The sequence below is a fragment of the Streptomyces sp. ST2-7A genome (assembly GCF_021390475.1).
GTDB lineage: Bacteria > Actinomycetota > Actinomycetes > Streptomycetales > Streptomycetaceae > Streptomyces.
This window is the reverse complement of the sequence record NZ_JAJUWS010000008.1, coordinates 1-115,343: the sequence shown is the minus strand read 5'-3', so window position 1 is coordinate 115,343 and position 115,343 is coordinate 1. Positions and strand designations below refer to the sequence as shown.

The following is a 115,343-nucleotide window of genomic DNA, read 5'->3' as shown; positions in this document are numbered from 1 at the left end:
CGGGTGGGGGGAAGTCGTGATGGTCATCGCGCGAACGCCCTTCCGGTCAGCGGGGGTCGGTGCGGGGGCGCGGGACGCCCCGGAGGCGGGGTCCGCCGGAGTGGTTCCCGGCGAGGGGCACCGGGCACCGCCCGGGCCCCGGGCCCACGGTAGGGGTGCCGTCCCCGCCCCATCCTTGTCCGACGCGGCGCACTCCGCACGACGGGCGCGCCGATTCGGCAGGGACGCGACCGATGGGGACTCGCGTCGAAGGGCACGGGCGGGCGGGGCCGCGTCGGGCGGAGGGGGGATCGCCCGGCCCGGGATCGACCGGCCGGGGTCAGGCGCGCGGCGTCCGCCCGGGGAACGGGGCGCCGGCCGCGCTCCCCCCGGGGCCGGGCTCCGCGTCGCTCTCCGAGTCGGCGACCTTCAGGGCGAGCCACAACTCCATCCGCACGTCCGGGTCGTCCAAACCGCGCCCCAGGATCTCCTCGACCCGCCGCATCCGGTAGCGCAGGGTGTGGCGGTGCACCCCGAGATCGGCGGCGGCCGCGTCCCACTGGCCGTGCCGGGCGAGCCAGGCCCGCAGCGAGGCGACCAGATCGCCGCGTCCGCGCGCGTCGTGCTCCCGCAGCGGCCGCAGCCGGGACTCCGCGAAGCCGCGTGCCGCCTCGTCGGAGAGCAACTCCGGCAGCGACCCGTCGATCACCTCGTCGTGTTCCGCGCAGGCCCGGCCGCGCCTGCGGGCCACCAGCAGGGCGCGCAGCGCCCGGCGCCGGGCGACCGGGATCTCCCGGGCGGTCACCGGACCGGAGAGGCCCACGGTCAACGGACCCGCCGGGTCCTCCGGGGCCCTCGCGCCGGCCCGACAGGCGGCGAGCGCGGCACCGCCGTCCGCGCACAGCAGCAGGGTGCCCTCCTCCTCGACCGCGCTCGGCACCGCCTCACCGGCCCGCGCCGCCGCGACCTCCACGGCGGCCACCAGTCGGTCCGCCTCCGGGGAGGCGGACACCGGGGCGGCGTCACCGACGGCCCCGACCGCACCCGGTGCGCCCCGGGCTCCGACACCGGGGCCGTCGGGGCCCCGGACCGCGACCACCCGCAGGGGGCCGTCCAACAGGGCTCCGAAGACACCGGAGGCCACCGCCGCCGCGTGCCCGTGCTCCCCGGCGAGCAACAGACGCAGTACCGCTCCGCCCAGGCGGCGTTCCCCCTCCCGGACGGTGCGCGAGCGTTCGGTGAGCAGGGTCAGCACGGCGACCGCCGACTGCACGACGTAGCGGCCCACGGGGTCCGGGGGACCGTCGGTGCCGATCGTCAGCACCGCTCCGGGCAGGGAGGCGTTGCCCAACGAGTGCAGTTCCACCCGGTCGGACGGCGGGCCGTCGACGGATCTCCCGGGGATGCCGGGACCGGCTGCTCCGGCCCGTTCGGCCGTCCCACTCCGATCGTCCGGGTCATCCGGGTCATCCGGGTCACCCGGGTCACCCGGCCGACCGACGGCGGACCTCCCGGTCGCCGTGGAGTCGGTCCCCGCCTTCGTCCCCGGTACCCCCGCCTCCTCGCCCGGGACTCCGTGGTCGCGGTCGTCGCGCGCGGCCCCGCCCCTCGTCCGGAGGGTGGCCGCCGGGCCGGGGCCGGCGTCCAGCACGGCGCTGGAGGGGGCGGCGCGGCCGGCCAGCCGTCGGACCTCGTCCCCGAGGCCCGCGGCCCGTCGCTCCGCCCACGGCGGCGCGACGGCCACCAGGGAACCGGAGAGGTCGTGCAGCGCCGCCCAGCCGTCGAGTTGGCCGGCCAGTCGCGCCAGGACCCCCCGGGCGCCGTCCGGGCCGGACGCGGCGCGGGTGAGTTCCCGCTGGGCGGCGAAACCGGCGGTGGCGGCGCGGTACCGCTCGGCGGCCAGGCCGGCGGAGACCACCTTGGAGATGGCGATGAAGGGAGTCGGCCGGGGCACCTCCAGCAGCGGCAGCCCCTCGTCCCGACAGGCTTCCACCAGGGTCGGCGGGGTGGCCGGATGGTGGATCCCCGGCCCGAAGCCGAGACCGACCACACCGGCGGCGCGCAGTCGGCGCACGTACTCCCGGGTGTCGTCCGGATTGTCCACCGGAATCTTCAGGCCGGTGGTCAGCAACAGTTCGCCGCCCTCCAGGTAGGGCACCGGGTCGGCGAGTTCGCTGACGTGCGCCCACCGCACCGGGGCATCCGGGAGGTCACCGGCGGTCAGCGGGCGGAGACCGAGGGCGGGGTGCCTCGCCAGGGAGGCGAGCGTCGGCAACATTCTGGTCCTCGGACGGCGGGGCTCACCGGATGGGACGGCGGGCGGTCCCGGCCGTTCACCCGCAACGGTACCGCCCCGATGGCGCCGGGGCCCGGCGCCATCGGGGCGGGGCAGGCCGCTCCGGGGCCGTGGTCAGTCGCCCAGTCGGACCAGGATCGGCGGGCCGCTCTCCCCCTCCGTACTGGTGACCGAGAGCACCGCGTGGCGCGGCGGCAGCCGGTGTGCCAGTTCGGAGGCGGGCCACCGTTCCCGTTCCACCCGCCGCACGGTGACCGTCTCGGTGGTGGTCTCCCGCCCGGTGAACAACCGGCGGACGCCGCGCACCGTCCGCTTGACCACGCCACCGGTGCGGTCCGGGGCACGGGTGACGTCCCGGTCCTCGGTCCACTCCTTGCCCCAGGCCCGGGCGAAGTGCTCAGCGTCCCAGGTGGTGATGCCGGAGAACGCCATCCGGCATCCGACGGTGCCGAGCAGGGCGGGCCGCAGCGGCTCGGGGACCTCGTCCAGGGAGTTCAGGGCCAGGACCGCCCCGGCGCCGGCCGGCCGCAGCCGGGCCAGGGCCCGCACCGTGCCCGGGGTCAGCGCGGAGGCCGCGTCGTCCAGTACCAGACAGGCGAAGAGGGTTCGGTCGGGGCGCCGGGCGACGGCGGAGGCGAAGCGGGTCAGCAGCAGTCGGACGATGATCCGCCCGGCCTCGGCGTGGCCGCCGGCGGGCAGGTCCACCCGCACCCGCGACGGGCGGTCCGGGACTCCGACCGCGAACGGCCGCGCGCGCCGTGCCGGGTCCGCCGGGCCCGCCACACCGGCGCGTTCCAGCAATCCGAGGCGATCGGCCAGGCGACGGCCGATGTCGTCGGGCCGCTCGGCCTGCCGGGCCCGCAGGACCAGATCCCGCTGGTGGGCACGGCCGCCGGAGCGGCCGAGGTCGTCGTGCAGGGTGTTGAGCAGGGCGGTGGCGCCGTCCAGCAGGGCACGCAGTTCCGGCACGCCGGGGAAGTGTCCGTAGGCGGCGCGGTAGGGGCCGATGAGCTGGGCGATCGCGACGGCCGCCTCCTCGGGGTCGTCCCGCCCCCCGCCCACCAGGGCCTCGGCGAGCAGGGCGGCGGCCTCGTCGGTGTCCTCGCAACCGCCCCAGGGGTCGAGCAGGTACGGGGAGTCGGGATCACCCACCCGGATGAGCACGTCGAACGCCTCATCGGCACCGAGTCCGGCGCCCGCCGCCCCGACCGCGACGACGGTCGCCCGGCCGGCGAGGGCCCGCAGGCACAGCGCCTCGATCACCGGCCGGATCACCCGACCGGTCTTGCCCGAACCCGGCGGGCCGATCGCCACCAGGGAGGTGCCCAACACCTCCGGGTCGAGCGCGACGGCCTCGCCGCGGTGACTGTAGGGGTTGCGCTCATCGGGGACGGCACGGCCGATGAGCACCTGCCCGGTGAGCGGGTCGTGGCGGGCGGTGCGGACCGGCAGATCACGGGCCCCGGAGGGGTGGAGCAGGGCGCCGGCCCCTTCGGCCTCGACGGCGAGGCCGAAGGCGTCGCGGGCCTCGGGGACGGAGCGGGCCCGGCGCCACAGTTCCGCGAGGCGGACGTGGTCCACGTCGTTCATGGCGCCGGACAGGGCGTCGGCGCGCAGACGGTCGGCGGCGCGGGACAGTCCGGCCTCGCGGAGCTCGTCCCATCGTGTGGGGTCGGGGAGCGGCGCGCCCTCGCCGTCGCGTCCCCCGCTCCCGTACGCGGCGTCCCGACCGCCCCACAGCAGGCGGGCCGCACCCCGCCACCCGCCGAGCAGGGCTGCGACGGCCACCAGCAGCGCCGTCCACAGCGCGTAGTGGATGGTGTAGGCGACGACGTAGGCGGTGGTGTCGCCCTCCTCCCACCAGGAGTCGGGAACCACCGCCCACAGGGGCTCCAACCAGAAGAGCCAGACCCCGCCGAAGCTCAGGCCCCAGGCCAGGGCGCCGGCCAGGAGGGCGGCGACGGCCCGGCGGGTTCGGGCGACGGGCAACGGGGGCGTGTCCGCGGGTACCAGGGCCAGGCGGAGCACCCCGGGGCGCACCCGGCGCCAGACCCGCGACCAGTCGCCGATCCTCCCGAACACCCATATCAGGAGCAGTGCGAAGAGGACGTAGTAGGCGTAGGTGGCGGTGACGTGCAGCCGGGTGCCGCGCCAGGCGTCCGTGGTGACCCACTCCAGGGGCCACAACCAGATCCTGATGTAGCCGTTCCAGCACAGCGACCAGAGCAGCAGCGCGCCGAGCAGGGCGAGCAGCGCGCCGCCGAAAAGCTCCCGATCCCCCATGGCCCCGGGGTCCTCGTCCGGCTTGGCCACCCGACCCTCGCGCCACACTCCCGGTGGGGACGGCGGCCGGGGGGAGAGCAACCAGGCTGCGAGGCCGGTGGGCGGCGGGACGTCATCGCCGGCCCGGGGCCCGGGCACGACGGGTACGGGACCGGGGCGATGGGCGGGGTGCCCGCCGGGGTCGGGGTGGTGGTCGTGGCGCGTGCCGTCCTTGCTCATCCCTGTGCCCCCTGCCCGGGCCCGTCCGCCCGTGCCGCGTCGTCCGCCCGACGTGTGCGCCCGACGCGTACGCCGATCCGCATCGTTGATCACCCAAATGTACGTGCCCGGGCTGCCTCCCGGGATGCTTCCGGGCCCAACACACGGCACGGTCCGGGGCGATGACCCGTCGGACGTCCCCGGGCCGGCCTCCCGGGGACGTGGACCGACGGCATCCCGGACGGCTACACCGCGCGCACCGGGACGCCACGGAGCGGGCACGGGAGGGCGACATTCGCACCCGATGTGACGGGTGTGGGGAATGTGACAGGGAGCGCGTGAAGGTACCCCCGGGACGACCCGACCAAAAACCGCACCACTTCCCCAACCGCGCCTATCGGTTGATAGGGAACGAAGGATCGCGTCGAAACCGTTCCGTCACCCGTGCGACTGCGCTACGTTCCACCGTCATCGGCAACGTCGCCTGCACCTGGTGGATCGATGACACGCGCCATTTCCCTGCAAGACGTCTCCAAGGTCTATCCGCGGTCCATCCCGGCGGTGGACCGGTTCTCGCTGGACATCGCGCCCGGCGAGTTCGTGGTCCTGCTCGGCCCCTCCGGTTGCGGAAAGTCCACCGTTCTGCGGCTGATCGCGGGACTGGAGGCACCCACCTCGGGGGATGTCCTGCTGGACGGCGAGTCGGCGGCCGACCTCTCCCCCGGTGACCGGCGTCTGGCGATGGTCTTCCAGCACTACGCGCTGTACCCGAACATGACGGGGCGGGGGAACATGGAGTTCCCGCTGCGCATGGAGCACGGCGGGGGCGACCACGGCCGACGCATCGAGTCCACCGCCCACATGTTGGGCATCCGGGAACTCCTGGACCGCCTTCCCGCCCGGATGTCCGGCGGCGAACGGCAACGGGTCGCCATGGGGCGGGCGATCGTGCGCCGTCCCAGCACCTTCCTGATGGACGAACCGCTCTCCAACCTCGACGCCAAGCTCCGCAACCGCCTGCGCGCCGAGATCTCCGCCCTCACCCACCACCTGGGCGTGACCACCGTCTACGTGACCCACGACCAGGCCGAGGCGATGTCCCTGGGCGACCGGGTGGTGGTGATGCGCGACGGGGTGATCCAGCAGGCCGGACCGGCCCGCGAGGTCTACCACCTGCCGAGCAACGTCTTCGTCGCGGCCTTCGTCGGCACGCCGCGGATCAATCTGCTGCGCGCCCGGGTGCTGGCCCCCCTGGGCGGGCGGATGAGCCTGGACTTCGGGGCGCAGAAGATGCTGTTGCCCGAGCCGCTGAGTCCGGACCACCAGTTGTTGCGCATCCAGATGGGGCGTGACCTGACCGTGGGGCTGCGCTCGGAGGCCGTCCGCATCGCCTCGCCACGGGCGGTGCGTCCCTCCGAGGCGGTACTGCGGGGCGTGGTGCGGCACGTGGAGTTCCAGGGGCACGAATCCCTGGTGCACGTCGACATCGGCGGGGAGCCGGCCGACGTGGGGATCCTGGAGGCGCCGCGCCGCCCCGGGGGCGGCCGGCGCCGCGACGGCTCCGCCTCCGGGGCGTTGGGCCGGCTGCGCCGGCGCTCGCGCGGCTCCGCTCCGGCCCGTCACGGGGCGCCCCCGGGCGGCCCCGGGTCGGGGGGCGCGCTCGAGACCCTGGAGCGTCCGGCGCTCGGCGCGGGCGAGGCGGGCCCACCCGAGCGGATGGCCGCCAACCTGGTGGTGCGCACCGCCGGCGAGGTGCGGCCCCGACTCGGCGAACGGGTGCCCCTGCTCATCGACCTCGACCGGTTGTACGTCTTCGACGCCGCCGGCGAACGCATCTGTCCCGCGCCGACGCACATCCCCGGGCTGGACCGCTGAACCGGCCCCGCGTCCGGAACGCGGTGGGGGGCCGGCCGGGCGGTCCTGTCCCGGATGGCCAAGACGGACGGGTGAGTGCGCCGTGGCGGTGCATGCCCCCCGCGACCGGCCGGACCTAGCCTGCGGGACAGGAAGCCGAATCCCGGAGCGCCACCGCCCGCCGTGCCCCGCCCCCGGCCCCTCCCGTTCCCACCGGGGAGGCGGCGTCCGGGTCGCGGGCCCGGCCGGGTCGTGCCGCTCCTCGTGCCCGAGGAGTGCGCCCCATGACCACCACCACCGCCGGCCCCGTCGGGGGCCCCACCGTTCCCCAGGAGCGGCGCGTCGTCACCGAGATTCCCGGCCCGCTCTCGAGGGAGATGTGGGAACGCAAGCGGGCCGCCGTCGCTGACGGCGTCGGCGCGGTGCTGCCGGTGTTCGTCTCCCGCGCCGGCGGCGGGATCGTGGAGGACGTGGACGGGAACGCCCTGATCGACCTGGGCTCCGGCATCGCCGTGACCTCGGTGGGCAACAGCGCCGAGGCCGTGGTGCGGCGGGCCGGCGAGCAGTTGGGCCGTTTCACCCACACCTGCGCCATGGTCACCCCCTACGAGGGGTACGTCGAGGTGTGCGAGGAACTGGCCCGGCTGACCCCGGGCGACCACGCCAAGAAATCCGCGCTCTTCAACTCCGGCGCGGAGGCGGTGGAGAACGCCGTGAAGATCGCCCGATACCACACCGGCCGACAGGCCGTGGTGGTCTTCGAGCACGGGTACCACGGGCGCACCAACCTGACGATGGCGCTGACCGCGAAGAACATGCCCTACAAGCACGGCTTCGGCCCGTTCGCGCCCGAGATCCACCGGATGCCGGTGGCCTACCCCTACCGGTGGCCGACCGGCCCGGAGCACTGCGCCGAGGAGGCCGCGGCGCTGGCGATCGAGCGGATCGTCAAGGAGGTGGGGGCGGAGAACACCGCCGCCATCCTGATCGAGCCGCTGCTGGGCGAGGGCGGGTTCATCGAGCCGGCTCCGGGATTCCTGCCCCGGCTCGCGGAATTCGCCCGCGAGCACGGCATCGTCTTCATCGCGGACGAGATCCAGAGCGGCTTCTGCCGGACCGGTGACTGGTTCGCCTGCGATCACGAGGGCGTCGTGCCGGACCTGATCACCACCGCCAAGGGCATCGCCGGTGGTCTGCCACTGGCGGCGGTCACCGGCCGGGCGGAGATCATGGATTCGGTGCACTCCGGTGGGCTGGGCGGGACCTACGGCGGCAATCCGGTGGCGTGCGCCGCCGCCCTCGGTGCCATCGAGACGATGCGCGGCATGGACCTCAACGCCCGGGCCCGGCGGATCGAGGAGGTCATGGAGCCGCGGCTGCGGAAGATGGCCGAGCGGTTCGAGGTGATCGGCGAGGTGCGCGGGCGCGGCGCGATGCTGGCGGTGGAGCTGGTGCGGCCGGGCGGCACGGAGCCGAACCCGGAGGTGACCGCCGCCGTGGTCCGACACTGCCACGCCGAGGGTGTGCTGGTGCTCAGCTGTGGCACGTACGGGAACGTCCTGCGCTTCCTCCCGCCGCTGGTGATCGGCGAGGACCTGCTGGTGGACGCGCTGGACGTGCTGGAGGGGGCGTTCGCCGCCCTGTGAGCCGGTGCCGCCGGCCGGGCGGGAGGGGCCCCGGCCGGGACGGTACGCGGCGGGGCCGCGAGGAGGTCCGTGAAGCGGTGGCCGGGCCGCCGGAGGACGGGGCGGGGACGAAGAAGGTGTGAGGGGGAGCGCGCGCCTCCCTCCCCGCTCCCCGCCCCGTCCACGGGGAATCGGCTCGGGAACCGCCGGGACCGGCCCCCGTCCCCCGTCCTTCGAGCGGCTCCGACCCCGCTGCTGCCCGGGGACGGGGCCCGTGGATCCCGGCACCCGGGGCCGTTCCGGAACTCTCCCCCTGCTCCGGGGCCGTCCTCGCCGTTCCCGGAGCCACCCCGCGCCCCCTCCCCTCGTGTCCGCCCGGCCCCGCGTCCCCTTTCCCTTCCGTATTCGACCCCGCGACCGGCGGCGGGCTCACCGGGAGCCGACCGGCACCATCCGGATCGCCGCCTCGTGCATCGCGAGTTCCAGCAGTCGGGGGTCCACCAATCGACCCGAGCCGTCCGGGGCCGAGAGCCACCGCACCCCCGGACCGGTGTTCCGCGCCGGGTGCGGCACCGGAACCCGCTCCCCCTCGCCGGCGCAGCGCACGCCGGTGCCCAGCCAGCAGCCGGCCGTGCCGACCGGCACCAGGAAACCGACCCTCCCGGTATCCCCCTCCCCGAGGTCTCCCAACACCGGCCCGGGCGCGGGCACGAGCCCGCGCAGCACCTCCAGCGTCGGCGGCCCGAGGCGGGCGGGCAGGACCAGGACGTCCCACCGGCGCCCGCAGGGCAGCGGGGCCGCCCGGTGGGGGGCGCGCTCCACCGCTCGCAACCACGCCTCCGGCTCCGTCGCCGCGCTCGCCAGCCACTCCAGCACGCTCCGCTCCGGCACGCTCCCGTTCATGGCATCTCCTCCCGTGCCGGCACCGCCCGTCGGTGCCGTTCCCACCAGGAGGGAGCGAGCGGGAACGTATTCATGACGCGGGTCGCGCGGAAAATTTCGAACGGTTTTCCCCGGGGCGGGCCGGTGGGGGCGTCGGCGTGGCGGCCGGGTGTCGAAACGGGGCGAAGGGACAGGTGGAGGGGACGATCCGGGGAAGCCCGGGTGCCCGACCCCCGGGAGCCTTTCTAGGATGAGTCGCCGAACCGGCGCCCCGCCGGGCGGCCGGTGAACCCCGAGGAACCCAAGGGAGAGCCCCGTGCCCCAGGTGCCCCCAGCACCCACCCCCGACCCCGCCCCGGTGGCGGGGACCCCGTCGGCGGACCGCGCGGCCTTCGTCGCGGCGTTGCCCAAAGCCGAACTGCACGTCCACCACGTGGGCTCCGCGGCCCCGCACACCGTCGCCGCCCTGGCCGCCCGACACCCCGACTCCCCGGTGCCGAAGGATCCGGGGGCGCTGGCGGAGTACTTCACCTTCCGGGACTTCGCACACTTCGTCGAGGTCTACATCTCGGTGGTGGATCTGATCCGCGACCCCGAGGACGTGCGGCTGCTCACCTACGAGGTGGGCCGCGATCTGGCCGACCGGAACGTGCGCTACGCGGAGTTGACGGTCACTCCGGTGACCTCCACCCGGCGCGGGATCGCGCCGGAGGCATTCATGGAGGCGATCGAGGACGCCCGGGTGGCCGTCGAACGGGACCGGGGCATCGTGCTGCGCTGGTGTTTCGACATCCCCGGCGAATTGGGGCTCCCGGCCGCCGAGGAGACCACCCGGATGGCCTGTGAACTGCGGCCGGAGGGGCTGGTCTCCTTCGGACTCGGAGGGCCGGAACTCGGGGTGGGACGGGCGCGGTTCAAGCCGTTCTTCGACCGGGCGATCGCCGAGGGTCTGCACAGCGTGCCGCACGCCGGGGAGTCGAGCGACGCGACCTCCGTCCGGGAGGCGGTGGACGCGCTGCGGGCGGAGCGGATCGGTCACGGCATCCGGGCCGTGGAGGACCCGGCGCTGATGGAGGAGTTGGCGGAGCGGGGCATTCCGTTGGAGATCTGCCCGACCTCCAACGTCGCGACCCGCTCGGTGTCCTCCCTCGCCGAGCACCCGCTTCCGGCGATCGTGGCGGCCGGGGTGCCGTTCTCGATCAACAGCGATGATCCACCGATGTTCGGCACCGATATCGATCGGGAGTACCTGATCGCCGGTGAGCTGCTCGGGCTGGACGAGTCCGGGTTGGCCGAATTGGCCCGCTCCGCCGTCCGTCAGTCGTTCATCGACCCGGCGGGCGGGGCCCGCCTGCTGGCCGGGATCGACGCGCACCTGGCGGGGTGGGGCCGATGAGCGGCGCGACGCGGTATCCGGCCGGGAGGCCCGCCGACGCGCCGGGTCGCACCCTCGTGGTGGCGCACCGGGGCGACCCCTACCGGGTCCGGGAGAACACCCTGGCGTCCTTCCGCTCGGCGATCGCCGAGGGGGCCGACGCGATCGAGTTGGACGTCCGACTGAGCCGGGACGGGGTGCCGGTGGTGGTGCACGACCCGGGTCTGAAGCGACTGTGGGGTGTGGACCGGGCGGTGGCCGATCTGACGGTGGCGGAGATCCGTGAGGCCTCCGGGGGCGGGGTGCCGACCCTCGTCGAGGCGTTGGGGGCGAGTTTCCCGACCCGGGTGCTGATCGATCTGCCGGAGCCGGACGGGGCCATCGCCCGGGCCGCCGTCGCGACGGTGGCCGGGAACGGTTCCGCCGACCGGGTGTACTGGTGCGGCGACCCCGCCGCGCTGTTGGCGGTCCGGGCCGCCGATCCGGGGGCGGAGATCGCCCTGACCTGGAAGCGCAGCGCCCCGGTGCGGGCGGGCCTGGTGGCGGAGGTGCGGCCCCGGTGGCTCAACTACCGCTTCGGGCTCCTGGACCGGGCCACGGTGGAGCGGGCCCGGGAGGCGGGTTATCTCCTGGGGGCGTGGACGGTGGACAGCGGGCGGACCATGCGCGGGCTGCTGGACCTGGGCGTGGACGCGATCACCAGCAACCGTCCCGGCACCCTGCGGCGGGCGGTGGAGCGGGCCGCGCGACAGGACTTCCGGGGATGACCGGGGTTCCCGCTTCCGGGGCGGGGCCGATCGGCCCCGCCCCGGAAGCGGGAGGCGCGGCGATCAGCAGAAGCGGCCGCCGCGCACGATGACACAGCCGTCGGTCGCCGAGGCGATCGCGGGAGCGGCGGCGACACCGGCGAACATGCCCAGTGCCATGAGGACGGTGGCGGCACGGGCGATCACACGGGTGCGGTTGCGCATGGGACTCATCCTCCGGGTTGCGGAAAGGGGTGGTCGTACCGAACGGGGCCGCCGCGATGGTGGATGCGGACAGCCACCCAACGGGCACCGAACGTATCAGGCGATATCCCGGTGTACACCGCACCTTTCGGCCAACCCCTCCCCCGGCGCCCCGGGATCCCCGCGCGCCCCTCCGCGCACACGTCGGCGCCCGAATGCCCGCCGCACCACCGACCGGCCCCGACACTCCCGTGATGGGGCGCCGGGGCCGGTCGGAACGGCCGGCGGGGCGGGTGTCGGGCACCCGCCCCGGCCTCACAGCGCGGTCATGACGTGCTTGATCCGGGTGTAGTCCTCCAGGCCGTAGGCCGACAGGTCCTTGCCGTAGCCCGACTTCCCGAAGCCACCGTGGGGCATCTCGCCCACCAGCGGGATGTGGGTGTTGATCCACACGCAGCCGAACTCCAGCGCCCGGGACATCCGCATCGCGCGGGCGTGGTCCCGGGTCCACACGGAGGAGGCGAGCGCGTAGTCCACCCCATTGGCCCACTCCACGGCCGTCGCCTCGTCGGGGAAGCGCTGCACCGTGATGACGGGGCCGAAGACCTCCTGCTGAACGATCTCGTCCTCCTGCCGCAGACCGCTGACCACGGTCGGCGCGTACCACCAGCCGCGCTCCCCCGCACGGCGTCCGCCGGTCTCCACCCGGGCGTGGGCCGGCAGTCGGTCGATGAACCCGGCGACCTTCTCCAGATGGGAGGCGCTGTTCAACGGGCCGTAGGAGATGTCGGGATCGGCGGGGTCGCCGGTGCGGACATCCGCCGCCGCCTTGGTCAGCGCCTCCAGGAAGGCGTCGTGGATCGACTCGTGGACCAGGACCCGGGTGGCCGCCGTGCAGTCCTGACCGGCGTTGAAGAAACCCGCGTCGCGGATGCCCTCCACGGCGGCGTCGAGGTCGGCGTCCTCGAAGACCACGCAGGGGGCCTTGCCCCCGAGCTCCAGGTGGACGCGCTTGAGGTCGCGCGCGGCGGAGGCCGCCACCTCGGCACCCGCCCGGATCGATCCGGTGATCGAGACCATGGCCGGAATCGGATGCCCGACCATCAGACGGCCGGTCTCGCGGTCGCCGCACACCATGTTGAACACACCGCGCGGCAGGATCTCCCCGAGGATCTCCGCGATCAGCACGGCCGAGGCGGGCGTGGTGTCGGAGGGCTTGAGGACGACGGTGTTACCGGCGGCGATCGCCGGGGCGAACTTCCACACCGCCATCATCATCGGATAGTTCCAGGGCGCGACCTGGGCGCAGACGCCCACCGGCTCCCGGCGCACGAAGGAGGTCATGCCCTCCATGTACTCGCCGGCCGACTTGCCCTCCAGCATGCGGGCGGCACCGGCGAAGAAGCGGATCTGCTCGAGCATCATCGGCAGTTCCTCCTGCCGGGTGAGTTCCAGCGGCTTGCCGGTGTTCTCGCACTCGACCGCCAGCAGTTCGTCGGCCCGGCGCTCGAAGGCGTCGGCGATCCGCAGCAGGGCGAGTTGCCGTGCGGCGGGGGTGGTGTCCCGCCAACCGGGGAACGCGTTGGCGGCGGCCGTCATCGCCGCGTCCACGTCCCCGGCCCCGGAGAGCGGGGCGACCGCGAAGGCGGTGCCGGTGGCCGGGTCCACGACCTCGGTGGTCCGCCCGTCCGCGGCGTCACGGAACTCCCCGTCGATGTGGTTGCGCAGCCGGCGCAGTTCGGTGGTCACAACACCCTCCAGCGTCGTTCGGTCCCCGGCCGCCATCGGCCGGGAATCCCCGGGGCGGGCCCGTTCGGACCCACGGTAGATCGCCGACCGGATCGGGTGACAATCCGATCGACGGGAAAAAATTCGGCTCCACGCCGGAAACAGCTTCTCACCTACGGCGGTACGGCGTCACGGAAGGAGGAATTGCACTCCGGACCATTTCTGCCATTTCGCTCGTTCCTCCCGATTCACCCTTTCACACGCCACCGACCTCACTCCCCCGTTCGGCTCGCCCGCGCCGCCGCACCGCCCGCACCGCCGGCGTTGGCCCGACCGGGCGGTTTCCGACCGACGCGCCGCGTCCCGTCGACCCGGGCCCCGACCGGGGTCGTGGCACTTGGTAACGTCCCTGTCACCCTGCGGTCCCGGGGCTCGGTGACCACCTCCTGCACGGGGCCGCCGTCCTCCGCCTCCGTGCGGGCGGCCCCGGCGGTCGTCGACCTCCCCGGCCGCCCGATCCGACCGCGCCCACCGGCCCCACCCGCCCGCGGGGCCCCGACCCGGAACACCACCCCTCGTCGCCCGCGCCGGGACACGGAGGGGCGTTCCGACCGACCGTCCCGTCCATGAACGGAGGAGCCCCGGTGGCGGCTGTCCCACCCCGGACCACGGAACCCCCCGACCGCTCCGACGATCCCCCCGGACCCCACGGGAGCGGGACCGACCCCGTCCCGCACCCGGACGGCGCCCGGCCGCCCGGGCCGGGGGGAACGGACGGCGCGCTCCGGGTGCGCGGGCTGTGCTGTGACCGGGAGGGCACCGAGGCCCTGCGGGACATCACCCTCGACATCGACGAGGGTGAGATCCTGGCCGTGATCGGCCCCCGGGGCTCCGGACGCAGCAGCCTGCTGGGCTGCCTGGCGGGACGGTTGCCGATCCGCGAGGGCGAGGTGTGGTTCGGTGACCTGCCCGTGCACGCCCTGCCCGAAGCGGCCCGGACCCGGATGCGGCGCGAGCACGTGGGATGGATCGGCGACACCCCGCGGCTGTTGCCCGAACTGACCGCCCGGGAGAACGCCGCCCTGCCCCTGTTGCTGACCGGAACCGGCTCCCGGGCCGCGCACCGGGCCGCCCGGGAGTGGCTGGAGCGGCTGGACGCCGCCGGGTTCTCCCGTCGTCGTCCGGCCGCCCTCACCCGGGCCCAGCGGCAACGGGTGGCCATCGCCCGGGCCCTGGTGACCGGACCGACGGTGCTGTTGGCCGACGAACCCGGCGCGCCCCTGCGCGGACTGGACCGGCTGTGCGCGCTACGGGCCCTGGTGGCCGCCGCGCGTTCCCACCACATCACCACCGTGATCACCGGCACCGGCACCGAACTGGTCGGTCTGGTGGACCGCGTCATCACCCTGGAGGACGGTCGACTCGTGGACCCCGCCCCGACCCCCGGCGCCCCCACCGCGCCCGAGACATGCTCGCTGTCCGGCTAGCGCGCCGCGGACCGCTGCCGCTCCTGGCCCGCCGCGCCCCGTTGTTCCTCGCCGCCGGCGGCACCTGCCTGCTGCTGCTCGGCGTCCTGGCCGACGCCCTGGATCACCGGGGCACGGCGGGGAACTCCGCACTCTCCGTGATCGGCTGCCTGCTGCCGCTCGCCGCCACCGGTCATCTGGCCGCGACACTCGCCCGCGCCCACCCGTCGCCGTCGATCCGTTCGGAGTTGGGGGCGTTGGGGGCCGGACGGGGCCGGACCGCGGCCATGATCGGTGCCTCGTCGGGCGTGTTCGCCCTGCTGGGATGCCTGCCGGCCGTGGCGCTCTTCCTGTACGGTCGCGCGATCGTGGACGGGACGGGGAACGCCCCCGCCCCCCTGCCGCCGCTGGGGACCCCGACCCTCGTGGCGTTGGTGCCCCTGGTGGTGGCGGGTTCCGCCGCCCTGGCGGCCCGCCTCCCCGTCGAACACCGTCGCTCCGCGACCCCAACCGTGCCCGCCCCCGTCGCAGCGGTGACGGGGCCGGGGAACCACTTCCCGGGAGCGGCGTCCGGAGCGGCCGGAGCCGTCGCGTCCAGGGGAACGGACCGGGGGCGGACCTCGGCGGCGGGCGGCCCACCGGTCCCCGCGGTACCGGCCGGCGGTCCGTCGTTCTCCGCCGGAGCGGCCCTGATCGGTGCCGGGGTGGCCCTCACCGCGCTCACCGCTCCGGGCGGTCCCGGACACCCCGGCGCCGGGCCGTGGGAACTGTCCGGGGTCCCCGCGGGCATCGGTCCGGGGGTCGTGTTCGGCTGGGCGCTCGTGCTGATCGGAACCGTGGTGGCCGGCCCCGGACTGCTCGCCCTGTGCGGTCGCCTGCTGTCGCTCCGCCGGCCGGGGGTGCGCCGGATGTTGGCCGGGCGCGCGCTCCTGGTCGACGCCCCCCACCGTGGCCGGGCGTTCGGTGTCCTGGTCGCCGCTTCCGCCACCGTGCCGACCGGCCTCGGACTGCTGTCCCCGCCCGGGGCGCTCACCGCGCTCGGACTGGGCGTGACGGTCTTCGCCGCGCTGGCCGCCGTTCCGGTGGCCGGGGGGGCCGACCGGTGGGAGCGCGCGGAGGACCGGGAGACCCTCTCGGTGCTCGGCGCCCCCCGCGCCATGGCCCGGGAAGTGGTCCTGTTGCGCCTGCTCGTGGGGGTGCCGGTGGCACTGCTCGCGGCGACGCTCGTCGCATGGCTGCTGGTGTTGCCGTTCGGTTGAGGAATTCCCGGGCGATCGGTCGGTCCCCCGATCCCGGGGTCCTCGGCGGGACATCGGACCGTTCCGGTTCCCGGTCCATCGGCCCGGTGGCCGGACGTGCCGCTCGTTCGGGCCCCGGTCACCGCCCCGAGGAGCGCGGTCACGCGGCAGCGGGTCCGCTTCCCCGGCCGGTTCCGGAGCGACCGGGAGGACGTCCCTTCCGCTCCCCCACCGGCGGTCCGGTTCCCGGACCGCTTCGCCCCCGCCTCGACGCTCCCCTCGCGCGCGGCCCGCTGTCCGGGACGGACGCGCCGACCCCCTCGGGTGAAGCCGGTGGGCACCCGCCGCACCGGCTTCACCCCGCCCTTGGAAAGCCCGGCTCCGCTTCAGCGGCGCGGCAGCAGGCGCGTGAAATCGGCCGCCGTGACCCCACCGGCCGTCACCCGAACCACGGCGGTGCGGGGCCCGATGGTGCCCGCCGGCGGCTCGAGGGTCACCAGATACCGTCCCACCGGCAGGTGGACCAGGCCGAAGCGGCCCGACCCGTCGGTGCGCGCGTCGAGCTCCCCGTCCGCCCCGCCGGTCCTCCCGAGCGGACGCGCCGTCACCCGGGCCCCGTCCACCGGGGTGCCGTCGCGGAGGGCCACCGTACCGGCGAGGTGGCCGTCGGTCGGTCGTTCCCTCCACTCCATCCTCGGTACCCCGGCCCGGCCGGCCAGTGGCGCCTCCGGGCCGGTGGTCAGAGCCCTCGCCAGCGCCTCCCGTTCCGCCGCCCGGTCCGCCGGGGTGCCGCCCACGTGTACGGAACTCGGGTTGGCGTAGGAGTATCCGCTCCACCCGGCGACGGTGTTGCCGGACGCGGTGGGCGCCAGGGCGATCCGGGCCTGCTCCACGCTCTCGGCGACCGGGTTCAGGTAGAGGGCGGGACCGTTGACGGTCTGCCGCCCGGCCTGATGGTCGGCCAGGAACTCCGACCACTCGGCGAACATCGCGGCCTGATCCGGCATCCACTGCCGTTTGTAGTTCATCGCGACCACGGTGTCCACGATGCCCTCCTCCAGCCAACCGGCCCAGTCCTGGAGGACCTCGGTATAGGGGCGGGAGGTCTCCCAGCCGCCCGTGACGCCGGGACCGTGCCCGTACGTGATGGCGTTGACCGAGAGCCGGACCGTCGGATCCTCCTCCCACAGCTCCAGGTACAACCTCCGCACCAGGCCGGTCACCTGGTCACGCCGCCAGTCGGTCCACTCCTCGTCGGCGGGGTGGGGTGTGTCGGCACGGCCGGTGGCGGCCCGGAAGCGCGCCAGGGACACGTCGTTGTAGCCCCAGTCGCCACGCCCCACCGTGCCGCCGTCGGGGTGGCGGATGTAGTCGAGGTTGATCCCGTCCAGGTCGTACTCGCGGACCAGGCCGCGCGCCGCCTCGACGATGTGGTCGACGGCCGCCGGGTGACCGGGGTCGATGTAGGAGTTCGCCCCGATCAGTTCGGTGCCGTCCACCCGGCGGTTGAGCCAGCGGTCGTCCCCCTCGGCGGTGGGGCCGTGCCGGTTGAAGGCGTGCTCCGGGGAGCGCGGCGGGGTGGCGCTGTTCCACAGGGTGTTGACGTTGATCCAGGCGTGCACCTCCAGACCGGCCTCCCGGGCCTGCCGGATCACCTCGTCCAGCGGGTCGTAGGGGGCCGGGTCGATGGCGGCGTCGGTGCGGGGGTACAGGGAGCGGTTGCAGAAGCAGTCCCAGCGGCGGGAGATCTGCACCACGAGGGCGTTGGCGTTCACCGCCAGGGCGTCCTCGACCAGCCGACCCACCAGGGCGGGGTTCTGGACGCCCTCGTTGAAGGCGTCCACCCAGTAGCTGCGCCACTGGTCGGGGACCGCGGGGGAATCGGGGGCGGCGGTGTCGACACCGGGAACGGCGGCCGGGGGTTCCCCGGCCGTGCCGGTGGCGCCGGCGGAGGGGGCTGCGAGCAGTGGGACGGTCAACAGGCCGAGGACGGACAGCGGAACGAGCACGATCCGGCGCATGGGGTCCCTTCGAGAGGTCCGGACGACGACGGCCGCGACGCGCGCCGGGCCGGCGGCCGGAACCCGGGGCGCCGTGACAATTTAGTTCGCCCCGGGGACGCAGTCCAGACGAAAACTTTCACGGATTGGCGTGTCGGTCCCCCGTCAGTTCCCGAAACCCGTCGCGCGGGGCCCGGGATGAGTCCGCGTCACCCCTCGGTGCCACCGGGGAGGTCCCGAGCCGGGGCGTCGGGGTCCCGCCGGTCCCCCGCCCCCTCGGGTGGCATCGCCACCGTCTCCGCGGGGTCGATCCGCACCCGGACGACCGCGCCCTCCTCCGGGGCCCCGCGCAGCGGACAGGCCGCCTCGATGGTCGGCCCGCGCTCCGGCCGCAGCACCACTACCACGTGATCGCCGCGGAAGGTGCGACCGATGACCGCACACCGCGGGGTCGCCGTTCCACCTTCCGGCACGGTGCTCCCGGGGGCCCCGCCCGGAGCCGTACCGTCGGGGGTCGTGCCCTCGGGGATCGTCTCCTCGGAGTGGGGGACGTTCGGGAGGATCCGCACCCCGCCGGGGCGCACCAGCAGTTGCGCGCGCCCCCGCCAGCTCTCCGGCAGTCCGGTCGCCCCGGCCCCCGGAACCGGGTCGAACGACACCTCCCCCCACGGTGAGCGCGCCCGTCGCTCCCCCACCGCCTCCACCGGGACCAGGTTGCGGAACCCCAGGAAGCGGGCCACGAAGGCGGAGGCCGGCCGCTGCCACACCTCCACCGGCGTCCCGACCTGCGCCACCCGACCCCGGTCCATCACCACCACCCGGTCCGCCATCGCGAACGCCTCACCCTGGTCGTGGGTCACCGCCAGCACGGTGGTTCCCAGGGACCGGAAGAGCGTCCGCAGCTCCATGACCAACCGCTCCCGCAGGTCCCGGTCCAACTGCCCCAGCGGCTCGTCCAGCATCAGTACCCGGGGGCCGGGGGCCAGTGCCCTGGCCAACGCCACCCGCTGTTGTTCCCCACCCGACAACGAGGCCGGTGGACGCCTACCGGCATCCGGCAGACCCACCGTGCGCAGCAATTCCTCCGCACGGGCCCGCGCCGTCGCCCGGTCCACACCGTGCATCCGCAGCCCGAAGACGACATTGCCCAACACGTCGCGCTGCGGGAACAACTGGTGGTCCTGGAACATCAGCCCCACCCCCCGACGGTGCGCCGGCACCCGGGCCTGGTCCCGTCCGTCCAACAGCACCCGGCCCCCGTCGGGCCGCTGCAACCCGGCAACCACCCGCAGCAGGGTGGACTTGCCGCTGCCGCTGGGACCCAGCACGCACACCGTGCGGCCGGCCGGTACCTCCAGGTCCACCCCGTCCACCGCCGGCGGACCCGGTGCCCCGGGGAAACGGACGGTGATCCCCTCCAGGCGCAGCAATGGTTCACCGGCGGTTCCGGTCGTTCCCATGTTCGTTCTCCCGTCGTGTCCCCCACCGGGCCCTTCGGCCGGTACGGGGCGGAACCGTCAGAAGGCGCCCGATCGCAACGGCCGGATCCGCTCCAGCGCCAGCAACACCGTCGCGCAGACCACCATCAGGATCGTGCTCAGGGCCATCGCCTGCCCGTAGGTCAGCTCCCCGGCCCGGCCCAGCAACCGGGCCACCGCCACCGGCAGCGTCGGGGCGTCCGGACGGGCGATGAAGACCGTGGCGCCGAACTCCCCCATCGACACCGCGAAGGCGAACCCGGCCGCGAGCAACAGCGCCCGCCGCACCAGTGGCAGGTCCACCTCCCGCCACACCCGCCGGGGGGAGGCCCCCAGCACGGTCGCCGCCTGTCGCAGCCGATCGTCCACCGCGCGCAGCACCGGCAGCATCACCCGGACGACGAAGGGCACCCCCACCAGGGCCTGGGCGATCGGCACCAACATCCACGAGGACCGCAGGTCCAACGGCGGGGCGTCCAACGCGATGAGGAAACCGAAGCCCACGGTCACCGCCGAGGTGCCCAATGGCAGCATCAGCAGGGCGTCGAACCCTCGCACCAGGCGTCCGGCCCGGCGGGTGAGCGCGGCCGCCGCGAGGCCACCGACCACCAGTGCGATCAGCGTGGCCACCGTCGCGTAGCGCAGCGAGTTGCCCACCGCCTCCATCGGCGCCACCGGGAAAGTTCCCCCGCCATCGACGAACAGGGCCCGGTAGTGATCCAGTCCCCAGCCACCGCCGGGTACCGACAGCGAACGCTCCACCAGCACCGCCGGTGGCAGCAGCAGGAGCACCCCGATGACCAACAGCACCCAGCCCAACAGCAACCGCTGCCCCGGACCACTCGGCGGTCGGGCCGGGTCGACCGCGCCGGTCAGCCGCAGCCCCGTCTCCCGCCGGCGCACCGTACGGGCGTGCACCAGCAGCATCACCGACACCGCCGTGAACTGCACGATGCTCAGCACCGCCGCCGTGGGAAGGTCCAGCAGTTGGGCGGTCTGTCGGTAGATCTCCACCTCCAGGGTGGCCAACCGGGGGCCGCCCAGGATCAGCACGGCGCCGAAGGAGGTGAAGGTGAACAGGAACACCATCAGCGCCGCGGCGGCCACCGACGGGGCGAGCGCGGGCAGCGTGATCCGCCACCAGGCGGCGAGCCGGCCCGCCCCCAGCACCCGCGCCGCCTCCTCCTGGCCCGGGTCCAGCTGCTCCCACATCCCGCCGACGGTGCGCACCACCACCGCGTAGTTGAAGAAGACGTGCGCGAGGAGGATCGCCCAGACGGTGCCGTCCAGCCGCACACCGAACAGGTCGTCCAGCAGACCGCCTCGCCCCAAGAGGGCGAGGAAGGCCGATCCGGCGACCACGGTGGGCAACACGAAGGGCACCGTGACCACCGCGCGCAGCAGTCGGCGGCCGGGGAAGTCCAGCCGGGCCAGCGCCCAGGCCCCGGGCAGGGCCAGGAACAGGGTCAGCAGGGTGGAGGCGGCGGCCTGCCACACCGTGAACCACACCACCTGGCCGATGCCCGGGTCGGAGAGCACCTCCGCGATCCGATCCGGCCGCCAGGCGTCGTCCTCGCGCAGGCCGCGCGCCACGATCGCGGTCACCGGATAGGCGAAGAAGACCGTCAGGAAGGCGACGGGAAGGGCGATCAGCCCGCAGCGCGCGGCCCGCCCCCGGGCGGCCGGACTCACCTCAGGACCAGTGCCGTCCAGTCGTCCACCAGGGAGCCGCGGTTCTCGGCGATGACCTCCGGGTCGAGGGTGTACGGGTCCTCGACGACCACTCCGTACTCGGTGAACACCTCCGGCAGTTCCACGTCCGCGCGGGCCGGGTTGACGAACATCGTCAGCGGCAGGTCCTCCTGGAAGGGCACGGAGAGCATGAAGTCGATCAGCGCCCGGCCCCCATCGGGGTTCTCCGCCCCGGCGAGCAGACCGGCGAACTCGACCTGCCGGAAGCAGGTGCCGGTGGACACCCCGGTGGGGGCCTCCTCCGGATCCGGGTCGGAACCGAAGACCACCTCGGCCGGCGGGCTGGTGGCGTAGGAGACCACCAGGGGTCGGTCACCGCCGCCGGAACCGGAGAAGTGGTCGTAGTACGCCTGCTCCCAGCCGTTGACGACCTCGACACCGTTGTCGACCAGGCTCTGCCAGTAGTCCTGCCAACCGTCTTCCCCGAAGGCCGCGACGGTGCCCAGCAGGAAGCCCAGACCGGGCGAGGAGGTCGCGGGGTTCTGCACCACCAGCAGGTCGGCCAGGGCCGGGTCGGCGAGGTCCTCCAGGGTCACGGGCGGCTCGAGGTCCTCCTCCGCGAACCAGGCGCGGTCCCAGTTGACACAGATGTCGCCGGTGTCGATCGGGGTGACCGAGAGGCCGCCGTCGGGCGGCAGCAGGTCCTCCGGGACCGCGTCGAGACCGGCCGCCTCGTACTCCTCGAAGACGTCCTCGTCCACGGCCCGGGACAGCAGGGTGTTGTCCACCCCGAACAGGACGTCGGCCTGCGGGTTGCCGGCGGTCAGCACCGCCTGGTTGACCATCACGCCGGCGTCGCCGCCGCGCACGATGACGACCTCGTGGCCGGTCTCCTCGGTGAAACGCTCCAGTACGTCCTCCGAGATGTCGAAGGAGTCGTGGGTGAGCAGGGTGACCGGGGCGGGGGTGGTGTCACCGGTCTCCCCGTTCCCCTCGGTGGACGCGCCGTCACCGTCGTTGTCGCCCGACCCGCATCCGGCGAGCAGGACTACGCCGAGGCAGGCGGCGAGGGTGGTGGTGGCCGTGCGGTTCATGGGGTGGGACCTCGGCGTTCGTGTCGGGCCCGGACCGGGAGGGCACGCACGGCAGCGCGGGAGAGAAACCGAACTTCCTACCCTGCGGCGCGGTGCCGCGCGGGCGAGGTTCAAAGGGTCTGCGGCCGGTGTGCCGCACTCTCAGCGCTGCGAGCGCTCCCCTGTCGGGCGATGGACGGACGCCCCCATCGGGCGCCTGTTCGACGGCCACCCTAACCCGGGAGCCGCCGGGACCGACGGTGGACCTGCGGTGGGCCGGGAACCGACCGGGCGCACCGCTCCGGCCCGCCCGGTCGGCCCTCACCGCGCTCAGCGCTCGGAGGCCGCCAACTGCCCGCAGGCACCGTCGATTTCCTGCCCGCGGGTGTCCCGCACGGTCACCGGCACCCCGTGTCCGTCGAGAATTCTCACGAACGCCCGCTCGTCCTCCGGACGCGAGGCCGTCCACTTCGAACCCGGCGTGGGGTTGAGCGGGATCAGGTTCACGTGCGCGCGCATACCGCGCAACAGCCGACCCAGCAGGTCGGCCCGCCACGCCTGGTCGTTGATGTCACGGATGAGCGCGTACTCGATCGAGACCCGACGGCCCGAACGCTCCGTGTAGGCGCGGGCCGCGTCCAGCACCTCACGCACCTTCCAGCGGGTGTTCACCGGCACCAGGGTGTCGCGCAACTCGTCGTCCGGGGCGTGCAGCGAGACCGCCAACCGGCACTTGAGGTCCTCCTCGATGAGGCGGTGGATGGCGGGGACCAGCCCCACCGTGGAAACGGTGATGCCGCGCTGGGAGAGCCCCAGTCCGTCGGGCACCGGATCGGTCAGCCGTCGGATCGCGGCCAGGACCCGCTTGTAGTTCGCCAACGGTTCGCCCATGCCCATGAAGACGATGTTGGACAGTCGCGCCGGGCCCCCCGGAACCTCCCCGTCGCGCAGTGCCCGCATTCCCGCCACGATCTGGTGCACGATCTCGGCGGTGGACAGGTTCCGGTCCAGACCCGCCTGCCCGGTCGCACAGAAGGGACAGTTCATGCCGCAACCGGCCTGCGAGGAGATGCACATGGTCACCCGGTCCGGGTAGCGCATCAGCACCGACTCCACCAGCGTCCCGTCGTGCAACCGCCACAGCGTCTTGCGGGTGGCACCGTCGTCGCAGGAGGCATGCCGCACCACCGTCATCAACGGCGGGAACAGCTCGTCGGCCAGCCGGCTCCGGGCAGCCGACGGAATGTCCGGCCACTGTTCGGGATCGTCGGTCCACCGGCCGAAGTAGTGCTGCGAGAGCTGCTTGGCGCGAAACGGCTTCTCCCCCAGTTCGGCCACCGCCTCGCGGCGCGCTGCGGGATCGAGGTCGGCGAGGTGGCGCGGCGGACGGGCGGCCCCGCGCGGCGCGACAAAGGTGAGTTCTCCGGGTGCAGGCATAACCGCTCCAGTGTCGCAGATCATCCGCGAACCCCCTGGCCGCGCGGGTGGGACCCCTGTCGTCCCCGGGTGTCATCCGTCACCGTTGGCCGACCTCGCACGGCCCAGGGACGGCCCAGGGAAGTTCAATAAACCGTTGTCCCACATCAGAAAAGGCACACAATCGGGCTAACCCGACAATGCGCGAGTCGAGAACTGGGAAAACCCTCAAGACAACTCCGAAACAGGGCATCCTAGCCCTCATGGATGCAGCGATCTGGCTGGGGGCCGCCTCTGGAGTGATTGGGGCAGCCACAGGGGGCGGCCTATCAATTTGGGCTTCCATAGCCGCACAAAAAGTTCAAGCACGATCCAATCGAGATCTAATCATCGCCCAGAAAATTGACACGGCCGCCGACTCGGCAATTCGAATCCTTTTTGGAATCAAGCAGCATTGTCGTGGCATGCCCCTGCGAATCGGAAATGAAAACCCGAACAGAGGAACAACATGGTTCAAGTCGCTTGAATCTCAACTAGAGAAGCTGAAAGTTACACTACTACACTTGCGCAATGAGGAACTGAGGAAGCGCCTAGAAAAGATTGTGGACCACTTGGGGTTTCGCGATCTGACAGAACCCGAACTAGGGGGGCACCCCTTCCTAATTCAAGAACTGTGCGACCACGCACTAGAATGCTTGGGGGCATTTGTCAGAGATGAAAGGATTCCCGAAGAAGGTGGAGCGATGATGAGGGCACAAGCTGTCGAGGACGCCTACATAGAGATAATGGAGGCAGAAGCGGAAATTTGGGAACAAGGGAACCAGGGGTGAGTTCAATTATGCTCCGACGTGACCACAGAGGGGCAGAAATTCACCCATGAGAGTAGCACTGACTTTCATGGCTGCCGCTGGCGGCCTTCTACCTATCTCCGCCGTCATATGGGGATGGCTAGCGATCCGGAAGGAATACCGGAGCCTGGTCGAAGACCTAACCAAAATTGACGCAATCATTGAGGCGCCTGACGGGGAACACGAAAAGAAAGACGCAGCAATGAACGCCGTGCGTCAGCCAAAATTCAACTTTGGCCGCCTAATGTATACCTACGAATGGGTACAACGTCTAATACTGGGCCAAGTGATGAGTGACCTTCGCGGTCCCGCCTGGCTAGCAGGGGTTGGGGTGGCTTTGGGAGCGACAGCAAGCATTTGGTCGTTGTGGCTTTGACCGGTGGGGGATGCCCTTTAGTTGGAACTGGCCCGAGCCCAGAGGTTATGAACCGTCGACAGGAATAGCTATCGCGACGGTGCCCGGCCGTTCGGGGCGGCCTGGACCAGGGGAGCGGCAGCAGTTGCGCGCTACGTCAACCGCTGGGCTCCTGCCGTCCCTGGTGGCGCTGTGGTCCCTGCGCTCGGATGGCGCCGGGCTCGGCCCCGTGAATGGCTTCGCGACCGGCGACATGATCGGCCGCAAGACCCCCTCCCTCGTAGCCAGCCCTTCATCGAGGTGTTGGACGGTGCCCGCACTCGGGTGGGCGTGTGTCACGTAGACCGACCATGGTTGCCGCTCCCCTTGCGCCTGGTGCGCGGTCGGCGACCGCCGGGCCGGAGCGGGGCGAAGACAGGAGCGGCGGCCCGGGCGGGGAGCCGGGCCGCGCGCGGCGAGCGGAAGCGAGCCGCCTTGATGACGTAGAGAAACTTGTAACACGCCTACGACAGAGGGCTGTGCTGCTCTCCTGGAACGTCGGTCGCTCAGGGGATTGGCCTACTGACAGGGGCGTGGGTCTACGATGCCCGCTTCATCGGGGCCGCGTAGCAGAGTGCTTCGATCTGCTGGCCGTCCCCGTAGGAGTGGCTTGCCGAACCGATGAGCTGCCACCCCAGGCGCTCATAGAGTCGGATGGCTGCGGCGTCTTTGGCCATGACGTCGAGCACCGCATGGTGATTCTGAGCGTGGGCGCTCTCCGTGGCTGCTCTGACCAGCTTCTCGCCGACTGACTTCCCGCGTGCCTCGCGCAACACGAAGAGACGACCGAGCACCAGGATTCCGGCATCATCCTCGGGCCACCTCTGCCGGAACAATGCGATAGCGTCCTCTCCGTCCGGCCGGGAGAGAAGCACGTGCCCGACCACCTGGCCGTCAAGCTCCGCGATCCACGCTTCGGTGAGCTGGTCCGGGGAAAGCCACGCCTCGGGGTCCTCGACGCCTTCGACCGGATACCCGTCCGTTTGGTGGACGGATACCAGCGCCTTGCCGGCCTCCGGGAGATCGGATTTCAGGCGCGGACGGATGACCACTGTTCCGGTCCGGGGGGCCTCGGTGTCGGTCACGCATCCTCCTCTGTCTGGTCCACGGGGAAGTCGTAGACCAGTCCCGTGCGGTCTGCTCGGTGGACGTAGCGGGTCACCTCGAATGGCTCCCCGTTCTGGTCGAAGCTGGTGTGCAGCACTTCCACGACCGGCACACCCGCAGGTAGCTGGAGCGTCTCCGTCTCCTCCGGCGTCGGCATCCGTGCCGTGACCTCGTCCCGTCCCGTGGTCATCACGTGGCCGAGGTCTTCGAGGCGACCGTAGATGCCGTTCTTCCCCGTCTTGGGCTGCATCAGCGGGGTGTCGTGTACCTCGTCCCACCGCAGGAAAGTGGAAACGATCTGCACGGGTTCGTCATCCGCGAAGTAGTGGTTCTCCCGGTGGAGAACGCTTCCGGGGCCTGCGACCCCGAGTCTTTCGGCAACGTCCTCGGGCGGGTCCTCCCGGGTGATGCCCACGACGTCAACTCGCGGTTCCTTGCCCTGCTGGGTGACCTCCAGGCGGAACGGGGTCAAGCCGGTGGCACGGTGCCTGAACGAGTAGCGGTCGTTCCCGAAGCGGAAGAGTCGCTGTCGCTCGCGGACGAAGGCTCCCTTGCCGTGCTCAATCGTGATGAGCCCTTGTTCCTCAAGAAGCTGAAGTGCTCGGGCGGCGGTGTTCCGGGCGGCCTTGTACTCCTGGGCCAAGGCGCGCTCCGAGGGGAGTCGGGCGCCCGGTCCGAGTGAGCCGTCCGCGATGGCCTGGCGCAGCTCGTCGGCGATCTGTTGGCTCGGTGGGCGCCTCCCCGGGGTCGTGGAAGCAGTCATGAGGTCACTCTAGCGCAACTGGCTCAAGCCAGCCCCTTGACAGTCGCCACCCTTGCCGCTGTACTGGCTTAAGCCAGAACTGGCTCAAGCCAGTGAGTTGGAGGCGGTGCCGTCTGCTTGGCGGTAGGGGCACCGCCTCCGTCCCTCTCTCAAGGGAGTTCCATCATGCGTCAGATTCCTGTGGACACCAGCTCCGCCATGGTCTTGGTGGCCCAGCCCGCTCAGCCGAAGGTGACCAACCGGCAGACCGGGGAGATCGCCATCGACCGGGAGACCGGCGTCAAGCTGCTGACGGTGGACGTGCTGTTCGTCATGGACGGGCAGGCGGAGGTGTTGAACGTGACGATCCCGGAGACCGGGGTCTCCGGTGAGCTGACCACCGGTATGCCGGTGGCGTTGACCGGCCTGGTCGCCCGGCCCTGGGAGAACGACTTCAACGGCCAGCGACGGCACGGCATCGCCTTCCGGGCGGTCGCGCTGACCAAGGTGGGCTGAGCGATGGCCCGACTCCTTCTCCTCCTGGCGGTTGTGCTCGCCGGGGTGTGGTGGCTGCGGGTCCTGCGGCCGGGTTGGTACTGGCTGGTGATCAGTGGCCCGTGGGCGATGGTCAAGGTCTCCTCCCGCTACGCCTCGGTGATGGACGCCTGCGGCCTGACGGTGGATCCCTCCCGGTTGCGGCTGACCTGGGCGCGGCTGGCCAAGCGGCCGATCCCCCCGCCGAGGGTGCCCCGTCTGGTGGGCCTGCGGCTGACTCGCACCGGGTTGGTGCTGCGCATCCGGTTGCGGCCCGGGCAGGACGCCTTCGACTTCTCCTCCTCGGCCGACCGGATGCGGCACGCCTTCGGGATGCAACAGGTCACCTCGCGCGAGGTGCGGGCCGGTCTGGTGGAAGTGCGGATGACCGGCTACGACGTGCTGCGCCGGGTGCGGATGCCCCGCCTGGATCCCGGTCCGGGGTTGCGGTTGCCGCTGGCTCTGTGCGAGGACGGCTCGCCGTGGTGGCGGGACTATCGGCAGGTTCCCCACGCCCTGAACCTGGGGGCCACCCAGTCGGGCAAGAGCGTCTACCAACGGCGTCTGATCACCTTGCTGGCGTCCCGGTCGGATGTGGCGCTGGTGGGCATCGACTGCAAACAGGGCGTCGAACTCTCTCCGTTGGCGCGTCGCTTCTCCGCCCTGGTGGACAACGCCGATGACGCCCTGGCCCTGCTGGAAGCGCTCATCGACCGGATGGAGGAGACCTACCGGGTCATCCGCCGTGAGCAGCGCATCAGCGTCGACACCCCCGATGCGGAGATCACCGCCGATATCTGGGGCCTTCCGGCCTCGGTTCGGCCCACGGCCGTGGTCGTGGTGGTCGATGAGGTCGCGGAACTCTCCCTGTTCTCCACCAAGGAGGAGGAGAAACGCCGCGATGCCATCGTCACCGCCCTGGTGCGCCTGGCCCAGCTCGGCCGGGCCGCCGGGATCTACCTGGAGATCTGCGGTCAGCGCTTCGGCGCGGACCTGGGCAAGGGCATCACGATGCTCCGTGCCCAACTCGGCGGCCGGGTGATCCACCGGCTCAACGACGAGGGCTCGGCGAAGATGGCGCTGGGCGACATGGCACCCGACGCGGTGCTGTCCACGGTGCAGATCTCCGCCGACCGCCCGGGTACGGCGGTGGCCCTGAACGCCCGGGGCGGTTGGTCCCTGGTGCGCACCCCGCACACCTCGCTGCGCGAAGCGGTCAACACCTGCGACGCCCACGCCCACCTCACCCCCCGCCTGCCGGAACTGGAGCGCTTCCGCCCCACCACCGGCGGGGTGTCCCTGATCAAGTCCGGCCCCCGGCCGCTGTCCTCGGCGGCCTGACCGCCCCTTCCCTCCTCTCGACGGTCCGGCGCCACCGACCCCGGGCGCCACGTCCCTACCCGGCCCATGCCTCGAAAGGGAACTGCCGTGTCCGACTCTCCTGTCCGCCGCCGCAAGCGCACCCCGAAGAAGTGCACCCACTGCAAGGGCGACGGCTTCGTGACGGTCCCGATGAAACCCACCCCCCGCTCCTCGACCACGGTCCCGCAACAGGCGATGTGCATGAGCTGCCTGGGCTCGGGCCTGGCCGACTCCTGAAAGGAGATCTCCGCGATGCATCCCACCGCCGATCTGCGGGCGTTGCGCCGCACCAACCGGGTGCTGACGGCCGGTACCTGGGTGCTGACCGCCGGGGTCGTCACCTACAGCCTGATGACCGCCGCCGCGTTCGTCGCCGACTACTCGCGTTGGCCGGTGGGCGGCATCGTCCTGGCACTGATGGTGGACGCCGCGTTCATCATGAGTCTCCAGGCCGATTCCGTCCTGGCCCGGCACGGCATCACCGAACTGGGCCGCTGGCCGGTGGCCTTCCGCTGGCTGACCGGCACCGCGTGCGTGTTCCTCAACACCTGGCACTACGTGCAGGAACGCGACCCGATCGGGGTGGCGGTCCACCTGATCGCCCCCGCTCTGCTGTTGCTGCTCTCCGAGGTCGCTCCGGTCTACCGCCGCGCGATGGCCGAGCTGCTGACCGAACCCGACACCCCCACCCCCGTCCCGGCCGCTCCGGTGCCCGGGCCCGGGGAGGGTGAGCGGGCCCGGGTCACCCTCGACCGCGCCCCCGCCGACCCGCCCCACGCTTCGGCGGTTTCACCCCGGCCGATCGAACCGGCCCCCGCCCCGGACCCGACACCGGAGCGGGAACCGGCTCCGGCTCCCGGGGTGCCCCCGGCTCTGCTGGCCCACGCCCGGAAGATCGCCGACGCCCACCACGCGGCCACCGGCGCCCGGATCGACGCCGAAACCCTGCGCTCGCGCCTGGGCGTGCCCGCCTCCCTGGCCTCCTCGATCGCCGCCGAACTGTCCTGAAAGGAAGTGCCCCACCATGCCCCGACTGCCCCGCCGCCTGCGCCGCGTCGGCCCTGTGGAGATCGGATCGGCCCGCGACCGCCGCTCCGGCCGCGCCGGATACCTGGCCGCCTGCACCCGCAACGACTGCGGATGGTCCGCCCACTACGCCACCCCCGAAGCGGCCGAACTGGCCTCCCGCTCCCACCGCTGCACCCCGCGCTGACCTTCCGGAAGGAGAACCCTCGTGCTCAAGCCGCACCCGGCGACCAACCCGCTGCCCACCGGGCAGGTCTTCGCCGCCCACCCCGCGCCCGCCCCTGTCCACGGCACCGTGCAGCCGACCGATCCCGCGCCGTGCTCCTGCGCCCCGCACACCGCCCCGGCCCCGCCGGTCGGGCGTCCCCGGCTCCAGGTCACCACCGGCGGAATCCTCGCGCTGACCATCGGCGGCACCGTGCTGACGGTGGCCATCGGCACCGTGCTGACCTCGCTGCTGATGGCGCTGGCCCTGGTCGCCGGGGCCCTGGCCGTCACCGCCGTGTCCGTGGCCGTCGTCGCGCTGGCCCTGCGCCGCTCGCTGAACGACTCCCCGACCAACCGCCGCTGATCCTCTCGAAAGGGACCCCTGCCATGGGCCTGTTCAGCCGCAAGACCAACGACTCCTCCCCGAGCAACCCGGCCATGGCCGAACTCGGCCGCGAGTACGCCATCGCCCAGCGCCACGGCGACCGCAAGAAGGTCCGGGAGATCAACCGCAAGCTCGGCGCCAACGGCATGAGCGACACCGACCGGAACTCCTTCGACCAGGGACGCCGCTCCTACGCCGACCTCCCGCCGGTCCCCGGCTTCCGACGCAACCGCCGCCGCTGACCCCTCAACCCTCCCGGTGCCGGGGCGGTACCGATACCGCCGACCATCCGCCGCCCCGGCCCCCTGTCACCTGGAAGGAACCCCGGCATGGACGCCTACGCCTTCGCCGCGCTGACCCTGACCGGCTGGCTGGTGCACGGCGGGCTGTTGACCCACCGCCTGCGCACCGCCCGCCGCGACCCGCTGACCGGCCTGCACACCCGCCACGGCTGGAGTGCCCGCGCCGAACGTCTCGTCCGTCGCCCCGACGCCCTGGTGGTGCTGGTGGACCTGGACGACTTCAAGCACCTCAACGACACCTTCGGCCACGCGGCCGGGGACGCCGCGCTGGTGGCCACCGCCGAACGCCTCAACGCCTGGTGCTCCTCGCGCGGGGTGGCCGGGCGCCTGGGCGGAGACGAGTTCGTGGCCGTGGTGACCACCGCCGATGGCGGGGCCGGGATCGAGGACCTGGCCGTGCTGCTGGACCGGCCGGTGCCCCACGGCTCCCGCCCGCTGCCGGTGGCCGCCTCCATCGGGGCCTGCCCGGTCGCCGAACTGCCGGTGCCCACCCTGACCGACGCGCTGGCCGCCGCCGACGCCGCGATGTACGGCGCCAAGGGCCACCGCCGCCGCTGAACCCCTCCGATGCACAGATCCCCGGGGCGGCACCGATACCGCCAAGCATCCGCCGCCCCGGGGCTTCCTCCCACCTGGTGAAAGGAACCTCCATCATGCCCCGTCCGCTGCCCGCCCGCGCCCGGATCTGCCCCCACTGCGACGGTTTCCCGACCGTGGCCATCACCACCGGCATCCGCCGCCCCGACGGCACCCGCCACACCCTGAACGTCACCTGCCGCGCCTGCCACGGCACCGGTCACCTGCCCACCGGGGTTCGGGAGTCCGCCGATGCCTGAGACCACCGTTCCGGCCCGGGTGGTGCTGGCCGATGCCCTGCGGGTGGCCTCCTCCCGCGACTTCGAGCGCTGGGCCGAACAGGTACGCCGCACCGGCGGCTGCGCCCGCCCCATCCACTTGGCCGGGTCCTCGACCATCCGCGACGCCTTCACCGGCGAAATCCTGCACACCTACACCACCACCAGCGAACCGGGTGGTCGCCTGCGGGTGGCCTGCGGCAACCGCCGCGCCTCACGCTGCCCCGCCTGCGCCTGGACCTACGCCGGGGACACCTTCCACCTGATGCGCGCCGGACTGACCGGCGACGAGCGCCGCTCGGTCCCCGCCTCGGTGGCCACCCATCCCAAGGTGTTCGCCACCCTGACCGCCCCCTCCTTCGGCCCCGTGCACAACCGCCCCGACACCGGGCGCTGCCGCTGCGGCCGAACCCACCACGCCGACGCCCCCGAACTGGGCACCCCCCTCGACCCCGAGAGGTACGACTACGCGGCGGCGGTGCTGTTCAACAACCACGCCGGGGACCTGTGGCGCCGCTTCACCATCTACCTGCGCCGCGAACTCGCCCGCCGCCTGGCCGTACCCGTCTCCCGCCTGCGCGAGAGGCTGCGCGTCTCCTACGGCAAGGTCGCCGAGTACCAGCGGCGCGGCGCGGTCCACTTCCACGCCATCATCCGCCTCGACGGACCCAACGGCCCCGACGACCCGCCCCCGCCCGCCGCCTCCCTCGACGCCCTGGGCGACGCGATCACCGCCGCCGCGCGCCGGGTGGAGATCACCGTTCCCGCCACCGGCCCCCACCCCGCCCGGGTGCTGCGCTGGGGCCGCCAGCTCGACATCCGCCCCATCACCCGACCCGGCCCCGACACCGGCGGTCCGCTGACCGATGCGGCGGTGGCCTCCTACGTCGCGAAGTACGCCACCAAGGGCGCCGAGACCACCGGCACCCCCGACCACCGCATCGGGGAGATCGGCGAACTCGACCGCCTGGCCCTGCCCGACCACACCCGCCGCCTGATCCACGCCTGCCGCGACCTCGACCCCGCCTACCCCGACCGCCGCCTGTGGGCCTGGGCGCACATGCTCGGCTTCCGGGGCCACTTCTCCACCAAATCCCGGCACTACTCCACCACCCTCGGCACCCTCCGCCGGGCACGCGCCGAGTACCGGGCCGCCGAACAACGCGCCCACCTCGACCTGCCCGAGGACGCCTCGACCCTGGTCCTGGCGCACTGGACCTACGCCGGATCGGGCCACTCCCCCGGCGAATCCTGGCTCGCCGCCTCCATCGCCCGCGACCTGCGCATCGGCCGGGAAGTCGCCCGCGAACAACTCCTCGAACTCCGGGCCCGGGAGGGAACCGCATGAGCCGCGACCTACCCGCCCGCTACCTCACCCCCATCGACCTCGCCGACCTCCTGGGCGTGCCCGTGGAGACCGTCTACCAATGGCGCCGCAAGCGCACCGGCCCCCGCGGCTTCCGCGTCGGCCGACACCTGCGCTTCGACCCCGAGGACGTACGCCGCTGGGTCGCCTCCCGCATCGAGGAGACCGTCTGATGGCCGGACACGTTCAGGACCGATGGTTCCGGGTGGAGAAGGGGCCGGACGGTAAGACGGTGAGGGTCAAGACGCCTCGACACGGCTTCGGGATGCGTTACCGGGCGCGCTACATCGGCCCGGACGGTACCGAGAAGTCCAAGAGCTTCCCCGACCGGCAGAAGCGGGAGGCGGACGCATGGTTGGCGCGTACCCGGGCCGACATGGAGCGCGGGCAGTACATCGACCCCGCCGCCACCCGCACGACCTTCCAGCAGTACGCGACAGCCTGGCTCGCCTCTCATACGAGTGATCCGAACACCCGGATCGCCATGGAGATCCGGCTACGACTGCATGTCTTCCCCCGTATCGGCTCCCGGCCGCTGTCGTCCTTCCGGCCCTCGCACATCCGCGAGCTGGTGCACGCCCTGGAGGCCAGTGAGGTCGAGGGTGGATACGCGCGGGCCATCTACAGCAATGTTCGGGCCTGCCTGAGTGCGGCGGTCGATGACGGCTACCTGCCCCGCAATCCCTGCTCGGCGAAATCGGTGAAGCCCCCGGCCGTGGAGAACAGTCGGGTGGTCCCCTGGCTGCCGGACAAGGTGGCTGCGGTCCGGGCAGCCCTCCCCGAGCGGTATCGCGCGATGGTGGATCTCGGCGCCGGGTGCGGGCTCCGCCAGGGGGAAATCCTCGGCCTGGGCCTGGACGTCATCGACTTCGAGTCGAACACCGTGCGGGTGGTGCGACAGCTCAAGCTCATCAACGGGCGGGCCATGTTGGCTCCACCGAAGGGCGACAAGGAGCGTGACGTTCCCCTGCCCTCGTCGGTGGCCTCGGCGCTGGAAGAGCACATGAGGCGGCACAGGCCGGTGCCGATCACTCTCCCGTGGCGCAGGTGGGGCGGAGAGGCCATCAGGGTGCCTCTGCTGTTCACCAACACCCGGGGCGGAATCGTGTGGCGCGGCAACTTCAACGCGCACGTCTGGAAACCGGCATTGGCCACGGCGGGAGTCATCCCGGAAGCGGCTTCGGACGGCTCGTACGCCTCGGCCCGGGAACACGGGATGCACGCCCTGCGGCACTTCTACGCCTCGGTGCTCCTGGATGCCGGGGAGAGCATCAAGGCCGTCAGTGAATACCTGGGTCATGCGGACCCGGCGATGACGCTTCGGGTCTACGCGCACCTGATGCCCGGCAGCCGGGAAAGGACGCGCCAGGCGATCGACGCGGTGTGGTCGCCACGGCCCCGGACGCCCTGACGGCCCACAGACGGCCCACGGCCCGGAACAAAGCCCCCTGCCAGACGGAAACGTCCTGGTGGGGGGCTTCTCGTTGCCCTCTCCGGGTGAGTTCTCCGGGTGCAGGCATAACCGCTCCAGTGTCGCAGATCATCCGCGAGTGCCCCGGTCCCCGCGATACGCCCTCCGGCGTCACCGGGTGTCGTTCGTCACCGGCTTCCCCGGGGACGTCCTCGACCTGACCCCGGTGATACTCCGCCGGGGTCCGTTCCCGCTCCCGCCCCGGCCCGGGGAGGACCGGCGCGGCTCAGGACCCGACGAAGACGAGCAGCAGGATCCAGACCACCGGGGCGGTCGGCAGGAGCGAGTCCAGACGGTCCATGATGCCGCCGTGCCCCGGCAGCAGGGTGCCCATGTCCTTGATTCCCAGGTCCCGCTTGATCATGGATTCGCCCAGATCACCGAGGGTGGCACTGGCCGCCACGGCCAGACCCAGCAGGATGCCCTGCCACCAGACCCCGCCGTCGATCAGGAACTCCATGCACAACGCGCCGGTCACCACGGACGCCGCCACCGCGCCGAGCAGGCCCTCCCGGGTCTTGCCCGGGCTGATGCGGGGCGCCAGACGCCGGCGGCCGAACTTCCAGCCCACCGCGTAGGCACCGGTGTCGCTGACCACCGTGAGGAGCAGGAAGACCAGAACCCGCCACGCGCCGTCCTCCGCGGCGAGCATCATGGTGACAAAAGTCGCCAAAAAGGGAACGTAGAAGACGGCGAAGACGCCGGCGGTCACGTCCCGCAGGTAGTTCTCCGGCGGGCCCAACAGCCGCCAGGCCGGCACGGCCAGGGCCGTGGCGGCGGCGGCCAACCAGGCGGCGGGGGGTCCCCCCGCGTAACCGGCCGCCACCATCGCGGCACCGCCGAGGGCCAACGGGGGCAGGGGCACCGAAATGCCCTTCGCCTCCGAGAACCGCGAGGCCAACTCCCACACGCCGACCACGACCGCCGCGGCCACGACCGCCACGAAGGCGGGCCGGTACAGGAAGAGAGCCGCGATGATGACGACCCCCAACCCCACTCCGACCCCGATGGCGGCGGGAAGGTCGCGCCCGGCGCGCCTGCGGCGGTGCGTCCCGTTGCCGGGGGGACTCACCGGGGGGCCGTGCCGGTCATCGGAACGCTCCTCGCGCTGTTCGGTTCGGTGGTTCCCGACGGGGTCCACCGGCCGGTCGGGACGGGGGATGTGCGGCATGTGACGAGTCCGCGACACGTCCCCCCGCTCTCCGCCGACCTCCGCCGGGGAGTGGACGAGATGATCGGGGGTCGATCGCGGTGACTCGTTCATCGGTGCTTTCCGTTCGCGTGCGCGCCCCGGGAGAACCCGGGGGCGCGCTGGTACGGGCGCGGGCGCGCCTCACACCTCGAGGAGTTCGGCTTCCTTGTGCTTGAGCAGTTCGTCGACCTGCGTCACGTACTTGGCGGTGGTGTCGTCGAGTTCCTTCTCGCCTCGTCGGCCCTCGTCCTCGCCGACCTCACCCTCCTTGACGGCCCGGTCGATGATCTCCTTGGCCTTCCGCCGGACGCCGCGGATGGAGATCTTCGCGTCCTCGGCCTTGGTGCGGGCGACCTTGATGAACTCGCGGCGCCGTTCCCCGGTCAGCTCGGGGAAGACGACCCGGATGATGTTGCCGTCGTTGGACGGGTTGACTCCCAGGTCGGAGTCACGGATCGCCTGTTCGATGTTGCGCAGGGCACTCTTGTCGAAAGGCGTCACCACTGCCATGCGCGGCTCGGGCACGGAGAACGACGCGAGCTGGTTGATCGGGGTCGTCGCACCGTAGTAGTCGGCGACGATCTTGTTGAACATGGCCGGGTGCGCACGACCGGTACGGATCGCGGCGAAGTCGTCCTTGGCCACGACCACGGCCTTCTCCATCTTCTCCTCGGCCTCGAGGAGAGCTTCTTCGATCACCACGTACTCCTGATTCGGTGTGTGAAGCGGGCCGTTCAGGCCCGCCGGCCCTGACTGTTCACGAGTGTGCCGATCTTCTCACCCCGGACCGCCCGGGCGATGTTGCCCTCCACGAGGAGTTCGAAGACGAGGATCGGCAGGCTGTTGTCACGGCAGAGCGTGATGGCGGTGGAGTCGGCGACCCGGAGATCGCGGGTGATGACCTCGCTGTAGTCGAGGGCGTCGAAGCGGACCGCCTCGGGGTTCTTCGCCGGGTCGGAGTCGTAGACGCCGTCCACACCGTTCTTGCCCATCAGGAGCGCCTCCGCGTGGATCTCCAGGGCGCGCTGGGCCGCGGTGGTGTCGGTGGAGAAGTAGGGCATGCCCATGCCGGCGCCGAAGATCACGACCCGGCCCTTCTCCATGTGGCGAATGGCCCGGAGCGGGATGTAGGGCTCGGCGACCTGCCCCATCGTGATCGCGGTCTGCACCCGGGAGTCGATGTCCTCCTTCTCCAGGAAGTCCTGGAGGGCGAGGCAGTTCATGACGGTGCCGAGCATGCCCATGTAATCGGAACGGGCCCGGTCCATGCCGCGCTGTTGGAGCTGTGCGCCGCGGAAGAAGTTGCCACCGCCGAGCACGACGGCGATCTGCGCCCCCTCCCGTACAACGGCGGCGATCTCCCGGGCGATCTTGTGGACGACGTCCGGGTCGACACCGAGTCCTCCACCTCCGGCGAAAGCCTCTCCGGAAAGCTTCAGCAGGAAGCGGGAGGGGCGGCCGGGTCGATGGTCCGTCCTCGATGTGGGGGCGTCTTCGTTCATGGGCTCTCCTGGTGCACATGCGAAAGAGGCCATTGCCGGTGGACCCCTGCGGTTCCCTGGCTCGGCAATGGCCTCCTGCTCACGACTGCGTGATCCGGTCCGCGTCCGGACGGCCGGCACGGGCCACGGCATCCGGATGATTCCGGATACGACGCCGGTGTCGGACGCCGCGCCGCGGGTCCCTCGGGGGTCCCGTCCGGAGGATGCTCCGGGCCGGACCGCGGCACGCCCGACAATAGCGGTCCGGGCGCCCGGGCGCGGCCGACCGTCGAACGCTCGCGCGTCGGGTCAGGCGCCGACGCGGAAGCGGGCGAAGCCCTTCAGAGTGACGCCGGCCTCCTCGAGCACCTTGCGCACGGTCTTCTTGTTGTCCTTGGCGAAGGGCTGGTCCAGGAGGGTGTTCTCCTTGAAGAAGCCGTTCACCCGACCCTCGACGATCTTCGGCAGGGCGGCCTCGGGCTTGCCCTCCTCGCGCGCGGTGGCCTCGGCGACGCGACGCTCGTTCTCCACGGTCTCGGCCGGAACGTCCTCACGGGTGAGGAACTTCGGGGCGAAGGCGGCGATGTGCTGCGCCACGTCCTTGGCGACACCGGCCTCGGGCTTGTCCAGCTCGACCAGCACCCCGACCTGCGGGGGCAGGTCGGGATTGGTGCGGTGCAGGTAGGAGCCCACGTAACCACCCGTGAAGCGGGCGAAGCGGTCCAGCACGATCTTCTCACCGAGGGTGGCGTTGGCCTCGTCCACGTAGGCGCGAACGGTCTTGCCGTCCTCGATCTCGGAGGAGAGCAGGGCCTCGATGTCGGCGGGCGCCGCGGAGGCGACGTGCTCGGCGATGGTGCCGGCGACGGCCTGGAACTTCTCGCCCTTGGCGACGAAGTCGGTCTCGCACTTGAGCTCGACCAGTACACCGGAGGTGTTGTCGTCGGCCAGGAGAGCTACCACGGCGCCGTTCTCGGCGGTGCGGCTCTCGCGCTTGGCGACGCCCTTCTGCCCCTTGACCCGGAGGATCTCGACGGCCTTCTCGACGTCACCCTCGGCCTCGGTCAGGGCCTTCTTGCAATCCATCATGCCGGCGCCGGTCAGCTCACGGAGCTTCTTGACGTCGGCGGCGGTGAAGTTCGCCATGGTGGTGTGATTCTCTTCCCGGGATGTCGGTGGGTGGGATCGCGCCCGGGAACGGCGGGCGGGGGCACGTGCCCCCGCCCGCCGTTCCCGGGCGGGTGGCGATCGGTCCGATCAGGCCTGGTCGGCCGGGGACTCGGCGGCCGGGGACTCGGCGGCCGGGGCGGCCTCGGTCTCCGGAGCGGCCTCGGTCTCCGGGGCGACCTCGGCGGCGGGCTCCGTCTCGACAGCGGGCTCGACGGCGGTGGCCGGGGCCTGCGGGTCGGCGGCGTCCGCGGCGGCGACGGCCTCGGCGGTCGGCGCGACCTCGGCGGCCTTGGCCTCCGCGCCCTCCAGCAGCTCCCGCTCCCACTCGGGCAGCGGCTCACCGGCGGGCTTGTCGCTCTCCTTGGCGCCGGCGGCACCGGAACGGGCCATCAGACCCTCGGCGACACCGTCGGCGATCACCCGGGTCAGCAGGGTGACCGAACGGATGGCGTCGTCGTTGCCGGGAATCTTGTAGTCGACCTCGTCGGGGTCGCAGTTGGTGTCGAGGATCGCGACGACCGGGATGTTGAGCTTGCGGGCCTCGCCGACGGCGATCTGCTCCTTCTTGGTGTCCACGATCCAGACGGCGCTGGGCACCTTCTGCATGTCGCGGATACCGCCGAGGGTCTTCTCCAGCTTGGCCTTCTCGCGGGAGAGGACAAGCAGCTCCTTCTTGGTGAGGCCGGAGGCGGCCACGTCCTCGAAGTCGATCTGCTCCAGCTCCTTGAGGCGCTGGAGCCGCTTGTGCACGGTCGAGAAGTTGGTGAGCATGCCGCCCAGCCAGCGCTGGTTGACGTAGGGCATGCCGACCCGGCCGGCCTGCTCGGCGATGGCCTGCTGCGCCTGCTTCTTGGTACCGACGAACATCACGGTGCCGCCGTGGGCGACGGTCTCCCTGACGAACTCGTAGGCGCGGTCGATGTAGGACAGCGACTGCAGCAGGTCGATGATGTAGATGCCGTTGCGCTCGGTGAAGATGAAGCGCTTCATCTTCGGGTTCCAGCGACGGGTCTGGTGCCCGAAGTGGACGCCGCTCTCCAGCAGCTCCCGCATCGTGACGACGGCCATGGCCGTTCTCCTTCAAGGAAATACTCGGTTGTCGGCACGGACCGGCGGCCCGCGCCCCTGATGCCCACCCGCGTCCACCGGGGGCCGTATCGGGGATCGATCACCGATCGTCCGGAGCCCACGGACCGAGAGACGCGGCCGGTCGGGCGCGGGGACGGAACCCCGGAGCGCCACCGGCGGGACATGCGAGGTCGATTCGAGTATCCGAATCGCCACGAGAAGTGTAAGGGACCGGGAAACCACCGGGCGACCCCGCGTCCTTCCGCCGGGGAGGGTGGAAGGGGACCGTCCGTGCGATTCCCTCTTCCCACCGGGCCCCGTCCCGGTGGGAAGAGGGGAGAGTTCCCCGGCGCCGGAGGTCGCGGGCCCTCTTTCCCTCCCTTCCCGACCGCTTCCCGCTCTCCTTCCGACTTCGCCGTTCACGGGTGGGTCTCCGGAGCCCCTGCGCTTTCCGGCCCTCCAATCCCCGGCCCCGGAGCCGAACCGGTTGCCCGGGCAACCGGCTCGGCCATCGAACGGTGACGTCTCTCCTCCTCGGGAACCACCACCTCCCCCACCGACTTCCGTCGCCCGCCGATCGACCGGGTCCGCCTCTCCCGGAGCCCACTTGTCGGACACCTCACGGGGCCGATCGGCACGGCTGTGACCGGTGTTTCACCCCCTGGGGTGACGAAGTTCTCCACAACCACGGGTCCGTCCACAGAAATGACCGCGCCACCGGCGAACGTCCCTGTCTCCCGGCACCGTGGCACCGTCCCGTCACTCCCGGTCGACGTACGGAGTCGGTGGTCGAACCGTCACGCCGACCGGGGGCGAAGGGCGATCGGAAGTCGCCCCGCTCCGGATCGACGGAAACCAGACCGACACGGGGCGGCACACGAGAACGACTGGGAGGCGATCGGAATGGATCGACGCAGGGCGATCGGTCGGTACGGCGAGAACGTGGCGACACGACGGCTGATGCTGACGGGGGTCCGGGTGCTGGAGCGGAACTGGCGATGTCGATGGGGCGAGATCGACATCGTCGCCCTCGAGCCCGCCGAGGGTTTTCGCGCCCCGGGCACCCTGGTGATCTGCGAGGTGAAAACCCGCCGGGCCGGCGGCTTCCAGGTTCCTCTGGCGGGGCTGGGCCGCCGACAGACCGCCCGCCTGCGTGACCTGGCGGAGCGGTGGATGGCCGAGCGGTGGCTGCCCGAACACGGCACGCCGCCGGCGGGCGGTGTCCGGTTGGACCTCATCGGGGTGCTGATCCCCCGTCGCGGTGCCCCGGTGCTGGAGCATGTGCGGGGGGTGGCGTGATGGCGTTCGCCCGTACCCGATCGGTCTCGTTGCAGGGTGTGGAAGGGGTGGTGGTGGAGGTCCAGGCGGACCTGGAGGCCGGGGTTCCGGCGTTCTCGCTGGTCGGTCTGGCCGACAAATCCCTGAGCGAGAGTCGCGAGCGGGTGCGCTCGGCGGTGGTGAACTCCGGGGTTCCCTGGCCGCAACGCAAGCTCACCGTGGGCCTCAGCCCCGCGACGGTGCCCAAGTCCGGGAGCGGATTCGACCTCGCGATCGCCGCCGGGGTGCTCGCGGCGGCCGAGCGGATGGATCCGGCCTCGGTGGACGACATGGTCATGTTCGGTGAGTTGGGGCTGGACGGCCGGGTGCGCCCGGTGCGCGGGGTGTTGCCCGCCGTCCTGGCCGCGGCGGCCGCGGGGTACCGCCGGGTGGTGGTCGCCGAGTCCACGGCGGCGGAGGCGGCACTGGTGCCCGAGATGGCGGTGCTCGGGGTCCGCAGCCTGCGCCAGTTGATCGCGGTGCTGAACGGCGAGCCGGTTCCCGAGGAGGAGCCGGATCAACTTCCCGGTAAGCCCGGGCCCGACCCCGGGGCACCGCCCGCCGAGCGACAGCCGGACCTGGCGGACGTGGCGGGGCAGCGGGTGGCCCGGCACGCGCTGGAGGTGGCCGCCGCCGGATGTCACCATCTCTTCCTGCGCGGTGCGCCCGGAGCCGGCAAGACGATGCTCGCCGAGCGTCTGCCGGGTCTGCTGCCGCCCTTGACCCGCCGTGAGTCCCTGGAGGTCACGGCGGTGCACTCCATCGACGGGTCGCTGCCGGCGGGACGCCCCCTGGTGGAGCGCCCGCCGTACTGCGCTCCGCACCACTCGGCCTCCATGGCCGCCCTGGTGGGAGGTGGCACGGGTCTGCCCCGTCCCGGAGCGGTGTCCATGGCCCACCGCGGCGTGCTGTTCATCGACGAGGCGGCGGAGATGAGCGGCCGGGTGCTGGACGCCCTGCGACAGCCTCTCGAGTCCGGACGCGTCGTGATCGCCCGTTCGGCGGGGATGATGACCCTGCCCGCGCGGTTCCTGCTGGTGATGGCCGCCAACCCGTGCCCGTGCGGGCGACACGGCGGTGCCGCCGGTGGATGCGAGTGTCCGCCGGCGGTGGTGCGTCGTTACCGGGCCCGGTTGTCGGGCCCACTGATGGACCGGATGGATCTGCGGGTGCCGGTGGAGCCCGTCGGTCGGGCGGAACTGTTGGCCGCACCGGGATCCGGGGAGTCCACGGAAGTGGTCGCCCATCGGGTGCTCGGGGCCCGGCAACGGGCCGAACGCCGCTGGCGGGAGACACCGTGGCGGGTCAACGGCGAAGTGCCGGGCCATGAGCTGCGGGGGCGGTGGTCACCCGGTCCCGCGGCGTTGGAGCGTGCGGAGCGGGACCTGGAGCGCGGATTGCTCACCGCCCGGGGTTTGGACCGGGTGCTGCGGGTGGCGTGGACCGTGGCCGACCTCGCGGGACGGGATCGTCCCTCGGCGGAGGACGTGGACACCGCTTTGGCGCTGCGCACCGGTGTGCCCCGGGGTGCCGGTTTCGTCGGCGGCCCGGCGTGAACGGGGTGGACCGCGCCGCCGCGCGGAGGAAACGGGAACCCGACGGGGAACGGCCCTCCCCCTCGGGAAAGCAACTCGACGGCGACTGTCGGGATCCGCTTCCCGAACCCGGCGAGGGGCGGCCGTCGGAGACGGAACGGTTGGCCAGAGCCCGTCTGTGCCGGGTGATCGAGCCCGGCGACACGGTCCTCGGCCGACGACTCTCCGAAGTGGGCGCGATGGGTGTGTGCGCCGATCTGCGGGAGGACCGGCCGCCACCGGGCGTGGGCGCGGAACGCTGGGCCGGTCTGCGGTTGAGGTACCGCGACGCGTTGCCGGAACGCGATCTGTGGGCGGCGGAAAGGATGGGGGCCCGGTTCGTCTGTCCCGGCGACACGGAGTGGCCCGCCCAACTGAACGACCTGGGCGACGGTCGCCCGGTGGGACTGTGGGTGCGCGGAGGCCCCTCGCTGCGGCTGCTGGCGGTCCGATCGGTGGCCGTGGTCGGGGCCCGGGCGTGCACCGACTACGGGGCCCACGTGGCGGCGGATCTGGGAGCGGGGCTGGCCGAACACGGTTGGACGGTCGTTTCCGGGGGTGCGCTCGGTATCGACGGTGCCGCGCACCGGGGGGCGTTGGCGGTCGGTGGGGCGACGGTCGCGGTGTTGGCCTGCGGGGTCGACGTGCCCTACCCGGCCTCGCACGCCGATTTGTTGCGCCGGATCACGGAGCAGGGGCTGGTGGTGGCCGAGTTGCCGCCGGGTCTGCGGCCCACCCGGGGACGGTTCCTCACACGCAACCGCGTGCTGGCGGCGCTCACCAGGGGGACGGTGGTCATCGAGGCCGCCGTGCGCAGCGGCGCGTTGTCCACGGCGCGCCGGGCGGCGGACGTGGGGCGCGCGGTGATGGGTGTGCCCGGGTCGGTCTATTCCACGCACTCCCGGGGCGTGCACCGGTTGCTCCGCGAGGAGGCCGTGCTGGTGGGCGGTGTCGAGGAGATCCTCGAGTTGGTCGGGCCGATCGGGGGAACCGCGGGTGGGACCGAAGGGGTTCCGTCCGACGACGTGGTCCACGGAACGACCGCGGGTCCCGTGGTTCCCCGTCGAGTGTTGACACCCGGGGCGGAACGGGTGCTGGAGGCGCTGCCGGGCCCGCCGGGGGTGGAGCCCCACCGGGTGGCGGTGGGGGCGTGCGCCGGGGAACGCGAGACCCTGGCGCGCCTCCTGGAACTCGGAGCCCTGGGCTTCGCCGAACAAGTGCGCGGACGGTGGTTCCGCTCCACCTTCCGAAACGGCACCGGGAGTGGGGACGGGAAACCCGAGAGACCGGGCGGGGAGCCACCGGACGGTAGGTAAGTCACACCACGGTGCGTCCCTCGGAACGTATCTGCGCATCCCCGATCCCCCTCCATATGCGCACCGCCACCCGGATGTCACGCTACGCTCACAACGGTTCCGCTCCGGGCGCCCCACCGACCCCGACCGCCCGGTGCGCGCGCCGGAACTCCGATCCGTCGCGCGGGCGTCGGGAGCCCCCTCCCGGCGCCCGTGCCGCTTCCCCCACCGTCCCGCGCCCCGGCGGGATCCCACCCTCCACAGCAGAACGGTCGACACCCCGCATGCCCCAGCACACCCCAGGGCCCCGGCCACCGGCCGCCGACGCGCCGGTCAGGACTCGGGGCACCGGCTCCGGAACCGTCGTCACCCCGCTCGACGAGCTGTGGCGGCATTACAAGGACACCGGCGACGGTCGACTGCGCGAGCAGTTGATCCTGCACTACTCACCGCTGGTCAAATACGTCGCCGGTCGGGTGGGGGTGGGCCTCCCGCCCAACATGGAGCAGGCCGACTTCGTCTCCTCCGGGGTCTTCGGCCTGATCGACGCCATCGAGAAGTTCGACCCGGGGCGCTCGATCAAATTCGAGACCTACGCCATCACCCGCATCCGGGGGGCGATGATCGACGAGTTGCGGGCCCTGGACTGGATCCCGCGCTCGGTGCGACAAAAGGCCCGGGCCTTCGAACGTGCCTCCTCGGCCCTGGAGTTCTCGCTGCGTCGTTCCCCCACCGAGGCCGAGGTCGCGCGGGAGATGAACATGGGGCTGGACGAGCTCCACGAGTTCTTCGGTCGGCTGTCCCTGGCCAACACGGTCGCGTTGGAGGAGCTGCTGCACCCGGTCGGAGACGGGGGTGACCAACTGAGTCTGATGGACATCCTCGAGGACACCAGCGCCGACGATCCGGTGGAGGTGGCCGAGGACCGCGAGTTGCGAAGGCTTCTGGCGCGAGCGGTCAACGCCCTCCCCGACCGGGAGAAGACGGTGATCACGCTCTACTACTACGAAGGGCTGACCCTGGCCGAGATCGGTCAGGTGTTGGGAGTCACCGAGAGTCGGATCAGTCAGATCCACACCAAATCGGTGCTGCTGCTGCGTTCGAAATTGGCAGATGTGAACAACTGAGACGGCTCCGGGGTAGGGGAGAACCGGCCGACCGGGGCCGGGGACACCGGTCCGTGAGCGCTCTACAGTGGAGGGGTGCCCAGGATTCGAGCGGCCTCCGTGGCCGAACACCGCCACATGCAGCGCGCCGCCCTGCTGGACGCGGCCCGGTCCCTGCTGGCCGAGGGCGGCCAGGGCGCGCTGACCTTTCCCGCCCTGGCCGAGCGAACGGGCCTGGCCCGCTCCTCGGTGTACGAGTACTTCCGTTCCCGGGCCGCCGTCGTCGAGGAGTTGTGCGCGGCCGACTTTCCGGTGTGGGCCGGGGAGGTCGAGGCGGCGATGCGCGCGGCGGACTCCCCCGAGGAGCGGATCGCCGCCTACATCCGCTCCCAGTTGGCGCTGGCCGGGGATCGACGACATCGGGCCGTGGTCGCCATCTCCTCCGGGGAACTGAGCTCGGGCGCACGCGAACGGATCCGCGCGGCACACGGTTCGTTGATCGAGCTGGTGGTGGGTGTGCTGGAGGAGCTCGGTCACCCCGACCCCCGGCTGGGGGCCTCCCTTGTCCAGGGCGTGGTGGACGCCGCCGTCCGGCGCGCGGAACTGAACGCGGAACCGGGTGTCGAGGTGACCGAACACGCGGTGCGGATGGTGCTGCGCGGCGTCTCCCGAGAGAGCTGAGGAGGAGGATCCCCCGGAGGAGACACCACACATGGTGACGCGTGTGGTGCCCGATGCGGGGACTCCGCACCCCGCGACTTTTCGCCCACCGCCGGGCCGACGGGAGAAGCGCCCGACGTCGGGGAATTCGCGTGCTCGACGGCATCGCTCCCGCCCGCCGACGGGTGACGGCCGACCGCCCCTCCCACCGTCCCCGTCGTCCCGGCGGGGACTGTGCCGGGGAGGTGGGGCACCTCCGTCACGGGAAGCAGTCGGGCCGGCCCACGCCGCAGCAGGGACAGCGGATCCAGATAACGTTCGGGAGCGGCGGGGTCCGCTCCCCTGAGCCGGGCCGCCCGCAATCCCCAGTGCAGGCACGGCCGACCGCAGTGGTGGGGTCCGGCTGCCAGCCGGGCGATCGGATCGCCCGGCAGCACGCGCCGACCGGGCTCGACCAACGGGACCACCGGTTCGAAGGTGGTTCGTCGGGCCTCCCCGGCTTCCGGGGGAGTCGGGGTCCCCCCGGAAGCGGTCCGAGCGCTCCCGGATTCGTCGAGCTCGATCACCAGCACTCCCCGCCCGGCGACCGGCCCGGCGAAGACCACCCGGCCCGATACCGGGGCGAGGATCACGGCCCCCACCTCGGCCGGCAGGTCCACCCCCCGATGGCCCGCCTGCCAGGGCCGCGGTGGAGGTTCGAAGGGGCGCTCCACCAGCGGCAGTGTGATCAGCGGCCATCGCGCGGGCGGCGGGAGAGGACCGGAGGGCCCGGGATGGGGTGCTCCGACCGGCTCCCCGCTTGCCGGGGCGGGATCGACCGGCCGCGCGGCTGCCCCGCCGGGCGCCGTGCCGTCCTCCGTGTCCCGCCGGGGGAGGCGGACCACCGTCGAGCCGACTCCATCACCGGTGAAGGCGGTACGGAACGTCCCCGCGCCTTCCCGCCCGTCATCCGTGGTGGGGGTGGCCCTCGCCGCCGCAACCACCGGAACGGCCACCGAGACGAACACGGCCACCAGGGCGAGCATCGTGCGGGGGGATCGGAAGGGGGAGCGCGGCCGTCCGGCGGCGTCCGGGCGGGGGAACGACCGGAGCAGGGAGATTCGGGACGGATCGCCCCCGGCGCGGAAGGCACGTGAACGCATGTGGTCGGTGATCATGCGTTCAGGGTGATGTCGATCGCCCACCCGCCGCGACGCTCAACGATTTTCTGTGGAGAACCCCGTCCGGAGCGTTCATTCCCTCACTCGGACGTGTGAAAAAGGGGGACCGGTAACCCCGCCGACCGCTCCTTCGTCCACAACCGAGGGCCCCGTGGGTACCCGGCACCGGGCCCCGGCCCGGGGCCCGGTGCCGGGTCAGGAGCCCCCTCCCCGGAAGCCGGAGTTCTCCGGCAGGTCCAGTTCGCTGCGGTTCAGTTCCTCGACGTTGACGTCCTTGAAGGTGAGAACCCGCACCTGCTTGACGAAGCGGGCGGGGCGGTACATGTCCCATACCCACGCGTCGGCCATGGTGATCTCGAAGAACACCTCGCCCTGGACCGAGTGGACCTGCATCTCGTAGTCATTGGTCAGGTAGAAGCGCCGCTCGGTCTCGATCACGTAGGTGAAGAGCCCGACCACGTCCCGGTACTCCCGATAGAGCTTCAGCTCCATTTCGGTCTCGTACTTCTCGAGATCCTCGGCGCTCATCACGTGGTCCCTTCAGCCGCTCGTTCCCTCATTGTGCGCCGGCACCGCGGCCCGGCGCCCCGGTTCGATCGGGTACGCCCCCGAGGGCTCACTTTCGCCGCGGTCCGTCACCTTCCCCGATCCGCGCCGCGCCCCGCAGGAGCGGACCGGTCAGTACCGACAAGAGGATCAGGGCGGCACCGGAACCGATCGCCCACAACAACGGCCGGAAGGGGCCTGGCTGCGAGAGGCCACCCGGCAGGTCCGCAAAGCCGGATGCCCGGGGCAGGAGTCCGAACCGATCCGGTGGCCACACCGTCGCCTCCACCCGGGCGGTCACCGCGTCCCTCGGCACGGTGGCGGGTTCCCCCTCCGTCAGTCGGGTGCGGGAGTCCAGGGAGTCCGCCCGGCGGTCCCCCATCAGGAAGAGCTCGTCCTCCGGAACCTCGTGCTCGAAGGGGGTCGTGGACGCCGGCTCACCGACGTCCAGATAGCGTTCCACGATCGGGCGGCCGTTGACCAGTAGCCGCCCTCCCTCATCGCAGCAGGCCACCGTGTCACCGCCGATCGCCACCACCCGTTTGACCATCGGCAGCTCGCCCCAGCTCTCCTGCCGGAAGACCACCACGTCACCGCGACGCACCTCCGCTCCGGCGACCCGATGGGCGAGTACCCGATCGTCGGATCGCACGGTGGGTGCCATCGAGTCGGTGGGAATGGCGTAGGGCTGGTACAGAACGGCCACGAGGACGAACCCTCCGAGGAAGAGCAGACAACCGAGGACGGCCGTCGCCCGGGACAACCGTTGTCCGAGGCGTCCCCCGCCACGCCGCGCTGCGCTCATCCCGTATCCCTCCCGGAGTCCGACGGCCCCGCCGCGAGTGTTCGCGACGGGGAGTACGGTCGGAAGGCGACCCTACCCGGGGACGCCCCGATCCCGTAGCCGGCCACCGACTTCCGGGACGGTGGTGGCACGATCCCGGGACGGGCCGGAGACGGCGTGGCCGTACCGAGGGGCCGGGGCGTCTTCACGGGTCGGAGGGGCACAGGTCGGCTCTCCCTCCTCCGACGGTGTTCCGCGTCCCCGCCGGGAATCCGGGCGGCCGTGTCCCGATCGCCGCCGGCCGCCCTCAGCCGCCGTCGGGGGTGCGTCGCCGACGGTGCCACATCACCAACGGTACGGCGCCCGCCGCGCCCAACGCGCCGGACAGCGCCGTCACGGGGACCCCGGCTGCCTCGGCTGAGGAGTTCAACTCCTCGTAACCGTCGGGAACCGGCAGGAAGGACCAGCGGCCGAGGGGCCAGGCCACCACGATCGCGCGACCCACCACCTCGTCCTCGGAGACGGTGCCGCCCGTGGGACCCTCCATGTGGTATCTGGAGTCCAGGGAACCCTGACGGTGATCGCCCATCACCCAGAGCCTGCCCTCGGGGATCTCCAGGGGCCCGAAGGGCTTGTCGTCGCACGCCGTGTTACCGGAGTAGATGAAGTCCGTCTCGTCCACCGGTTCGCCGTTGACGGTCACCGGACCGCCCTGCTCGCAGGCGACGGTGTCCCCACCGACGGCGATCACCCGCTTGATCAGGTTCTTGTCGTCGGGCGAGGGGAAGGGCAGTACGTAGCTGATCCCCTTCTGCACCGTGGCCCACGGCCCGGAGGCATCCGGGGTCTCCCCCAACCAGCCGCCCGGGTCGCGGAAGACGACGACCTCGCCGCGCTCCGGAGTGGAGCCGAACCACGGGGTCAGCTTGTCCACCAGCACCCGATCCCCCCGCTGGAGGGTGTTCTGCATCGAGTCGGAGGGGATGGAGAACGCCTCGAGCAGGAAGGTCTTGATGATCAGGGCCAGCACCAGGGCGATGCCGATGAGGATCGGCAATTCCTTCCAGAAGGAACGCTGCTTGGGCGGATCCCCCCGGCGGTCCCCCTCCCCCGGCTCGGTTCCCTCGCCGTCCCCGGCGTGGCCCCCGGGGCCCTCCGCCGGGTCCCGGGGGTCGCCGGACGCCACGCCGTCGGACCGATGCGTCCGGTCCCGCCGGGACGGGGGTACCCCGGGGCCGGCGTCACCGGCGGGTTCGTCCGACCACGCGGGGCGATCCTCCGGTTCCTCGTTCGCGCCGGACCGGGCACCGACTGCCACGTCCCCCACATCCACTCCTCAGGCCGCTGGGGTCCACCCCGGGCGGGGTGGACCGTTGTCCTCCTCCTCCCCTAACGAGCGGGGGTTCCGCAGGCATCGGGGGGCGGGGCATTTGGTCAATTCTTTCCCGGGACACACGTCGGGTCCCGGGCACCGCACCCGTCCCATCCGACTTCCCCGGCCCGGTGCCCCGTATCCCACACCGGGGCGGGCCACCGGGCCCGGTGGCCCGCCGGGGCGATCAGGGGTCGGGAACGGCGACGAACGCCTCCACCCCGTTGAGGGTCGTCCAGTGGTCGAACGGCCAGGCGATCACGACGGCGCGCCCCACCACCCGGTCCAGCGGGACGGTTCCCTGGCCGGGGTCGTTGAGGTAGAAGCGGGAGTCCTGGGAACGGGAGCGGTGGTCCCCCAGCACGAAGACCCGCCCCTCGGGCACCGTGACCTCGAAGGGCAGGGTGGAGGGAGCGTTGCCGGGATGCAGGTAGGGCTCCCGCAGCGGGGTGTCGTTGATGGTGATCAGACCATCGGCGTCACAGCACACCACGGTGTCCCCGCCGATCGCGATCACCCTCTTGATCAGGTGTTCCCCGTCACCCTCGGGCAGTAGACCGACCCAGCTCAGCACGGCCCGGGCCTCCCGGATCACCGGGGGGTACTCGGTGGCCTCGAGGAAGGGGTCACCGGCCATCCACCCGCCCGGATCCTTGAAGACCACGACCTCGCCGCGGGAGGGCTGCCAGCCCACCCAGGGGCTGAGTTTGTCCACCAGCACCCGGTCGTCGATGCGGATGGTCTGTTCCATGGAGCCCGAGGGGATGACGAAGGGTTGGACCAGGAAGGTCTTGATCCCCAGCGCTATGGCCAACGCGATGACCAGCAGAATGGGTATCTCACGGGTGGTTCGCAACCGACGCCGTCGCTTGATCCGCTTGGCCGTCCGCCGTCGGGCCGCCCGCCCCTCGACGGGCCCGCGGGAGGGGGGTTCCCCGTCTCCGGAGGCACGCCCCACCGCTCTGCGTCCGCTTCCTCCCCTGTTCGGCGTCCCGCCCGCGGGACGTCCGCGCCTACCCACCGGCCGGCCTCAACGAGGCATGGCGGGCGGGCGGCCAGACCACGAACTCCGCGCGTCCGATGACCCGGTCCTCGGGTACGGTGCCCCCACCGGGACGACCGAGGAGATCGCGGGAGTCCACGGAGCCGGAGCGGTGATCGCCCATCACCCACAGTCGCCCCTCCGGCACACGGATGTCGAACTCCACCTCCGAGGCGGTGGCACCGGGATGGAGCCACGGCTCCTCCGAAGCGGCGCCGTTGATCTCGAGGCGCCCGCGCTCGTCGCAACAGCGCACACGGTCGCCTCCGACCCCGATCACCCGTTTGACGTAGTCGTGCGCGGGTGCCCTGCCGATACCGACGGAGGAGGCGAGGGTACCCACGGTGCGCGCCAACGGTCCGGTGGGGTCGCCCTCTCCCGAGAAGGTGCCGGTGCCGTCGAAGACAACGACGTCACCGCGGCGGATCTCCCCACCGAACCGGTAGGCGAGTTTGTTGACCAACACCCTGTCACCAACCTCCAGGGTGGTCTCCATGGAACGACTGGGGATCACGAAGGGCTGCGCGACGTAGCTGCCGATCAGCAGGAACACCACCAGCGGCACTCCGATCACCAGCGCTCGACGACGCCCGCCCGTTCCGAACGGTCGCCGCGGGCCATCGGCGTCCTCCGAATCGTCGGCCCCCGCGGGGGACATCTCCCCGGCGGGGTCAACGTTCCGTTCCCCACCGGCGTTCCCGGCGGTTCCCGAGACGCCGCGACCACCGGAGCGGCCGGGGGCGTGACCGGGGAACACAACGGAGCGCGACCGCGGGCCGAACCCCCGGGAGGGGGTGGCGCCGTGGTCGCGCTCCGTGCGGTGTGCGTCGGTGTCGGCCACTCCGTGATGGTACCCGGGTGGCGACCGAAACGACTCAGCGCTCGCGCTTCTCCTTGATCTTGGCGGCCTTGCCGCGCAGCTCACGGAGGTAGTACAGCTTGGCCCGGCGAACCGCGCCGCGGGTCACGACCTCGATCTTCTCGACGACCGGGGTGTGGACGGGGAAGGTGCGCTCGACACCGACGCCGAAGCTGACCTTGCGGGCGGTGAAGGTCTCCCGGACACCGGAGCCCTGGCGACGGATGACGACGCCCTTGAACTGCTGGACACGGGAGCGGTTGCCCTCGATGACGCGCACGTGGACGTTGACGGTGTCCCCCGGGCGGAAGGCCGGGATGTCGTCGCGGAGCGATGTGGCGTCGACACTGTCGAGGAGGTTCATGACCTGCTGCTCTCCTCGCCGATGCCACAGGTCATCGGCGGAATGGTATGGGGTGAACGGATGAACTGATCGGGTCCCGTGCGGGAATCGCGTGGTCCCGACGGGGTGTGCCGCCGCGGCGGGCGCCGGCCCCCTGTGGCAGGGGCACGCGCCGTTCGACGGCAACGGCTCATTCTTCCATGCCGCCGGGGCGGGGCCCAAATCGACCGTCCGCGTCCGGCTCCCAACCGAGTTCCGCGAGAAGCCGAAGGTCCGGGCGGTCCCAGCTCCCGGGAGGTGCGGCGCGCAGCAGGTCGGGGCGGTGCTCGGCGGTGCGCCGCAGGGCGTGGTCCCGGCGCCAGCGCGCGATGTTGCCGTGGTGGCCGCCGAGCAGGATCTCCGGAACCTCCCGCCCCCGCCACACCGGCGGCTTCGTGTAGACGGGGCCCTCCAGGAGGTGCGCCATGGAACCCGCCGCGAAGGAGTCGTCACGGTGGGACTCGACGTTGCCGAGAACCCCCGGCAGCAGCCGGACCACGGCCTCCACCATCACCAGTACGGGCGCCTCACCACCGGCGAGCACGTAGTCACCGATGGACAGCTCGCGCACTTCCGCGCGCTCCGCGTACTCCTCCACCACGCGCCGGTCGATGCCCTCGTAGCGTGCGGGGGCGAAAACCAGGTGCGGGCGTTCGGCGAGTTCGGCGGCGATCTCCTGTGTGAAGGGGCGCCCGCTGGGGGTGGGCACCACCAGTACCGGTCCGGTGTCCGACCGCGCCGCGGTTTCCGCGCCGTCTCCGTCGGTCGGCGGGCCGTCGGCCAGGATCTCGTCGAGCGCCTCACCCCAGGGCTCGGGCTTCATGACCATGCCGGGGCCGCCGCCATAGGGGGTGTCGTCCACGGTGTGGTGGCGGTCCCGGGTCCAGGCACGCAGGTCGTGGATCCGGATGTCGAGCAGGCCCCGGTCGGCGGCCTTGCCGACCAGCGAGAGTCGCAGCGGCGCGAGGTACTCGGGGAAGATCGTGATGACGTCCAGGCGCATCAGACCTCCCTCCCCCGTTCCCCGCCATCTCCCTCTTCGGGGTCACGGCCGTCGCCGGGCTCTCCGTCGGCCGCGTCGAGCAGGCCCGGTGGAGGGGTGACCAGCAGTCGGCCGGAAGCCGGGTCCACCTCGGGGACGATGGCGTGGACGAAGGGGATCAGTACCTCGCCACCGTCCGAACGTTCCACGACCAGCAGATCCTGCCCCGGCAGGTGGGAGATCTCGGCGACCCTCCCGATGACCGTTCCGGCCTCCGTGACCACCTCGAGGTCCACGAGTTGGTGGTCGTAGAACTCCTCGGGGTCCTCGGGTACCTCCTCCGGGTCCACCTCGGCGATCAGGAGGGTATTGCGCAGGGCCTCGGCGCCGGAGCGGTCCCGCACGCCCTCGAAGCGCAACAGCAGCCGACCGCTGTGAACCCGACCGGTCTCGATGGTGAGCGGTCCGACCTCCGGGGGGTCGGTGGCGAGGACGGCACCGGGGCCGAGCCGGATCTCCGGTTCGTCGGTGCGGACCTCGACCGTGACCTCACCGCGGATGCCGTGGGCCCGACCGATGCGGGCGACGACGAGCTGCACGGGATGGACTGCCTTCCGAATGAGCTGAAGGGACGGGACCGGTGAGGGCGGTGCCCTCCGGTGACAGCAGACCGGGCCGGGCGCGGCGGTGGCCGCACCCGACCCGGGTGGGTGCTGCGGGCGACGGGGTCGCCGGAATGGGGTGGCGGGAGGACTCAGCGCACCTCGTCGACGTCCACGAGGTCGACGCGGATACCGCGCCCCCCGAGAGCGCCGACGACGGTGCGCAGGGAGCGGGCGGTCCGGCCGTTGCGACCGATCACCTTGCCGAGGTCATCGGGGTGAACCCGGACCTCCAGCACCCGTCCCCGCCGCAGAGTGCGTGAGGCGACCTGAACCTCGTCGGGGTGTTCGACGATGCCCTTCACCAGGTGCTCGAGGGCTTCCTCGAGCATGCTCAGGCCCCGGCCGACTCGTCCGCGCCGGACTCGGCGTCGGCGGCCTTGTCGCTCTTCTTCGCCTTCTGGGTGATGGCCTCACCCTTGGCGTCCCCACCGGTGCCGTCGGTAACGGCCTCGAAGTGCACGCGCTCCGGCTTCGGCTCGGCGACCTTCATCGGCTCGGGGGCGGGCAGGCCCTTGAACTTCTGCCAGTCACCGGTGACCTTGAGGATCGCCGTCACGGGCTCGGTCGGCTGCGCGCCGACACCCAGCCAGTACTGCACACGCTCGGAGTCGACCTCGATGCGGGAGGGATTCTGCACCGGGTGGTACAGACCGACCTCCTCGATCGCGCGGCCGTCACGACGGGTACGGGAGTCGGCGACAATGATGCGGTAGTGCGGCGACCGGATCTTGCCCAGACGCTTCAGCTTGATCTTGACTGCCACGGCTGTGGTGTCTCCTGGAGTTGACGTGGGTGGACCGTGACGGTTTACCGCGTGGGGTTGCGGCGTCCGGGGCCCTGCGGACGCGTCAGCCGGAGGAGAGAGGGGTCCTGTACGGCCGGCGAGTTCAGCGGCCCATTGTGCCACACCGACCGCCCTCCCCCGAACGGACGCCGGGCCGTACGGCGGCAGGGCACGGGCGGGGCCGCTCCGACACCGACGCCCCGGCGGGGCGCCGGTGGGTGTTCAGGCGGCGGCGGTGACCGGGTCGACCGCTTCGTCGATACGGAACGGCTTGTTGCAGGCCCCGCAGACGATGGGGGCCTGGGCGAGCACCGAGGGAACGACCCGGACATTGCGGCCACAGTCGCAGACGGCCTTGACCCTCACTCCCCCGCCGGAGGATCCGTGACGCGCGGCCGGGCCCCGGAAGCTGCGCTTGGTGTCGGCCGCGGTGGCGGCGAGGTGCGCCGAGAGAGCCCATTGCAGGCGTTCCGCGGTCTGCCGATGGCGTCGACGGGCGCCGGCGTTCATCACCACCAGGGAGAAGCCGCTGCTGGGGTGGGGTTCCTCCGGGTGCTCCAGCCCCAGTTCCTCGGCGATCGCCAGGAATCGACGGTTGTGGTAGCGCCCCGCGCGGGAGGTGTCGCGGACACCGCGGGCGGCCGCGATGCCGTGTACCGCCTCGTGCAACAGACGCTCGAAGGAGAGTTGGGCGCCGCAGGCGGAGGAGGACTCGCCGATCAGGGATTCGGGAGCCGCCAGATCGGGGAGCTCGGGATGGTAGCGCTGAATGTCGGACCAGGCGAGCGCCAGCTCGGCGGCGAGGACAGGTGGTGTCGTGCTCACGTCGGGATTAACGACTCGGCCCCCCGGGGCGTTCCGATTGTGGAGAAAGTCTCCGAATTTGAACTTACCGGTCAGTACGTGACGAGGTGTCACCATCCGGGACGGAAAGCCACCGGTGGCGGGGATCCCGGACCGGGGTGACCCGATGCCGGCATGCCATCCCCTCGCTCCCGGTCCCCGGCCCCTCCCCCGCGCCGTCCCCGCTTCGCGGTGGAGTCGGAGCGGAGGGGGAAACGGCGCCCCGGGCGACCCCGGCGATATGGCCCGAAGGACCCGGGCAGCGGGGGGAGTCGACGGTGAGACGACAGGGGGAATCGGAGGCGGTCACGGAACTCCGGAGGGGCCCCCATGGCTCCCCGCGGTGCCCGGAGCCACCACCGGAATCCGGCGCCCGATTCCCGACATCCGTTCCGGGAGCCCATCGGATGGCTCCCGCCTTCGTTCGATGCTTCCCCGATGCCGTCACCAGCGGGCCCCCGGCCTCGACACGTGTCGTGCTGTCGTACTGCGGCGCCCGGACGCGACCGGCGGGAGGGCGGACTCCCGATCGGTACGCGCGCGCCATCACGGCCAGCGTACCCGGAGCGTCATCGGCCCCGGGGACCGACCCGTCCGCCCCCACCGGGCACCGCACCGTGACCCCTCGGCGGCCGGCGCCATCTCACCCTCCGCCCCCGGGGGCGGTCCGGGGGATCCGTGCCCAGTCGCCGGTGGGGCGGCCTCGATCGCCTCGGCCGCCGCGCTCACGTCGGTGGACGGCCCCGGCGACGTGCTCGCGGGGGTCTCGCGTTCCAGCACGACATCGATCGCGAGGACATCGACCGGAAAGTCTGCGTACACCTCACGATGGATGCGGGCCGCGTGGTCCCGGGCCTCCTCGGGGGTGGCGTGCGCGGTGTGCTCCTCCTGCCACAGGAATTCACTCGTCCGGAGGAATACCCTCGGACGCGTCTCCCAGCGCACGACATCGGCCCACCGGGGTTGATCAACAGCGGCGGGTCCCGGGGGCCCCGGATCCACTCGGCGAAATACTCGTTGACGATCGATCCGGAGGTGGGGCACCCCACCACCGGTTTCCCGCGCGCTTTCCCCCGCCGTGGGTGACCGCCGCCGGTTCGGGGCCAAGCCCTCGACGTGCCCGGCCTCACGGGTCGGGTACGACCGGGGGATGAAGAGCGGGAAATAGGCGTTCTCGGCACCCGCCGCCTTGATTCGGACATCCATTTCGGAGTGCGTGCGCTCCCACAACCCGTACCCGTACGGTCGAACGACCATGGTCCCGCGCGCCGGGCCGTGGTCGTCCGGTTCCGCTTCGGCGATCAGGTCCTGGTACCAGCGGGAAAGCGCTCCGCGCGAGGAGTGAGCCCGGATGCCTTGGTCATGGCCGGAATGCCACGACTCCGTGGGGCAGAAGCGTGAATCCGGACCCTTCGGCCCCTGGACGGGGGGAGCAACCGGGAGTTATCTGGCATACAGGAGCAGGGAGGCCGACAGCAGCGGACCGCACCCGACCCGTCGATTGGGGCACGGCCATGACACCAACGCTGATCCACCACGACATCAACCGCCTCTCCCGCACCCGGGACTGGGCCGAGATCCAGGAGCGCATGCTCCTGCCGCTCTACGAAGCGGTGTACGAACGCACCGGAGTGGGTCCGGGCACGCGCCTGCTGGAACTGAACTGCGGTTCGGGACTGGCACTGCTGCGGGCCGCCGCCCGTGGCGCGAGTGTCACGGGTACCGAACCCGACCCCGAACGCCTGCGGCTGGCCGGGGAACGCCTGCTACCCGATCCGGTCTGGGGCTGGGGCACCCGGCGCTGGCCCGCCCGACTGCTGTCCTCTCTCCCGGCGAGTGCCCGCGAGGCCGGACAATCGATCCGGGCCCCGTTCACCCTGATCACCTCGTTCGGCTCCCCACCGGCGATGGATCAGCTGCGCCGCGCCGTCGCGCTGGCCGAGCCGGGGGCCGGTGTCGTCCTCTCGGGGCGGGGTCGCCCCGAGGAGTGCGCCGTCAGCGCCGCGCTCCGGGTCGGCGACCGCCTCGGCCGCACCGTGCGGGACCCGGCGGACGGGGGAGTCGGTGGAGAGGCGGCGGAGACCCCGGACGCGCCGGGCGCGGCCGGGCTGCGGGAGATCGCGCTCGCCGCCGGGATCCGCCCGGTGGAGGAGGGTGAGGTCGGCTGCCCCTTCGGCTACCCGGGCATGACCTCCGCGCTGCGCGGCCTGCTGGCCACGGGCAGCTTCGACGAGGCGGTGCGCGGCGTGGGGGTGGACCTGGTCGCCAAGGAACTGGCGGAGGCGCTGAACCCGTATCTGGGGTCTGACGGATCCGTGTGGCTGTCGAACATCCTGCGGTACGTCGTGTGCCGGGTGCCCGGCGAGGCGGATGCCGGAGCCGTCCGGGTCTGAGTCCGAGTTCGGCGTCGCTCCCGGACGCCCTCCCCCGTTCCGTTCCCGGGACGGGAGGGCGTCGGCACACCGACCCGGCCGCGTCCCCTCGACCCGCCACGGAAGCGGGCCCGTGGCGGGGGAGGCAACGGCTGTCGGGGCGAAAAGGGTATCCGGTCGAAGACGGCCCCTCAGCGTCCCGGCGGGAGCATGTCGCGGAACTCCTTGGGCAACTCGAACGAGCCCGGGTCCCCGTCCGCGCCGGGGATGCCGAAGGCGTTGCCCTCGCCCTCGCGACGCGCCGCCTCCGCGCGCTCCTCCTCCTGCCGCTTCATCGGGTTGCCGCTGCGTCGCTTGCCCTTGGCCTTCTTCTGCGGCTTGCCGCGCTTCTTCGAGGCTCCACCCGCGCCCGGCATCCCGGGCATGCCCGGCATGCCCGGCATCCCGCCGCCCTGCGCCATGCGGGACATCATCTTGCGGGCCTCGAAGAACCGCTCCACGAGGTTCTTGACCGCGCTGACGTCCACACCGGAGCCACGGGCGATACGGGCCCGACGCGAGCCGTTGATGATCTTCGGATCGGCGCGCTCACCCGGTGTCATCGACTTGATGATGGCGGCGGTGCGGTCCACCTCGCGCTCGTCGAGGTTGTTGATCTGGTCCCGCATCTGCCCCATCCCGGGCATCATGCCCAGGAGCTTGGAGAGCGAGCCCATCTTCCTGACCTGCTCCATCTGGCTCAGGAAGTCATCGAGGGTGAACTCCTTGGGGCCCTTGGCGAGCTTCTCCGCCATCCGCTCGGCCTCTTGCCGGCTGAAGGTCTGCTCCGCCTTCTCGATGAGGCTGAGCACATCCCCCATGCCGAGGATGCGGGAGGCCATTCGGTCGGGGTGGAAGGCGTCGAAGTCGTCGAGCTGCTCGCCGTTGGAGGCGAACATGATCTGCCGGCCGGTGACCCGGGCGATCGAGAGGGCCGCGCCACCGCGTGCGTCGCCGTCGAGCTTGGAGAGCACGACACCGTCGAAGCCCACCCCGTCGCGGAACGCCTCGGCGGTGGTGACCGCGTCCTGGCCGATCATCGCGTCGACGACGAAGAGGATCTCGTCGGGGGAAACGGCGTCGCGGATGTCCGCGGCCTGCCGCATCAGCTCCTCGTCGATGCCCAGCCGACCGGCGGTGTCGACGATCACCACGTCGTACTGCTTCTCCCGGGCGTGGGCGATGGAGTCGCGGGCCACGGTCACCGGGTCGCCCACCCCGTTCCCCGGCTCGGGGGCGTAGATCGCCACCCCGGCGCGCTCGGCGACGACCCCGAGCTGGTTGACGGCGTTGGGGCGCTGCAGGTCGCAGGCGACCAGCAGCGGCGAGTGCCCCTGGCTCTTGAGCCAGCGGCCCAGCTTGCCGGCGAGGGTGGTCTTGCCCGCGCCCTGGAGGCCGGCGAGCATGATCACCGTGGGCGCGGTCTTGGCGAACCGCAGCCGGCGGGTCTCGCCGCCGAGGATGCGGACCAGTTCCTCGTTGACGATCTTGATGACCTGTTGGGCGGGGTTCAGGGCCCGGGAGACCTCGGTCCCCGCCGCCCGCTCCTTGATCTCCTTGATGAAGGAGCGCACGACCGGCAGGGCGACATCCGCCTCCAACAGGGCGATGCGGATCTCGCGCGCGGTGGCGTCGATGTCCGCCTCGCTGAGGCGTCCCTTGCCCCGGAGGTTCTTGAACGTCGCGGCAAGGCGATCGGAGAGAGTGTCGAACACGGCGCTCGCGGTTCCTTCACGTCGGAGAGCGGGACAGCGGTGTCCTTCAGGGTATCCGCCCGCGACCCCGTTCCGGGCCCCGGGCGGTTCCGCGCCGGCCACCGGGTCCCGGATCAGGAGGCCAGGGCCCGCTCCACCTCCCGGGCGAGGGCCGCGGCCCCGGTGGCCGGAAGCGGTCCGCCGTCGGGCCCGGTGACGTAGAAGGCGTCCACCGCGTTCGAGCCCAGCGTGCTGACGTGGGCGCTGCGCACCCGCACCCCGCGGTCCTCCAGCGCGCGGCCGATGCGGTACAGCAGGCCGGGGGCGTCCTGGGCCCGTACCTCGATGACGGTGGCCAGGCGGGAGCCCAGCGGAGCCACACCGACCCTCGGCGGCGGGGCCTGGAGTGCCCGGCGGCGGGGCCGCCGGTAGGCCGCCTCGCGTTCGGCCAGACGGGCGGAGATGTCGAGGGAACCGTCCAGCGCGCGGACCAGGTCGGCCCGCAGTCGCTCCGCCCGGGGCAGCGAGCCGAACTCGGCCGCCACCCGCCACTCCAACAGCAACGCGGCACCCTGGTCCGCGGGGCGGATGCTGCGCAGTTCGGCGGATCGGACGGTGAGGCGGTGCAGGGCGAGCACCCCCGCCACGGCGGGCAGTACCCCCGGTCGGTCCGGCAGCGCCACCACCAGCTCGACGCCCACCGGCTCGGGGGCCGCGGGCTCGGCCGGAGCGTCGTGGTCGTCGACCTTTCCGACCGGCGTGTTGCCGGAGCCGTCCCCCGCCCCCGCGGAGGTCGGGGACGGCTCCGGCGGGGTGTGCAGGGTGAGCACCGGTCCCCCGGTGGACAGCGCCTCCAGGGCCAGACGTTCGTCCCCGGCCGAGTTCACCGGTGTGGTGGGCACGCCGGGGGAGCCCGCCCCCGCCGTGTCGGCGGCGGGCTCCGTCGCCGTGGCACCGTCCCCGTCGGTGGTCGTCCGCAGGTGTTCCGTCACCCTCTTGACCAGGTCGGCGATGAGCGAGGCCCGCCACGTCGACCAGGCCGCGGGGCCGGTGGCCAGCGCGTCGGCCTCGGTGAGGGCGTGCAGCAGTTCCAGCGTGTCGATCCCACCGACCGCGGTCGCCACGTGCTCCACGGTCGCCGGGTCCTCCAGATCCCGACGGGTGGCGGTCTCCACCAGCAACAGGTGGTGGCGGACCAGGCGCGCCAACACCTCGGTGTCCTCCGGGCCGAAACCGATCCGGACGGCCATGTCACGCGCGATGGTCTCCCCCGCCACGCTGTGGTCGCCGGGCCAGCCCTTGCCGATGTCGTGCAGCAACGCGGCCACCAACAGCAGGTCCGGACGGCGCACCCGGCGGGTCAGCGCACAGGCCCGAACAGCGGTCTCCACCAGGTGACGGTCCACGGTCCAGCGGTGCACGGGATTGCGCTGCGGCCGGCAGCGGACCCGCTCCCAGTCCGGGAGCAGGCGGGTGATCAGACCCGCCGCCTCCAACGCCTCCCAGACCGGGACGGCGTCCCGGCCGGAGCCGAGCAGGATGACGAACTCCTCGCGGGCGTCCGCCGGCCAGGGGACCGGCAGCGGCGCGGCGGCCTCCGCGAGGCGGTGCACGGCGGGCAGGGCGAGTGGCAGGCCCGAGCGGGCGGCCGCGGCGGCGGCGCGCAGCGGCAGCACCGGGTCGCGGTCGGGGCGGGCGGTACGGGCGAGCACCACTTCGCCGTCCTGCTCCACCACTCCCTCGGCCAACGGCAGGCGCTCCTCCGTGGCCCCCCGGCGCCCCGGCCGGCCGGCGAGCAGGCCGCGCAGGCGGTGGGAGGGGCGGGTCCGGCCGGAGCGGGAGCGCAGCACCCGCCCCACCTCGCGCCAGGTCACGTCGGAGGCGTAGGCGATGGTGCGGGCGGCCTCGTAGACACGGCGCAGCAGGGCGTCGGCGTCCAGCAGGCCGAGGGCCTCGGCCACCTGGGGCTGGTCCTCCTGGGCGAGGCGGTCGGTGGCCCGGCCGGTGGTGAGGTGGAGGGCGTCGCGCACGTCGAGCAGGGTGGCGCGGGCCTCCTCCAGGCCCCGGCGGGGGGCGTCGGCGACCCAGGAGGCGGCGACGGCGCGGAGCGCGGTGACGTCCCGCAGCCCGCCCCGGGCCTCCTTGAGATCGGGTTCCAGGAGGAAGGGCAGCTCGCCATGACGGCGGGCCCGTTCCCGGCCCATCTGGTGGAGTTCGGGGAGCCGGGAGGGGGCGTCGGAACGCCACCGGGCCGACAGGGAGGTGCGCAGCTCGGCGGTGAGGGTGTCGTCGCCGGCGACGTGTCGGGCGTCCAGGAGACCCAGGTGGACCTTGAGGTCCTCCCCCGCGGTGCGCCGCGCCTCCTCGAGGGTGCGCACCGAGTGGTCGAGGGACAGACCCATGTCCCAGACGGGGTACCAGATCCGGTCGGCGGCGGCGGCGATCTCCTCGCGGGCGGCCCGACCGTCGTGGAGCAGCACCAGGTCCAGGTCGCTGCGGGGAGAGAGTTCACCGCGTCCGTAACCGCCCACGGCGACCAGGGCGCACCGTGGCCGGGCCGGGGCGCCGTCCGGGGTCGGCGCGTTGAGCAGGCCGGTGAGCCAGAGGTCGGTGGCCCGGGAGAGTTCGGCGCGGCGGCCGGCCCCGGTGGGGCCGTCCCCACCGAGGAGGCGGAGGCGGGCGGCGGGGTAGGACTCGTCGGATCCGGCCCGGCTGCCGGCGTCGCGGCTGGTGTCGGCGGTCATGCGGTCACGGCTCCCCGTTGTGGTCGGTCGGTGTCCACCCGGGCCGTCCGCGCCCGGCGGCATCCCCTCCGGCGAAGGGCCTCGTGGCCCCACCGGATGGAAGTCGGCCCGGTGGGTTCCGGCGCGCGCCGGAACCCACCGGGTCGGATTGCTCGGATCAGAGGGCGTCCGGCCCCCGGTCCCCGGTACGCACCCGCACCGCGGACTCCACGGGGACGCTCCACACCTTCCCGTCACCGATCTTGCCGGTGCGGGCGGCCTTGACGATGACGTCGATCAACTGCTCGGCGTCCTCGTCCTCGACCAGGATCTCCAGACGGGTCTTGGGCACCAGGTCGACGGTGTACTCCGCGCCCCGGTAGACCTCGGTGTGACCTCGCTGGCGACCGTAGCCGCTGGCCTCGGTGACCGTCATACCGTGCACCCCGAACGCCTGGAGGGCGTCCTTGACCTCGTCCATGCGGTGCGGCTTGATCACCGCGGTGATGAGCTTCATGCGTCCACCTTCTTGTCACCGGTCTGCGTGGCGGCCGGGATCCGGTCCCCGGCGGAACCGGCGGCGGAACCGCCACCGGACTGGCTGAAGTCGTACCCGCTCTCCGCGTGGTAGACCTGGTCCAGGCCCGTCAGTTCGGCGTCCTCGTCCGCCCGGAAGCCGATCGTGTGCTTGATGGCGAGGGCGAGCAGCAGGGTGACGACGAAGGAGTAGACGAGCACCGCGCCCGCCGCGATGGCCTGCAGGACGAACTGGGCGAAGCCGCCGACCTCGATGGCCAGGAAGCCGACCATGAGGGTGCCGATGAGGCCACCGACGAGGTGGACACCGACGACGTCGAGGGAGTCGTCGTAACCCAGCTTGTACTTCAGGCCGACCGCCCAGGCGCAGGCCGCGCCGGAGACCAGACCGATGGCCATCGCGCCCATGGGGGTGACGTCCGCACCGGCCGGGGTGATGGCGACCAGGCCGCCGATGGCGCCGGAGGCGGCACCCAGGGTGGTGTAGGCGCCGTACCGCAGGCGCTCGTAGATCAGCCAGCCGAGGACGGCGGTGCCGGTGGCGACCATGGTGTTGAGGGCCATCAGGGCGGCGGTGCCGTTGGCGGCCAGTTCCGAGCCGGCGTTGAAGCCGAACCAGCCGAACCACAGGAGGGCCGCGCCCAGGAGCACCATCGGCAGGTTGTGCGGGCGCATGCCCGAGTCCTTCTTGAAGCCGATCCGCTTGCCGATCACCAGGACCGCGGCCAGGGCCGCGATGCCCGCGTTGATGTGGACCGCGGTGCCGCCGGCGAAGTCGATGACCTCCCGGCCGTCGATCTCCAGTCCGCCGATCCAGCCGCCCTCGCCCCAGACCCAGTGCGCGACCGGGAAGTAGACGATGGACACCCACACGGCGACGAACAGGGCCCAGGCGCTGAACTTGACCCGCTCGGCCAGCGCGCCGCTGATGAGTGCGGGTGTCAGCACGGCGAACATCAGCTGGAAGACGGCGATGGTCAACAGCTCGGGGGTGTTGTCCAGGTCGAGCATGCCCTGGAAACCGATGAAGTCGAAGTTGCCGAAGAGGCCGCCCCCCTCACCGTTGACGTCGGTACCGAACGCCACGCTCCAGCCGTAGAGAACCCACAGCACGCTGGAGATGCCCATGGTGATGAAGCACATCATCAGCATGTTGAGAGCGCTCTTGACACGGATCATGCCGCCGTAGAAGAAGGCGAGGCCGGGGGTCATCAACATGACCATGGCGGCACAGATCACCACAAATGCGATATCTGCTGCTTCCAAGGTGAACGTCTCCTCAGTGGTAACGACCCGTGCGGGCGGAATCTGGGCGGGTCGGGATGCGCCACACACTCCCGGAGGGGGATTTCGGTCGATGCCACCGGATGTTTCACGGTCATGACAATGAATCCGCGCGTGTTACGCACCCATGAAGCACGCATGGACGGCGGGGGTCCCGCACGACATGTCCGATCCGGGGCGCCGGGGGCCCCGGAGGGAGCGGCGGGCGGGGGCGACGGGAGCATCCCCGGGTCGTGTGGGCGAACGGTCCGCGCCCCGGAACGGCCTCCCTCCGGCGACGGAGGCGAGCGGGTGGGGCCCGGCGTTCCGGGACCGGAGTCCGCGTGCTCCCGCACGGCGGAGCGACGGAGTGGTGTGGCGGGGAACCGGATGGGGCCGGGGCGCGGGAGACGGTGGTCAGGTCTCGCGGGTGATCCCCGCGCCGGGCAGTTCGACGGCCATCCGCTCCTGTAACCGCATCACCGCGGGCACGTCGCCGAACTCCCGGGCCGCCGCGGCGGCGGTGCTCCGAAGCCGGTCACAGACCCGTTCCGAGCGCAGTCGCGTCGTCACCTCCAGCGCCTCCATGGCGCGCTCCGCGGCGGCCTCGGGTTCCCGGCACAGCAGGTGGACGGTGGACAGGCCGATCAGACACAGTGCATACGAACGTCGCGGCCCCGGCTCGCCCACGTTCCCGCTGCGCTCCAGTTCCTCCCGGAAGAGGTCCACCGCGGTACCGATCCGCCTCCGGGCCGGAACGGTGTGATCGGGATCGGCGTCGGTGGCGTAGGCCAGGTCCCGGTAGGCGTGGCCGTTCTCCGCGTGCAGTTCGGCGGAGGTGAAGAAACCGATCCAGCCCGGCTCGCTCTCACCGGCGCGGATCTCGGTGAACACATCGTCGGCGGTGTCCACGGCACGCCGGGAGCGGCTGGTCTGACCGAGCGAGGCACGGGCCCGGGCCTCCAGCGCGTGCAGCATCGACAGCAGTCGCGCGCCCGCGTCCTCCCGACCCCCGTACTGCGCGAGGGTCACCAGTTCCAGGGCGTCCGTCGGGCGACCCAGATGGATCATCTGGCGGGCCATCTGGGAGAGGACGAGAGCGCCCAACGGACGGTCCCCGGCCTCCCGCGCCGCGTGCAGGGCGAGCACGAAGTACTTCTGCGCGGTGGGCTGCAGCCCGATGTCGTAGCTCATCCAGCCGGCCAGCGAGGACAGTTCGGCCGTCACCCGGAACAGCCGGCGGCGCACCCGGCCCGGGCGCGGCTCGCGGAGCAGGTCGGTTACCTCGTGGAGTTGCCCGACGACCGCCTTGCGACGCAGCCCTCCGCCGCTCTGGGCGTCCCAGTCACGGAACATGGCGGTGGTGTCGTCCAGTAACTCCAGGTCGCCGGCGGAGAGCGGCGGGACGGAGACATCGGGGAGCGGTGGGGTCGGGGACGCCTGCGCGGGGATCGACGGGGTGCCGTGTTCCGCCGGTCCGCCGTCCCCCGTTCCCGGCTCCCCCGCGCCAGGTCCGGGCGCGAGCCAACGCTGCATGGGTTCGATCAGGGTGGGACCGGCGGAGACGGTGAGTGAGGTCCCGAGGAAGCCCCGACGGCCGAACATCAGGTCACTGCGGGAGAACTCGTTGATCATCTCGGCGGTGCGGGGGCCGACCCAGGGAAGGTCCACGCCGGAGGTGGTGGCGGTCCGGCGGGTGGCCCGCAGTCCGAGGTCCTCGACGGTGACCACACACCCGAAGCGCTCGGAGAACAGTTCGGAGAGGATGGTCGGGATGGGCTCCCGGGGCTGCTCCCCGTCCAGCCATCGCCGTACCCGCGAGGTGTCGGTTCCCACGTGGTGGACACCGAGTCGACCCGCGCCACGGTTGACCTGACGGGCCAGTTCGCCCTTGGACCATCCACTGCGTTCGAACCAGGAGGCCAGCCGATCGTTGGGCGGCTTGGGGAAACCGCCGATGTTCTCCGCGTCCCCGGGGTTGTCGCTCACCGTTCGGGCCCCCATTCCGACTCCGCCCCCGGCGGAGTCGACCGGTCGTCACTCGTGCTCCCCGTCACCACCGCGCCACCGGCGTCCCGCGTCCGGAATCGAGCCGTGGGGCCGGCCTTCTGTATGCAATCCGTGATCCGCGCGCGATCCCCCCGTGATCCGGCCCGGGTGACCGTCACACCGGGTTCGATGGTCACCTCTTCCTCTTCGGGACCGCGCCGTCCCCCGACACGTCGTACGGGGAGGCGCCGTCCCGCTCCCCGGGTCCGGGAAACGCGACCCCGGGAGCCACCGGCGACGACTCCGCCGTGCCGCGGGGAGAACCCCACCGGGCGACCGAAAGTATTTCGGTGGAGTCGGATCGGGGGAGGCTCGCCGGTCATTCGCCACCATTCGCCACCCCTCGCCGCAGAACCTATCCCCCGGTATCCGCTGTTCACTGGACGAAGGGGCGATCACCGACCCCGAAACGGGGCACCACGGGGGCGCACGGTTGCGCGTCAAAGCGCTCGAAGGACCCCGGCGCGCGACGGAGCCGATCCCGGGAGGACGACCGGCCCGTCGCGCCGGGGCCCGTAACCATCCGGCCCGAGGACCGTTGGAGGGGGCATGGGGATCACGATCGGCGGTACCGGAGAGGTCCGGGGGGAGCTCCGGGAGATGCGACTCTTCCCACGGGTGCCGCGCAGGCGCGGTACGGACCCGGTGGGGACGGCGGTGGCCGAGTACACCGCGCTGCGCGGCTGGGACGTGGTGCCGGGGGTTCGGGCCCGATACCGCGCCGGGCGCGCGGAGTGCTCCTGCGCTCGGGCCGCCTGTCCCGCTCCCGGCGCGCATCCCTTGAGCACCGACCCCGCCGCGGGCCTGACGATCCCGGCCGGGACCCCGTTGCCGGAGGCCCTCACCCGCTGGTCCCGTACTCCGGGAGCGAGCCTCCTCCTGCCCGCCGGCCGGTTCTTCGAGGTGCTGGACGCACCGGGGGCCGCCGGTCGCGCCGCACTCGATCGGCTGGAGCGCCTGGGTCTGTCCACGGGCCCGGTGGTCTCGGCCCCCGGCGGACGGCTGTGGTTCCTCGTCGCCCCGGGCATCACGGCGGAGCACCCGACGGACGCGCTCCGCACCGGCGACGGGTGGCGTCTCCCGGACGCCGACCTGCGGGCGGTGGGCCGGGGCGGGTACGTGACCGCCCCACCCTCCGACCACGCGGGGCGCGGACCGGTGCGTTGGCTGCGCGACCCCGGCCCCGACACCGGGCCGGACCCCACCGGCGGGCGGATGCTGCTGCGTGCGCTGACCCACCTGTGCCGGCGCGGCGGTCCCCCTCGCGGATGACGGGGGTTCCACGGGGTTCGCCCACCGGGCGCCTTCCACGGGGGTGGTGCCCGATCGATGACGCGCCCCCGAATTCCTCCGGGGGCGCGTCATCGATCGGGGCCGGGTCTCGGCGGGACGCCGCCCGCACCGACCCGGTGTCGTTCAGCCGATGAGGGCGTCCACGAACGCCTCCGGCTCGAAGGGGGCCAGGTCGTCCGGTCCCTCGCCCAGCCCGACCAGCTTCACCGGGACCCCCAGTTCCCGCTGGACCGCCATGACGATGCCGCCCCTGGCGGTGCCGTCCAACTTGGTGAGCACCAGGCCGGTCACGTTGACCACCTCGGCGAAGACCCGCGCCTGGATGAGGCCGTTCTGCCCGGTGGTGGCGTCCAGGACCAGGAGTACCTCGCCCACCGGCCCCTGCTTCTCCACCACTCGCTTGACCTTGCCCAGCTCGTCCATGAGGCCGGTCTTGGTGTGCAGCCGGCCGGCTGTGTCGATCAGCACCACGTCGGCACCCTCGGTGATGCCCTCCCGTACCGCGTCGAAGGCGACCGAGGCGGGGTCGCCGCCCTCGGGACCGCGCACCGTACGGGCGCCGACCCGTTCACCCCAGGTCTGCAACTGATCGGCGGCGGCCGCGCGGAAGGTGTCCGCGGCTCCCAGGAGCACCGAGTTGCCGTCGGCGACCAGCACCCGGGCCAGCTTGCCGGTGGTGGTGGTCTTCCCGGTGCCGTTGACACCGACCACGAGCACCACCGCCGGTAGTTCACCGCCCTCGGCGGAGACCCCGCCCTCCGTGCGCACCGACCGGTCCACGTCCGTACCGATGATCGCGAGCAGTTCCTCCCGCAGGAGCGCCCGCAGTTCGTCGGGGGTGCGGGTGCCCAGCACCCGGACCCGCTCGCGCAGCCGCTCCACCAGTTCGGTGGTGGGGCCGACGCCCACATCGGCGGTGAGCAGGGTGTCCTCGATCTCCTCCCAGGTGTCCTCGTCCAGGCGGTCACGGGCCAGCAGGGTCAGCAGGCCCTGCCCGAGGGCGTTCTGGGAACGGGCGAGTCGGGTACGCAGTCGCACCAGCCGACCGACGGTCGGCTCCGGGGTCTCCGTCGGGGTCACGGGCTCCGGCGGGACGACGGTCCCCGGCTCCTCGTCGATCCCGGTGGTGCCGGGCTCGGCCGACGGCGGACGGGCCGCCCCGGGGAGTTCGACATCCTCGACCGTGCGGCGCAGCGGTGGGGCGGACTCCGCCGAGTCCTCCCCCACCTGTGGCTCGGCGGGCGGGGCGGCCGTCGCGGGGCGGTCTTTCGTCGGAGCCCGGGACGAACGGCTGCGGGTGATGACGAGCCCGCTGATCGCGCCGATCGCGACCACGGCGAGCACCACGGCGAGGAGGAGGATGTCCATCGGTTCCCTAGGATGCGCCCGTGCGGGGCGCGGTCGGAGCGGTCCGGTCGCCTTCAGTATCGCCCGGGGGCGCCCCGGAACCGGGGCGCCCGCCGGCCCGGCGGGTTCGGGTCGGCGGGCATCCGGGTGGTCGCCGGGAGCGAGGTCAACCATCCGCTCCCGGCGACGGGGTGGGGAGGAGTCAGCCCATCTCCTCCAGCGCCTTGCCGCGGGGCTCGGGCACCCACTTGAGGACGAAGACGAAGGAGAGGAGGGCGAAGGTCGCGTACATCACGTAGGCGCCCGAGAGGTTCCAGTCCGAGAGGGTCGGGAAGCTCTGACTGATCGCGAAGTTGGCGAGCCACTGGGCGGAGGCCGCCACGCCCAGGGCGGCGGCGCGGATCCGGTTGGGGAAGATCTCACCGAGCAGCACCCAGACGACCACGCCCCAGGAAAGGGCGAAGAAGAACACGAAGGAGTGCGCGGCGACCAGGGCCAGCGTGGCCTGACCATCCGGCAGGCGGATGTCGTCACCGGTTCCGGTGCGGTGGGAGAAGGCCCGGGCCGCCAGTCCCAGGGAGACCGTCATACCGGCGGACCCGATGAGGGCCAGGGGCTTGCGACCGATGCGGTCCACCAACAGCATCGCGATCACCGTGCCGACGATGTTGATGAGCGAGGTGGTGAAGGAGTAGAAGAAGGAGGCGTCGGGGTCGATGCCCACCGACTGCCACAGCGAGTTGCTGTAGTAGAAGATGACGTTGATCCCGACCAGCTGCTGGAAGATCGACAGTCCGATGCCGATCCAGACGATCGGCAGGAGGCCGGCCCGACCGCCGAGGAGGTCCCGCCACCCCGGGCGGTGCTCGGTCCGCAGCTTCTCACCGATCTCCCGGACCTTGGCATCCGGGTCGATGTCGGCGGCCTCCACCTCGGCGAGGACCCGCCGGGCGTCGTCCGATCGGCCCCGGGAGATCAGATAGCGCGGGGACTCGGGGATGCGCAGGCTCATCAGACCGTAGAGCGCGGCGGGCACGACCTCGATGCCGAGCATGACCTGCCAGGCCTCGAGTCCGAGCAACTCCCCGCGTTGATCGCCGCCCGCCAGGTTCAGCACACCCCAGTTGACCAACTGGGAGATGGCGATGCCGAGCACGATCGCGGCCTGCTGGAAGGAGGCCAGTCGCCCCCGGTACTCGGCCGGCGAGACCTCGGCGATATAGGCGGGTGCGACGACGGAGGCCATACCGATGGCCACGCCGCCCAGGGTGCGCCAGAACGCGAGGTCCCAGACGGTGAACGGCAGCATGGAGCCGATGGCGCTCATGGCGAACAGGAGTGCCGCCAACTGCATGACCCGGATGCGCCCCAGCCGGTCGGCCAGCCGTCCGGCGACCACGGCACCCAGCGCGGCTCCGAGCAGGGCGATGGCCACGACGGTGCCCAGGGCTCCCGATCCCACTTCGAAGCGTCCCCGGATCCCCTCGACCGCGCCGTTGATGACCGCGCTGTCGTAACCGAAGAGGAAGCCGCCCAGGGCGGCCACGGAGGCGATGAAGACGACGTGCCGCAGGTGTGGGGGGCGCCCCCCGGGCGCGTCCCGGCGAGCCTTGTCGGTGGTACTGGTCACGTTTTCTCCTGGTTCCCGGCGGCCCTGCCGGGACGGGGTGGGACGGGGTGGGACGGGTGGATGTCGGGACGGGCGGGTCCGCCCCTCGGGGCGCACGAGCGGACTCCGCCAGAGGTTAATCATTCAACTTGTGAAGTCAAATCGGGGCACCGGGATCAACAGGAGGGAGTTTCCCGGTGAACATCGATCGGGATCGTTCGACCTCTGAAGCGGCGATGAGCCACGGAAGCGGGGCGACACGACCACGGGCGACCTCCTTCGGGCGCTCCCCGGACATCCGGGGAGGATGCGCCTACCCCGGCGCGCCCGCTCCGGAACGGGCCAGTCGCTGCCCGATGACCTTGGAGACGCCGTCCCCCTGCATGGAGACCCCGTAGAGGGCGTCGGCGATCTCCATCGTCCGCTTCTGGTGGGTGATCACGATGAGCTGGGAACTCTCCCGGAGCTCCGCCATGATGCCGATGAGCCGGCGCAGGTTCGTGTCGTCCAGTGCCGCCTCCACCTCGTCCATCACATAGAAGGGACTGGGGCGGGCCTTGAAGATGGACACCAGGAGCGCCACCGCGGTGAGGGAACGCTCACCACCGGAGAGCAGCGAGAGCCGTTTGACCTTCTTGCCCGGGGGACGCGCCTCCACGTCCACACCGGTGGTGAGCATGTTCTCGGGATCGGTCAGCACCAGTCGTCCCTCACCGCCGGGGAAGAGTCGTCCGAAGACACCCTCGAACTCGCGCGCCGTGTCCCGGTAGGCGGCGGTGAAGACCTGCTCCACCCGTTCGTCAACCTCCTTCACCACTTGAAGAAGGTCGGTCCGGGTCCGGCGCAGGTCCTCCAACTGCTCCCCCAGGAAGCGGTGGCGCTCTTCCAGGGCCGCGAACTCCTCCAGCGCGAGGGGGTTGACCTTCCCCAGTTGCCGATGGGCGCGCTCGGCGGCCCGCAGCCGCTTCTCCTGTTCCGCGCGGACGAAGGGCACCGGTCGGTTGCGGGGGTGTTCCGGGTCCGCGGGCGACTCCTCGCCCTCGGCGGCCGGCGGGGGCGGCACCGGTTGGTCCGGGCCGTACTCGCGCACCAGGGTGTCGGGCTCCACCCCCAGTTCCTCCAGCGCCCGGGCCTCCAACTGCTCGATGCGCAGTCGTTTCTCCGCTCCCAGCACCTCCCCCCGGTGCACCGAGTCGGTCAACCGGTCCAGTTCCTCCTTCAGTTCGCGTCCGCGGCGGCGCTCCGCCGTCAACGCCTCCTCGCGCTCCGTCCGGGCCCTCTCCATCGTCCGCCGGTCGACCTCCGCGCGGGCCAGGGAGACGGCCACCCGTGCCGACAACATTCGGGCGGCGGCGGCCACCGCCCCGGCGACGGCCGCCTCGTGCCGACGGCGTTCCCGTCGTCGTTCGGCACGGAGCCGGGCCTCGCGCTCCGCGCGAGCGGCACGGTCCAGGGAATCGGCCCGTCCCGCCAGCGCGCGCACCCGTTCCTCGTGCGTGCGCAGGTGGAGCCGGGCCTCCATCTCGGTCTGACGGGCGTTGGCGGCGTCGGCGGCCAGCCGGTCCCGGATGCCGGTGTCCGGTTCCTCCGCCGCTTCCGCGTCCTCCTCCAGAACGGTGAGTCGCTCGGCCAGTTCGGCTTCCTCCTCACGGGCGCGTTCCAGCTCCGCCCGGGCACGCTCGACCTCCCGGGTGGCCCGTTCCACCTCCGCGGCGGCCGCCGCCGCCCGCCCGTCCAGGGATCCCGACTCCCGGGCGAGTTCCGACCGGCCGCGCTCGGCCGCCGCCATCGCCCGCTCCAGTTCTCCCGCCCCGGCTCGGCACTCCTCCCGCGCCGCGCGCGCGGAGTCGAGCCGGTCGGCGAGTTCCGCGGCCCGCTCCGCGATCGCCTCCAGGCCGGCCGCGGTCTCCTCCACGGCGGCCCGGACCTCCAGCGTGCCGGGGGCCCCCGCGGATCCGCCCCGGGCCAGTCGCCGGGAGAGGACATCCCCCTCGACGGTGACGGCGGTCAGTTCCGGGTCCCCCTCGATCAGCTCCCGGGCCCGGACCGTGTCCGCCACCACCACGGCCCGGCGGAGCAGGGAACGGGCCGCCGCCAGGATGTCCGGGGGGCCGGAGAGCAGGTCGGCGAGGGGCCGTGCCCCCTCGGGAAGGGGTTCGACGAGGGGCCGTCCGGCGGGGGCAGGAGACGAACCCGCCGAACCCGCCGGGTCGGTGAGGAGGAGAACCGCCCGTCCCTCCTCTCCCTTCCGCAACAACCGCAACGCCTCGACGGCGGTGTCGGGACCGTCCGCCACCAGGGCGTCCGCCACCGGGCCCAGGGCGGCCCCGACCGCGACCTCGTATCCCGCTTCCACGACCAGGAGGTCGGCCAGCGTTCCCGGGATGCCGGGCAACCGTCGATCCGGGTCCAGAAGCGCGGCGCTGCCGTCACGACGACGCAGCGACGGCAGCAGCGCCTCGTGCCGTGCCGCGAGGGCCGCGCGCTCGCGTTCGGCCGCGGTGTGTTCGGCCGTGATCGCGGCCACCTCCCGGTCGGCCTCCTCGACGGCGGCGCGGGCGGCCTCCAGACGTCGCGCCAGTTCCGTCGCCTCCGCCTCGCGGCGGGTCACGGCGGCACGCAGTTCCTCGTGCCGTTCCCCGGCCGACCCGGCCCGACGCGCCGCCTCCTCACGGGCCTCCACGAGGCGCTCGATACCGGCGGCGGCCGACTCGGCCCGTCCCCGCGCCGCGGTGAGCCGGCCGTTGAGCCGGGCGAGGTGTTCACGACGGTCGGCCGCCGCCCGGTGCGCGTCCCGCAGACGGCGCTCCTCGGTCTCCACGGCGCGTTCGAAACCGGCGCGGTGCTCGGCGGTGTCCTCCAACGCGCGTTCGGCGGCCTCCATCGCCGCCGTCAACTCCGCCTCCTGCTCCCGGATCCGGGCCGCCTCCCGTTCCAGATCCTCCGGGTCCCGGCCGCGTCGCTCCTCCGGTTCGTCCGAACGGGCGGCGGTCACCCTGGCCTCGGCGAGCCCGACGGTGCCGCGTACCCGCTCGTCGAGGCGGGAGAGTTCGTGCCACACCCCTCGTGCGGTGTTCAACCGGGGCGCGAGAGTGGTGATCTGTTCCTCCAGCGCCGCCTCCCGGCGGGTCGCCCCGGCCAACCGACGCCCGGCCTCCTCACGACGGGTGCGCAGCGCGGCCTCGTCCGCGATCTCCGCCCGCAGGGCCTCCCGCTGACCGACCAACTCGTCGGCGAGCAGACGCAGACGGGCGTCGCGCAGGTCGGCCTGGATGACGGCGGCGCGCCGGGCCGCCGCCGCCTGTCGTCCCAGCGGTTTGAGTTGGCGGCGCAGTTCCTCGGTGAGATCCTGCACCCGGGCGAGATTGGCCTGCATCGCGTCGAGTTTCCGCAGCGCCTTCTCCTTTCGCTTGCGGTGCTTCAGGACCCCCGCCGCCTCCTCGATGAAGGCCCGGCGGCCGGTGGGATCGGCGTGCAGGACCGAATCCAATTGCCCCTGCCCGACGATGACGTGCATTTCGCGGCCGATACCCGAGTCGGAGAGCAACTCCTGGATGTCCAGCAACCGGCAGGTGTCGCCGTTGATCTGGTACTCGCTACCACCGTTGCGGAACATGATCCGGGTGATGGTGACCTCGGTGTAATCGATCGGCAGGGCGCCATCGGAATTGTCGATGGTCAGTGACACCTCGGCCCGACCGAGTGGGGGCCGGCCCGTGGTGCCGGCGAAGATCACGTCCTCCATCTTGCCGCCGCGCAGCGACTTGGCGCCCTGCTCCCCCATCACCCACGAGAGCGCGTCCACGACATTGGACTTGCCCGATCCGTTGGGACCGACGACACAGGTGATGCCGGGCTCGAACCGCAGCGTGGTCGCCGAGGCGAAGGATTTGAACCCGCGCAGGGTCAGGCTCTTGAGGTGCACGCCACCGGACTTTACCGGGCATCTACGGATGATCACCCGGGTACCGGCCCCCGAAGTCGTGATCGGACCGGCGGTCCGGGGCGAGCCCCGGCACCGGTCGACCTCGCGCTCCGGGAGACTCCGGGCGGGTTCTCCGGTGGTGTTTCCGATGGCGCCGCCGGTCTCCGGCGTTCCCGGCACGCCCCTCCCCCTTCGTCACCGACGGGGACCGGAGACGGAAGGTTTCCGGGAACGGGGCACGCCCGCCGGGGGCCGACCGCCGACGGGTCCGCGCGATGCCGAAGGATTGTTCGTTTCGACCCGGGGTACACGGGGCACATCACTCCGTGAGCGCTTCCCTCGGGGTCGACCGGTCCACGGGGATGGTGCGATCGCTGCGAGTGAACGGGAGTGTGGAGCGGTTCGCCGACGAAGGACGGGCGGATCCGCGAAGAGAGTCCCGGTCCGCGAGGATCATTCCTCGGCCGGGAGAAGAAGCCGAGGAACCGGGAGCCGTGGCCGTATCGCGGGGGGTCCGCGTGATCGGTGCCGGCGCGAGCGGGCGGGAAGGACGTCCGGGCGGATCACACTTGGCGACGGCGGAGTGGATGACGACACGTCCCATGGGAATGTCGGGGTTCGGGCCCCCGAAGCCCCCGGGACATGACGAAGGGACGCCGAGGCGTCCCTTGCATTCTTCCCTGCGCGGGAGATCCGCTTCCGATCCGGGGATCAGGTCAGAGCGGGCTCCGCCTGGTGTACATCGATGCTGTCGAGCACCGAGTCACGCCGTGCGGCGGCGAGGGCGTCGTTCTCGGCCTGAACCCGGACGAGCTGGGTCTCCAGGTCCTGAACGCGCCGCTGAAGCCGTCGCATCTCGGCGAGGACTCGGGGGTCGGTGCCGCCGACGTATCCGAGAAGCGCCTTTGCCATGATGGATGGTCCTCCACACTGAGTGACCGACCGAAGCCGTTGGTGGGTCGTGAGGTGTTGTGATTCCGCGGTGTCGCCCTGCGCATGTCACCCGTTTCCGGGCAACACGATCGGGCTGCGCGGGACTTTCAGAGTCTCACCAAAAGAGGGGACGGTCAACACGATCACACCGCGCACCCATCGTCGGGCGGCCCCCGAAAGGGGGGTCGCGGACGATTGAGCCACCCCGTTCGGTACTTCCCGGGAAGGAGGATTCCGGTGCCGGGGCATTCAGTCGATCACCATCTGCGCGGCAGCCTCGCACGTGGGACCGGGTATGGCAAGCGCTTTGCGGGAAAACGTGGGAGACCGCCCGCTCGATGATCACCTGATCGAGAAGTCGCGGTAATCACCGCGCGGTGTGTCCCACATCTCAGTCAAACCGCTCACCTCGCCGGGCGTGGCGCCACCGCCCAGCCACTCCAGGAGCGCCTCGCAGTTCTCCCCAGGCCCTTCCGCGACCACCTGTACGCGACCGTCGGCCAGATTGGACGCGAACCCGCGGAGCCCTCCGATCTCCAGAGCCCGGGCACGGGTGAACCACCGAAAACCCACACCCTGCACCCGCCCCCGAACCCAGACGGTCAATCTCACGGGCCCTTCCGCCCTTCCCCTTCCCTCGGGATCCGGGGCTCTTTCGACATCGGGGCGAAAGTCATCCGATTCCGGGAAGTTCGGTGATGTCCGGGGGTCCGAGGAGCTCATGTGACGCACGCTATCCGGTCGTTTCCGGCAGGCGCGCCCGGGTTCTCACCCGGATGCCGTACAGTCCACTCCGACGCGCCTAACCCTTTCGAGTGAAGCGCGGAATGTTTCATCCTGCCGCGATCAGCGCGGTCGGAGCCGCAGTCGTCGAGTTCCAGGAGGACGGTGCCGCCGATGGGACGCCACCGCCGATCCGTTCCCGGAAGGGGCACGCACCGCAAGCAGGCACCGGCGAGAGCCGGCCTGTTGGGCGTGTCCGCCGCTCTGACCGTGGGCGCCGTCGCAGCCGGGGCGGGAGTCCTGCCCGGAGCGGCCGAGCGCTTCACCCTGGATGATCTGCACACCTTCCAGGCGGGTGGTGACCGTTCCGGCGCCGTGTCCGGCAGCCCTTCCATCCAGGGCGGCCGTGGCGGCGAGAGCATCGACCGCGGCGAGGAACGCCCCTCCCTCCCCTCCGCCTCCCCCTCCGAGACCGCGGAGGAGAAGGAGAACCGGGAACGGGAAGAGGCCGAGGAGGAGATCGAGGAGCCGGAGGAGACCGAGGAGCCGGAGGACACCCCGGAGCCCGAACCCACCCCCGAGGCCACCACTCCCTCCGCCACCCCGGACCCCGAGCCCGGTACCACGGCCCCCGCTCCGAGCACCTCCGCGCCCGAGTCCTCGCGCACCACGAGCCCGCCCGGCCAGCAACCGTCCACCGGCACCCCGTCGGGCAGTGAGGATCCGGCGGAGACCGCCGAGGCCGAGGTCCTGCGTCTGGTCAACGTCGAGCGTGCCCGGGCCGGTTGCAGCCCCGTGGTCCAGGACACCGCCCTGGGACGGCTGGCCCGTGACTTCAGCCGGGACATGGCGAACCGTTCCTTCTTCTCGCACACCGATCCCGACGGCCGATCCCCCTGGGACCGCGCGTCGACGGCGGGGATAGGCAACCTGGGCGGGGAGAACATAGCCCGCGGCCAGCAGAGCGCCGCCTCGGTGATGGAGTCCTGGATGAACAGCGAGGGACACCGCGCCAACATCCTCAACTGCGACTTCCGCACTCTGGGCGTCGGTGTTCACCTGGGCCCCGGTGGCCCCTGGTGGACCCAGAACTTCGGCTACTAGACCGTACCCGGGGGCGGCGCCGGACGGCGCCACCCCCGGTTCCGATGGGGTGTGTGCTGTCCGGTGTTTCCGCCGGACAGCACACACCCCATCGCCGCGTCCGCCTCCGGACCACGGGAACGGGGGCGCCACCCGTCGGGCGCCCCCGGCCGCCCCGGAACCCGCGAGGGCGCGACCCCCGCGACCCCGGGCACGGCCCCGCAAGAACGGGACCGCGCCCGCAAGGGTCCGCCCTGTCCATCGGCCGGGCGGACAGCACCCGGGACGGCGGGTCAGGCGGAGCGGAGACCGGCCCCCGGGCCGCGGGAAACCGGCGCGCGGGCCCGCGGGGGTCGCTGACAGACCGGGCACCAGTAACTGGAGCGGTTCATCCACGCGTCCCGTCGTATCGGGGTGGCGCAGCGCCGACACGGCGCCCCGGCCCGTCCGTAGGCGTTGAGCGAACGGTCGAAGTACCCCGACTCGCCGTTGACGTTGACGTAGAGGCTGTCGAAGCTGGTTCCCCCTGCCTCCAGCGCGGCGGCCATCACCTCCCGGACCCCGGACAGGAGTTCCTCGACCCTCGGCCGGGTGAGCGTCGCGGTGGGTCGGTCGTAGTGCAGGCGCGACGACCACAACGCCTCGTCGGCGTAAATATTGCCGACCCCGCTGATCAGCGTCTGGTCCAGCAGGGCCCGCTTGACGGTGGTGCGCCGGCGCCGCAGGGCCACGAGGAACGCCTTCTCGTCGAAGGCGGGATCCAGCGGGTCACGGGCGATGTGGCCCATCACGTCGGGCAGTCCGTCGGTGTCACCCGGCAGGCAGGGATGGAGGGAGAGCCCTCCGAAGGTCCGTTGGTCGACGAAGCGCAACTCACCCGGTCCGGCGTCCGTGAAGGAGATCCGCACCCGCAGGTGACGCTCGTCGGGCGCCTCCGACGGCTGGATGAGGAGTTGTCCGCTCATGCCGAGATGGGCGAGGAGAGAGAAGACCGGAAGGTCGCCCCCGCCCTCCGGCTCCCCCTCTTCCGTCAGGGGGAGCCAGAGGTACTTGCCCCGTCGACGGGGGATGGCGAGACGACGGCCGACGAGCCGGTCCGCGAAGTCACGGGGGCCGGGCCCGTGGCGTCGGACGGCCCGCGGGTGGAGAACCTCCACCCGCGCGACCGTGCGACCCGCCACCCAGCGTTCCAGACCCCGGCGCACGACCTCCACCTCGGGCAGTTCGGGCACCGGTCAGCGCTCCCCGGCACCGGTGGCCGGGCCCCCGGCGGCCGTTCCGTCCTCGGACTCGGTGGTCCGGCGGTCCGGCGGTCCGGCGCCGACCGCGCCGTCGCCGGGCCCGTCATCGGCGGTCTCCGACGGACCTGAGGGACCTGAGGCGGCTTCGGCGAGAGCGGCCTCACCGTCCGCGGCGGCCCGGATGGCCCGCCACGCGGTCTCGGCGGCCTGCTGCTCCGCCTCCTTCTTGCTGCGCCCGGTTCCGGTGCCGTAGGCGGTACCGGCCACCCGGGCGGCGGCGGTGAAGGTCTTCTCGTGATCGGGGCCGGTCTCGGTGATCTCGTACTCCGGCACACCCAATCCGCGGGCGGCGCTCAATTCCTGGAGGCTGGTCTTCCAGTCCAGGCCGGCCCCCAGGCCGGCGGAGCGCTCGATCAGCGGATCGAAGAGCCGGTGCACGAGCTCGTCGGCGGCGGCCAGGCCGCAGTCCAGGTAGACGGCCCCGATGACCGCCTCCAGGGTGTCGGCGAGGATCGACGCCTTGTCGCGACCGCCGGTCCCCTCCTCTCCCCGACCCAGGCGCACGAAGGCTCCCAGGTCCAGCCCCCGGGCGACCTCCGCGAGGGCACGGGAGTTGACCACCGCCGCCCTCAGCTTGGCGAGCTGCCCCTCGGGCAGCTCGGGGTGACGGTTGTAGAGGGTGTCGGTGACCACCAGGCCGAGAACGGAGTCCCCGAGGAACTCCAGACGCTCGTTGGTGGGCAGGCCCCCGTGCTCGTAGGCGTAGCTGCGATGCGTCAGCGCACGCACCAGAAGGGCGGCCTCGACCTTGTAGCCGAGCCGCCCTTCCAGAGTCGCAGGGGACGAGATCTCCTCCGCGGACACCGCGGAACTCGTGGTGCCGATGTCCGGCATGGAGCCCGTCACCCGCCCGTCAGACCTCAAGCACCTGGCGGCGGTTGTAGGTGCCGCAGTTGGTGCACGCGGTGTGCTGCAGCTTGGGCTCGCGGCAACCCCCGCACGCGGTGAGGTTGGGGACCGCAGCCTTCCACTGCGACCGGCGGTGGCGCGTGTTGCTGCGCGACATCTTCCGCTTCGGAACGGCCACGGCTACTTCTCCTGTGATTCGTCCCCGCCGGCGCGGGGAGGCTTCTCTTCTTCCGCGTCGGCCCCCGCGGACCCGAGGGTCCCCGACAGCTCCCGCAGCGCCGCCCAACGGATGTCGACGGCGTCGTCGTGCCGGTGGTCCGGATCGGTCTCCAGACGCACCCCGCACTCGGGGCACAGACCCGGACAGTCCTCCCGGCACACCGGCTGCAGGGGCAGTGAAAGCACCACCGCGTCCCGCAACACGGGCTCGAGGTCGAACAACTCGCCCTCGAGGAACAGCGTCTCCTCCTCGGCGTCGTCGTCGGTCGCCGCGTGGCGACTCCCGGCGTCGGCGTCGGGGTAGGAGTACAACTCCTGGAAGTCCGCCTCGCACTCCTGGCGAAGCGGCTCCAGACACCTTACGCACTCCCCGGTGAGGGGCGCGCGGACGGTCCCGGTGACCAGGACCCCGTCCATCACCGACTCCAGTCGGAGGGCGACCTCCATCGGTGCGTCCTCCGGAACCCGGAGCACGTCACCGCCCAGGTCCGCGGGGGCCTCCGCGGTGCGGGAAACCTTGAGGAGCGCACCCGGACGACGGCCCAGCTCGTGTGTACCGAACACGAGGGGGGCGCGGGGGTTCAGGGCGGCTTTCAGGGCTCTTCGCCTTCTGTGAGTCGATGGATCGGTGCGCGTCGGCCGGACTGCCGAGAGGCCGGTCGCCGGGCCTCCGGGTCCTACCGGGGCGCGCGGCGACGGGTCCGGGCGACGCGGGCCGCGGATGTCACCACGGCCGAAGGAACAGGATACGTCACGGCCCGCTTCCGCCCCAAACCGCCACCGGTGGTCCTCCGGGGGCGGCCCGGGGCGGGGGACGAACCGGTGGGAACGTCCGGAGAACCGGCCGGAGGCGGTTCGGGGGTCAGCGCCCCTGCTCGTACCGGCGCAGCTGTTCGGGATCGATGAAGCCGGTGTCGAAGAGGCTGGCCGCCTCCTGGTCGGTCCCCGTCCCGGTGCCCCCGTGGCCGCTGTGACCGCCGTAACCGGATCCGTCGGCCGCCGGGGAGCCGGCGGGCGCCCCGTACGGGTCGCCGGTGTAGTCGGGATACCCGCCGTTCCCCGCGGCGGCCCAGTCACCACCGGCATGGGTCGCGGCTGCCCGGTGGATGTCGCCGCCGGGTCCCCACCCGGTGTCGGGCGCGGGGTATTCCGTCCCGGTCACCCATCCGGAGAAGTCGCCGGTCCCCCGGGCCGGCGGCCCGGCGGACGGTGCTCCGGGGGCGACCATGGCGCCTCCCGCCTCCGCTGCCATCGCGAGGTCCAGCGGATGCATCTCCGGGGGACGCCCCTCCCCCGCCGCCATGTGCTCGGCCAATTCGTCGATCGGCCGGTGGCCGGTGAGTTTGTTCCGTCCCCGCCCGACCGCCTCGAGGGTCTTGCGCAACACCGTCTCGATCGCGGCGAACTGGTCCTCCACATAGGCGTCGGCGCGCTCGAGCAGCAACTCGGGGTCACCGTCGCGCCCCGCGCCCAGCAGCTTCTCCCGGCCGCGACCGACCGAATCGATGGTCTTTCCCAGCACGACCTCGAAATTGGCCAGCTTGCTGTCCACGTAGTCGTCGGCCTCGGCACGAACCTCCGCCGCCTCCCGGCGGGCCTCCGCCAGGATACGGTCCGCCTCGCCGCGGGCCTCGCGGGCGATATGGGTGTTCTCCACGAGGCTGCCGCGCTCGGCCCGGGCCGCCTCGACGATGCGCTGCGCCTCGCGGTGGGCGTCGGCGACGACCTCCTCGCGCCCGCCGAGAAGCCGGGTGGCCTCGGCCAGGGAGTCGGGGAAGGCGCCGCGCAGCTCCTCGAGTCGGGCGAGGAGTTCACCCCGGTTGATCACGCAGGACGCCGACATCGGCATGGCCTTGGCGCTGCCGACCGACGCGACGATCTCGTCGAGCTTCTGGTGTACGTCCACGGGGTGACTGTACGACCGTCGGGCCCCCCGGGGACAGTCGCCGGCGGGGGCGCACGGGGTTCCCGAACGGGCTCCGGGGCGTGACGCGCCCCGGCCGTCGGCCCCGGGTCAGCGGTGCCGCAGCTTCTCCATCAGGGCCTCCAACACGGTCGGCGGCACCAGGTGGGAGACGTCGCCACCCCAGGTGGCGACCTCCTTCACCAGGCTGGAGGAGAGGAAGCTGTAGGTGGGATTGGTGGGCACGAAGAGGGTTTCCACGCCCGAGAGCCCGATGTTCATCTGGGCCATCTGCAGTTCGTAGTCGAAGTCGCTGACGGCGCGCAGGCCCTTCACGATGGCCGGGATGTCGCGCTGCTTGCAGTAGTCCACCAGGAGGCCGTGGAAGGCCTCGACCCGTACGTTGCCGTACTCCGAGGTGACCTCCTCGATGAGCGCGATGCGCTCCTCCACCGGGAACAGTCCGCTCTTGGACTTGTTGATCATCACCGCCACGTGGACCACGTCGTAGAGCCGGGAGGCGCGGTTGATGATGTCGAGATGGCCATTGGTGATCGGGTCGAACGACCCCGGGCAAACCGCGCGTCGCAACGGTCCCTCCTCGCTCTCCCGGCCCATCATGACCGGTCGGTAACTTCTTCTTCGGCGGCGCGACCGTACCAGAGCGTTCCCTCGCCGTACCGACGGGAGCGCAGCGCGGAGAAGCCGGCCGGCCAGAGGAACGTCCCGCCCCTCGTTCCGCGCTCCACCGTGACGAGTCCGTCGCCGGCCAGCCACCCCCCGGAGCGGAGTGTGAGCAGGATCTCGCGGATCGCCGCGTCCCCGAGGACGTAGGGCGGATCCAGGAAAACCAGGTCGAAGGGGCCGCCGGGCGGTGGACCCGCGACGACGCGCTCGACCCGATCCGCCCGCGCCTCCGCTCCCGGCAGACCGAGCGCGGCGATGTTCTCCCGCACCACCCGGGCCGCCCGGCGGTCGGCCTCCACCAACACCACACGGCGGGCCCCCCGCGACAGGGCCTCCAGGCCGACCGCGCCGGAGCCCGCGAAGAGGTCCAGGACGGCGGCCCCCTCCAGGGGACCGTACAGGGCCTCCCAGGTGGAGAACAGGCCCTCCCTGGCGCGGTCCGAGGTGGGACGGGTGCCACCCCCGGGCGGCACGGCCAGCCGACGGCCGCCCGCGGCGCCGGCGATCACGCGGGTCATCGAGGTCCTTCGATCGCGGTGGGGAAAGGTCCGTCCCACGCTATACGGCGCGGCCCGCCGGGACCCGCCCGGCCGGAGCCGTACGGGCCCGCGCGTCCCGGCCCGGGGACCGGGCCGGTCCCCGGGCCGACGGATGCCCGCACGGTCGATCAGCCCGGCGCGACCTCCTCCCCGGCCGGCGAACCGAGCAGGACCGGCGAGGCGTACCGGGACCACGACAGGCAGCCGTCCGGCGGGCAGTACTCCGGTCGGCGCGGGTCGTGGCCCAGTTCCCGGAGTTTGGTGCGCACCGAGTCCGGGGTCCGCCCGAAGCGGGCGGCTATCCGCGCCACCGTCTCCCCCGCGTGGAACCGGCGGGTCAGGTCCTCCTCGTGCTGCGGGACCCAGGGGGCGCCATGACCGGGGAACAACTCGCGGAGGATGTCCCGGTCGGGGATGGGCTCGGCGACGTCCGCCGCCAGGGCCAGCGCCCGCAGACCGCGGTTGAGGGCGATGCGCAGGGTGGGGACGTCGACGGCGATCGGCGTCTGCGGCTCCCCCTCCCGCCACCCGGTCAGGGTCATGGTCAGGGTGACGTCGTCGTCGCTGGCCAACTCGACGCGGAAGATCTTGTCCCCGAGGGGGAGCTCGTTGATGTGTCGGAACGCCATGGAAGACCCCCAGTGGTCCGGGCCCGACGGGCCGGGAGAAAACCGCGCGGATCCGAACGGATCACCGCGGAACATCTCCATTCTCCCGGGCGGCACCGACAATTCGGGGTGACGCGGACGCCCGCCCGGGGGCCCGGGACCGCGCGGACCGGGAGAGGTGCCCCGGCCCGCGCGGATGGGGTCAGCCCCGCTCCAGGAACTCCTCCCGCTCCGCGTCGAGCAGCGCGTCCAGGGCGGTGCGCAGGGCGGGGGTGCGGGTCAGCTCGGGATCACGCTCCACCAGTTCGGCGGCCTCCCGCCGCGCCTCGATGATGATGTCCTCGTCCTCGATGACGGCGAGCATCCGCAATGAACTGCGCCCTCCCGACTGGGCCTGCCCGAGGACGTCACCCTCGCGCCGCTGCTCCAGGTCGATGCGGGAGAGCTCGAAGCCGTCCCGGGTGGAGGCCACCGCCTCCAGCCGGGCCCGGGCCGGAACGGCCTCCGGCAGGTCCGTCACCAAAAGACACAGCCCGGGGTGCTCGCCCCGCCCGACCCGACCCCGCAACTGGTGCAGTTGGGAGACACCGAAGCGGTCCGCGTCCATGATCGCCATCACCGTGGCGTTGGGGACGTTGACGCCGACCTCGATGACGGTGGTGGCCACCAGGACATCCAGCTCGCCCGCCGAGAAGCGGCGCATCACCTCGTCCTTGGCGTCCGGTGCCATGCGGCCGTGCAGCTCGGCGATCCGCAGGCCCGCCAACGGACCGGCCGCCAGGGAACGGGCGACGTCGAGGACAGCCAGTGGCGGACGGCGATCCCCCGATCCGTCGTCGGCCCCCGACCCGGTCCCCTCGGCTGCGGCGGTGTCCCCGGGAGCGGGGGGATCCGCGTCCTTCGCACCCGCCCCTTTCGTGCCCGCCGTGGCACCGGCGCCCCCGGCCCCGGCGTCCTCACCCGGCCCGTCGCCGATCCGGGGGCAGACCACGTACGCCTGGCGGCCGGCGGCCACCTCCTCCCGCACCCGCTCCCACGCGCGTCGCAGGAAGTGCGGCTTGTCCTCGGCGGGGACGACGTGGGTGACGATCGGTGACCGCCCCTCGGGCAGCTGGTCCAGCACCGAGGTCTCCAGGTCACCGAAGACCGTCATCGCCACGGTGCGCGGGATGGGGGTCGCGGTCATCACGAGCAGGTGCGGGGGGTGTTCGGCCCGGGAGCGCAGGGCGTCGCGCTGACGCACGCCGAAGCGGTGCTGCTCGTCGACCACGACCAGGCCCAGGTCGTGGAAGCGCACCCGGTCCTCGATCAGGGCATGGGTACCGATGACCAGGCCCGCCTCGCCGGTGACCGTCTCCAACAGCGCCCGGCGACGGGCGGCCGCCCCCATCGAACCGGTCAGCAGCGTCACCCGGGTGCCCTGCTCGGCGCCGCCCAGCAGGCCGCCCTCCGCCAGCTCCCCCATCATCTCCACGATCGAGCGGTGGTGCTGTTGGGCCAACACCTCGGTCGGGGCCAGCAGGGCGGCCTGGCCGCCGCCGTCCACCACCCCGAGCATCGCCCGCAGCGCGACCAGGGTCTTGCCGCTGCCCACCTCCCCCTGGAGCAGCCGGTGCATGGGATGGTCAGCGGCCAGGTCGGCGAAGATCTCCTCACCCACCCGACACTGTCCCTCGGTGAGGGTGAAGGGCAGCTTGGCGTCGAAGGCGGTCAACAGCCCGTCGGGGGCCGGTCGGCGGGGTACGGCGGGCAGCCGGGCATCGGCGTACCGACGACGGGCCAGGGCCACCTGGAGGACGAACGCCTCGTCCCATTTCAGGCGTCGCCGTGCCGCCTCCACCTCTTTCCGACCGGCGGGCCGGTGGACCCGGCGCAGCGCCTCCGGCAGCGGCGGCAGGTCGTGGTCGGCGCGCAGCCGGGGGGGCAGCGGGTCCCGTACGCCGGCCCAACCGTCGGCCTCCAGGGAGGCCAGGACGGTGTCCACGGCCTTGGCGATCTTCCAGGACTCCATCTGCCGACAGGCCGGGTACAGCGGGATGAGCCGCGAGGTGAAGGCGGCCACGGCGTCGGCCTCGCTTCCCGCGTCCTCCCCGGTCGTGCCCAGCAGTTGGTAGGAGGGGTGGGCCAGTTGCAGCCGGCGGTTGAACAGGGAGACCTTGCCGGAGAACAGGCCGCGCCGCCCCGGCAACAGCTCCCGCTTGTGGTGGTGCGCGCCCCGCCCGAAGAAGACCAGTTGCAGCCTGCCGCTGCCGTCGGTGAGGGTCACCTCCAACCGCTGCCCCCGCCCCCGGTTGAACGTCAGGATCCGGGTGTCGGCGACCTCGGCCACGACGGTGGCGTGCTCGTCGACGGGCAGGTCGGAGAGCCGGGTGAGCTCGCCCCGCTCCGCGTAGCGGCGCGGGTAGTGGTGCAGCAGGTCACCGACGGTGCGCAGATCGAGGTGGGTCGCCATCACCTTGGCGGTGGCCCCGCCCACCACACGGGCCAGCGGGTCCGCCAGCGGGTCGGCGGCGGACCGGGACGACGGCGGGGTGTTGGAGGTCTCGGGTTGGGCGCTCACCCGCCCATTGCACACCATCCCACCGACATCCCCGGGGACCCCGGGGACGTCCCGCTCCCCCACCGGTTCCGCGCCGCGCCCGGATTCGGCCCCGGCCGGGTTCCGCCGGACCCGGCGGAACCCTCATTCCACGCCGATCAACAGTGGTGAGCCCTGTCGGCCCTCGTACCGAACGGTGTCCACGCCGGGGTGACGCGAGCGCAGGTGCTCCTCCAGGCGGTCGGCCAGACCGCCGGGCACGTCCGCTCCGGTGACCAGGGTGACCAGCTCCCCGCCACCGGAGAGCATCCGGTCCAGGACCTCCGCGGCGATTCGTGCCGGGTCCCCGCCGAAGACCACCACGTCCCCGTCTATCAGGCCGAGCACGTCGCCCGCCCGGCACACCCCCGCGCTGGTCCACGACTCGCTCTCGGCGGTGCCCAACTCGCCGAAACGGGTCGCCCCGGCGGCGGCCGTCATGGCCACCACGTCCTCGTCGAAGCGCCGTTCCGGGGCGTGCACCGCCAGTGCGGCCAGCCCCTGCACCGGCGAACGGGTGGGGATGACCGAGACCCGGATGCCTGCCCGACGGGCCTCCTGCGCGGCCGCGGCGGCCGGGTGCCACAGCGCCGTGTCGTTGGGCAGCAGCACCACCTCCGGGGCACCGGCGGCGCGGAGCGCCGCGGTCATCTCCCCGACCGACGGCGGCTCGTCGGCGTCCGCGGTCAACGGCACCGCGCCCGCCTCCCGACACAGCTCGGCGAGGCCGTCGCCGGGGAGCACCGCGACAACCGCGCGGGCGGGCCCGGTGGTCGCGGGAGCCGTGTCGGGGGGCACCGGCCCGGTTCCCGCCGACGGAAGGTGGGCGATGCGGATGCGGTGGGGCCGACCGACCCGGATCGCGGCCTCCACGGCGGCACCGGGTTCGTCGGTGTGCAGGTGGAGGTGCCACAGGCCGTCACCGCCCACCACCACCAACGAGTCTCCCAGTCGGTCGAGACGGTCGCGCAGCCCGGGCACCGCGGTGTCGTCGGCGTCCAGGAGGTAGATCACCTCGAAGGCCGGTCCGGGGCCGGTGTCGTCGGGGGCGCAGGCCGCGGGGCGTTCGCCGGTCGGTTCACCGAGGGGAGCGGGGGGCCGGCCGCCGGGGTGGCCGGGTGGGTGCGCGCCGCCGGCCCTCACCGGGGCCGGGCGGTGGGGCGCGCGGCGGCCCGGCGCGGGGGCTCCCCCGGAGACCGCCGCGTCCAGGGCCTCCAGGACGGTGAGCAGGCCGCTTCCCCCGGCGTCCACCACTCCGGCCCGGGCGAGCACCGGCAGGCGGTCGGGGGTGCAGGCCAGCGCCTCGCGGGCCCCCGCGCAGGCGGCCGTCACGGTCTCGGCCGCGTCGCCGGTCGTCGCCTCCGCCGCGCGGGCGGCGGCGGCCGCGACGGTCAACATGGTGCCCTCCACCGGGTGGGCCACCGCGCGGTAGGCGGAGTCGGCCGCGGTGCGCAGGGCCCGACGCAGGTCCCCGGCCGTGACGGCGCCCTCGACCGAACCCCACTCGACGGCCATTCCGCGCAGCAGTTGGGCGAGGATCGTGCCGGAGTTCCCGCGCGCCCCGATCAACGCGCCGTGGGCCATCGCGCGGAGGGTCTCGGCCACGTCGGGATCCCCCGCTCCGGCGGCCTCCACGGCACGTGCCGCCGACTCCATCGTCAGGTAGAGATTGGTGCCCGTGTCGCCGTCGGCCACCGGGTAGACGTTGATCGCGTCGATGTCCTCCCGGGCACGGCCCAGGGCGTCCAGCGAGAGACGGCACCAGCGGCGCACCGTCCCGGCGTCCAACGGGCGCGTCACGGGCGATTCCTCCTCGGCGGCTCGGGGGACGATCGGAATCCGACCCCGGGATCCCGGTCGGGGCCCCGGGGAGCGCGTACCCGGGAACCGACCGTCGCAGCCTATGCGGCCCGGGGACGCGGCGACCCCCGCCGGCCGGAGGGGCCGTCCGATTTCGCCCGACGGGAGGGGCCGGGGTATGCTGCTCCGGTTGCCCGATACCGTCGAGTGAGTCCGCTCCCGGGGTGTCGGGCGCCACTCCCCGGCCGAAGCCCCCGGATTTCCGGTGTCGCAGAGCCGGGTTCCAGCGTTCGTATCCGTCTCCCCGTCTTTCCGGGGTGACCCGTCTTTGGAGTGACCCGTGGCTGCCAACTGCGACGTCTGCGGCAAGGGGCCGGGCTTCGGCAACAGCATCTCCCACTCTCACCGCCGCACCCCCCGCCGTTGGAACCCCAACATCCAGCGGGTGCGGGCCGTGGTGAACGGGACGCCGAAGCGCCTCAACGCCTGCACCTCGTGCATCAAGGCCGGCAAGGTCACCCGCTGAGCGGATGACGCCGCCCGTGGGTGACCACGGGCGTGCCGACCGCCGTCGGCCGCCGGGACACCCCGTCCCGGTACGGTCTCGAGCCGATCCGTCCCCGTGACGGATCGGCTCTTCGGCGTTCCCCGACGCCGGGGAAGGGAAGAGCGGGGTCCCGTGTCCGGGCCCCGTTCCGCCCCGGCCGGACGCCGGGCCGGGACGGGCCGGAAACCATCGGGGCTCAGCCGGCGGGGCTTCCACCCGGGTCGATGCCGTGACCGTGCCGGACCGGTCCGATGCCCGCGCCCAGGGGGAAACCGGCCGCGATCGCGGCCGTGACGTACTCCTTGGCCGCCGTGACCGCGTCGGGCACGTCCAGCCCCCGGGCGAGGTGCGCGGCGATCGCGGCGGCGAGCGTGCAGCCGGTGCCGTGGGTGTGGCGGTTGTCCAGGCGGGGGGCGCGCAGTCGGTACTCGGTGGTGCCGTCGGTCAGCAGATCGACGGCGTCGCCCCTCAGATGTCCACCCTTGATCAGCGCCCAGCGACCCCCCAGAGCCAGGACGGCGTCGGCGGCCCGGCGCATGTCCCGCTCCTCCTCCACCCGGACACCGGTCAGCTGCGCCACCTCGTCGAGATTCGGCGTCACCACCAGGGCCCTCGGAAGCAGCAGGGTGCGCACGACGTCCAGGGCGTCGGGGTCCAGCAGGGGGTCACCGTGCTTGGAGACGCCCACCGGGTCCACGATCACGGGGGCGTCCACCGTCCCCAGCAGGCCGGCGACGGTCTCCACCAACCGCGCGTCGGCCAGCATCCCGGTCTTGATCGCCCGCACCCCGATGTCGTCCACCACGGCGCGGAACTGCTCGACGACCGCCTCGGGGGGCAACGGCCAGGCATCCCGAACCCCCAGGGAGTTCTGGGCGGTGACGGCGGTGAGCACGCTCATCCCGTGGGTGCCCAGGGCGAGCATGGTCTTCAGGTCGGCCTGGATGCCCGCGCCGCCCCCGGAGTCGGAGCCGGCCACGGTCAGCACGGTCGGCGGGGCCTCGTTCGCGGCCGGGGTCGCGGCGCCGGCCGGGACATCCGACGGGGCGGGACCGGTGGGAGGTCCGCTCACAGCGCCTCCTCGGGAGTGTTGAAGTGGTCCCATCCCCCGGCCCGGTCCCAGAGGACGTCGTCCACCGTCACGGCGGGCGGGGCGGTGGGCGGCAGGACCTCGCCGATCCGCCGCCACCGGGCGGGCAGCTTGGTGTGCGGCGGGAAGGTGGCGACGATGGCGTGATCCTCACCACCGGTGAGCACCCACTCCAGGGGGTCCACACCGACCGCGTTGCCGATGTCGGACATCTGGGCGGGCACGTCCAGCGCGGCGGACCGCAGGTTGATGCGGACGTGACTGGCCCGGGCGATGTGACCCAGGTCGGCCAACAGCCCGTCGCTGACGTCGGTCATCGAGGTGGCCCCGAGTTCCGCCGCCAGGGGTCCCGCCGCGTAGGGGGGTTCGGGACGACGGTGGGCCTCCACGAAGGCGCGCGGGGAGCGGAACCCCCGGGCCAGGACGGCGTATCCGGCCGCCGACCAGCCCAGCCAGCCGTTGACCGCCACCACGTCCCCGGGTCGGGCCCCGGAGCGGGTGACCGGCTCGCGGTGGCGCAGGTCCCCCAGGGCCGTGATCGAGACCGTGATCGTGGCTCCCCTGACCACGTCACCGCCCGCCACGCCGGCCCCGGCGACCCGACACTCGTCCCGGATGCCGTCCATCAACTCCAGCGGCCAGGTGGCGGACAGCTCCGCGGGGACCACCAGACCGAGCAGCAGCGCGGTCGGGGAGGCCCCCATGGCGGCCACGTCGGCCAGGTTCTGCGCGGCGGCCTTGCGGCCGACGTCGTAGGCGGTGGACCAGTCGCGGCGGAAGTGCCTGCCCTCCACCAGGATGTCGGTGGTGGCCACGACGCGCCGATCCGGCGCCGCGACCACCGCTGCGTCGTCTCCCGGGCCCAGCCGCACGGCGGGTGCGTCGCTGATCCGGGCCGTGAGCTCCCGGATCAATCCGAACTCGCCCAGCTCGCCCACTGTGCCCTTCACTCCGCTCTCCTCATGTCTCGTCTCCGGCCATCGGGTCAACCTGTGGTGCCCGGCGGCCCCGACAACTCCCTGCCGCAGGTCATGACGCGCTACGGTAGCGCCCCGATCCTCGAAGCCGCCCTGGAGGACCCGTGGTACAGGCGTACATCCTGATTCAGACCGAGGTGGGCAAGGCGTCCACCGTGGCCGATGTGATCTCCGAACTGTCCGGTGTCATCCAGGCCGAGGACGTCACCGGCCCGTACGACGTGATCGCACGGGCCGAGGCGTCCTCCGTGGACGAGCTGGGCCGTCTGGTGGTCGCCGAGGTACAGCGGGTGCCCGGCATCACACGCACGTTGACCTGCCCCGTCGTCCATCTGTGAACGGAAACGGCACGGCGTTCGGGTGGTTCTCCGCCCCCGGGTTCCGCCCCGTTCCCCGGATGTCCCGTCCCGTGCGCTCGCCCCACCCCGTTTCCTCCCCCTCGGCAGGCGTCGGCCCCGAACGGCTCCGGCGCCGCCTCCATCCGGTCCGTGCCGGTCCGTGCCCGGCCCGTACCGGTCGGTCGACCCCGCCCGGCCGGTGCCCGCCCCCGTCGGGGTCGGGTGCCGGCACCCGTATGCTCGGCCGGTGATGCCCACCGTACGTCGATCCCGTCCCACCACCGTGCCGCCCGCGCCATCGGTGTGTTCGCGTCGCGTGCCACTCCGACACGCCGGTGTCACGGTCGCGCTGCTGTCGGTGTTCGTCGGGGCGGTCGGGTGTGCCGGGACGGGCACCGTGTCCGTGCCCGCGCCGGAGCCGGCGGCGGACGCGGCCGGGATCTGCCGGACACTGGCCGACGCCCTGCCCGGGGAGGTGGAGGAGCGCGAGCGTCGCGAGGTGGAACCCTCCTCGCCCTACACGGCGGCCTGGGGCGACCCGGCGATCGTGCTGCGCTGCGGGGTGCCGGACCCGGCGGTGCTCGACCCTCCGGACGCTGCCTACGACCCGTTCGCCGACGCGGTGGCGGTCAACGACGTGTCGTGGTTGATCGAGGCCGGCGCGAACGGCGACGGCTACCGCTTCACCACCACCGAGCGAACGGTGCGGGTGGAGGTGACGGTCCCCTCGGCGTACGCGCCGGAGACCGGTGTCCTGGTGGATCTCGCCGAGGCGGTGGCCGGGAGCGTGCCGCTCGATCCGCTGTGGGAGGACCACACCGACCACGGGTGACCCGGGTCCGCCCCCGCTCCCCGCTCCCCGCTCCCCCGGGACGTACCGGCCGGAGCGGGGCGGGGAAGGAGTGGCTCAGCGCAGCCCGGTGGGGCGGCGCAGGGCGGCGCGGATGAGCGTGTCGATCAACTCCGGATAGTCCACCCCGCTCTCCCGCCACATGCGGGGATACATGGAGATCGGGGTGAAGCCCGGCATGGTGTTGATCTCGTTGATGACGAACCGTCCGTCCTCGGTGAGGAAGAAGTCGGCCCGGACCAACCCTTCGCAGGCCGCGGCCTCGAAGGCGCGGACGGCGAGACCGCGTACCCGCTCGGTCTCCTCCGCGGACAGCGGGGCGGGAACGATCCCCTCGGCCGAGTCGATGTACTTGGCCTCGAAGTCGTAGAAGTCGTGGGCGGCCGCGGGCGGGATCTCGGCCGGCACGCTGGCCCGCGGGCCGTCCTCGAACTCCAGGACACCGCACTCGATCTCGCGCCCCCGCAGCATCGCCTCGACGATGATCTTGGGGTCGTGGCGTCGGGCCTCGGCGATGGCCTCGTCCAGCTCCTCCGGGCCGTTCACCCTGCTGATTCCCATGGAGGAGCCGGCCCGGGCGGGTTTGACGAAGAGCGGCCACCCGTGGCGATTGGCGAATTCGGTGAGGCGGGCCCGCACCCCGGTCGGGTCGCGCTCCTCCTCCCGCGGCCGCACCACCGTGTAGGGGCCCACCGACAGTCCGAAGGAGGTGAAGACGCGCTTCATGTACTCCTTGTCCATGCCGATGGCCGAGGAGAGTACGCCGGAACCGACGTAGGGGATGCCGGAGAGCTCCAGCAACCCCTGGATGGTGCCGTCCTCGCCGTAGGGGCCGTGCAGGACCGGGAAGACGACGTCCACGTCCCCCAGCACCTTGGGGACGGTGCCCGGTTCGGTGTAGACGACCTCACGGCTGCCGGCGGTGACCGGGAGCAGCACACCGCCCGAGTCCGACTCGGCCAGGTCGTCCACCGCGGGGAGTCGGCGGTCGGTGATCGCCATCCGCTCGGGAGCGTCGGCGGTCAGGGCCCATCGGCCGTCGGAGGTGATGCCGATGGGCAACACCTCGTAGCGCTCACGGTCGATGGCGTTCAGCACGGCACCCGCGGTGACCACGGAGATGGCGTGCTCGGAGCTGCGGCCGCCGAAGACGACGGCGACGCGCGGCTTGGGGCGCTGGGGGCTCGAGGGGGAGCCGCTGGGGGGCAACTGGCTGCTCATATCGCCCCGAGGCTACCGAACGCCGGTTCCGTCGGCCGGCGGCGCCCGGTGGTTTCCGTGCGGATTCCCCCGGCCGGCCGGGGTGGGCCGGGACGGAGCGGTGGAAGCCGGGCACCCGCTCGGACACGGGGCGACGGACCGGGGACGGGGCGTCACCGGGTGGCGGAGCCCGCCCGGATCAGCGCCGCTCCGCCTTGGCGCTGCGGGACATCAGCCCCTTCAACTCGTCACGGGGTGAGGTTCCCTCGTGGACGATGCGCACCACGGTCTCGGTGATGGGCATCTCCACACCGTGGCGTTGCGCCAGGAGCAGCACCGACCGGCAGGACTTCACGCCCTCCGCGGTCTGTCGGGTGACCGCGATGGTCTCCTCCAGGGTCATGCCCCGCCCGAGGTTGCGGCCGAAGGTGTGGTTGCGGGACAGCGGCGAGGAGCAGGTGGCGACGAGGTCGCCCAACCCCGCGAGCCCGGCGAAGGTGGCGGGGTCGGCCCCCATCGCCAGGCCGAGTCGACTGGTCTCCGCGAGGCCGCGGGTGATCAGCGACGCCTTGGTGTTGTCGCCCAACCCCATGCCGTCGGCGATGCCCACCGCCAGGCCGATCACGTTCTTGACCGCGCCGCCCAGTTCGCAACCGACGACATCGGTGTTGGTGTAGGGACGGAACCGCTCGGTGTGACAGACCCGTTGGATACGACGGGCGATCTCCTCGTCCCGACAGGCGACCACGGAGGCGGCGGGCTGCCGCTCGGCGATCTCCCGGGCGAGGTTGGGGCCGCTGAGGACCGCGATGCGGTCCCCGGAGACCCCGGTGCTCTCGGCGATAACCTCACTCATCCGTTTGCCGCTGCCCAGTTCGATGCCCTTCATCAGGGAGATCTGCACCGTGTCGGGGGGCAGCAGGGACGCCCACTCGGCGAGGTTGCCGCGCAGGGTCTGGGCGGGCACGGAGAAAACGGTGAACTCGGCGTCCCGGGCGGCCTCGGCCGGGTCCGTGGTCGCCCGGACGGTCTCCGGCAGTCTGATGCCCGGCAGGTAGTCGGGGTTGACGCGCTCGGTGTTGACCGCCTCGACGATCTCCGGGCGGCGTGCCCACAGGGTGACCCGACAACCCGCGTCGGCGAGCACCATCGCGAAAGCAGTGCCCCAGGATCCGGTTCCGTAGACGGCGACGGATGTCACTCGGTCGTCTCCTTGATGGTGTCACCCGGGATGTTCTGGCCGGTTCCGGTTCCGGTTCCGGCGCCGGCACGATCGACGCGATCGCGCTTGTGGACCCAACGGCGTCGCGGTGGTTCCTCGTTCCGGATGCCCGCGAGTTGGACGGTCACGGCGTCCATGATGCGGTCGGTGACCCGGCGGAGCAATTCGGCGTCGATCTCACGGCCGTGGAACTCGGAGAGGTCGACCGGCGGACCGGCCACCACGGTCATCCGCCGGCGCGGCAGCAGTCGGACGCGGCGGCCGCCGGCGTAGGGGGGCAGTACCTCGTTGGCGCCCCACTGGGCGACGGGGATGACCGGGGCCCGGGTCTCCAGCGCGACACGGGCCACCCCCGTCTTGCCCTGCATGGGCCACTGATCGGGGTCACGGGTGAGTGTTCCCTCGGGGTAGAAGGCCACGCACTCGCCGCTGTGGACGGCCTGCACCGCGGCGCGGAAGGCGCCGGCGGCGTCCAAGGTGTCGCGGTAGACGGGGATCTGACCGGTGCTGCGCATGAAGGAACCGACGATGCCCCGGCCACGGAAAAGGCTGTTCTTGGCCAGGAAACGGGGCACTCTTCCGGTGTTGTACTGGAAATGCGCGTAGGAAAGGGGGTCGAGATGCGAGTTGTGGTTGACCGCGGTGATGAAACCACCGGTGGCGGGAATGTTCTCCACCCCACGCCAATCGCGGGAGAAGAGCAGCAGCATCGTGGGTTTCACCAGGAATGCGGCAAAGCGATACCAGAAGCCGATTCTGCGGCGGGACACTCGGACACCATCTCCTCTTGCGCTCCTCGTAGGCCCTGTGCGCCTCGTACGCCCGGGTGGGTTCGATAGCCTCGACGGGCCACCGTCCGGAGAGCACCGGGCCGCGGCGGTCGCGCGCCCCGTCCGGCGCCGCCGGCGCGGACGGCCGGACAAGTCTGACCCCGGGCCGGTGGCCTGTCCAGCAGATCGTCTCATCGGTTCGGTCGGGGCCGACGGCAGGGGTGGCGCGCCCGGGAGGCGCGTACCGGAGGGAACGGGGATGGGATGCACGGCCGGAGGGGGATGTTCCCGACGCGGAACGGCCGGGAGAGGGGATCATCGATCCCGGCCCGCTGGGTGGCGGTGATCCCCCTCAAGGCCGGGGCGGGCGCCAAGTCCCGGTTGGGCGCGACGCTCGGGGAGCGGGCCCGGGCGTCGCTCGCCCCGGCCCTGGCCCTGGACACCGTGGCGGCCGTCCTGGCGTGCCGTCGGGTACGGGAGGTGATCGTGGTCACGGACGACGCGTGGATCGCGGCCGGGCCGGTGGGCTCCGGGGTGCGGGTGGTGCCCGACGCACCGAACGGGGGGCTGAACGCGGCGGTGGAGCACGGGGTGCGGGTGGCCGGGGCGGCACCACGGGGGGCGGGCGGCGACGCGCCTGCCGGGGTGGTGGCTCTCAACGGGGATCTGCCCGCGCTGCGTCCGGAGGAGCTGGAGCGGGTACTGCTGGCCGCGCGGGCGCCGCGGTGCTTCGTGCCGGACACCGAGGGCACCGGTACCACGATGCTGACGGTGGCACCGGGCGTGGCACCGGAACCACGGTTCGGTCCCGACTCGCGGACGCGGCATCTGGAGTCGGGCGCGTTGGAACTCCGACCGCTCGATGTGCCGGGGGCGCGGCGGGACGTGGACACCGGGGCGGATCTGCTGGCGGCGCTGGAACTCGGCGTGGGGCCGCACACCCGTCGGGCCTGGGAAGGGCTCGGCCGCCCGGGTGCGACCGGGGGAACCGGGCTCAGAAGGTCTGCAGGGTCACGAGGGTGATCCGGGGCGCGGCGCGGTCCGCCGCGGGGTCCCGGTCGGCGGCGGTCTCGATCCGCACCCGCTGGCCGGGGCGCAGCAGCCGCAGACCGCCGGCGTCGAAGGCCGCGGGGTCGAACTCGACGGGGGTGCCGTCGTCGAGCAGTACGCTGCCGGCTCGGGTCGTCGGGTCCCAGGTGTACGCGGTGGCCTGCATGCGCCGATCCTAGAGGTCCGGCACACGCAGGGTCACCCCGACCGACCCCGGCGGGGTCACTTGCTGCGTGTGGCCGTCCGCTTCGCCGTGGTCCTGCGCCCCGTCGCCTTCCGGGCGGGGGCGTTACCGGCCCCGGTTTTCTTGGCCTGCGCCTTCTTGGCGGTCTTCTTGGCGCCGGTCTTCTTCGCGGCGCCGGTGTCGCGGGCCGTCGTGGTCTTCTTGGCGGTGGTGCTCTTGGCCGCGCCGGCCTTCTTACCGGCGGCGGCCTTCTTGGCGGTCGCGCTGCGAGTGGTGGTGCTCTTCTTGGCCGTGGTCTTCTTCGCCGTCGCCTTCTTGGTGGTGGTACCGCCGCTCAGGCTGCCCTTGGGTGCCTTCTTCACCGCCACGTCGTTCTTCGGGAGCTTCTTGCTGCCGGCCACGAGGTCCTTGAAGCCCTGTCCGGCACGGAACCGGGGCACGGCGGTCTTCTTCACCCGAACCCGCTCCCCGGTCTGGGGGTTGCGGGCGTAGCGGGCGGGACGCTCGACCTTCTCGAACGAGCCGAAACCGGTGACCGACACGCGCTCCCCGGCGACGGTGGCCCGGATGATGGCGTCGAGGACGATATCGACCGCGAGTGCGGCCTGCTGACGGCCGCCGAGCTTGTCGGCGATGGCTTCCACGAGCTGCGCCTTGTTCACGTCTTCCCCTTCGGAGGCATCGCTGGAACGAAACCGTTCAAGCTTTTTCGCACGGTAGGCAGATATATACCGCAAATCAAACCAGAAACGGGCGAATCACCCTTGTGTCGCAACGAACTGGCCCGCAGCGCGCGTCGATCCGGCGGCGGCGGCCCCGATCCGGCACCGGGGCACCGGCCGCGACGCCCCGCGACGCACCCTCGTCCATCCCGAAATCGGGAAGTCCACGGCGGAGTCGCCGCGGATCCGATGCCGGCGGATCGGGGTTGACCCCACGGAGCCATCGCGGACCCGTGGTGGGCGGGGGCCGGAACGACCACCCGTCCCCCGCCCTCCCGCCCCCGGGGGAGAACCCCGGTCGGGCGGAATCCGGCGGGGCGGGAAACCGTTCGGGCCGACGTTCGACCACCGGCGCGTCGCGCCGGGCGATCGCGGTGAGGGACGACAACCGGCGGGTGATACCCCGTCGCACCTCCTCGGGAACGGGCATCACGCGCACTCCGGGGTGCGCTTCTTTCGGCCGAACCGCGAGACGGGCGTGGAGCGGTGCCCCGTCGTCGTGGTCCATGCACCAATTGTGCCACCCGGGGGGAGTTGTCGCCCGACATCCGCCGCACACAAGACGATACGGGTGTGTCCCCCACCTCGGAGGTGGGGGACACACCCGTATCGAAGGGGCCCCTGAAGGCCCTACACCCGTCGGGGGAGCGGCCGTTCGATGGCCGAAAAACTCTCCCGCGGGATGCGGAAACGGCGCACCCGGGGTTCGGGTGGCGGGGTCAGGCCACGAGGGTCCGCGGTTTGAAGGAGGGCCGCGTCGCCTCGTGGACCGCGATCTCGTCCTCGTGGCACAGCGTCAGGCTGATGTCGTCCAACCCTTCCAGCAGCCGCCGGCGGGAGTTCTCGTCGAGTTCGAAGGGGGCCTCGACACCCGGCGCCCGCACCACGCGCTCCACCAGGTCCACGGTGACCGGGGCCCGGGGGTCGGCCTCGACGGCCTCCCACAGTCGATCGACCACGGCCTGGTCGAGGATGACCGTCAGCAGCCCGTTCTTCAGGGAGTTGCCCCGGAAGATGTCGGCGAACCGCGAGGAGATCACGGCCTTGAAGCCGTAGTTCTGCAACGCCCACACCGCGTGTTCGCGGGAGGACCCGGTACCGAAGTCGGGACCGGCGATCAGCACCGTGGCCCCGGCCCGCTCGGGACGGTTGAGCACGAACTCCGGATCCCGGCGCCATGCCTCGAACAACCCGTCCTCGAATCCGTCCCGGGTGACCTTCTTGAGCCAGTGGGCGGGGATGATCTGGTCGGTGTCCACATTGCCGCGGCGCAGCGGAACGGCCCGACCGGTGTGCGTCGTGAAGGCTTCCATCGCTGATCAGACTCCCGCGGGGGTGGGGACGGAGGTGAGGTCGGACAGGTCGGCGGGGGACGACAGGCGGCCCGTCACGGCGGTGGCCGCGGCCACCTGCGGGGAGACCAGGTGGGTGCGGCCGCCCTTGCCCTGCCGGCCCTCGAAATTGCGGTTGGAGGTGGAGGCCGAGCGCTCGCCGGGCTTGAGCTGGTCGGGGTTCATCCCCAGACACATGGAACACCCGGCGTGCCGCCACTCGGCCCCGGCCTCGGTGAACACCTTGTCCAAGCCCTCCTCCACGGCCTGCAGCGCCACCCGCACCGATCCGGGCACCACCAACATGCGCACCCCGTCCGCGATCCTTCGTCCGCGCAGCACTCCGGCCGCCGAGCGCAGATCCTCGATCCGACCGTTGGTGCAGGAACCGACGAAGACGGTGTCCACCGAGACCTCGCGCAGCGGCTGGCCGGCGGACAGCCCCATGTACTCCAGCGCCTTCTCCGCCGCCAGCCGCTCGCTGGGATCGGCGAAGGACGCCGGGTCGGGCACGGAAGTGGACAGCGGGGCGCCCTGCCCGGGGTTGGTCCCCCAGGTCACGAACGGGGCCAGCTCCGTGGCGTCGATGACGACCTCGTGGTCGAAGACGGCGTCCTCGTCCGTGCGCAGGGTGCGCCAGTACTCCACGGCGGCGTCCAGGTCCGCGCCGGTCGGGGCGTGGTCCCGGCCGCGCAGGTACTCGAAGGTGGTCTCGTCCGGCGCGATCATGCCGGCCCGGGCCCCGGCCTCGATGGACATGTTGCAGATGGTCATCCGCGCCTCCATCGAGAGCTTCTCGATGGCCTCGCCCCGGTACTCGATCACATAGCCCTGACCGCCGCCGGTGCCGATCCGGGCGATGATCGCGAGGATCAGGTCCTTGGCGGTCACCTCGGCGGGCAGTTCGCCGCGCACCGTGACGGCCATCGTGCGGAAGGGGGCCATCGGCAGGGTCTGGGTGGCCAGGACGTGCTCGACCTGGCTGGTCCCGATACCGAAGGCCAGCGCGCCGAAAGCACCGTGGGTGGAGGTGTGACTGTCCCCGCACACCACCGTCATACCGGGCTGGGTCAGACCCAGCTGCGGACCGACCACGTGCACCACACCCTGCTCGCGGTCCCCGAGGGGGTGCAGCCGGACGCCGAACTCCGCGCAGTTCTTGCGCAGCGTCTCCAACTGGACGCGGGAGACGGGGTCGGCGATCGGTTTGTCGATGTCGAGGGTGGGTGTGTTGTGGTCCTCGGTGGCGATGGTGAGGTCGGTGCGCCGAACCCGGCGACCGTTCTTGCGCAGCCCGTCGAACGCCTGGGGGCTGGTCACCTCGTGCAGCAGATGGAGATCGATGTAGAGCAGGTCGGGCTCGCCCTCCGCGCGCCGGACGACATGGTCGTCCCAGACCTTCTCCGCGAGTGTCCGTCCCATCGCATTCCCTCCGACCCGGCAGCGTCGCCGGGCCTCAAGTCGAATCGTGCCGTTCGGTCGGTGACCGTCGTCCGCGCCCCGCGCTCCGGACGGCGGTCCGGTCCGCGGACTCGCTGTGAGACCGGCGGAAACCGGTGCACCCCGCTCCGAGCGGGAGCCGGGGTGCGATCCAGCGTGACCCCTTCGGCGGGGAAACGAACTTGCGTTTCACACTGTGAGACGCGAATATCGTTGCATGGACACACCTGGTGCCGCCGACTCCAGCGGAGTGGGCGTCCTCGACAAGGCCGCCCTGGTGCTGAGCGCCCTGGAATCGGGCCCGGCCACCCTGGCCGGCCTGGTCGCCGCCACGGGCCTGGCCCGCCCCACCGCCCACCGCATGGCGGTGGCCCTGGAATACCACCGGCTGCTCTCCCGCGACATGCAGGGACGCTTCGTCCTCGGACCGCGCCTGTCGGAACTGGCCGCCGCCGCCGGCGAGGACCGTCTCCTGGCCGCCGCCGGGCCGGTTCTCACGCACCTGCGCGACATCACCGGCGAAAGCGCCCAACTGTATCGCCGACAGGGTGACATGCGGATCTGCGTGGCCGCCGCCGAGCGTCTCTCCGGACTGCGGGACACCGTCCCGGTGGGCTCGACCCTGCCGATGAAGGCCGGCTCCGCCGCCCAGATCCTCATGGCCTGGGAGGAACCGGAGCGTCTGCACCACGGCCTGCAGGGCGCCCGGTTCACCGCCACCGCCCTCTCCGGCGTACGACGCCGGGGGTGGGCCCAGTCCATCGGGGAGCGGGAACCCGGCGTGGCCTCGGTCTCGGCGCCGGTACGCGGCCCCTCCAATCGGGTGGTCGCCGCCGTCTCGGTCTCCGGGCCGATCGAACGCCTGACCCGCCACCCCGGGCGAATGCACTCACGGGCCCTGATCGACGCGGCCAACCGCCTCACCGAGGCCCTGCGGCGCGGCACCGTCTGATCCCCGGCGTCGTCGGGCCGGGGCACCGTCCCGGGCACCGGCCGGAACGCCGTTCCGACCGGCGACGGGTCCCGGAGCCCGACGGAGGAGCCTCCCTCCATTCCCCACCGGTTTCCCCGACCCCCCGATACCCTCCGATGCGCTCGGCCGGCTCCGACGGTCGGATTCCCGCCCCACCGGTCGTGCGGTACCGGACGTCGTCGGAGAAGCCGCCCGCCCATGTCTCCGATCCGGATCGACGGCATCGCCCGGCATGGGCCGAGTTCGGCCGACGGGCCCCGGGCGGACGGGCAACGTGGGCATCCGGCACGGGGCCTTCCCCGTCGCCCCGGGGGCCCATGAGTCGATCCGGGTGGACACGCCCGCGCGCGGACCGGCCGAGGCGATCGGCACCACATCGGTGGAACGACGCGGGGCGCGCGCGGCGCAGCGACTGCGGCACATACCCCTCCCCGCGGGGGATCCCGCCGGGAGGGCCGAGGGCCCCGGGGGCGCACACCGACCGAGGGCTCACCACCGCGGGGAGCCGGACACGCGGGAAGGCCCCGCGTGTGAACACGCGGGGCCTTCCCGGATCGTACCCCCGACCGGATTCGAACCGGCGCTACCGCCTTGAGAGGGCGGCGTGCTAGGCCGCTACACAACGGGGGCCCCAGCAGGCCTTTCGGCCAGTACCCCCGACCGGATTCGAACCGGCGCTACCGCCTTGAGAGGGCGGCGTGCTAGGCCGCTACACAACGGGGGCATGATCTCGCTGGGCGAAGATCGCGCTGGGCTACCAGGACTCGAACCTAGACTAACTGAACCAGAATCAGTCGTGCTGCCAATTACACCATAGCCCACCAAAACCAAACCTCGAGAGGTGTTGTTCCGGTGTGCGCCTCCCGGTTTCCCGACCTTCCGGCCGGCACCGTTCGGCGACGAGAAGAACATTACCCGATCGGGGACCGTGCTCCAAAACAGGTTCCCCGCCGACGGCCCGCGGCTCCTCCCGGCACTTCGGCTCCCCTTCCCCGGAGCCCGGTTCCCGGCGCCCACCACTCATCGCCCACGGCCGCCACGGACCCGCGCCGACCGGCACGTCCGGATCCGGCGAACCGCCACCACCGTTCCCCCCGCGAGGTGCGGAACGCGCCGCGCACGGACACCGGGACGGGGCGGGAAGGCCCCCCACCCCGCCCCGGGCCCCCCGGGGGGACGGGGCGGTGGGCCGGTTTCCGCCCGATGGCGCCGGAGTCGGGCCCCTTCGCGGGGTCCGTCAGGCCCCCAGACGCTCCAGCGCCGCGTCCACGCGCTCCAGGGTGCGCTCTCGGCCGAGGACCTCCAGCGACTCGAAGAGCGGCAGTCCCACGGTCCGTCCGGTCACCGCCACCCGAACCGGCGCCTGGGCCTTGCCGAGCTTCAGCCCGTGCTCCTCCCCCGCCGCCAGGACCGCGGCCTTGAGTGCCTCCGCGTTCCACTCCGCCGCGCCCAATCGTTCCCGCGCGGTGCGCAGCAGTGCCTCCGCGCCCGGCTTCATCGCCTTCTGCCAGGAGGTCTCGTCGCGCGCCGGCTCGTCGAGGAAGAGAAAGTCGACGTTGTCGGTGATCTCCGAGAGGACCGTCAGCCGGGTCTGTGCCAGTGGCGCGAGGGCGGCGAAGGCCGTCTCGTCGAACGCCTCGGGCTTCCACGGTGCCCGGGGGGCCCGCAGCCACGGTTCACAGGCGTCGAGGAAGTCCCCCGTGGACATCTCACGCAGGTGGACCGCGTTGATGGCCTCGCACTTCTTGAGGTCGAAGCGGGCCGGGTTGGCGTTGACGTCCACGATGTCGAAGGCCGCGACCATCTCATCGATCGAGAAGATGTCCCGGTCCTCGGCGATGGACCACCCGAGCAGGGACAGGTAGTTGAGCAACCCGCCGGGCAGGAAGCCGCGCTCCCGGTACAGGTTGAGGGATGCCTGGGGGTCGCGCTTGGAGAGCTTCTTGTTCCCCTCCCCCATCACGTACGGCAGATGGCCGAAGCGGGGCATCGGCCCACCGGCCACGCCGATGTCCGCCAACGCGCGGTACAGCGCGATCTGGCGGGGGGTGGAGGAGAGCAGATCCTCGCCCCGCAGGACGTGGGTCACTTCCATGAGGGCGTCGTCCACCGGGTTGACCAGGGTGTAGAGCGGGGCACCGGTGGCCCGGACGATCCCGTAATCGGGGACGTTCTCCGGGGTGAAGGTCAGCTCCCCGCGCACCAGGTCGGTGAAGGTGATCGGTTCATCGGGCATCCGGAACCGCACGATCGGGGCGCGCCCCTCCGCCTCGTGGGCGGCGATCCGCTCGGCCGACAGGTCGCGGCAGGTGCCGTCGTAGCCCGAGGGCCGCCCCGCGGCCCGCGCCGCCTCGCGACGCTCGGCCAGTTCGTTCGCCGAGCAGTAACACCGGTAGGCGTGGCCGGCGTCCTGTAGACGACGGGCGATGTCGGCGTAGATCTCCATCCGCTGCGACTGCCGGTAGGGCTCGTGGGGGCCGCCCACCTCGGGGCCCTCGTCCCAGGTCAGCCCGAGCCAGCGCATGGCGTCCAGGAGCGCCTCGTAGGACTCCTCGGAGTCCCGCGCGGCGTCGGTGTCCTCGATCCGGAAGATCATGGTGCCGCTGTGCCGACGGGCGAAAGCCCAGTTGAACAACGCCGTCCGGATCAGACCGACATGCGGGTTGCCGGTCGGTGACGGACAGAACCGCACCCGGATCGGGGAGGAGCCCCCCGTTCCGGCGTCGGTGGGAGCGGAGGGGGGCGCGCTAGTCACGCTTGACCACCTTGTTGGTGAGAGTTCCGATGCCTTCGATGGTGACCGCGACCTCGTCGCCGATCTCCAGGGGGCCGACACCCGCCGGGGTGCCGGTGAGGATGACGTCCCCGGGCAGGAGCGTCATCGCCTCGGTGATGTGCGCGATCAGCTCGGGGATGCCGCGCACCATGTCGTTGGTGCGCCCGAGCTGCCGCTGCTCACCGTTGACGGTGCACATGATCGCCAGGTCGGCCGCCCGCTCGGGCGTGAGTTCGGTCTCGACCCACGGGCCCAGCGGACACGAGCCGTCGAAGCCCTTGGCCCGGCCCCACTGCTCCTCGGAGCGCTGGATGTCACGGGCGGTGATGTCGTTGGCGCAGGTGTACCCGAGGATCACCTCCGCCGCGCGGGAGGGCGGCACCTCCCGGCACATCCGACCGATCACCACGGCGAGCTCCGCCTCGTGGTGCACCTCCCGGGAGAAGGAGGGGTAGGGCACCGGATCGTCGGGGCCGACCACCGAGGTGGAGGGCTTGAAGAAGATCACGGGGATGTCGGGAACCTCGTTGCCGAGTTCCCGTGCGTGTTCGGCGTAGTTGCGGCCCACGGCGACCACCTTGTTCGGCAGTACCGGCGGCAACAACCGCACCGCCTTCAACGGGACGTGACGTCCGCTGCGCTCCACCCCGCCGAAGGGGTGGCCGCGGACCACGTCCAGAACCGGTTCGTCCCGGTCCGGGACGGTGTCCAGCACACCGAAACCGACGTTTCCCTCGAGGGAGAATCTGGCGACGCGCAACGTGGGGGCTGCCCTTCTCTCGCTGTCCCGCAGGTGACGTCCCAGCGTATCGGGCGGGGAGGGGCCCTCGACCCCGGCGGGCCGTCCCCCGGGTTCCGGGGTGCCACGACGGGCCGGGCTTCGTCGGGGATCGAGAACGCTCGAGGGGTGCCCGGCAGGGTACCGACGGGCACCGGGCACCGTTACGCCCGCGCCGGTCGGTCCGTCGCACCCGGGCGGGTTCGACGGAACGGGTTCGACGCCCGCCGGGAGGGGACGGGCTCCGTACACCTGGCGGGAACGCCGACCGGGCCCCGGCGGCCCCCGGGGCGCCGGAGCGGTGAGAACGTTCACCGGGCCCACCGATGGTGGGCCCGGGAGGGGAGAAGCGGGGAACGCGGCCGAGGAGGGTTCGACGGGCTCCGTCGGAGCCGGATCGGGACGGGGAAGCAGTCCGATCCCGAACGGATGCGGGGACCGCCCGACGGCGCCCCCCTTCCGCTCCCCGGCGACCGGTACGCCGATCCCGGGAGGGTGTCCCACTCCGGAATCCGTGTCCCCGTCGCCGGGATCCGTGCGCCCGGGGACGGATCAGCGCAGACGAGCCATCAACGCGTGCTCCACCAACGTGATCAACGCCGACTTCGCCTCACCACGATGCCGCGCGTCCGTCGTGATGATCGGAGCGTCCGGCCCGATCTGCAACGCCTCCCGCACCTCCTCCGGAGCGTACGGCTGGTGCCCGTCGAACCCGTTCAACGCGATCACGAACGGCAGACCACTGTTCTCGAAGTAATCCACCGCCGGAAAACAATCCGCCAACCGGCGCGTGTCCACCAACACCACCGCACCGATCGCACCACGCACCAGATCGTCCCACATGAACCAGAAACGATCCTGACCCGGCGTCCCGAACAGATACAGGATCAAATCCTGATCCAACGTGATACGACCGAAGTCCATCGCCACCGTCGTCGTGGTCTTTCCACCGGTGTGCGTCAAATCATCGATCCCCGCCGACGCCGACGTCATCACCGCCTCGGTCCGCAACGGGTTGATCTCCGAAACAGCACCCACGAACGTGGTCTTGCCCACACCGAACCCACCGGCGACCACGATCTTCGCCGAAGTCGTGGAACGAGCCGGAGCCGCCCCGGCCGCACCGCTAGAGCTTGCGAAGTCCACTGAGCACCCTTTCGAGCAATGTCACATCTGGCTGGCCACCGGGTTCGGCGTCATGACCCGGCTGATGAATGGCGACCAGCCCGGCCTCCGCCAGATCGGCGACGAGGATCCGGGCCACACCAAGGGGAATGGAGAGCAGCGCGGAAACCTCCGCGACCGACTTGACCTCGTAGCACAGCCGGCAGATGCGCTGGTGCTCCGGCAACTGCCCCTGCAGTCGGGCGGGCTCCACACTGGTACTGACCAGCGCCTCGATCGCCAACTGGTACCGCGGGCGCGTCCGCCCACCGGTCATGGCGTACGGACGCACCAACGGCTGCCGGGGCGTATCCCCTCCGCCCTCGGGCTGACGCCGGCCCGACGACCGGGAGGAGCGACCACCGTTGGTCGGAGGGAGGTCGAAGCGCCCGGGCTGCCCACCGCGATGCGGCTGGGCCGGGTACTCGTTACCGAACGAACCGGCTGGGGGCGTTGCCACTGTCTCCTCCTCCGACTGCCGTTGCTGTGCCGCGGTTGCTGCACTCGCCACGTACGTGCTGGCACCCTAAGGGGCGAAAGCCCGCCGCGCACGAGGTGTTTACTAGTTGAGAAGACTTCCCTGGAGTTCGGCGCGCAGATCAGGCGTCAGAACCGCACCCGCGCGGTCCACCAACAACGCCATCTCGTACCCCACCAGACCGATGTCGGCATCCGGATGCGCCAACACCGCCAACGAGGAACCATCCGAGATCGACATGAGGAAAAGGAACCCACGCTCCATCTCCACCACCGTCTGATTCACCACACCACCCTCGAAGATCCGCGAAGCACCCGCGGTCAACGACGTCAAACCCGACGCCACCGCCGCCAACTGATCCGCACGATCCCGCGGGAAACCCTCGGACAACGCCAGAAGAAGACCATCAGCGGAGACCACCACCGTGTGCGACACCCCGGGGGTGTTCTCCACAAAGCTGGTGATCAACCAGTTCAGGTTCTGCGCCGCCTGGCTCATCGGGCTCACACTAACGCTCCTGATCGTAGGTGTTACCTGGGCCGTAGCCCTGTTGGTCGTTCCGCGCGCGGGCCGCTCCGGCCCCACGCCCCTGCCGAACCCCTCGGTGGAGGTTGGTCAACCGGCCCCGGACGTCCTCGGGCGCCCGGGACACCTGGGGGCCACCCTTCTTGGAGGACTCGGGAAGGGTGTGTTCGGTGAGGTTCGCCCGGGGAACCCGCCGAGGCAGACCCGATGAGGTGGTTCCCGCCGGCTCGGCGGCCTCGCGGCGCGGGCCACCGCTCCAGGCGCTGCCCCCGGCCGGGGGCGCGGACGGAGCCGACGACGGGGTCACGGACTCCTCCCGCTCCTCGCGCCACGGAACCTCCGAACCGGGCTGGCCGGGAGTCCGCCGCGGGGTGCGGCGCGGCAGCCCCGCACCGGTGACGGCGGCGGGTCCTCCCGCGTCCGATCCGGTTTCGGGGGAGAATCCCACGCTCTGCGCGTTTCCGGCAGGACCGGGGGGAGGGGCGCCACCGCTCTCGGATTCGCGGGCGAAGCCGTCGAAGGTGGGAGCCGCCTGCCCGGCACCGGCGTTCCAGGCCGCGGTCCGGTCCGGTTCCCCGGCGTACCCCGGGGTGCCCACCTGCTCGGTGGACCCGTAGCCGTTGTCGCCGTAACCGTTCGCGCCGTAGCTCTCGGCGGTGGGCCCGGTATCCCCGTACGCACCGTCCCCGTAGCCGTTGACCCCGTAGGCGGGGGTCCCGGCCGGGTACCCGTTGCCGGTCCACGTGCCCTCGGCGGTCCCCTCCCCCGTCCCGTCGGGGGTGTGGCCGTAACCGGCGTCCGTGCCCGCCGGGGCGGCGGTGCCATCGGTGGGCGCGTCGTTCCCCGACCACTCGGTGGGGCCGGCCTCCTCGCCACCGGGTCGCTCCCCGGCACGGGTCCGCAGTTCGCCGCGGCGCAGCGAACGGCCGACCGGGTCGAGCGGGGCGAGCGGGGCGCCGGTCTGCCGGCGGTTGTCGTAACGGCTGTCGTCGAAGCCCAACTCGGCCGCGCTCGCGACGGTGCCCTGCTCCTCGCGGGTGAACGGCCCGTCGGGAACGATCCGCGAGACGGTGAACTCCTCGTCCCCGGCGCGCTCGGTGCCACCACCACCGTGGGTGATCTCCTCCGGAAGCATGACCAGGGAAGTCGTGCCGGACTGCTCGCCGGAGGGACGCAGCTGAACCCGGATGTCGTGGCGCTGGGCCAGGCGACCGACCACGAACAGGCCCATGCGGCGGGAGATCTCCGCGTCGACGGCGGGCGGCTCGGCGAGCCGGTGGTTGATCTCCGCGAAGTCCTCGGCCGTGAGTCCGATGCCCTTGTCGTGGATCTCGACCATGATGCGGCCGTCGGGCAGACGGGTCGCGGTGACCCGGACCCTGGTCTGCGGGGAGGAGAAGGAGGTGGCGTTCTCCAGCAGCTCGGCCAGGAGGTGCACGAGGTCGTTGACCACGGCGCCGTGGATCTCGCTGTCGGGAACGCCGGAGAGCTCGATCCGCTCGTAGTTCTCCACCTCGGAGGAGGCCGCGCGCAGGACGTCGACCAGCGGGATCGGCTCGTTCCAGTTGCGACCGGGGTCCTCACCCGCGAGAACCAGCAGGTTCTCGCCGTTGCGACGCATACGGGTCGCGAGGTGGTCCAGCCTGAAGAGGTTCTCCAGCTGGTCGGGGTCGGCCTCGTTGTTCTCCAGGTCGGTGATCAGTGCGAGCTGACGCTCGATGAGCCCCTGGTTCCGGGTGGAGAGGTTGGTGAAGATCGCGTTGACGTTCCCCCGCAGCAGGGCCTGCTCGGCGGCCAGCCGGACCGCCTCGCCGTGGACCCGGTCGAAGGCGCGGGAGACCTCACCGATCTCGTCGCGGCTGGTGATGGGGATCGGATCGACCCGGGTGTCCACCTGGCCCGGGTTGGTCTGCGAGAGCTGACGGACCAGGGCCGGCAGTCGCTCCTCCGCGACACCGAGTGCGGCGCCGCGCAGGGTGCGCATGTTCCGGCTCATGGAGCGGGCCATGAGACCGGCGACGACGAAGGCACCGAGAAGTGCGATGATCACCAGCGCGGAGTTGGTGATCATGTTGGTACGGGCCTCGGAGGCGATGCTCCGGGCCTCCTCCACGGCGTTGTCGACCAGTTCGGTCTCCAGGGTGTGGTACGCCTCGAAGGTCGCCGTCGCCGCCTCGTACCAGGTGTCGGGGGTGACCCCGTAGCCGGCGAGTTCCTGCGGGCCGAACTGTCCCGAGGCGATGTAGGAGGTCATCTGCTCGCGGTTGGGCCCGGCGCCGAGCTCGGCGGTACTCTCCGTGAGGAGGGCCTGTAGACGCTGGACCTCCTCGTCGGTGGATGCCTGTTCGTGCTCGCTGCGGGCGATGCCCTCGAGGTAGGCGTACGAGGTCAGGGCCACCCGTTGACGGGTGAGGTTCTCGGTGTCCTCGGCCGGCGAGATCAGCAGGTGGGTGCCGATGGCCCGCTGCAGGGAATTGGCCGACTTGCCCAGGGAGACGGCGTAGGCGGCGCGGCCGTAGGTCGCGAGGTTGTCGGTGCCCAGACCCAGTTCGTTGGTGAACGACATGAGGGGGTTCTGGATCTCGACGTAGCCCTCCTCCGTCTGGACACCCTCCATGGCCTCGCCGTAGGCGTTCTGCCGCAGGGCGGTGAGCTTGGGCTCCACCTCCCGGATGCGCTCCAGGCGCCGGCGCAGGCTCTCGTCGTCGGGCATCTCGGCGACGCGGCGGTCGAACTCGGCGCGCGCGTCATCGGTGGCCCGACGCACCTCCCCGATGATCGGGTCGTCGGTGTTGCCCTCGAGCAGGGGACGGGCGGTGCTGTCCCGTTCCACCAGCAGGGCGTGGGCGTATCCGGTCGCCGCCCGGGTGAGCTCCGCAACCGATTCCGCGTGTTGGGCGTCCTGCCAGGTGGTGTAGTGCGTGTTCACCCGGAGCCCGGCGAACAGGAGCGCCACGAGCACGGGGATCAGGAGAATCGCGTTCAGCCGGGTGGCGACCCGCCAGTTCCTCGGGGAGAACCTGCCACCCCCCTCGTCCCTCACGGGTACGGGTGGATCGGGCACCGCCGCGGTGGCCGGAGCGGTCGCGGAGGGCGGGGTGAAGTTACCCCGCCCGACTGCCCGGTCGCCTCCGGACTCCCCCGGTGACGGGGGGGTCGTCTTGCTGCGCCTCACTGGCCTCTCACCTCTCGGCATCGGCCCCGGGGGCCGCGGCTACTGCCTGGTTGCTCGGATTTCAGCACGTCACGCCCGCACTTTCCAATCCCCCGGGGGCACCATTACGGTCACTCGCCCGACGGGACGATGTCGACGTACCCGACAATAGTGCCGAAAAAGGAGCACCCGTGGACGCGGAGAGGAACGGCGCGATCGCCGGACGTATTCGGTTCGCGGTGATTGCCTGCCGAACCGTTATCAAGCATGTCGTACGGCGGTGAGCGCTTTCGGGAGGGGTGGTGAAGAACACAGGGAAGTGATGGCCGGCCGGCTCCCGGGGGAGGTGAAGAGCCTCCCCGGGCCCCTTCCCGCCGCCACCACGGGGACGGATGGGGCTTCCGGTGACCCGTGGGGCACCCGGGACGCCCATGTCCCGCCACGGGGAGCGGGGGGCGTCGCCCACCCCGGGCTGACGGGAAGACCCCGGAGGAGCCCCGGTGCGAAGGGGCTCCGGGAAGTCCTTCGGGGGCCGCCCGGGAAGGCGCCCCACCCGACGGGAGGCGTGAGGACTCCGGGCCTCCCCTCCGCCCCGGGCCCCGACGCCTTCTCGGCGAAGCGCCCGTGAACGACGACGAACCCCCGGGGTCTCCCCCGGGGGTTCGTACGCCGACTCGTGAATCGATCGTGCCGCGGACCGTTCTCCGCCTCCCGCACGACCTGCGATCCGGGAGGTCGTCCCTCCCGTGTGTCGTCGTCGCCGGGATCCGTGCGCCCGGGGACGGATCAGCGCAGACGAGCCATCAACGCGTGCTCCACCAACGTGATCAACGCCGACTTCGCCTCACCACGATGCCGCGCGTCCGTCGTGATGATCGGAGCGTCCGGCCCGATCTGCAACGCCTCCCGCACCTCCTCCGGAGCGTACGGCTGGTATCCGTCGAACCCGTTCAACGCGATCACGAACGGCAGACCACTGTTCTCGAAGTAATCCACCGCCGGAAAACAATCCGCCAACCGGCGCGTGTCCACCAACACCACCGCACCGATCGCACCACGCACCAGATCGTCCCACATGAACCAGAAACGATCCTGACCCGGCGTCCCGAACAGATACAGGATCAAATCCTGATCCAACGTGATACGACCGAAGTCCATCGCCACCGTCGTCGTGGTCTTTCCACCGGTGTGCGTCAAATCATCGATCCCCGCCGACGCCGACGTCATCACCGCCTCGGTCCGCAACGGGTTGATCTCCGAAACAGCACCCACGAACGTGGTCTTGCCCACACCGAACCCACCGGCGACCACGATCTTCGCCGAAGTCGTGGAACGAGCCGGAGCCGCCCCGGCCGCACCGCTAGAGCTTGCGAAGTCCACTGAGCACCCTTTCGAGCAGCGTCACGTCCGGCTGTCCGGCCGAATCGCCGTCCCCCGGCTGGTGAATGGCGACCAGCCCGGCCTCCGCCAGATCGGCGACGAGGATCCGGGCCACACCAAGGGGAATGGAGAGCAGCGCGGAAACCTCCGCGACCGACTTGACCTCCGGCAGGCAGAGCTGGCAGATCCGCTGGTGCTCGGGGAGCAGCCCCTGGAGTTGCATCGGTTCGGCGCTGGTACCGACCAGCGCCTCGATCGCCAACTGGTACCGCGGGCGCGTCCGCCCACCGGTCATGGCGTACGGACGCACCAACGGCTGTTCGCCCTCGTCGTCGTAGGCGGCGCCGCCATGGCGGTCACCGTACGAACCCTGCGACGGTGGCGGGGTGGTCATAGCTCCTCCGGAGGGGACATGAGATCGGCATTGCGAGTCGTGTGCCTGACGGACTGAGTGGTGCTCATGTGGGGGGAGCGTTCGGTTCAGTTGAGAAGACTACCCTGAAGTTCGGCGCGCAGATCAGGCGTCAGAACCGCACCCGCGCGGTCCACCAACAACGCCATCTCGTACCCCACCAGACCGATGTCGGCATCCGGATGCGCCAACACCGCCAACGAGGAACCATCCGAGATCGACATGAGGAAAAGGAACCCACGCTCCATCTCCACCACCGTCTGATTCACCACACCACCCTCGAAGATCCGCGAAGCACCCGCGGTCAACGACGTCAAACCCGACGCCACCGCCGCCAACTGATCCGCACGATCCCGCGGGAAACCCTCGGACAACGCCAGAAGAAGACCATCAGCGGAGACCACCACCGTGTGCGACACCCCGGGGGTGTTCTCCACAAAGCTGGTGATCAACCAGTTCAGGTTCTGCGCCGCCTGGCTCATCATCCCGCTCACCTCAACGCTCCTGCCCATAGTTCGAACCGAAGCCCCGATCGGTGTTCGTGGCCCCCGTACCCGCCTGGCGACCCTGTTGGATGCCGCGGCGGAGGTTGGTCAGCCGGCCCCGGACATCCGCCGGGGCCCGGGACACCTGTGGTCCGGTGGTCGTGGTCTCGCGCTGTTGCGCGGTACCGGCCATCAGGTTCGCACGCGGCACGCGCCGCGGCAGACCCGAGGTGGTGATCCCGCCCGCGGCGGGCTGCCGCAGCTGTTCGGCACGACGCCACCGCTCGTCGTTGGGCGAGGGCGTCCAGCCCGGCCGGCTCGCTCCCGCGCTCGCACCCGCTCCGGCAGGCGCGGGGGCCGACTCCGGGGAGCCGTTCGCGCCGGATGGCGGGGCCGCCGCGGGAGGCGGCGGAGCGGTGGGGCGCTCGGCCGGCGGGGCGGGGGGACGCGGCCCCTCACCGACACCGTCCGAACCGGTGGAGTCGCCCGCCTCGGGCCCGGGCCCGGTCCGCCGACGCGAATCGAACCAGGTGGACTCCATCTGTTCGAAGATGGGCGTGCGCTCCGGGGCGCGCCCCGGGTCGTTCGGAGGCGCCGGGGGCAGTGCCTCGGGTCGACGGTCGCGCGCCACCGGGAAGCGGTCCGCCGCCGGTGCGCCGGGGTTGCCGGGACCGTTGCCGGGCGCGAGGGTCCATCCCCCGCCGGGGACGCCGGGAGCGGCGGGCCGCTCCCCCTGGCGCTGCTCGGGTGCCGGGGCGTCCGACCCGCCCGCGTATCCGGCGGCCCAGTCGTCCCGGGGTTGTCCGCCGCGGTCGTCCACCCGGGTGTGGTCGCCGACGGGTGCCTGCTGCCCCCGGGCGAACACGTCCTGCCGGGATGCCTCCTCGCCCCGGGACTGCGCCTGCTGCGGGTACTGCTGGAATGCCTGACCGGCGGGGGCGCCGGACGGTGCCACGGCCGGGAATTCCCGGGTGTCCCCGCCGTTGGGGTCCTCGTGGCCCCGGGCCCGGGCGTCGGCCGGTATTCGATCGTTGCCCCCGGAGGCCCAGCTCGGGCGGTGCTCTCCCGCCCCGACCCCGTTGGGCACCGGTGTCCGGGGGAAGCCCTGACCCTGGTCGGGCGGAGCCGCCGGGCCACCCGGTCCCATCGGGCGGGAGGGCAACGCGGGACGCGCCGCGCCGGGGACCTGTCCCCGCGAGGGGCCCGGCTCCACCGGCGGGCCCTGGTCGCCCGGGCCCCGCCGATCGGCGGGCTCGCGACGCAGGGTCGCGGACGGGGGCTGGCCGGCGGCGTCGGTGCGGGCACCGGCCGGGCCGTTGGGCTTGCGCACCCCGCCCTGGGCCACCTCGGCGGGCAGCATGACCAGCGCGGTGGTGCCACCGGAGTCCGAGGGGCGCAGCTGGATGCGGATGCCGTGGCGCAGCGAGAGTCGACCGACCACGAACAGACCCATGCGGCGGGAGACGGAGACGTCCACCGTCGGCGGGTTGGCCAACCGCTCGTTGATCTCGCCCAGGTCCTCGGGGGACAGGCCGATGCCGGTGTCGTGGATCTCGACCAGCACACGGCCGTCGGGAAGCTGGTGACCGGTGACCTTGACCTTGGTCTGCGGGGAGGAGAACGAGGTGGCGTTCTCCAACAGCTCGGCCAGGAGGTGCACGAGGTCGTTGACGGATCGGCCGACGACCTCGGTCTTGGGCACGGCGGCCAGCTCGATCCGCTCGTACTGCTCCACCTCGGAGGCGGCGGCACGCAGGACGTCGACCAGCGGCACCGGCCGGGTCCAGCGCCGGCCGGGCTCCTCACCCGCGAGAACCAGCAGGTTCTCACCGTTCCGACGCATACGGGTCGCGAGGTGGTCCAGCTTGAACAGCACGGAGAGCTGGTCCGGGTCGGCCTCGCGGGACTCCAGCTCGGAGATCAGCGACAGCTGACGCTGGATGAGGCCCTGGCTGCGGCGCGAGAGGTTGGTGAACATCGCGTTGACGTTGCCCCGCAGCTGGGCCTGCTCGCCGGCGAGGAGGACCGCCTGCTGGTGCACCTCGTCGAACGCCTGGGCCACGCGGCCGATCTCGTCGCGGGTGTGCACACCGACCGACTCCACGGTGGTGTCCACGTCCTGGGGGTCGGTCTCGGACATCTGGCGCACGACCTCGGGCAGGCGGCGGTGTGCCACGTCCTGCGCGGTGTCCTGCAGCCGACGCAGGGAACGGACCATGGAGCGGGCCACGACGAAGGCGCCGACGAGGGAGAGACCGAGTACCAGGATGATCAGGGCACCGTTGAGGATGGCGTCCCGCTGGGCCTCGTCACGGAGCTGGCGGGCCTGCTCCTCCATCTCCTCGAGCAGGGTCTGCTCGATGATGTCCATGGCCTCGATCTTGGTCCGGCTGAGGTCGTACCAGTCCCGGTAGCTGCGGAACTGACCGGTGATCGCGTCTTCCTTGGAGAAGACGCTCTCGGCCAGCTGGTTGGCGGCCACGACGTTGACGATGCCACCCTCCAGCGGCTCGATCAGGTCGTCGGTGCGCTCCTTGTCCCCGTACAGCTGGGCGAAGCTCCGCATGGCGGCCTTCTCGTTGTCCAGCGCGGTGCTGCCGTAGCGCCAGTCGCTGCGGGAGAGGCCGGCCTCCTGACCGTCGACCTCGGCGCGGGCGAAACCACCACTGATGATGGCCCGCTGGATGGAGGCCTGCTCCTTGGCGGTGGAGAAGGCCGCGAGGGCCCGGGTGCTGCGGATCATCTCGCTGTTGCTGGTGGCCTGCGCGAGGTCCTGGGCGAGGGAGAGCAGCGAGTCGATCAGCTCGCTGTAGCGCATGACCGTCTGCGAGACGTAGTCCTCGTCCTCGTACGCCTCGTCGCGGATAATCTTGATCTGGTTGAGCTGACGGCCGATGTCCAGCACGCGGGCGTTGATGCCCACCATGGCTTCGTCGTTGCCGTCGATGGCCAGAGTGGCCTCGGCGAAGGCCTGGCGGGAGGAATCGGTGCGCTCGCGGGGGGTGGTGACGTCCTCGCTCTTGGCACTGCGACCGCTGACCAGCGGACCCGCGGAGCGGTCGCGCTCCTCCTGGAGCGCGGCGGCCAACCGGGTCGCCTGCTGCGTCATGTTGGTGAGCAGCTGCATGTTGTCCAGCTGCTCGATGCTCTCCATCGAGTCCTGGATGCGGACCGCGCCCAGGGCGGTGGCCGCGACCACCGGGAGCGCGATCAGTGAGATCAGACGGGTGCTGATGCGCCAGTTTCCCAGCGCGAGACGCGACCCGCCCCCGGTTGGTGCCTTGCGGTGCGCGGCGGCGTCGCCGGCGTCCCCCCGCGCGGTGTCCCGCGCGTCGGGTTCGTCGGCGGTCACGGCGGCCTGCGTGGTGTCATCGCCGTGAGCACGCCCGGAGGAGGAGTGGCGGCCGGTGGTACCGCCGCGCTCCGATTCTCCGGTGGCGTTGCCTTCCCTCTTGAAACGTCCCTGCACTGGCGTCGCAACCTCTGGACCAGGCGTCGTGCCGCGGACGCGGCAGACGGTATCGAGCCGGGGGACCGTGTAACCCCCCTGACGGTCGTGGGTGACCGAAACGTCCCCTTTCGAACAGCCGTCGCGCGGCGCGAGGGTGGTGCGCCCCGGAATGCCGACTGCTTTCCCGCAACGGTCCGTCGAATTCCAGCACAGTGCTCGAACTCCAACAAGGGCCGGCACGTTCCGGTTCACACTCACCACCCCAGGTGATGAACCACGAACCCATGGTGGATACCCGGGGGCGACAAAGTCACTAAAATGCACCAAAACGCACCCCGTTGACTGTCCTCGAGTCCACGTTCGAGGTTGCCGGGCGGACGCGCGAATGAGGTCATTACCCCCTTTTGTCACCATTGGGTGGACGCCAGGGGTCGCGTAAATCACCACACGGCAGTGACGAACGTCACAGTGTGGAACCCCGGCGAAGTGGGGTACCGGGAGCCCGCACGTACTCGGAGGGCTACCCTCGTCCCGCGCGGCCCCGCCACCGGGGCCGGCCGCCCGGGGATCCCGCCCCGGGCGGGGACACGTCGGCGGTCGTCGTCGGACGGACCGCCCCCGGCCGCGTCCGACACGCCTCCGAGTCGGTCCGCGCCGCACCAGCCGTTCCGAGCGATTCGAGGCAGCCGACATGACCACCACCCCCGCTCCCACCTCCCTCGCCAATCCGCGCCGCACCAACCTGATGCGGCCGGTCCCCGCACCGGTTGCCCGGGGCCGGCGGGGGGCCCCGCTGCCGGGTTCCACCGCAAACCCCCGCCGGACCGTGCTGATGGACAAGCCGGGCTCCTGAGGGGACCCCACCCCTTCGTCGGGTTCGGCGCCCCGACGGGTTCGGCGGGCCGCACGCACGTTCCACGAACGAGGGACTCCGCCGGTTCCCACCCGGCCCCACCGGGTCGGCGCCGGCTCTCCCCGGAAGCCGACACGCCCCGGGTACGTTTTCGGCCGGTGGACACCCTCGAGGGTGTCCACCGGCCGAAAACGTACCCGGGGCGGTGCGCGGTGCGCGGTGCGGGTCAGCCCTGCCAGCTGTGCGGGGCGCGGAAACCCGGCGTGCGCTCCAGTCGGCGCCATCCGGCGACCGAGCGGCGCGGCGCCGCGGCGGGGGCGGTGTTCCGGGCGGCCCCGGCCCGGGCGAGCAGGAGGGCGGTGACGGCGGCGAGTTCCTCGTCGTTGGCCCGCCCCCGCTCGACCCGCACGGGCTCGGCGGGGTGCGCGGGAACGATCCGGTCGGTGGATGCGATGCTCACGATGATCTCTCCTCCTGATGGGACCCGGCGGACTCGCGTCTCGGGACTCCGGTGGAAGCGGGTGGGGCAGGCGGGGCGTCCGGGGCGGGCGACGCGGGGCTGGAGTCCTGGATCACTGCGGTGGGTTGCCGTGTTTGCGGGAGGGCAGGTCGGCGTGCTTGGTGCGCAGCATCCGCAGCGAACGGATGAGTACCTCGCGGGTCTCGGTGGGGTCGATGACGTCGTCCACCAGGCCGCGCTCGGCCG

Annotated in this window: 103 protein-coding genes, 3 tRNA genes and 1 pseudogene (1 of these 107 running past the window's edge); 33 read left to right on the top strand and 74 right to left on the bottom strand. The window is 72.2% G+C overall.

The genetic code is table 11. The features are described from left to right. The 3 genes from LZF96_RS07390 to LZF96_RS07380 all read right to left on the bottom strand — a co-directional run. A protein-coding gene (locus tag LZF96_RS07390; protein ID WP_233867475.1) for an aldehyde dehydrogenase family protein crosses the window boundary here: on the bottom strand, nucleotides 1–27 show its 5' end (the start). The gene continues 1,428 nt to the left of window position 1, outside the view; the window shows 27 of its 1,455 coding nt (coding positions 1–27); its start codon is at nucleotides 25–27; its stop codon lies beyond the left edge, outside the window. A gap of 292 nt (nucleotides 28–319) precedes the next feature. Beyond that, nucleotides 320–2,257, bottom strand: coding sequence for a PucR family transcriptional regulator (locus LZF96_RS07385; protein WP_233867473.1), 1,938 nt, complete (start codon nucleotides 2,255–2,257; stop codon nucleotides 320–322). Between the two features lie 132 nt (nucleotides 2,258–2,389). Next, entirely contained in the window at nucleotides 2,390–4,777 is a 2,388-nt protein-coding gene (locus tag LZF96_RS07380; protein ID WP_233867471.1) for an ATP-binding protein, read from the bottom strand. Nucleotides 4,778–5,257: 480 nt separating this feature from the next. Here LZF96_RS07380 and LZF96_RS07375 point away from each other — a divergent pair, with 480 nt between their 5' ends. Then, nucleotides 5,258–6,631: an ABC transporter ATP-binding protein gene (locus LZF96_RS07375; RefSeq protein WP_233867468.1), complete on the top strand. Its 1,374-nt coding sequence runs from the start codon at nucleotides 5,258–5,260 to the stop codon at nucleotides 6,629–6,631. A 263-nt stretch (nucleotides 6,632–6,894) separates the two neighbouring features. Next, on the top strand, nucleotides 6,895–8,256 hold the full coding sequence (gene gabT, locus LZF96_RS07370) for a 4-aminobutyrate--2-oxoglutarate transaminase (RefSeq protein ID WP_233867466.1): 1,362 nt from the start codon (nucleotides 6,895–6,897) through the stop codon (nucleotides 8,254–8,256). Nucleotides 8,257–8,664: 408 nt separating this feature from the next. On the opposite strand, the gene LZF96_RS07365 is transcribed toward gabT, so the two are convergent. Beyond that, a complete protein-coding gene (locus tag LZF96_RS07365; RefSeq protein WP_233867464.1) occupies nucleotides 8,665–9,138 on the bottom strand; it encodes a hypothetical protein in 474 nt (157 codons plus the stop codon). A gap of 304 nt (nucleotides 9,139–9,442) precedes the next feature. Here LZF96_RS07365 and LZF96_RS07360 point away from each other — a divergent pair, with 304 nt between their 5' ends. Together LZF96_RS07360 and LZF96_RS07355 are read left to right on the top strand one after the other, a co-directional pair. Then, complete coding sequence (locus LZF96_RS07360; protein WP_374203147.1) at nucleotides 9,443–10,513, top strand: adenosine deaminase; 1,071 nt, start codon at nucleotides 9,443–9,445, stop codon at nucleotides 10,511–10,513. Then, entirely contained in the window at nucleotides 10,510–11,259 is a 750-nt protein-coding gene (locus LZF96_RS07355) for a glycerophosphodiester phosphodiesterase (RefSeq protein WP_233867462.1), read from the top strand. Before LZF96_RS07360 ends, LZF96_RS07355 begins: the two co-directional genes overlap by 4 nt. A gap of 63 nt (nucleotides 11,260–11,322) precedes the next feature. On the opposite strand, the gene LZF96_RS07350 is transcribed toward LZF96_RS07355, so the two are convergent. Both LZF96_RS07350 and LZF96_RS07345 read right to left on the bottom strand, forming a co-directional pair. Then, on the bottom strand, nucleotides 11,323–11,463 hold the full coding sequence (locus LZF96_RS07350) for a hypothetical protein (RefSeq protein WP_233867460.1): 141 nt from the start codon (nucleotides 11,461–11,463) through the stop codon (nucleotides 11,323–11,325). 294 nt (nucleotides 11,464–11,757) lie between these two features. After that, entirely contained in the window at nucleotides 11,758–13,191 is a 1,434-nt protein-coding gene (locus LZF96_RS07345) for a gamma-aminobutyraldehyde dehydrogenase (RefSeq protein WP_233867458.1), read from the bottom strand. A 767-nt stretch (nucleotides 13,192–13,958) separates the two neighbouring features. Here LZF96_RS07345 and LZF96_RS07340 point away from each other — a divergent pair. Beyond that, nucleotides 13,959–14,657 (top strand): ABC transporter ATP-binding protein, encoded by a 699-nt coding sequence (locus LZF96_RS07340; protein WP_233867456.1) that lies wholly within the window; start codon nucleotides 13,959–13,961, stop codon nucleotides 14,655–14,657. Continuing rightward, a complete protein-coding gene (locus LZF96_RS07335) occupies nucleotides 14,639–15,895 on the top strand; it encodes a hypothetical protein (RefSeq protein WP_233867454.1) in 1,257 nt (418 codons plus the stop codon). The genes LZF96_RS07340 and LZF96_RS07335 overlap by 19 nt, the downstream gene beginning before the upstream one ends. Before the next feature lie 365 nt (nucleotides 15,896–16,260). Here the strand turns inward: LZF96_RS07335 and LZF96_RS07330 are convergent, their stop codons facing one another. From LZF96_RS07330 to rlmN, 5 genes are all read right to left on the bottom strand, one after another. Beyond that, nucleotides 16,261–17,895 (bottom strand): family 10 glycosylhydrolase, encoded by a 1,635-nt coding sequence (locus tag LZF96_RS07330; protein ID WP_233867452.1) that lies wholly within the window; start codon nucleotides 17,893–17,895, stop codon nucleotides 16,261–16,263. Nucleotides 17,896–18,083: 188 nt separating this feature from the next. Beyond that, complete coding sequence (locus LZF96_RS07325; RefSeq protein ID WP_233867450.1) at nucleotides 18,084–19,334, bottom strand: ABC transporter ATP-binding protein; 1,251 nt, start codon at nucleotides 19,332–19,334, stop codon at nucleotides 18,084–18,086. Nucleotides 19,335–19,391: 57 nt separating this feature from the next. Further along, nucleotides 19,392–21,044 carry an iron ABC transporter permease gene (locus LZF96_RS07320; protein WP_233867447.1) on the bottom strand — a complete coding sequence of 551 codons (1,653 nt, stop codon included), beginning with the start codon at nucleotides 21,042–21,044 and terminating at the stop codon, nucleotides 19,392–19,394. Then, nucleotides 21,041–22,138: a thiamine ABC transporter substrate binding subunit gene (locus tag LZF96_RS07315; protein ID WP_233867444.1), complete on the bottom strand. Its 1,098-nt coding sequence runs from the start codon at nucleotides 22,136–22,138 to the stop codon at nucleotides 21,041–21,043. The genes LZF96_RS07320 and LZF96_RS07315 overlap by 4 nt, the downstream gene beginning before the upstream one ends. 309 nt (nucleotides 22,139–22,447) lie before the next feature. Then, nucleotides 22,448–23,554, bottom strand: coding sequence for a 23S rRNA (adenine(2503)-C(2))-methyltransferase RlmN (rlmN, locus tag LZF96_RS07310; protein ID WP_233867441.1), 1,107 nt, complete (start codon nucleotides 23,552–23,554; stop codon nucleotides 22,448–22,450). Nucleotides 23,555–23,796: 242 nt separating this feature from the next. Between rlmN and LZF96_RS07305 the strand changes: the two genes are divergently transcribed. Beyond that, nucleotides 23,797–24,363, top strand: coding sequence for a hypothetical protein (locus LZF96_RS07305; protein ID WP_233867407.1), 567 nt, complete (start codon nucleotides 23,797–23,799; stop codon nucleotides 24,361–24,363). A 951-nt stretch (nucleotides 24,364–25,314) separates the two neighbouring features. On the opposite strand, the gene LZF96_RS07300 is transcribed toward LZF96_RS07305, so the two are convergent. Together LZF96_RS07300 and LZF96_RS07295 are read right to left on the bottom strand one after the other, a co-directional pair. Continuing rightward, a complete protein-coding gene (locus LZF96_RS07300; RefSeq protein WP_233867405.1) occupies nucleotides 25,315–25,860 on the bottom strand; it encodes a GNAT family N-acetyltransferase in 546 nt (181 codons plus the stop codon). After that, entirely contained in the window at nucleotides 25,857–26,645 is a 789-nt protein-coding gene (locus tag LZF96_RS07295; RefSeq protein ID WP_233867401.1) for a GntR family transcriptional regulator, read from the bottom strand. Before LZF96_RS07295 ends, LZF96_RS07300 begins: the two co-directional genes overlap by 4 nt. A gap of 165 nt (nucleotides 26,646–26,810) precedes the next feature. On the opposite strand from LZF96_RS07295, the gene LZF96_RS07290 reads away from it, so the two are divergent. The 12 genes from LZF96_RS07290 (at nucleotide 26,811) to LZF96_RS07235 (ending at nucleotide 34,071) form a co-directional block, all read left to right on the top strand. Further along, nucleotides 26,811–27,140 carry a hypothetical protein gene (locus tag LZF96_RS07290; protein ID WP_233867398.1) on the top strand — a complete coding sequence of 110 codons (330 nt, stop codon included), beginning with the start codon at nucleotides 26,811–26,813 and terminating at the stop codon, nucleotides 27,138–27,140. A gap of 3 nt (nucleotides 27,141–27,143) precedes the next feature. Next, nucleotides 27,144–28,499, top strand: a complete 1,356-nt coding sequence (locus tag LZF96_RS07285; RefSeq protein WP_233867395.1) for an FtsK/SpoIIIE domain-containing protein — start codon at nucleotides 27,144–27,146, stop codon at nucleotides 28,497–28,499. An 87-nt stretch (nucleotides 28,500–28,586) separates the two neighbouring features. After that, complete coding sequence (locus LZF96_RS07280) at nucleotides 28,587–28,757, top strand: hypothetical protein (protein ID WP_233867392.1); 171 nt, start codon at nucleotides 28,587–28,589, stop codon at nucleotides 28,755–28,757. A 15-nt stretch (nucleotides 28,758–28,772) separates the two neighbouring features. Further along, the gene (locus LZF96_RS07275) at nucleotides 28,773–29,528 is read left to right on the top strand and encodes a hypothetical protein (protein ID WP_233867389.1); all 756 of its coding nucleotides are present in this window, start codon (nucleotides 28,773–28,775) and stop codon (nucleotides 29,526–29,528) included. 16 nt (nucleotides 29,529–29,544) lie between these two features. Next, the gene (locus LZF96_RS07270) at nucleotides 29,545–29,733 is read left to right on the top strand and encodes a mobile element transfer protein (RefSeq protein WP_182667602.1); all 189 of its coding nucleotides are present in this window, start codon (nucleotides 29,545–29,547) and stop codon (nucleotides 29,731–29,733) included. Nucleotides 29,734–29,754: 21 nt separating this feature from the next. Then, nucleotides 29,755–30,117: a hypothetical protein gene (locus LZF96_RS07265; RefSeq protein WP_233867387.1), complete on the top strand. Its 363-nt coding sequence runs from the start codon at nucleotides 29,755–29,757 to the stop codon at nucleotides 30,115–30,117. Nucleotides 30,118–30,140: 23 nt separating this feature from the next. Beyond that, a complete protein-coding gene (locus LZF96_RS07260; RefSeq protein ID WP_233867385.1) occupies nucleotides 30,141–30,380 on the top strand; it encodes a hypothetical protein in 240 nt (79 codons plus the stop codon). An 87-nt stretch (nucleotides 30,381–30,467) separates the two neighbouring features. Further along, complete coding sequence (locus LZF96_RS07255; RefSeq protein ID WP_233867383.1) at nucleotides 30,468–30,998, top strand: GGDEF domain-containing protein; 531 nt, start codon at nucleotides 30,468–30,470, stop codon at nucleotides 30,996–30,998. A 95-nt stretch (nucleotides 30,999–31,093) separates the two neighbouring features. Further along, a complete protein-coding gene (locus LZF96_RS07250; RefSeq protein WP_233867381.1) occupies nucleotides 31,094–31,276 on the top strand; it encodes a hypothetical protein in 183 nt (60 codons plus the stop codon). Continuing rightward, on the top strand, nucleotides 31,269–32,642 hold the full coding sequence (repSA, locus tag LZF96_RS07245; protein WP_233867379.1) for a replication initiator protein RepSA: 1,374 nt from the start codon (nucleotides 31,269–31,271) through the stop codon (nucleotides 32,640–32,642). The genes LZF96_RS07250 and repSA overlap by 8 nt, the downstream gene beginning before the upstream one ends. Further along, complete coding sequence (locus LZF96_RS07240) at nucleotides 32,639–32,833, top strand: AlpA family transcriptional regulator (RefSeq protein WP_233867376.1); 195 nt, start codon at nucleotides 32,639–32,641, stop codon at nucleotides 32,831–32,833. Before repSA ends, LZF96_RS07240 begins: the two co-directional genes overlap by 4 nt. Further along, nucleotides 32,833–34,071: a site-specific integrase gene (locus LZF96_RS07235; RefSeq protein ID WP_233867366.1), complete on the top strand. Its 1,239-nt coding sequence runs from the start codon at nucleotides 32,833–32,835 to the stop codon at nucleotides 34,069–34,071. The genes LZF96_RS07240 and LZF96_RS07235 overlap by 1 nt, the downstream gene beginning before the upstream one ends. Nucleotides 34,072–34,357: 286 nt before the next feature. Here the strand turns inward: LZF96_RS07235 and LZF96_RS07230 are convergent, their stop codons facing one another. The 5 genes from LZF96_RS07230 to rpsB form a co-directional block, all read right to left on the bottom strand. Further along, complete coding sequence (locus LZF96_RS07230; RefSeq protein ID WP_374203140.1) at nucleotides 34,358–35,395, bottom strand: phosphatidate cytidylyltransferase; 1,038 nt, start codon at nucleotides 35,393–35,395, stop codon at nucleotides 34,358–34,360. A 69-nt stretch (nucleotides 35,396–35,464) separates the two neighbouring features. Further along, entirely contained in the window at nucleotides 35,465–36,022 is a 558-nt protein-coding gene (gene frr, locus LZF96_RS07225; RefSeq protein WP_233867360.1) for a ribosome recycling factor, read from the bottom strand. 35 nt (nucleotides 36,023–36,057) lie between these two features. Then, the gene (gene pyrH, locus LZF96_RS07220) at nucleotides 36,058–36,825 is read right to left on the bottom strand and encodes a UMP kinase (protein WP_233867357.1); all 768 of its coding nucleotides are present in this window, start codon (nucleotides 36,823–36,825) and stop codon (nucleotides 36,058–36,060) included. Between the two features lie 288 nt (nucleotides 36,826–37,113). Next, entirely contained in the window at nucleotides 37,114–37,950 is an 837-nt protein-coding gene (gene tsf / locus LZF96_RS07215) for a translation elongation factor Ts (protein ID WP_233867337.1), read from the bottom strand. Nucleotides 37,951–38,061: 111 nt separating this feature from the next. Further along, the gene (gene rpsB / locus LZF96_RS07210; RefSeq protein ID WP_233867334.1) at nucleotides 38,062–39,042 is read right to left on the bottom strand and encodes a 30S ribosomal protein S2; all 981 of its coding nucleotides are present in this window, start codon (nucleotides 39,040–39,042) and stop codon (nucleotides 38,062–38,064) included. 903 nt (nucleotides 39,043–39,945) lie between these two features. Here rpsB and LZF96_RS07205 point away from each other — a divergent pair. The 5 genes from LZF96_RS07205 to LZF96_RS07185 all read left to right on the top strand — a co-directional run bounded on the left by LZF96_RS07205 (nucleotide 39,946) and on the right by LZF96_RS07185 (nucleotide 45,015). Continuing rightward, nucleotides 39,946–40,341: a YraN family protein gene (locus LZF96_RS07205; RefSeq protein ID WP_233867331.1), complete on the top strand. Its 396-nt coding sequence runs from the start codon at nucleotides 39,946–39,948 to the stop codon at nucleotides 40,339–40,341. Continuing rightward, nucleotides 40,341–41,915 (top strand): YifB family Mg chelatase-like AAA ATPase, encoded by a 1,575-nt coding sequence (locus tag LZF96_RS07200; protein WP_233867328.1) that lies wholly within the window; start codon nucleotides 40,341–40,343, stop codon nucleotides 41,913–41,915. Before LZF96_RS07205 ends, LZF96_RS07200 begins: the two co-directional genes overlap by 1 nt. 140 nt (nucleotides 41,916–42,055) lie before the next feature. Continuing rightward, nucleotides 42,056–43,249: a DNA-processing protein DprA gene (gene dprA / locus LZF96_RS07195; protein WP_233867325.1), complete on the top strand. Its 1,194-nt coding sequence runs from the start codon at nucleotides 42,056–42,058 to the stop codon at nucleotides 43,247–43,249. Nucleotides 43,250–43,512: 263 nt separating this feature from the next. Continuing rightward, entirely contained in the window at nucleotides 43,513–44,355 is an 843-nt protein-coding gene (gene whiG, locus LZF96_RS07190; protein ID WP_233867314.1) for an RNA polymerase sigma factor WhiG, read from the top strand. A 99-nt stretch (nucleotides 44,356–44,454) separates the two neighbouring features. Continuing rightward, entirely contained in the window at nucleotides 44,455–45,015 is a 561-nt protein-coding gene (locus LZF96_RS07185; RefSeq protein ID WP_233867577.1) for a TetR/AcrR family transcriptional regulator, read from the top strand. A 1,334-nt stretch (nucleotides 45,016–46,349) separates the two neighbouring features. Here LZF96_RS07185 and LZF96_RS07175 read toward each other — a convergent pair. The 12 genes and pseudogenes from LZF96_RS07175 to LZF96_RS07120 form a co-directional block, all read right to left on the bottom strand. Further along, nucleotides 46,350–46,682 carry a DUF2469 domain-containing protein gene (locus tag LZF96_RS07175; RefSeq protein ID WP_233867312.1) on the bottom strand — a complete coding sequence of 111 codons (333 nt, stop codon included), beginning with the start codon at nucleotides 46,680–46,682 and terminating at the stop codon, nucleotides 46,350–46,352. Nucleotides 46,683–46,770: 88 nt separating this feature from the next. Continuing rightward, the gene (lepB, locus tag LZF96_RS07170) at nucleotides 46,771–47,505 is read right to left on the bottom strand and encodes a signal peptidase I (RefSeq protein ID WP_233867310.1); all 735 of its coding nucleotides are present in this window, start codon (nucleotides 47,503–47,505) and stop codon (nucleotides 46,771–46,773) included. Between the two features lie 286 nt (nucleotides 47,506–47,791). Beyond that, complete coding sequence (gene lepB / locus LZF96_RS07165) at nucleotides 47,792–48,802, bottom strand: signal peptidase I (RefSeq protein ID WP_233867308.1); 1,011 nt, start codon at nucleotides 48,800–48,802, stop codon at nucleotides 47,792–47,794. A gap of 241 nt (nucleotides 48,803–49,043) precedes the next feature. Further along, nucleotides 49,044–49,712: a signal peptidase I gene (gene lepB / locus LZF96_RS07160; RefSeq protein WP_233867305.1), complete on the bottom strand. Its 669-nt coding sequence runs from the start codon at nucleotides 49,710–49,712 to the stop codon at nucleotides 49,044–49,046. A gap of 157 nt (nucleotides 49,713–49,869) precedes the next feature. Then, nucleotides 49,870–50,463, bottom strand: coding sequence for a signal peptidase I (gene lepB / locus LZF96_RS07155; protein ID WP_374203137.1), 594 nt, complete (start codon nucleotides 50,461–50,463; stop codon nucleotides 49,870–49,872). A 310-nt stretch (nucleotides 50,464–50,773) separates the two neighbouring features. Continuing rightward, entirely contained in the window at nucleotides 50,774–51,121 is a 348-nt protein-coding gene (gene rplS, locus LZF96_RS07150; protein WP_182663330.1) for a 50S ribosomal protein L19, read from the bottom strand. Between the two features lie 169 nt (nucleotides 51,122–51,290). Next, a complete protein-coding gene (gene trmD, locus LZF96_RS07145) occupies nucleotides 51,291–52,142 on the bottom strand; it encodes a tRNA (guanosine(37)-N1)-methyltransferase TrmD (RefSeq protein ID WP_233867302.1) in 852 nt (283 codons plus the stop codon). Further along, complete coding sequence (rimM, locus tag LZF96_RS07140) at nucleotides 52,142–52,720, bottom strand: ribosome maturation factor RimM (protein WP_233867293.1); 579 nt, start codon at nucleotides 52,718–52,720, stop codon at nucleotides 52,142–52,144. The genes trmD and rimM overlap by 1 nt, the downstream gene beginning before the upstream one ends. A gap of 155 nt (nucleotides 52,721–52,875) precedes the next feature. Further along, complete coding sequence (locus tag LZF96_RS07135; protein ID WP_143623946.1) at nucleotides 52,876–53,115, bottom strand: RNA-binding protein; 240 nt, start codon at nucleotides 53,113–53,115, stop codon at nucleotides 52,876–52,878. Between the two features lie 2 nt (nucleotides 53,116–53,117). After that, nucleotides 53,118–53,549 (bottom strand): 30S ribosomal protein S16, encoded by a 432-nt coding sequence (rpsP, locus tag LZF96_RS07130; protein ID WP_233867279.1) that lies wholly within the window; start codon nucleotides 53,547–53,549, stop codon nucleotides 53,118–53,120. Nucleotides 53,550–53,792: 243 nt separating this feature from the next. After that, on the bottom strand, nucleotides 53,793–54,395 hold the full coding sequence (locus tag LZF96_RS07125) for a hypothetical protein (protein ID WP_233867277.1): 603 nt from the start codon (nucleotides 54,393–54,395) through the stop codon (nucleotides 53,793–53,795). A gap of 751 nt (nucleotides 54,396–55,146) precedes the next feature. Beyond that, nucleotides 55,147–55,777 (bottom strand): annotated as a pseudogene (locus tag LZF96_RS07120) (proline--tRNA ligase); the annotation flags it as partial. 150 nt (nucleotides 55,778–55,927) lie between these two features. On the opposite strand from LZF96_RS07120, the gene LZF96_RS07115 reads away from it, so the two are divergent. Beyond that, nucleotides 55,928–56,806 carry an SAM-dependent methyltransferase gene (locus tag LZF96_RS07115; protein WP_233867273.1) on the top strand — a complete coding sequence of 293 codons (879 nt, stop codon included), beginning with the start codon at nucleotides 55,928–55,930 and terminating at the stop codon, nucleotides 56,804–56,806. Between the two features lie 170 nt (nucleotides 56,807–56,976). Here LZF96_RS07115 and ffh read toward each other — a convergent pair whose 3' ends face one another. From ffh to LZF96_RS07090, 5 genes are all read right to left on the bottom strand, one after another. Continuing rightward, nucleotides 56,977–58,539: a signal recognition particle protein gene (ffh, locus tag LZF96_RS07110; RefSeq protein ID WP_233867271.1), complete on the bottom strand. Its 1,563-nt coding sequence runs from the start codon at nucleotides 58,537–58,539 to the stop codon at nucleotides 56,977–56,979. 113 nt (nucleotides 58,540–58,652) lie between these two features. Continuing rightward, nucleotides 58,653–61,262 carry a [protein-PII] uridylyltransferase gene (locus tag LZF96_RS07105; protein ID WP_233867269.1) on the bottom strand — a complete coding sequence of 870 codons (2,610 nt, stop codon included), beginning with the start codon at nucleotides 61,260–61,262 and terminating at the stop codon, nucleotides 58,653–58,655. Nucleotides 61,263–61,419: 157 nt separating this feature from the next. Next, nucleotides 61,420–61,758 (bottom strand): P-II family nitrogen regulator, encoded by a 339-nt coding sequence (locus LZF96_RS07100; RefSeq protein ID WP_233867253.1) that lies wholly within the window; start codon nucleotides 61,756–61,758, stop codon nucleotides 61,420–61,422. Beyond that, nucleotides 61,755–63,086, bottom strand: coding sequence for an ammonium transporter (locus tag LZF96_RS07095; RefSeq protein WP_374203146.1), 1,332 nt, complete (start codon nucleotides 63,084–63,086; stop codon nucleotides 61,755–61,757). Before LZF96_RS07095 ends, LZF96_RS07100 begins: the two co-directional genes overlap by 4 nt. A 372-nt stretch (nucleotides 63,087–63,458) precedes the next feature. Further along, on the bottom strand, nucleotides 63,459–65,045 hold the full coding sequence (locus LZF96_RS07090) for a hypothetical protein (protein WP_374203136.1): 1,587 nt from the start codon (nucleotides 65,043–65,045) through the stop codon (nucleotides 63,459–63,461). Between the two features lie 594 nt (nucleotides 65,046–65,639). On the opposite strand from LZF96_RS07090, the gene LZF96_RS07085 reads away from it, so the two are divergent. Next, nucleotides 65,640–66,362, top strand: coding sequence for a bifunctional DNA primase/polymerase (locus tag LZF96_RS07085; RefSeq protein ID WP_233867244.1), 723 nt, complete (start codon nucleotides 65,640–65,642; stop codon nucleotides 66,360–66,362). Between the two features lie 144 nt (nucleotides 66,363–66,506). Here LZF96_RS07085 and ftsY read toward each other — a convergent pair whose 3' ends face one another. From ftsY to LZF96_RS07060, 5 genes are all read right to left on the bottom strand, one after another. Beyond that, nucleotides 66,507–67,751 carry a signal recognition particle-docking protein FtsY gene (gene ftsY, locus LZF96_RS07080; protein ID WP_233867242.1) on the bottom strand — a complete coding sequence of 415 codons (1,245 nt, stop codon included), beginning with the start codon at nucleotides 67,749–67,751 and terminating at the stop codon, nucleotides 66,507–66,509. Between the two features lie 181 nt (nucleotides 67,752–67,932). Next, nucleotides 67,933–69,360 carry a sugar porter family MFS transporter gene (locus LZF96_RS07075; protein WP_233867240.1) on the bottom strand — a complete coding sequence of 476 codons (1,428 nt, stop codon included), beginning with the start codon at nucleotides 69,358–69,360 and terminating at the stop codon, nucleotides 67,933–67,935. Nucleotides 69,361–69,652: 292 nt separating this feature from the next. Next, a complete protein-coding gene (smc, locus tag LZF96_RS07070) occupies nucleotides 69,653–73,264 on the bottom strand; it encodes a chromosome segregation protein SMC (RefSeq protein ID WP_233867238.1) in 3,612 nt (1,203 codons plus the stop codon). 711 nt (nucleotides 73,265–73,975) lie between these two features. Next, complete coding sequence (locus tag LZF96_RS07065; protein WP_233867235.1) at nucleotides 73,976–74,176, bottom strand: hypothetical protein; 201 nt, start codon at nucleotides 74,174–74,176, stop codon at nucleotides 73,976–73,978. Between the two features lie 363 nt (nucleotides 74,177–74,539). Next, nucleotides 74,540–74,809 carry an acylphosphatase gene (locus LZF96_RS07060; protein WP_233867232.1) on the bottom strand — a complete coding sequence of 90 codons (270 nt, stop codon included), beginning with the start codon at nucleotides 74,807–74,809 and terminating at the stop codon, nucleotides 74,540–74,542. Between the two features lie 285 nt (nucleotides 74,810–75,094). Here LZF96_RS07060 and LZF96_RS07055 point away from each other — a divergent pair, with 285 nt between their 5' ends. Continuing rightward, nucleotides 75,095–76,024 (top strand): CAP domain-containing protein, encoded by a 930-nt coding sequence (locus tag LZF96_RS07055; protein WP_233867229.1) that lies wholly within the window; start codon nucleotides 75,095–75,097, stop codon nucleotides 76,022–76,024. A 272-nt stretch (nucleotides 76,025–76,296) separates the two neighbouring features. Here the strand turns inward: LZF96_RS07055 and mutM are convergent, their stop codons facing one another. The 10 genes from mutM to LZF96_RS07005 form a co-directional block, all read right to left on the bottom strand. Continuing rightward, complete coding sequence (mutM, locus tag LZF96_RS07050; RefSeq protein WP_233867226.1) at nucleotides 76,297–77,235, bottom strand: bifunctional DNA-formamidopyrimidine glycosylase/DNA-(apurinic or apyrimidinic site) lyase; 939 nt, start codon at nucleotides 77,233–77,235, stop codon at nucleotides 76,297–76,299. Nucleotides 77,236–77,238: 3 nt separating this feature from the next. Continuing rightward, nucleotides 77,239–78,138, bottom strand: coding sequence for a ribonuclease III (gene rnc / locus LZF96_RS07045; RefSeq protein WP_233867568.1), 900 nt, complete (start codon nucleotides 78,136–78,138; stop codon nucleotides 77,239–77,241). 19 nt (nucleotides 78,139–78,157) lie between these two features. Beyond that, entirely contained in the window at nucleotides 78,158–78,331 is a 174-nt protein-coding gene (gene rpmF, locus LZF96_RS07040) for a 50S ribosomal protein L32 (protein WP_233867224.1), read from the bottom strand. A 2-nt stretch (nucleotides 78,332–78,333) separates the two neighbouring features. Beyond that, nucleotides 78,334–78,936, bottom strand: coding sequence for a DUF177 domain-containing protein (locus tag LZF96_RS07035; RefSeq protein ID WP_233867221.1), 603 nt, complete (start codon nucleotides 78,934–78,936; stop codon nucleotides 78,334–78,336). A 298-nt stretch (nucleotides 78,937–79,234) separates the two neighbouring features. Beyond that, nucleotides 79,235–80,278 carry a cell division initiation protein gene (locus LZF96_RS07030; RefSeq protein ID WP_233867218.1) on the bottom strand — a complete coding sequence of 348 codons (1,044 nt, stop codon included), beginning with the start codon at nucleotides 80,276–80,278 and terminating at the stop codon, nucleotides 79,235–79,237. 108 nt (nucleotides 80,279–80,386) lie between these two features. Continuing rightward, a complete protein-coding gene (gene coaD, locus LZF96_RS07025; RefSeq protein ID WP_233867215.1) occupies nucleotides 80,387–80,866 on the bottom strand; it encodes a pantetheine-phosphate adenylyltransferase in 480 nt (159 codons plus the stop codon). 26 nt (nucleotides 80,867–80,892) lie between these two features. Continuing rightward, entirely contained in the window at nucleotides 80,893–81,480 is a 588-nt protein-coding gene (rsmD, locus tag LZF96_RS07020; RefSeq protein ID WP_233867212.1) for a 16S rRNA (guanine(966)-N(2))-methyltransferase RsmD, read from the bottom strand. Nucleotides 81,481–81,629: 149 nt separating this feature from the next. After that, nucleotides 81,630–82,130, bottom strand: coding sequence for a hypothetical protein (locus LZF96_RS07015; protein ID WP_233867194.1), 501 nt, complete (start codon nucleotides 82,128–82,130; stop codon nucleotides 81,630–81,632). Between the two features lie 181 nt (nucleotides 82,131–82,311). Next, complete coding sequence (gene recG / locus LZF96_RS07010) at nucleotides 82,312–84,669, bottom strand: ATP-dependent DNA helicase RecG (protein WP_308294163.1); 2,358 nt, start codon at nucleotides 84,667–84,669, stop codon at nucleotides 82,312–82,314. Nucleotides 84,670–84,792: 123 nt separating this feature from the next. Beyond that, nucleotides 84,793–86,487 carry a DAK2 domain-containing protein gene (locus tag LZF96_RS07005; RefSeq protein ID WP_233867191.1) on the bottom strand — a complete coding sequence of 565 codons (1,695 nt, stop codon included), beginning with the start codon at nucleotides 86,485–86,487 and terminating at the stop codon, nucleotides 84,793–84,795. Between the two features lie 340 nt (nucleotides 86,488–86,827). On the opposite strand from LZF96_RS07005, the gene rpmB reads away from it, so the two are divergent. Then, the gene (rpmB, locus tag LZF96_RS07000; protein ID WP_129842680.1) at nucleotides 86,828–87,013 is read left to right on the top strand and encodes a 50S ribosomal protein L28; all 186 of its coding nucleotides are present in this window, start codon (nucleotides 86,828–86,830) and stop codon (nucleotides 87,011–87,013) included. 217 nt (nucleotides 87,014–87,230) lie between these two features. On the opposite strand, the gene thiD is transcribed toward rpmB, so the two are convergent. Together thiD and LZF96_RS06990 are read right to left on the bottom strand one after the other, a co-directional pair. Beyond that, on the bottom strand, nucleotides 87,231–88,022 hold the full coding sequence (thiD, locus tag LZF96_RS06995) for a bifunctional hydroxymethylpyrimidine kinase/phosphomethylpyrimidine kinase (protein ID WP_233867561.1): 792 nt from the start codon (nucleotides 88,020–88,022) through the stop codon (nucleotides 87,231–87,233). 80 nt (nucleotides 88,023–88,102) lie between these two features. Further along, complete coding sequence (locus tag LZF96_RS06990; protein ID WP_233867188.1) at nucleotides 88,103–89,074, bottom strand: thiamine-phosphate kinase; 972 nt, start codon at nucleotides 89,072–89,074, stop codon at nucleotides 88,103–88,105. A gap of 131 nt (nucleotides 89,075–89,205) precedes the next feature. Here LZF96_RS06990 and LZF96_RS06985 point away from each other — a divergent pair, with 131 nt between their 5' ends. Together LZF96_RS06985 and LZF96_RS06980 are read left to right on the top strand one after the other, a co-directional pair. Then, complete coding sequence (locus tag LZF96_RS06985) at nucleotides 89,206–89,439, top strand: Lrp/AsnC family transcriptional regulator (RefSeq protein WP_233867186.1); 234 nt, start codon at nucleotides 89,206–89,208, stop codon at nucleotides 89,437–89,439. Between the two features lie 316 nt (nucleotides 89,440–89,755). Further along, the gene (locus LZF96_RS06980; RefSeq protein ID WP_233867183.1) at nucleotides 89,756–90,271 is read left to right on the top strand and encodes a DUF3515 family protein; all 516 of its coding nucleotides are present in this window, start codon (nucleotides 89,756–89,758) and stop codon (nucleotides 90,269–90,271) included. Nucleotides 90,272–90,346: 75 nt separating this feature from the next. Here LZF96_RS06980 and LZF96_RS06975 read toward each other — a convergent pair whose 3' ends face one another. From LZF96_RS06975 to LZF96_RS06965, 3 genes are all read right to left on the bottom strand, one after another. Then, nucleotides 90,347–91,510 carry a D-alanine--D-alanine ligase family protein gene (locus LZF96_RS06975; RefSeq protein ID WP_233867180.1) on the bottom strand — a complete coding sequence of 388 codons (1,164 nt, stop codon included), beginning with the start codon at nucleotides 91,508–91,510 and terminating at the stop codon, nucleotides 90,347–90,349. Nucleotides 91,511–91,688: 178 nt separating this feature from the next. Continuing rightward, a complete protein-coding gene (locus LZF96_RS06970) occupies nucleotides 91,689–92,690 on the bottom strand; it encodes an NAD(P)H-dependent glycerol-3-phosphate dehydrogenase (RefSeq protein WP_308294162.1) in 1,002 nt (333 codons plus the stop codon). Further along, on the bottom strand, nucleotides 92,687–93,481 hold the full coding sequence (locus LZF96_RS06965; protein WP_233867177.1) for a 1-acyl-sn-glycerol-3-phosphate acyltransferase: 795 nt from the start codon (nucleotides 93,479–93,481) through the stop codon (nucleotides 92,687–92,689). Before LZF96_RS06965 ends, LZF96_RS06970 begins: the two co-directional genes overlap by 4 nt. 282 nt (nucleotides 93,482–93,763) lie before the next feature. Here LZF96_RS06965 and cofC point away from each other — a divergent pair, with 282 nt between their 5' ends. Then, a complete protein-coding gene (gene cofC / locus LZF96_RS06960) occupies nucleotides 93,764–94,504 on the top strand; it encodes a 2-phospho-L-lactate guanylyltransferase (RefSeq protein ID WP_233867175.1) in 741 nt (246 codons plus the stop codon). On the opposite strand, the gene LZF96_RS06955 is transcribed toward cofC, so the two are convergent. The 4 genes from LZF96_RS06955 to leuC all read right to left on the bottom strand — a co-directional run bounded on the left by LZF96_RS06955 (nucleotide 94,476) and on the right by leuC (nucleotide 98,190). Then, nucleotides 94,476–94,697 (bottom strand): hypothetical protein, encoded by a 222-nt coding sequence (locus LZF96_RS06955; RefSeq protein WP_233867173.1) that lies wholly within the window; start codon nucleotides 94,695–94,697, stop codon nucleotides 94,476–94,478. The two genes, cofC and LZF96_RS06955, sit on opposite strands and share 29 nt — an antisense overlap. A gap of 56 nt (nucleotides 94,698–94,753) precedes the next feature. Next, nucleotides 94,754–95,377: an HU family DNA-binding protein gene (locus tag LZF96_RS06950; protein WP_233867171.1), complete on the bottom strand. Its 624-nt coding sequence runs from the start codon at nucleotides 95,375–95,377 to the stop codon at nucleotides 94,754–94,756. 779 nt (nucleotides 95,378–96,156) lie between these two features. Then, nucleotides 96,157–96,750: a 3-isopropylmalate dehydratase small subunit gene (gene leuD, locus LZF96_RS06945; protein WP_233867169.1), complete on the bottom strand. Its 594-nt coding sequence runs from the start codon at nucleotides 96,748–96,750 to the stop codon at nucleotides 96,157–96,159. A 6-nt stretch (nucleotides 96,751–96,756) separates the two neighbouring features. Continuing rightward, complete coding sequence (gene leuC, locus LZF96_RS06940; protein WP_233867167.1) at nucleotides 96,757–98,190, bottom strand: 3-isopropylmalate dehydratase large subunit; 1,434 nt, start codon at nucleotides 98,188–98,190, stop codon at nucleotides 96,757–96,759. 235 nt (nucleotides 98,191–98,425) lie between these two features. On the opposite strand from leuC, the gene LZF96_RS06935 reads away from it, so the two are divergent. Further along, complete coding sequence (locus tag LZF96_RS06935; protein WP_233867165.1) at nucleotides 98,426–99,160, top strand: IclR family transcriptional regulator; 735 nt, start codon at nucleotides 98,426–98,428, stop codon at nucleotides 99,158–99,160. A gap of 578 nt (nucleotides 99,161–99,738) precedes the next feature. On the opposite strand, the gene LZF96_RS06930 is transcribed toward LZF96_RS06935, so the two are convergent. The 13 genes from LZF96_RS06930 to LZF96_RS06870 form a co-directional block, all read right to left on the bottom strand. Then, a tRNA-Glu gene (locus LZF96_RS06930) sits at nucleotides 99,739–99,811 on the bottom strand. Between the two features lie 21 nt (nucleotides 99,812–99,832). After that, nucleotides 99,833–99,905: transfer RNA gene (locus tag LZF96_RS06925), tRNA-Glu, on the bottom strand. Nucleotides 99,906–99,930: 25 nt separating this feature from the next. Further along, nucleotides 99,931–100,002, bottom strand: a tRNA-Gln gene (locus LZF96_RS06920). 416 nt (nucleotides 100,003–100,418) lie between these two features. Continuing rightward, nucleotides 100,419–101,936, bottom strand: coding sequence for a glutamate--tRNA ligase (gene gltX, locus LZF96_RS06915; protein WP_233867163.1), 1,518 nt, complete (start codon nucleotides 101,934–101,936; stop codon nucleotides 100,419–100,421). After that, on the bottom strand, nucleotides 101,929–102,717 hold the full coding sequence (locus LZF96_RS06910) for a fumarylacetoacetate hydrolase family protein (protein ID WP_233867160.1): 789 nt from the start codon (nucleotides 102,715–102,717) through the stop codon (nucleotides 101,929–101,931). Before LZF96_RS06910 ends, gltX begins: the two co-directional genes overlap by 8 nt. A gap of 570 nt (nucleotides 102,718–103,287) precedes the next feature. Next, nucleotides 103,288–103,881, bottom strand: coding sequence for an ATP/GTP-binding protein (locus LZF96_RS06905; RefSeq protein WP_233867158.1), 594 nt, complete (start codon nucleotides 103,879–103,881; stop codon nucleotides 103,288–103,290). Then, on the bottom strand, nucleotides 103,862–104,359 hold the full coding sequence (locus LZF96_RS06900; protein WP_308294161.1) for a DUF742 domain-containing protein: 498 nt from the start codon (nucleotides 104,357–104,359) through the stop codon (nucleotides 103,862–103,864). Before LZF96_RS06900 ends, LZF96_RS06905 begins: the two co-directional genes overlap by 20 nt. Before the next feature lie 102 nt (nucleotides 104,360–104,461). Next, entirely contained in the window at nucleotides 104,462–104,875 is a 414-nt protein-coding gene (locus LZF96_RS06895) for a roadblock/LC7 domain-containing protein (RefSeq protein WP_233867556.1), read from the bottom strand. A gap of 10 nt (nucleotides 104,876–104,885) precedes the next feature. Further along, nucleotides 104,886–107,945 carry a nitrate- and nitrite sensing domain-containing protein gene (locus LZF96_RS06890; RefSeq protein WP_233867155.1) on the bottom strand — a complete coding sequence of 1,020 codons (3,060 nt, stop codon included), beginning with the start codon at nucleotides 107,943–107,945 and terminating at the stop codon, nucleotides 104,886–104,888. An 897-nt stretch (nucleotides 107,946–108,842) separates the two neighbouring features. Further along, complete coding sequence (locus LZF96_RS06885) at nucleotides 108,843–109,436, bottom strand: ATP/GTP-binding protein (protein ID WP_233867152.1); 594 nt, start codon at nucleotides 109,434–109,436, stop codon at nucleotides 108,843–108,845. Next, a complete protein-coding gene (locus LZF96_RS06880; protein ID WP_233867149.1) occupies nucleotides 109,417–109,830 on the bottom strand; it encodes a DUF742 domain-containing protein in 414 nt (137 codons plus the stop codon). Before LZF96_RS06880 ends, LZF96_RS06885 begins: the two co-directional genes overlap by 20 nt. Nucleotides 109,831–109,916: 86 nt before the next feature. After that, nucleotides 109,917–110,330, bottom strand: a complete 414-nt coding sequence (locus LZF96_RS06875; RefSeq protein WP_233867556.1) for a roadblock/LC7 domain-containing protein — start codon at nucleotides 110,328–110,330, stop codon at nucleotides 109,917–109,919. A gap of 13 nt (nucleotides 110,331–110,343) precedes the next feature. Then, the gene (locus tag LZF96_RS06870; protein WP_233867147.1) at nucleotides 110,344–113,802 is read right to left on the bottom strand and encodes a nitrate- and nitrite sensing domain-containing protein; all 3,459 of its coding nucleotides are present in this window, start codon (nucleotides 113,800–113,802) and stop codon (nucleotides 110,344–110,346) included. A gap of 673 nt (nucleotides 113,803–114,475) precedes the next feature. On the opposite strand from LZF96_RS06870, the gene LZF96_RS06865 reads away from it, so the two are divergent. Further along, nucleotides 114,476–114,637: a hypothetical protein gene (locus tag LZF96_RS06865; protein WP_233867586.1), complete on the top strand. Its 162-nt coding sequence runs from the start codon at nucleotides 114,476–114,478 to the stop codon at nucleotides 114,635–114,637. A 226-nt stretch (nucleotides 114,638–114,863) separates the two neighbouring features. Here LZF96_RS06865 and LZF96_RS06860 read toward each other — a convergent pair whose 3' ends face one another. Next, on the bottom strand, nucleotides 114,864–115,097 hold the full coding sequence (locus LZF96_RS06860; protein WP_233867145.1) for an acyl-CoA carboxylase epsilon subunit: 234 nt from the start codon (nucleotides 115,095–115,097) through the stop codon (nucleotides 114,864–114,866). Between the two features lie 112 nt (nucleotides 115,098–115,209). Beyond that, a partial coding sequence (locus tag LZF96_RS06855) for a carboxyl transferase domain-containing protein (RefSeq protein WP_233867553.1) occupies nucleotides 115,210–115,343 on the bottom strand: 134 nt, incomplete at its 5' end.

Coding starts and splice junctions, on each gene's coding strand:
- LZF96_RS07230 (WP_374203140.1), bottom strand. CDS start 35,395: ATGAACGAGTCACCGCGATCGACCCCCGATCATCTCGTCCACTCCCCG.
- LZF96_RS07205 (WP_233867331.1), top strand. CDS start 39,946: ATGGATCGACGCAGGGCGATCGGTCGGTACGGCGAGAACGTGGCGACA.
- leuC (WP_233867167.1), bottom strand. CDS start 98,190: ATGGGACGGACACTCGCGGAGAAGGTCTGGGACGACCATGTCGTCCGG.
- LZF96_RS07330 (WP_233867452.1), bottom strand. CDS start 17,895: ATGCGCCGGATCGTGCTCGTTCCGCTGTCCGTCCTCGGCCTGTTGACC.
- LZF96_RS07270 (WP_182667602.1), top strand. CDS start 29,545: ATGCCCCGACTGCCCCGCCGCCTGCGCCGCGTCGGCCCTGTGGAGATC.
- LZF96_RS07200 (WP_233867328.1), top strand. CDS start 40,341: ATGGCGTTCGCCCGTACCCGATCGGTCTCGTTGCAGGGTGTGGAAGGG.
- LZF96_RS06935 (WP_233867165.1), top strand. CDS start 98,426: ATGGACACACCTGGTGCCGCCGACTCCAGCGGAGTGGGCGTCCTCGAC.
- LZF96_RS07375 (WP_233867468.1), top strand. CDS start 5,258: ATGACACGCGCCATTTCCCTGCAAGACGTCTCCAAGGTCTATCCGCGG.
- LZF96_RS07315 (WP_233867444.1), bottom strand. CDS start 22,138: ATGAACCGCACGGCCACCACCACCCTCGCCGCCTGCCTCGGCGTAGTC.
- LZF96_RS07175 (WP_233867312.1), bottom strand. CDS start 46,682: ATGAGCGCCGAGGATCTCGAGAAGTACGAGACCGAAATGGAGCTGAAG.
- rplS (WP_182663330.1), bottom strand. CDS start 51,121: ATGAACCTCCTCGACAGTGTCGACGCCACATCGCTCCGCGACGACATC.
- LZF96_RS07085 (WP_233867244.1), top strand. CDS start 65,640: ATGGGGATCACGATCGGCGGTACCGGAGAGGTCCGGGGGGAGCTCCGG.
- LZF96_RS07285 (WP_233867395.1), top strand. CDS start 27,144: ATGGCCCGACTCCTTCTCCTCCTGGCGGTTGTGCTCGCCGGGGTGTGG.
- LZF96_RS06880 (WP_233867149.1), bottom strand. CDS start 109,830: ATGACCACCCCGCCACCGTCGCAGGGTTCGTACGGTGACCGCCATGGC.
- gabT (WP_233867466.1), top strand. CDS start 6,895: ATGACCACCACCACCGCCGGCCCCGTCGGGGGCCCCACCGTTCCCCAG.
- LZF96_RS07325 (WP_233867450.1), bottom strand. CDS start 19,334: ATGGGAACGACCGGAACCGCCGGTGAACCATTGCTGCGCCTGGAGGGG.
- LZF96_RS07305 (WP_233867407.1), top strand. CDS start 23,797: ATGGATGCAGCGATCTGGCTGGGGGCCGCCTCTGGAGTGATTGGGGCA.
- cofC (WP_233867175.1), top strand. CDS start 93,764: ATGTTCCCGACGCGGAACGGCCGGGAGAGGGGATCATCGATCCCGGCC.
- LZF96_RS07335 (WP_233867454.1), top strand. CDS start 14,639: ATGCTCGCTGTCCGGCTAGCGCGCCGCGGACCGCTGCCGCTCCTGGCC.
- LZF96_RS06875 (WP_233867556.1), bottom strand. CDS start 110,330: ATGAGCCAGGCGGCGCAGAACCTGAACTGGTTGATCACCAGCTTTGTG.
- LZF96_RS07115 (WP_233867273.1), top strand. CDS start 55,928: ATGACACCAACGCTGATCCACCACGACATCAACCGCCTCTCCCGCACC.
- LZF96_RS07055 (WP_233867229.1), top strand. CDS start 75,095: ATGGGACGCCACCGCCGATCCGTTCCCGGAAGGGGCACGCACCGCAAG.
- repSA (WP_233867379.1), top strand. CDS start 31,269: ATGCCTGAGACCACCGTTCCGGCCCGGGTGGTGCTGGCCGATGCCCTG.
- tsf (WP_233867337.1), bottom strand. CDS start 37,950: ATGGCGAACTTCACCGCCGCCGACGTCAAGAAGCTCCGTGAGCTGACC.
- LZF96_RS07255 (WP_233867383.1), top strand. CDS start 30,468: ATGGACGCCTACGCCTTCGCCGCGCTGACCCTGACCGGCTGGCTGGTG.
- LZF96_RS07355 (WP_233867462.1), top strand. CDS start 10,510: ATGAGCGGCGCGACGCGGTATCCGGCCGGGAGGCCCGCCGACGCGCCG.
- pyrH (WP_233867357.1), bottom strand. CDS start 36,825: ATGAACGAAGACGCCCCCACATCGAGGACGGACCATCGACCCGGCCGC.
- LZF96_RS07290 (WP_233867398.1), top strand. CDS start 26,811: ATGCGTCAGATTCCTGTGGACACCAGCTCCGCCATGGTCTTGGTGGCC.
- LZF96_RS07090 (WP_374203136.1), bottom strand. CDS start 65,045: ATGGGGGCCCGAACGGTGAGCGACAACCCCGGGGACGCGGAGAACATC.
- trmD (WP_233867302.1), bottom strand. CDS start 52,142: ATGCGCCTGGACGTCATCACGATCTTCCCCGAGTACCTCGCGCCGCTG.
- LZF96_RS07365 (WP_233867464.1), bottom strand. CDS start 9,138: ATGAACGGGAGCGTGCCGGAGCGGAGCGTGCTGGAGTGGCTGGCGAGC.
- LZF96_RS07275 (WP_233867389.1), top strand. CDS start 28,773: ATGCATCCCACCGCCGATCTGCGGGCGTTGCGCCGCACCAACCGGGTG.
- ftsY (WP_233867242.1), bottom strand. CDS start 67,751: ATGGACATCCTCCTCCTCGCCGTGGTGCTCGCCGTGGTCGCGATCGGC.
- rnc (WP_233867568.1), bottom strand. CDS start 78,138: ATGCCGGACATCGGCACCACGAGTTCCGCGGTGTCCGCGGAGGAGATC.
- LZF96_RS07380 (WP_233867471.1), bottom strand. CDS start 4,777: ATGAGCAAGGACGGCACGCGCCACGACCACCACCCCGACCCCGGCGGG.
- LZF96_RS06955 (WP_233867173.1), bottom strand. CDS start 94,697: ATGCAGGCCACCGCGTACACCTGGGACCCGACGACCCGAGCCGGCAGC.
- rlmN (WP_233867441.1), bottom strand. CDS start 23,554: ATGCCTGCACCCGGAGAACTCACCTTTGTCGCGCCGCGCGGGGCCGCC.
- LZF96_RS07240 (WP_233867376.1), top strand. CDS start 32,639: ATGAGCCGCGACCTACCCGCCCGCTACCTCACCCCCATCGACCTCGCC.
- rpsB (WP_233867334.1), bottom strand. CDS start 39,042: ATGGCCGTCGTCACGATGCGGGAGCTGCTGGAGAGCGGCGTCCACTTC.
- LZF96_RS06895 (WP_233867556.1), bottom strand. CDS start 104,875: ATGAGCCAGGCGGCGCAGAACCTGAACTGGTTGATCACCAGCTTTGTG.
- LZF96_RS07015 (WP_233867194.1), bottom strand. CDS start 82,130: ATGGCGTTCCGACACATCAACGAGCTCCCCCTCGGGGACAAGATCTTC.
- LZF96_RS07065 (WP_233867235.1), bottom strand. CDS start 74,176: ATGGCAAAGGCGCTTCTCGGATACGTCGGCGGCACCGACCCCCGAGTC.
- LZF96_RS07250 (WP_233867381.1), top strand. CDS start 31,094: ATGCCCCGTCCGCTGCCCGCCCGCGCCCGGATCTGCCCCCACTGCGAC.
- LZF96_RS07105 (WP_233867269.1), bottom strand. CDS start 61,262: ATGACCGCCGACACCAGCCGCGACGCCGGCAGCCGGGCCGGATCCGAC.
- LZF96_RS07350 (WP_233867460.1), bottom strand. CDS start 11,463: ATGCGCAACCGCACCCGTGTGATCGCCCGTGCCGCCACCGTCCTCATG.
- lepB (WP_233867310.1), bottom strand. CDS start 47,505: ATGAGCGCAGCGCGGCGTGGCGGGGGACGCCTCGGACAACGGTTGTCC.
- leuD (WP_233867169.1), bottom strand. CDS start 96,750: ATGGAAGCCTTCACGACGCACACCGGTCGGGCCGTTCCGCTGCGCCGC.
- LZF96_RS07235 (WP_233867366.1), top strand. CDS start 32,833: ATGGCCGGACACGTTCAGGACCGATGGTTCCGGGTGGAGAAGGGGCCG.
- LZF96_RS07135 (WP_143623946.1), bottom strand. CDS start 53,115: ATGCTCGAGGAAGCCCTCGAGCACCTGGTGAAGGGCATCGTCGAACAC.
- LZF96_RS07260 (WP_233867385.1), top strand. CDS start 30,141: ATGGGCCTGTTCAGCCGCAAGACCAACGACTCCTCCCCGAGCAACCCG.
- whiG (WP_233867314.1), top strand. CDS start 43,513: ATGCCCCAGCACACCCCAGGGCCCCGGCCACCGGCCGCCGACGCGCCG.
- LZF96_RS07295 (WP_233867401.1), bottom strand. CDS start 26,645: ATGACTGCTTCCACGACCCCGGGGAGGCGCCCACCGAGCCAACAGATC.
- LZF96_RS07385 (WP_233867473.1), bottom strand. CDS start 2,257: ATGTTGCCGACGCTCGCCTCCCTGGCGAGGCACCCCGCCCTCGGTCTC.
- LZF96_RS06865 (WP_233867586.1), top strand. CDS start 114,476: ATGACCACCACCCCCGCTCCCACCTCCCTCGCCAATCCGCGCCGCACC.
- LZF96_RS07100 (WP_233867253.1), bottom strand. CDS start 61,758: ATGAAGCTCATCACCGCGGTGATCAAGCCGCACCGCATGGACGAGGTC.
- rsmD (WP_233867212.1), bottom strand. CDS start 81,480: ATGACCCGCGTGATCGCCGGCGCCGCGGGCGGCCGTCGGCTGGCCGTG.
- LZF96_RS06975 (WP_233867180.1), bottom strand. CDS start 91,510: ATGAGCAGCCAGTTGCCCCCCAGCGGCTCCCCCTCGAGCCCCCAGCGC.